The organism is Streptomyces sp. NPDC013157 (genome assembly GCF_042899865.1).
Lineage (GTDB): Bacteria > Actinomycetota > Actinomycetes > Streptomycetales > Streptomycetaceae > Streptomyces.
In genome coordinates, this window is the sequence record NZ_JBIBAK010000007.1 from 371,225 (window position 1) to 484,523 (window position 113,299).

Annotated in this window: 89 protein-coding genes and 2 pseudogenes (1 of these 91 only partly in view); 61 read left to right on the forward strand and 30 right to left on the reverse strand. The window is 71.5% G+C overall.

What is annotated here, in order from left to right:
• Positions 1-1,461 carry the 5' end (the start) of a LamG-like jellyroll fold domain-containing protein gene (locus tag ACFY6U_RS23160; protein ID WP_390040971.1) on the reverse strand. It extends 2,199 nt beyond the left edge of the window, so 1,461 of the gene's 3,660 nt are visible here — the first part of the coding sequence; the start codon lies at positions 1,459-1,461; its stop codon lies beyond the left edge, outside the window.
• Between the two features lie 438 nt (positions 1,462-1,899).
• On the opposite strand from ACFY6U_RS23160, the gene ACFY6U_RS23165 reads away from it, so the two are divergent.
• From ACFY6U_RS23165 to ACFY6U_RS23195, 7 genes and pseudogenes are all read left to right on the forward strand, one after another.
• Entirely contained in the window at positions 1,900-2,922 is a 1,023-nt protein-coding gene (locus ACFY6U_RS23165; RefSeq protein WP_390040973.1) for a LacI family DNA-binding transcriptional regulator, read from the forward strand.
• A 167-nt stretch (positions 2,923-3,089) separates the two neighbouring features.
• Positions 3,090-4,337, forward strand: a complete 1,248-nt coding sequence (locus tag ACFY6U_RS23170) for an extracellular solute-binding protein (protein ID WP_390040975.1) — start codon at positions 3,090-3,092, stop codon at positions 4,335-4,337.
• 10 nt (positions 4,338-4,347) lie between these two features.
• Positions 4,348-5,331 (forward strand): carbohydrate ABC transporter permease, encoded by a 984-nt coding sequence (locus tag ACFY6U_RS23175; RefSeq protein ID WP_390040977.1) that lies wholly within the window; start codon positions 4,348-4,350, stop codon positions 5,329-5,331.
• A 23-nt stretch (positions 5,332-5,354) separates the two neighbouring features.
• Complete coding sequence (locus tag ACFY6U_RS23180; RefSeq protein ID WP_390040979.1) at positions 5,355-6,152, forward strand: carbohydrate ABC transporter permease; 798 nt, start codon at positions 5,355-5,357, stop codon at positions 6,150-6,152.
• A gap of 82 nt (positions 6,153-6,234) precedes the next feature.
• Positions 6,235-7,965: an amylo-alpha-1,6-glucosidase gene (locus ACFY6U_RS23185; protein WP_390040980.1), complete on the forward strand. Its 1,731-nt coding sequence runs from the start codon at positions 6,235-6,237 to the stop codon at positions 7,963-7,965.
• Between the two features lie 71 nt (positions 7,966-8,036).
• Positions 8,037-9,890: an RICIN domain-containing protein gene (locus ACFY6U_RS23190; RefSeq protein WP_390040982.1), complete on the forward strand. Its 1,854-nt coding sequence runs from the start codon at positions 8,037-8,039 to the stop codon at positions 9,888-9,890.
• 250 nt (positions 9,891-10,140) lie between these two features.
• A pseudogene (locus tag ACFY6U_RS23195) lies at positions 10,141-10,623 on the forward strand (NAD(P)-dependent oxidoreductase); the annotation flags it as partial.
• Between the two features lie 23 nt (positions 10,624-10,646).
• Here the strand turns inward: ACFY6U_RS23195 and ACFY6U_RS23200 are convergent.
• The 3 genes from ACFY6U_RS23200 to ACFY6U_RS23210 all read right to left on the reverse strand — a co-directional run bounded on the left by ACFY6U_RS23200 (position 10,647) and on the right by ACFY6U_RS23210 (position 12,404).
• Positions 10,647-11,129 (reverse strand): hypothetical protein, encoded by a 483-nt coding sequence (locus ACFY6U_RS23200; protein WP_390040983.1) that lies wholly within the window; start codon positions 11,127-11,129, stop codon positions 10,647-10,649.
• Positions 11,130-11,250: 121 nt separating this feature from the next.
• Positions 11,251-12,138: a sugar phosphate isomerase/epimerase family protein gene (locus ACFY6U_RS23205; RefSeq protein WP_390040984.1), complete on the reverse strand. Its 888-nt coding sequence runs from the start codon at positions 12,136-12,138 to the stop codon at positions 11,251-11,253.
• Entirely contained in the window at positions 12,135-12,404 is a 270-nt protein-coding gene (locus tag ACFY6U_RS23210) for a hypothetical protein (protein WP_390040985.1), read from the reverse strand. Before ACFY6U_RS23210 ends, ACFY6U_RS23205 begins: the two co-directional genes overlap by 4 nt.
• 309 nt (positions 12,405-12,713) lie before the next feature.
• On the opposite strand from ACFY6U_RS23210, the gene ACFY6U_RS23215 reads away from it, so the two are divergent.
• Positions 12,714-13,376: a helix-turn-helix transcriptional regulator gene (locus ACFY6U_RS23215; protein WP_390040986.1), complete on the forward strand. Its 663-nt coding sequence runs from the start codon at positions 12,714-12,716 to the stop codon at positions 13,374-13,376.
• A 47-nt stretch (positions 13,377-13,423) separates the two neighbouring features.
• Positions 13,424-13,948 (forward strand): DUF3291 domain-containing protein, encoded by a 525-nt coding sequence (locus tag ACFY6U_RS23220; RefSeq protein WP_390040987.1) that lies wholly within the window; start codon positions 13,424-13,426, stop codon positions 13,946-13,948.
• 178 nt (positions 13,949-14,126) lie between these two features.
• Here ACFY6U_RS23220 and ACFY6U_RS23225 read toward each other — a convergent pair whose 3' ends face one another.
• The 6 genes from ACFY6U_RS23225 to ACFY6U_RS23250 all read right to left on the reverse strand — a co-directional run bounded on the left by ACFY6U_RS23225 (position 14,127) and on the right by ACFY6U_RS23250 (position 20,731).
• Entirely contained in the window at positions 14,127-15,830 is a 1,704-nt protein-coding gene (locus ACFY6U_RS23225; protein ID WP_390040988.1) for an NAD-dependent malic enzyme, read from the reverse strand.
• A gap of 290 nt (positions 15,831-16,120) precedes the next feature.
• Entirely contained in the window at positions 16,121-16,849 is a 729-nt protein-coding gene (locus tag ACFY6U_RS23230) for a LuxR C-terminal-related transcriptional regulator (protein WP_390040990.1), read from the reverse strand.
• A gap of 79 nt (positions 16,850-16,928) precedes the next feature.
• Positions 16,929-17,588, reverse strand: coding sequence for a response regulator (locus ACFY6U_RS23235; protein WP_390040992.1), 660 nt, complete (start codon positions 17,586-17,588; stop codon positions 16,929-16,931).
• A complete protein-coding gene (locus tag ACFY6U_RS23240; protein ID WP_390040994.1) occupies positions 17,585-18,928 on the reverse strand; it encodes a sensor histidine kinase in 1,344 nt (447 codons plus the stop codon). The genes ACFY6U_RS23235 and ACFY6U_RS23240 overlap by 4 nt, the downstream gene beginning before the upstream one ends.
• Positions 18,929-18,977: 49 nt before the next feature.
• The gene (locus ACFY6U_RS23245; RefSeq protein ID WP_390040996.1) at positions 18,978-19,802 is read right to left on the reverse strand and encodes an ABC transporter permease; all 825 of its coding nucleotides are present in this window, start codon (positions 19,800-19,802) and stop codon (positions 18,978-18,980) included.
• Positions 19,802-20,731 (reverse strand): ABC transporter ATP-binding protein, encoded by a 930-nt coding sequence (locus tag ACFY6U_RS23250; protein ID WP_390040998.1) that lies wholly within the window; start codon positions 20,729-20,731, stop codon positions 19,802-19,804. Before ACFY6U_RS23250 ends, ACFY6U_RS23245 begins: the two co-directional genes overlap by 1 nt.
• Before the next feature lie 403 nt (positions 20,732-21,134).
• Between ACFY6U_RS23250 and ACFY6U_RS23255 the strand changes: the two genes are divergently transcribed.
• Entirely contained in the window at positions 21,135-22,835 is a 1,701-nt protein-coding gene (locus ACFY6U_RS23255) for an RNA polymerase sigma factor (RefSeq protein WP_390041000.1), read from the forward strand.
• A 197-nt stretch (positions 22,836-23,032) separates the two neighbouring features.
• Here the strand turns inward: ACFY6U_RS23255 and ACFY6U_RS23260 are convergent, their stop codons facing one another.
• Positions 23,033-23,725, reverse strand: coding sequence for a glycerophosphodiester phosphodiesterase (locus tag ACFY6U_RS23260; protein WP_390041002.1), 693 nt, complete (start codon positions 23,723-23,725; stop codon positions 23,033-23,035).
• A gap of 55 nt (positions 23,726-23,780) precedes the next feature.
• Positions 23,781-24,995, reverse strand: a complete 1,215-nt coding sequence (locus ACFY6U_RS23265) for an adenosine deaminase (RefSeq protein ID WP_390041004.1) — start codon at positions 24,993-24,995, stop codon at positions 23,781-23,783.
• Between the two features lie 37 nt (positions 24,996-25,032).
• Between ACFY6U_RS23265 and ACFY6U_RS23270 the strand changes: the two genes are divergently transcribed.
• On the forward strand, positions 25,033-25,746 hold the full coding sequence (locus ACFY6U_RS23270; RefSeq protein ID WP_390041006.1) for a DUF4190 domain-containing protein: 714 nt from the start codon (positions 25,033-25,035) through the stop codon (positions 25,744-25,746).
• A gap of 205 nt (positions 25,747-25,951) precedes the next feature.
• On the opposite strand, the gene ACFY6U_RS23275 is transcribed toward ACFY6U_RS23270, so the two are convergent.
• Entirely contained in the window at positions 25,952-26,524 is a 573-nt protein-coding gene (locus ACFY6U_RS23275) for an NADAR family protein (protein WP_390041008.1), read from the reverse strand.
• A 209-nt stretch (positions 26,525-26,733) separates the two neighbouring features.
• Between ACFY6U_RS23275 and ACFY6U_RS23280 the strand changes: the two genes are divergently transcribed.
• The 8 genes from ACFY6U_RS23280 to ACFY6U_RS23315 all read left to right on the forward strand — a co-directional run bounded on the left by ACFY6U_RS23280 (position 26,734) and on the right by ACFY6U_RS23315 (position 36,483).
• Positions 26,734-28,269, forward strand: a complete 1,536-nt coding sequence (locus ACFY6U_RS23280) for a gamma-aminobutyraldehyde dehydrogenase (protein ID WP_390041010.1) — start codon at positions 26,734-26,736, stop codon at positions 28,267-28,269.
• A gap of 54 nt (positions 28,270-28,323) precedes the next feature.
• Positions 28,324-29,559 carry a spermidine/putrescine ABC transporter substrate-binding protein gene (locus ACFY6U_RS23285; protein ID WP_351492366.1) on the forward strand — a complete coding sequence of 412 codons (1,236 nt, stop codon included), beginning with the start codon at positions 28,324-28,326 and terminating at the stop codon, positions 29,557-29,559.
• A gap of 7 nt (positions 29,560-29,566) precedes the next feature.
• On the forward strand, positions 29,567-30,712 hold the full coding sequence (locus ACFY6U_RS23290; protein WP_390041012.1) for an ABC transporter ATP-binding protein: 1,146 nt from the start codon (positions 29,567-29,569) through the stop codon (positions 30,710-30,712).
• Positions 30,712-31,644: an ABC transporter permease gene (locus tag ACFY6U_RS23295; protein ID WP_390041014.1), complete on the forward strand. Its 933-nt coding sequence runs from the start codon at positions 30,712-30,714 to the stop codon at positions 31,642-31,644. Before ACFY6U_RS23290 ends, ACFY6U_RS23295 begins: the two co-directional genes overlap by 1 nt.
• Positions 31,645-32,445 carry an ABC transporter permease gene (locus ACFY6U_RS23300; RefSeq protein WP_390041016.1) on the forward strand — a complete coding sequence of 267 codons (801 nt, stop codon included), beginning with the start codon at positions 31,645-31,647 and terminating at the stop codon, positions 32,443-32,445.
• Between the two features lie 34 nt (positions 32,446-32,479).
• The gene (locus tag ACFY6U_RS23305) at positions 32,480-33,907 is read left to right on the forward strand and encodes an NAD(P)/FAD-dependent oxidoreductase (RefSeq protein WP_390041018.1); all 1,428 of its coding nucleotides are present in this window, start codon (positions 32,480-32,482) and stop codon (positions 33,905-33,907) included.
• 143 nt (positions 33,908-34,050) lie between these two features.
• Positions 34,051-34,494, forward strand: coding sequence for a hypothetical protein (locus tag ACFY6U_RS23310; protein ID WP_390041020.1), 444 nt, complete (start codon positions 34,051-34,053; stop codon positions 34,492-34,494).
• Between the two features lie 213 nt (positions 34,495-34,707).
• Positions 34,708-36,483, forward strand: coding sequence for a chitinase (locus ACFY6U_RS23315; protein WP_390041128.1), 1,776 nt, complete (start codon positions 34,708-34,710; stop codon positions 36,481-36,483).
• Here ACFY6U_RS23315 and ACFY6U_RS23320 read toward each other — a convergent pair.
• Together ACFY6U_RS23320 and gabT are read right to left on the reverse strand one after the other, a co-directional pair.
• Entirely contained in the window at positions 36,422-37,279 is an 858-nt protein-coding gene (locus ACFY6U_RS23320; protein ID WP_390041022.1) for a phosphatase PAP2 family protein, read from the reverse strand. The genes ACFY6U_RS23315 and ACFY6U_RS23320 overlap by 62 nt on opposite strands.
• Positions 37,280-37,501: 222 nt before the next feature.
• On the reverse strand, positions 37,502-38,836 hold the full coding sequence (gabT, locus tag ACFY6U_RS23325) for a 4-aminobutyrate--2-oxoglutarate transaminase (protein WP_390041024.1): 1,335 nt from the start codon (positions 38,834-38,836) through the stop codon (positions 37,502-37,504).
• A gap of 305 nt (positions 38,837-39,141) precedes the next feature.
• Between gabT and ACFY6U_RS23330 the strand changes: the two genes are divergently transcribed.
• Together ACFY6U_RS23330 and ACFY6U_RS23335 are read left to right on the forward strand one after the other, a co-directional pair.
• Positions 39,142-41,310, forward strand: coding sequence for an ATP-binding protein (locus ACFY6U_RS23330; RefSeq protein WP_390041026.1), 2,169 nt, complete (start codon positions 39,142-39,144; stop codon positions 41,308-41,310).
• A 140-nt stretch (positions 41,311-41,450) separates the two neighbouring features.
• Entirely contained in the window at positions 41,451-43,019 is a 1,569-nt protein-coding gene (locus ACFY6U_RS23335; RefSeq protein ID WP_390041028.1) for a PucR family transcriptional regulator, read from the forward strand.
• 81 nt (positions 43,020-43,100) lie between these two features.
• Here ACFY6U_RS23335 and ACFY6U_RS23340 read toward each other — a convergent pair whose 3' ends face one another.
• The 3 genes from ACFY6U_RS23340 to ACFY6U_RS23350 all read right to left on the reverse strand — a co-directional run bounded on the left by ACFY6U_RS23340 (position 43,101) and on the right by ACFY6U_RS23350 (position 45,861).
• Entirely contained in the window at positions 43,101-43,943 is an 843-nt protein-coding gene (locus ACFY6U_RS23340) for an alpha/beta fold hydrolase (protein ID WP_390041030.1), read from the reverse strand.
• A 193-nt stretch (positions 43,944-44,136) separates the two neighbouring features.
• Positions 44,137-44,967, reverse strand: coding sequence for an oxidoreductase (locus tag ACFY6U_RS23345; protein ID WP_390041032.1), 831 nt, complete (start codon positions 44,965-44,967; stop codon positions 44,137-44,139).
• Positions 44,968-44,982: 15 nt separating this feature from the next.
• On the reverse strand, positions 44,983-45,861 hold the full coding sequence (locus ACFY6U_RS23350; protein WP_390041034.1) for an NAD(P)H-binding protein: 879 nt from the start codon (positions 45,859-45,861) through the stop codon (positions 44,983-44,985).
• A gap of 184 nt (positions 45,862-46,045) precedes the next feature.
• Between ACFY6U_RS23350 and ACFY6U_RS23355 the strand changes: the two genes are divergently transcribed.
• The 3 genes and pseudogenes from ACFY6U_RS23355 (at position 46,046) to ACFY6U_RS23365 (ending at position 49,099) form a co-directional block, all read left to right on the forward strand.
• Entirely contained in the window at positions 46,046-46,702 is a 657-nt protein-coding gene (locus ACFY6U_RS23355; protein ID WP_390041036.1) for a TetR/AcrR family transcriptional regulator, read from the forward strand.
• A gap of 278 nt (positions 46,703-46,980) precedes the next feature.
• A pseudogene (locus tag ACFY6U_RS23360) lies at positions 46,981-47,160 on the forward strand (alpha/beta hydrolase); the annotation flags it as partial.
• A gap of 490 nt (positions 47,161-47,650) precedes the next feature.
• The gene (locus tag ACFY6U_RS23365) at positions 47,651-49,099 is read left to right on the forward strand and encodes an aldehyde dehydrogenase family protein (RefSeq protein ID WP_390041038.1); all 1,449 of its coding nucleotides are present in this window, start codon (positions 47,651-47,653) and stop codon (positions 49,097-49,099) included.
• Positions 49,100-49,256: 157 nt separating this feature from the next.
• On the opposite strand, the gene ACFY6U_RS23370 is transcribed toward ACFY6U_RS23365, so the two are convergent.
• A complete protein-coding gene (locus tag ACFY6U_RS23370) occupies positions 49,257-52,100 on the reverse strand; it encodes a glycoside hydrolase family 3 C-terminal domain-containing protein (RefSeq protein ID WP_390041040.1) in 2,844 nt (947 codons plus the stop codon).
• A 348-nt stretch (positions 52,101-52,448) separates the two neighbouring features.
• On the opposite strand from ACFY6U_RS23370, the gene ACFY6U_RS23375 reads away from it, so the two are divergent.
• The 7 genes from ACFY6U_RS23375 (at position 52,449) to ACFY6U_RS23405 (ending at position 63,530) form a co-directional block, all read left to right on the forward strand.
• Positions 52,449-54,140 (forward strand): extracellular solute-binding protein, encoded by a 1,692-nt coding sequence (locus tag ACFY6U_RS23375; protein ID WP_390041042.1) that lies wholly within the window; start codon positions 52,449-52,451, stop codon positions 54,138-54,140.
• Between the two features lie 27 nt (positions 54,141-54,167).
• Positions 54,168-55,208 carry an ABC transporter permease gene (locus tag ACFY6U_RS23380; protein WP_390041044.1) on the forward strand — a complete coding sequence of 347 codons (1,041 nt, stop codon included), beginning with the start codon at positions 54,168-54,170 and terminating at the stop codon, positions 55,206-55,208.
• A complete protein-coding gene (locus tag ACFY6U_RS23385) occupies positions 55,205-56,149 on the forward strand; it encodes a carbohydrate ABC transporter permease (protein ID WP_390041046.1) in 945 nt (314 codons plus the stop codon). The genes ACFY6U_RS23380 and ACFY6U_RS23385 overlap by 4 nt, the downstream gene beginning before the upstream one ends.
• Before the next feature lie 259 nt (positions 56,150-56,408).
• On the forward strand, positions 56,409-58,604 hold the full coding sequence (locus ACFY6U_RS23390) for a 1,4-beta-glucanase (RefSeq protein ID WP_390041048.1): 2,196 nt from the start codon (positions 56,409-56,411) through the stop codon (positions 58,602-58,604).
• Positions 58,601-60,586, forward strand: coding sequence for a beta-galactosidase (locus ACFY6U_RS23395; protein WP_390041050.1), 1,986 nt, complete (start codon positions 58,601-58,603; stop codon positions 60,584-60,586). The genes ACFY6U_RS23390 and ACFY6U_RS23395 overlap by 4 nt, the downstream gene beginning before the upstream one ends.
• The gene (locus tag ACFY6U_RS23400; protein ID WP_390041052.1) at positions 60,583-62,781 is read left to right on the forward strand and encodes a glycoside hydrolase N-terminal domain-containing protein; all 2,199 of its coding nucleotides are present in this window, start codon (positions 60,583-60,585) and stop codon (positions 62,779-62,781) included. Before ACFY6U_RS23395 ends, ACFY6U_RS23400 begins: the two co-directional genes overlap by 4 nt.
• 35 nt (positions 62,782-62,816) lie before the next feature.
• Complete coding sequence (locus ACFY6U_RS23405; protein ID WP_390041054.1) at positions 62,817-63,530, forward strand: hypothetical protein; 714 nt, start codon at positions 62,817-62,819, stop codon at positions 63,528-63,530.
• Between the two features lie 45 nt (positions 63,531-63,575).
• Here the strand turns inward: ACFY6U_RS23405 and ACFY6U_RS23410 are convergent, their stop codons facing one another.
• The 3 genes from ACFY6U_RS23410 to ACFY6U_RS23420 form a co-directional block, all read right to left on the reverse strand.
• Positions 63,576-64,763, reverse strand: a complete 1,188-nt coding sequence (locus ACFY6U_RS23410) for a sulfotransferase family protein (protein ID WP_390041055.1) — start codon at positions 64,761-64,763, stop codon at positions 63,576-63,578.
• 125 nt (positions 64,764-64,888) lie between these two features.
• A complete protein-coding gene (locus tag ACFY6U_RS23415) occupies positions 64,889-66,943 on the reverse strand; it encodes a TIM-barrel domain-containing protein (RefSeq protein ID WP_390041057.1) in 2,055 nt (684 codons plus the stop codon).
• Between the two features lie 73 nt (positions 66,944-67,016).
• Positions 67,017-68,030 carry a LacI family DNA-binding transcriptional regulator gene (locus ACFY6U_RS23420; protein ID WP_390041058.1) on the reverse strand — a complete coding sequence of 338 codons (1,014 nt, stop codon included), beginning with the start codon at positions 68,028-68,030 and terminating at the stop codon, positions 67,017-67,019.
• Positions 68,031-68,261: 231 nt separating this feature from the next.
• On the opposite strand from ACFY6U_RS23420, the gene ACFY6U_RS23425 reads away from it, so the two are divergent.
• The gene (locus ACFY6U_RS23425; RefSeq protein ID WP_390041060.1) at positions 68,262-68,750 is read left to right on the forward strand and encodes a hypothetical protein; all 489 of its coding nucleotides are present in this window, start codon (positions 68,262-68,264) and stop codon (positions 68,748-68,750) included.
• A 144-nt stretch (positions 68,751-68,894) separates the two neighbouring features.
• Positions 68,895-70,829: an acyl-CoA dehydrogenase family protein gene (locus ACFY6U_RS23430; protein WP_351492423.1), complete on the forward strand. Its 1,935-nt coding sequence runs from the start codon at positions 68,895-68,897 to the stop codon at positions 70,827-70,829.
• Between the two features lie 59 nt (positions 70,830-70,888).
• Here ACFY6U_RS23430 and ACFY6U_RS23435 read toward each other — a convergent pair whose 3' ends face one another.
• Entirely contained in the window at positions 70,889-71,347 is a 459-nt protein-coding gene (locus ACFY6U_RS23435) for a lamin tail domain-containing protein (protein WP_390041062.1), read from the reverse strand.
• 190 nt (positions 71,348-71,537) lie between these two features.
• Here ACFY6U_RS23435 and dxr point away from each other — a divergent pair, with 190 nt between their 5' ends.
• From dxr to ACFY6U_RS23490, 11 genes are all read left to right on the forward strand, one after another.
• Positions 71,538-72,818, forward strand: a complete 1,281-nt coding sequence (dxr, locus tag ACFY6U_RS23440; RefSeq protein WP_390041064.1) for a 1-deoxy-D-xylulose-5-phosphate reductoisomerase — start codon at positions 71,538-71,540, stop codon at positions 72,816-72,818.
• An 8-nt stretch (positions 72,819-72,826) separates the two neighbouring features.
• Entirely contained in the window at positions 72,827-74,119 is a 1,293-nt protein-coding gene (locus tag ACFY6U_RS23445; RefSeq protein WP_390041130.1) for a M50 family metallopeptidase, read from the forward strand.
• A 940-nt stretch (positions 74,120-75,059) separates the two neighbouring features.
• Positions 75,060-76,217, forward strand: coding sequence for a flavodoxin-dependent (E)-4-hydroxy-3-methylbut-2-enyl-diphosphate synthase (gene ispG, locus ACFY6U_RS23450; protein WP_382718118.1), 1,158 nt, complete (start codon positions 75,060-75,062; stop codon positions 76,215-76,217).
• 403 nt (positions 76,218-76,620) lie between these two features.
• Positions 76,621-77,469 carry a GNAT family N-acetyltransferase gene (locus ACFY6U_RS23455; protein ID WP_390041066.1) on the forward strand — a complete coding sequence of 283 codons (849 nt, stop codon included), beginning with the start codon at positions 76,621-76,623 and terminating at the stop codon, positions 77,467-77,469.
• Positions 77,470-77,576: 107 nt separating this feature from the next.
• Positions 77,577-78,107, forward strand: coding sequence for a GNAT family N-acetyltransferase (locus ACFY6U_RS23460; protein ID WP_390041068.1), 531 nt, complete (start codon positions 77,577-77,579; stop codon positions 78,105-78,107).
• Between the two features lie 87 nt (positions 78,108-78,194).
• Positions 78,195-79,901 (forward strand): proline--tRNA ligase, encoded by a 1,707-nt coding sequence (locus tag ACFY6U_RS23465; RefSeq protein WP_390041070.1) that lies wholly within the window; start codon positions 78,195-78,197, stop codon positions 79,899-79,901.
• Between the two features lie 168 nt (positions 79,902-80,069).
• Positions 80,070-80,453, forward strand: a complete 384-nt coding sequence (locus tag ACFY6U_RS23470) for a hypothetical protein (protein WP_390041072.1) — start codon at positions 80,070-80,072, stop codon at positions 80,451-80,453.
• Entirely contained in the window at positions 80,450-81,421 is a 972-nt protein-coding gene (locus tag ACFY6U_RS23475) for an FAD:protein FMN transferase (RefSeq protein WP_390041074.1), read from the forward strand. Before ACFY6U_RS23470 ends, ACFY6U_RS23475 begins: the two co-directional genes overlap by 4 nt.
• Positions 81,418-81,993 (forward strand): ferric reductase-like transmembrane domain-containing protein, encoded by a 576-nt coding sequence (locus ACFY6U_RS23480; protein WP_390041075.1) that lies wholly within the window; start codon positions 81,418-81,420, stop codon positions 81,991-81,993. Before ACFY6U_RS23475 ends, ACFY6U_RS23480 begins: the two co-directional genes overlap by 4 nt.
• Entirely contained in the window at positions 81,993-83,210 is a 1,218-nt protein-coding gene (locus ACFY6U_RS23485; protein WP_390041077.1) for an NADH-ubiquinone oxidoreductase-F iron-sulfur binding region domain-containing protein, read from the forward strand. Before ACFY6U_RS23480 ends, ACFY6U_RS23485 begins: the two co-directional genes overlap by 1 nt.
• Before the next feature lies 1 nt (position 83,211).
• Positions 83,212-83,412, forward strand: coding sequence for a ferredoxin (locus tag ACFY6U_RS23490; RefSeq protein WP_390041079.1), 201 nt, complete (start codon positions 83,212-83,214; stop codon positions 83,410-83,412).
• Between the two features lie 94 nt (positions 83,413-83,506).
• Here ACFY6U_RS23490 and ACFY6U_RS23495 read toward each other — a convergent pair whose 3' ends face one another.
• The 3 genes from ACFY6U_RS23495 to ACFY6U_RS23505 are packed head-to-tail and all read right to left on the reverse strand — an operon-like array spanning position 83,507 to position 85,400.
• Entirely contained in the window at positions 83,507-84,403 is an 897-nt protein-coding gene (locus ACFY6U_RS23495; RefSeq protein ID WP_390041081.1) for an aminoglycoside phosphotransferase family protein, read from the reverse strand.
• A gap of 32 nt (positions 84,404-84,435) precedes the next feature.
• Positions 84,436-84,942, reverse strand: a complete 507-nt coding sequence (locus tag ACFY6U_RS23500) for a DUF4439 domain-containing protein (RefSeq protein ID WP_390041083.1) — start codon at positions 84,940-84,942, stop codon at positions 84,436-84,438.
• Positions 84,939-85,400 (reverse strand): hypothetical protein, encoded by a 462-nt coding sequence (locus tag ACFY6U_RS23505; protein ID WP_390041085.1) that lies wholly within the window; start codon positions 85,398-85,400, stop codon positions 84,939-84,941. The genes ACFY6U_RS23500 and ACFY6U_RS23505 overlap by 4 nt, the downstream gene beginning before the upstream one ends.
• A gap of 350 nt (positions 85,401-85,750) precedes the next feature.
• On the opposite strand from ACFY6U_RS23505, the gene rimP reads away from it, so the two are divergent.
• From rimP to ACFY6U_RS23550, 9 genes are all read left to right on the forward strand, one after another.
• On the forward strand, positions 85,751-86,260 hold the full coding sequence (gene rimP / locus ACFY6U_RS23510; RefSeq protein WP_390041087.1) for a ribosome maturation factor RimP: 510 nt from the start codon (positions 85,751-85,753) through the stop codon (positions 86,258-86,260).
• A gap of 2 nt (positions 86,261-86,262) precedes the next feature.
• Positions 86,263-87,249 carry a transcription termination factor NusA gene (gene nusA / locus ACFY6U_RS23515; RefSeq protein ID WP_390041089.1) on the forward strand — a complete coding sequence of 329 codons (987 nt, stop codon included), beginning with the start codon at positions 86,263-86,265 and terminating at the stop codon, positions 87,247-87,249.
• Positions 87,250-87,398: 149 nt separating this feature from the next.
• Positions 87,399-87,668: a YlxR family protein gene (locus tag ACFY6U_RS23520; protein ID WP_351492458.1), complete on the forward strand. Its 270-nt coding sequence runs from the start codon at positions 87,399-87,401 to the stop codon at positions 87,666-87,668.
• A 154-nt stretch (positions 87,669-87,822) separates the two neighbouring features.
• Entirely contained in the window at positions 87,823-90,945 is a 3,123-nt protein-coding gene (gene infB, locus ACFY6U_RS23525; RefSeq protein WP_390041092.1) for a translation initiation factor IF-2, read from the forward strand.
• Positions 90,946-91,320: 375 nt separating this feature from the next.
• The gene (locus ACFY6U_RS23530) at positions 91,321-91,614 is read left to right on the forward strand and encodes a DUF503 domain-containing protein (protein ID WP_046732584.1); all 294 of its coding nucleotides are present in this window, start codon (positions 91,321-91,323) and stop codon (positions 91,612-91,614) included.
• Between the two features lie 46 nt (positions 91,615-91,660).
• A complete protein-coding gene (rbfA, locus tag ACFY6U_RS23535; RefSeq protein WP_351502553.1) occupies positions 91,661-92,119 on the forward strand; it encodes a 30S ribosome-binding factor RbfA in 459 nt (152 codons plus the stop codon).
• A complete protein-coding gene (gene truB, locus ACFY6U_RS23540; RefSeq protein WP_390041094.1) occupies positions 92,116-93,021 on the forward strand; it encodes a tRNA pseudouridine(55) synthase TruB in 906 nt (301 codons plus the stop codon). Before rbfA ends, truB begins: the two co-directional genes overlap by 4 nt.
• 278 nt (positions 93,022-93,299) lie before the next feature.
• The gene (locus tag ACFY6U_RS23545) at positions 93,300-97,076 is read left to right on the forward strand and encodes a trypsin-like peptidase domain-containing protein (RefSeq protein WP_390041096.1); all 3,777 of its coding nucleotides are present in this window, start codon (positions 93,300-93,302) and stop codon (positions 97,074-97,076) included.
• A 118-nt stretch (positions 97,077-97,194) separates the two neighbouring features.
• The gene (locus tag ACFY6U_RS23550; protein WP_351502547.1) at positions 97,195-98,145 is read left to right on the forward strand and encodes a bifunctional riboflavin kinase/FAD synthetase; all 951 of its coding nucleotides are present in this window, start codon (positions 97,195-97,197) and stop codon (positions 98,143-98,145) included.
• 72 nt (positions 98,146-98,217) lie between these two features.
• Here ACFY6U_RS23550 and ACFY6U_RS23555 read toward each other — a convergent pair whose 3' ends face one another.
• Positions 98,218-101,550 carry an SCO5717 family growth-regulating ATPase gene (locus ACFY6U_RS23555; RefSeq protein ID WP_390041098.1) on the reverse strand — a complete coding sequence of 1,111 codons (3,333 nt, stop codon included), beginning with the start codon at positions 101,548-101,550 and terminating at the stop codon, positions 98,218-98,220.
• 507 nt (positions 101,551-102,057) lie between these two features.
• Positions 102,058-102,351, reverse strand: a complete 294-nt coding sequence (locus ACFY6U_RS23560; RefSeq protein ID WP_181804473.1) for a DUF397 domain-containing protein — start codon at positions 102,349-102,351, stop codon at positions 102,058-102,060.
• Between the two features lie 269 nt (positions 102,352-102,620).
• Between ACFY6U_RS23560 and rpsO the strand changes: the two genes are divergently transcribed.
• The 5 genes from rpsO (at position 102,621) to ACFY6U_RS23585 (ending at position 108,086) form a co-directional block, all read left to right on the forward strand.
• Positions 102,621-102,908, forward strand: a complete 288-nt coding sequence (rpsO, locus tag ACFY6U_RS23565) for a 30S ribosomal protein S15 (RefSeq protein WP_004924725.1) — start codon at positions 102,621-102,623, stop codon at positions 102,906-102,908.
• Between the two features lie 327 nt (positions 102,909-103,235).
• Positions 103,236-105,461: a polyribonucleotide nucleotidyltransferase gene (locus ACFY6U_RS23570; protein WP_351501498.1), complete on the forward strand. Its 2,226-nt coding sequence runs from the start codon at positions 103,236-103,238 to the stop codon at positions 105,459-105,461.
• Positions 105,458-106,837 (forward strand): M16 family metallopeptidase, encoded by a 1,380-nt coding sequence (locus ACFY6U_RS23575; RefSeq protein ID WP_390041101.1) that lies wholly within the window; start codon positions 105,458-105,460, stop codon positions 106,835-106,837. The genes ACFY6U_RS23570 and ACFY6U_RS23575 overlap by 4 nt, the downstream gene beginning before the upstream one ends.
• 29 nt (positions 106,838-106,866) lie before the next feature.
• Complete coding sequence (gene dapB / locus ACFY6U_RS23580) at positions 106,867-107,619, forward strand: 4-hydroxy-tetrahydrodipicolinate reductase (protein WP_351501502.1); 753 nt, start codon at positions 106,867-106,869, stop codon at positions 107,617-107,619.
• 14 nt (positions 107,620-107,633) lie between these two features.
• Positions 107,634-108,086, forward strand: coding sequence for a hypothetical protein (locus ACFY6U_RS23585; RefSeq protein WP_390041104.1), 453 nt, complete (start codon positions 107,634-107,636; stop codon positions 108,084-108,086).
• Between the two features lie 99 nt (positions 108,087-108,185).
• Here ACFY6U_RS23585 and ACFY6U_RS23590 read toward each other — a convergent pair whose 3' ends face one another.
• Together ACFY6U_RS23590 and ACFY6U_RS23595 are read right to left on the reverse strand one after the other, a co-directional pair.
• Positions 108,186-108,740: a hypothetical protein gene (locus ACFY6U_RS23590; RefSeq protein WP_351501505.1), complete on the reverse strand. Its 555-nt coding sequence runs from the start codon at positions 108,738-108,740 to the stop codon at positions 108,186-108,188.
• A gap of 90 nt (positions 108,741-108,830) precedes the next feature.
• Complete coding sequence (locus ACFY6U_RS23595; protein WP_351501507.1) at positions 108,831-109,067, reverse strand: hypothetical protein; 237 nt, start codon at positions 109,065-109,067, stop codon at positions 108,831-108,833.
• A 201-nt stretch (positions 109,068-109,268) separates the two neighbouring features.
• Here ACFY6U_RS23595 and thyX point away from each other — a divergent pair, with 201 nt between their 5' ends.
• The 3 genes from thyX to ACFY6U_RS23610 all read left to right on the forward strand — a co-directional run bounded on the left by thyX (position 109,269) and on the right by ACFY6U_RS23610 (position 112,981).
• Positions 109,269-110,009, forward strand: a complete 741-nt coding sequence (gene thyX / locus ACFY6U_RS23600) for an FAD-dependent thymidylate synthase (RefSeq protein WP_390041106.1) — start codon at positions 109,269-109,271, stop codon at positions 110,007-110,009.
• 223 nt (positions 110,010-110,232) lie between these two features.
• Positions 110,233-111,132, forward strand: coding sequence for a 4-hydroxy-tetrahydrodipicolinate synthase (gene dapA, locus ACFY6U_RS23605; protein WP_390041108.1), 900 nt, complete (start codon positions 110,233-110,235; stop codon positions 111,130-111,132).
• A gap of 163 nt (positions 111,133-111,295) precedes the next feature.
• Positions 111,296-112,981, forward strand: coding sequence for a ribonuclease J (locus ACFY6U_RS23610; protein WP_390041110.1), 1,686 nt, complete (start codon positions 111,296-111,298; stop codon positions 112,979-112,981).
• Positions 112,982-113,299 lie beyond the last annotated feature (318 nt).

Below are 113,299 nucleotides of genomic sequence, written 5' to 3' on the forward strand. Positions count from 1 at the left end.
GTCGAGCCAGCTGACCCTGTCGTAGCTCCAGTCGCCGGTGCCGAACATGTTGCCCTCGGGCTCGTTGAAGGGCACGAAGACGACGTTGTCCTGGTACTGCTCAGGCAGTTGCAGCACCTGGTCGACCTGCTTGGCGATCTTCCCCTCGTAGAGCCTGAGCTTTTCCGCGGGGGTGTCGCCCGGCCATTCGTAGGGGAAGCCGCGGTTGATGTCGGTCATGTAGATGTACACGTCGCCGTCGGTGGCGTCGGCCAGTGGCCTGACCACGTCCAGTGCGTCGGCACCGGGGTGCTGTGGGCCGTCCTGGGCCTTGGTGGAGACCGTGCGCAGGCCCATGCCCTCGATGAGGTTGTTGGTGGGGACGTCGGGCCCGTACACGCCGTAGAGCGTGCCGGACGCGCCGCCGTGGAAGGCGCCGGTGTCCGAGCCGAGGTCGACGGTGAGCTCGCCCTCGCGGACCACGGCAACGGTCGCCTGCACCGCGTGGCCTGCCGTCGTTCCGGTCACGGTGAACGTCCCCGGCCGGGCGTACTTCTCCGGTGGTATCGCGTCCCAGGTGATCGGCGTGTCGCGGTCGTAGCCGTCGGAGAAGGAGGCGCGGACCGCGGCGGGCAGGGAAGGGGCGGTTCCGGTCGTCGTACGGACCTCGAAGGCCGTCTGTGAGAGCCGCTGGAGGGTGGGAAGGCTCCCGACCGTGCCGGCCACCTGTTCAGCGGTGAGCGCCGAGTGCCAGACCGTGAAGTCGTCGATCGCGCCCTTGAGCAGTGGGTCCGGGTAGAAGGACTTGCCGATGTAGCCGGCAGCCGTGGCCGAACTGTCCAGCAGATTCTGGGCGTTGACCGTCGTTGTGGCGGAGGAGACGGCCACGCCGTCGAGGTAGGTGGTGACCCGGTGGGCGGCGGTGTCGAGGGTGACGGTGACGGTTCGCCAGTCGTCGGCGGGCAGGGGCGCGTAACCGGAGGCCTGGGCTTCCGCGCCCGCTCCGCCGGTGGTCACGGCGGTGCGCAGCACACTGCCGTTGTACGGCGTCGTGAAGAGGTACCTGGTGGTGTCGGTGCCCAGATCGAAGATCCGCTGCCAGGCCGACTGGCCGCCGCTCCACTTCACACGGGCCGAGACCGTCAAGTCGCGGGCACCGCGCAGGACTTCGGGGGGCAGTCGGACATACGCACCGTCGGATGCAGGCGCCCCGCCGGGCAGGGACAGCGCCCTGCCGCCGCCGGCTCCCGCGACGGACTCGGCGGTGGAGGCGTTGACCAGGGTCGCTGTCAGACCGTTGCCGGAACTGTCCACGATCTTGCCGGAGGCGAGGTCGTCCTGGTCGAAGGTGTAGTGCGCGGCGGGCAGGGGTGTGTCGACCGCACGTGCGGGAACGGCAGGTGCGACCAGCAGGCCCGCACCGAGGGCCAGCGCCACGGAGGCCGGGGCCCGGCGCCGGGCGGAACTGTCAGCGGATGGCATGGATCGCGTCCTCAATCCTTGAGCGGCGGGGTCCGACGGGCCCGCCTCGGCCGGCTGATCGCCTGCGGGCTGTCACCGGTGATGAAGGGCCGGGCTTGAAGCGCTCCGTCGAATCGGTTCGATCACGTACAGACGGGGGTGGCAGGGCATGTGACCGCCGGAAGGGTCACTTCGTCGAACCGGTTCGCTGGAAGTTAGCACCGGGGAAATCTCGCAGCAATACCCCTGACAGGAGCGGGCGGGACAAGGCGTCCAGATCTCCGGGCTGTTGCGAGAAGTGGCGTTTCGCGTATTGACAGTCGCCCGGCTTGTTCCTAACTTCACTTCACGCGAACCGGTTCGACAGCCGGTGGACGTTCTTTCCTCACCCCTCAGGATCCATGCGATCGGGCGCTCTGCTCCGCAGGAGCATCGAGCCGGTTCGAGCAAGGAGTTGCCGTGAACATCGGTGAGATCGCCCGGCGGGCCGGTGTCTCGCGGAGCACCGTGTCGTACGCGCTGAGCGGCAAGCGCCCGGTCTCGGACGACACGCGTCGGAAGATCCAGCAGGTCATCGACGAGTTGGGCTACCGCCCGAACGCCAGCGCGCGTGCCCTTGCCAACGGCCGGACCAGCACGATCGGCCTGGTGTTCCCGCCGGCCGGCAACCACTACACCGGGATGCAGCTGGACTTCATCGGGAGTGTGGTGGAGGCCGCCGCCACCTACGACTACGACGTGCTGCTGTCTCCGAGCGGCGTGGACAGCGACCGTTCGTTCCAGCGACTGCTGGGGGAGCAGCGCGTCGACGGTGCGATCCTGATGGAGATCCGGCTGGCGGACGACCGGGTCGACCACCTGGCCGACCTGGGGTTCCCTTCCGTCGCCATCGGCCGCACCGCCCACCCGGAGGGCGGCTGGTGGGTCGGGCTGGACCACACCGCGCTCGCGGCGGCCTGCGTGCACCACCTCGCGGACCTGGGCCACACGAGGGTCGCGTTCGTCAACCGGCCCGAGCAGCTGCTGCGCGCCGGATACGAGTCCGCGCACCGCGGCCTGGACGGCTTCACCAAGGCCGCGGCCGAGCGCGGGCTGACGATACGGACGTACTGCTGCGAGGACGACGCCGCCTCCGGCGAGGCCTGCCTGGATCGGATCCTGCACGATGAACCGGCCACGACGGCCCTGGTCACGCTGAACGAGGCCGCGCTGGGCGGTCTCTACCGGGGGCTGGCCCGGGCGGGCCGTCATGTGCCGCGTGATTTCTCCGTCACCGGGGTCGTCGCCAGCCGGTGGGCGGAGACGGTGACCCCGCAGCTCACCGCCGCCGACGTACCGGCGGAGGAGATGGGCCGGCGCGCCGTCGACCTGCTGGTGGAGCGGCTCGACCACCCCGAGGCGCCGCCCCGGCACCACCTCCTCACTCCCCCTATCTCGCTGCGGGCCAGCACCGGGCCCGCCGGGACCAGTACCGCGCCCTGAACATCACCTGGTCCTGACCGCACCCGCGTAGTCCTCCCGGCTTCACTTCACCGGACGCCCGAACCGCTCGACAGCGCTGTTCGCCGTGCCCGTCTCTCCTCACGCCTCAGGCCTTCACCACCCCGTGCCCTCGGCACCGGCATGCCCAGAACAAAGGAAACCTCGCGATGAACAGCTCCTCCAGACAGCGCCGGCTGACCGCCGCGGCCATCACCGCCCTCGCCGTGGCCGTCGCCGCCACCGCCTGTTCCTCCGGCTCGGGCAACACCGGCACGACGAGCGCCGGCAGCGGCACGTACACGATCTGGGACCCGTACCCGCAGTTCGACAAGACCTCCGACTGGGCGAAGCTGCTGGACCAGTGCGGTGCCAAGGCCGGGGTGAAGATCAAGCGGACCGGCTTCGACACCAGCGATCTGGGCAACAAGACGCTGCTCGCGGCCCAGCAGGGCAACTCCCCGGACGTCCTCATCGTCGACAACCCGGTGGTGTCGACCCTGGCCGAGGCGGGTGTCCTCACCACGACGGACGACACCAAGCTGGACACCTCGAAGGTCGACCCCAACCTGCTCGCGGCCGGCCAGTCGGGCGGCAAGACCTACGGCACCCCGATCGGGGCCAACACCCTCGCCCTCTACTACAACAAGGACGTGCTTAAGAAGGCCGGGGTGGCCATCGCCTCGGTCAAGGACTGGACGTCGCTCACGGCTGCGCTGGCGAAGGTCAGGAAGGCAGGCAAGAAGGGCATCACCTTCTCGGCGATCGGAACGGAGGAGGGCAGCTTCCAGTTCCTGCCCTGGTTCTGGGGCGCGGGCGCGAAGCTGACCGAACTCGACTCCGCCCCCGGAGTGTCCGCGCTGGCCCTGTGGAAGGACTGGCTGAAGAACGGCTACGCCCCCAACTCGGTCCTCAACAACACCCAGACCACCAGCTGGCAGGAGTTCGCGAGCGGGGACTACGCGTTCAGCGAGAACGGCACCTGGCAGCTCGCCAACGCCAAGAAGGCCGGCTTCGACTACGGAGTGCTGCCCATACCCGGCGTGAACGGCGGGAACGCCGCAGCCCCGACCGGCGGCGAGTTCGTGACCGTCCCGGTCCAGAAGGACACCGGCCGCTACGCCACCTCCCAGAAGCTGGCGACCTGTCTGACCAGCACCACCAACCTGTACACCACCGACAGCACCCTGTCCTACGTGGCCCCCACCGGTGAGGTCCAGGACAAGCAGGTGGCCGCGAACGCCGAGCTCAAGCCGTGGGTCGAGGCGGTCAAGGCGGCCAAGGGCCGTACCAGTGACGATCTGGGCACCAAGTACCCCAAGATCTCCGAGCAGATGTGGAAGGCCGTTCAGTCCGCGCTCAGCGGCTCCCAATCGCCCAAGGACGCCCTCACCGCGGCGCAGGCCGCGGCCAAGTGACGTGAGCCCGATGAAGCAGACGACACATCCGCCGGACCACCGGTCCGCGGGCGTCCCGGGCGGGGCGGCGGCCGTCGCCCCGCCCCCGGCGCGCAGCCCGGGACGCCGCCTGCCCACCTCCGCCCAGTGGGCCGCCTGGGGGTTCCTCGCCCCGGTGACCCTCTACCTCGGCCTCTTCTACGCCTATCCCCTCTACCGCAACCTCGACCTGAGCCTGCGCGACTACACCGTCCGCTCCTTCGTCCAGGGCGACGCCCCCTTCACGGGGCTGGCCAACTACCGCAAGGTCTTCGACGATCCGACCTTCGCCCCCGCCCTGCTCCACACCGCGGTCTTCACCGCCGTATGCCTCGTCTTCCAGTACGCCATCGGACTCGCCCTCGCGGTCTTCTTCAACCAGAACTTCCGGCTCTCGGCCACGCTCCGCGCCCTGTTCCTCGTGCCCTGGCTGCTGCCGCTGATCGTCTCGGCCTCCACCTGGTCCTGGATGCTCAACAGCGAGTCGGGCGTCGTCGACGCCACCCTGCACGCGGTCGGCATCGGGCCGGTCAACTGGCTGACCTCACCGTCCTGGTCGCTGACCTCGGTCATCATCGCGAACGTCTGGATCGGTGTCCCGTTCAACCTGGTCGTGCTGTACAGCGGCCTGCAGTCCATCCCAGCCGGCCTGTACGAGGCGGCCGCGATCGACGGAGCGGGTGCCTGGCGGCGCTTCTGGAGCATCACCTTCCCGCTGTTGCGCCCGGTGTCGGCGATCACCCTGCTGCTCGGCCTGGTCTACACCCTCAAGGTCTTCGACATCATCTGGATCATGACGAAGGGCGGCCCGGCCGACTCCTCCACGACCTTCGCCACCTGGTCCTACCAGCTCGGCTTCGGCAACCTCCTGCCGGCCTTCGGCCCCGGCGCGGCCGTCGGAAACCTGCTCGTGGTCGCCGCTCTTGTCTTCGGCCTGGTCTACGTCCGGGTGCAGAGAAAGCAGGCGCTGTCATGAGCCGAAGCCGCAGGCATACACGGATGAAGACCACGATCGGCGTCCTGCTGACCGCGATCATGCTCTTCCCGGTCTACTGGATGGTCAACGTCTCCCTCACCCGCGACCAGGACATGCGCAAGAGTCCGCCGGACCTGCTGCCGCTGCACGGCACCCTGGCCGGCTACCGCACCGTGCTCGACGAGCAGTTGCCCTACCTCGGCACCAGCCTCGTCATCGGACTGGGCACCGTCGCTCTGACCGTGGCCCTGTCCGCCCCCGCCGGCTACGCCCTGGCCAAACTGCGCCCGCGCGGCGGCGGCATCCTCAACTTCGTCCTGCTGGCCGCCCAGATGATCCCCGGCATCATCATGGCGATGGGCTTCTACGCCATCTACCTCCAGCTCGGCCTGCTCCAGTCGGTCCCCGGCCTGATCGTCGCCGACTCCACCCTGGCCGTTCCCTTCGGCGTCCTCATCTTCACCGCGTTCATGTCCGGCATCCCCGGCGAACTCCTCCAGGCCGCCACGACCGACGGGGCCGGGCCGCTGCGTACGTTCTGGTCCATCGTTCTGCCGATCAGCCGCAACGCCGTCGTCACGGTGTCCCTGTTCGCGTTCCTGTGGTCCTGGTCCGACTTCGTCTTCGCCAGCACCCTGGTCAACGGCGGCGCCCACGAGCCGATCACCCTCGGCATCTACCACTACATCGGCAACAACAACCAGCAGTGGAACGCCATCATGGCCACCGCCGTCGTCGCCTCCCTGCCGGCCGCCGTCATCCTCGTCCTCGCCCAGCGCTACGTCGCCGCAGGCGTGACCGCCGGCGCCGTCAAGGACTGAGCCGCCCGCCCCTGCCACGCCGGCCGGCCCTCTCGTGCGTCGTCCGGTCGCTGCCCCCTGCCCAAGAAACGAGTCACGCCACATGACCGCCGCCCGACCCGGCCCGGCATTCTCCGTCCACGACATCCCGTTCAGCACGTACGGATCATGGTTCGACATATCTCCCGTGATCGCGGAGAAGACGTATGCCGAGGACCTGCACCTCGTCTCGCACCAGAACGGCATGCACGGCGTCTTGCGCCTGGTCCCTTCGGACCCCACGACGGGCGACCGCGCCGAGACCCGTGTCGCGGCGGCACCGGGCCTGCTGAGCTGGATCGGCGAGAGCGGGCGCGTCGACCTCGCCTACGAGTCGCCGGACACCGTGCGGTTGCGGGGAAGCGGCCTGGGCATCGGCGTGTTCGCCGCCGCTCGCACCCTGACGCCATTCAGCGGCACGTACCTCTTCCACGACCCGGCGGCGGGCGCCCACGTGTTCACCTCGTACGAGACCGGGCGCCGCTACCGCGTGACCCTGTTGTCCGGAACCATCGCCGAGACCACCGGAACCCAGGCCCTGGGCAGCGCCGACCGCGGCGTCGCGGTCACGGCGGACGGGCCCTGGGAGATCGCGATCGAGGAACTCGACACTGCCCGCCCGCGGTACGCGACCTCAGCCGCCTTCGACGACATCGTGGAGACCGCACGGGGCGCGTTCGCGAGCTTCGTCGACGCGGTGGCACCCTGGCGCTCGGCCGCCACTCCGGCAGCCGAACTCGCCGCCTACGTCATCTGGTCGGCGACCGTACGGCCGACAGGGCTCGTCACCCGGCCCGCCGTACTGATGTCCAAGCACTGGATGGACAAGGTCTGGAGCTGGGACCACTGCTTCAACGCCCTTGCTCTGACGTCGGGCCGGCCGGAACTGGGTTGGGACCAGTTCCACCTGCCCTTCGACCACCAGGACGCCACCGGCGCTCTGCCCGACTCCGTCACCCACTCCGAGGTCCTGCACAACTTCGTCAAGCCACCCATTCACGGCTGGGCCTTGGGCCACCTGCGCCGTCGCCTGCCGACGCCACCAAGCCAGGCCGAACTGCTCGAGAGCTACGAGCGGTTGGAGGGCTGGACGAACTTCTGGCTCACAGCCAGGCGTGCCCCCGCTGACGAACTCCCCTACTACCAGCACGGCAACGACAGCGGATGGGACAACGCCACCACCTTCGACCCCGAGCGAGTGGTCGTCAGCGCCGACCTGGCCGCGTTCCTCGTCCTGCAGCTGCACGAACTCGCCGACCTGGCAGAAGAAGTGGGCAGGACGGAAGAGGCGGGGCGGTGGACTCGTACGGCCGAGGGCATCCAGGCCGCGCTGTTCGAGCAGCTGTGGACCGGCGACCGTTTCGTCACCCGCGGGGTCGGCACCGGGGCGACCTGGAGCAGCACCAGCCTCCTCGACCTGATGCCCATCGTGCTGGGCGAGCACCTCCCTGCCGAGGTCGGCATTGCGCTCGCCGACCGCATCAAGGCTCATCTCACGCCGCACGGCCTGGCCACCGAACTGACCACCTCGCCGCACTACCTCGCCGACGGCTACTGGCGCGGCCCCATCTGGGCACCCGCCACCATCCTCGTCGAGGACGGCCTGCGCCGCGCCGGCCACCACCGCCTGGCCGACGACATCAGCGCCCGCTTCCGCGCCTTGTGCGAGACCCACGGCTTCGCCGAGAACTTCGACGCACTCACCGGAACGGGTCTGCGCGACCGCGCCTACACCTGGACCGCCAGCAGTTACCTCCTGCTCGCGGAAGCGCACGCGCACCGAGACGGCCGCTGACCGGTCGTCGTCCGCACAGCCCCGGGGCCCCAGAGGTCCCGGTTCTTCCTCCCCTCCCCAGGAGCCGCACAATGAAGTCACCCACAACGCTCCCCGGAACCGCGCCCCGCACCAGACGCCGGGCAGTGTCGACCTTCGCCGTCCTCACGGCTGCCCTGGCCTCGACCCTGGTGCCCGCCGCTCCCTCCCAGGCCGCCGACACCAGCGTCACCGTCGACTTCGCCACCGCCGGAGGCGCGCCCACCTACCACGCCTCCGGAATGATCTACGGGATGACGCCGGACGGCTCACTCCCGCAGGACCACTTCTTCAAGGACATCAAGTGGCACTTCATGCGGGCCGGCGGCGCGCAGCTCAACAGCGGTGGCTACGCCACCAGTCTCGCCGACTACCAGACCCGCTGGAACTCGACCCTGGCCCAGTACAAGCGGACCGCTGCCCTCGGCGGCACGTTCGTGCTGCTGCCGCACGACCTGTGGGGCGCGGACGGCACCACCACTCAGGGCTGGCCTGGCGACAACGGCGACTGGACCCAGTTCGACAACTTCGTCACCCAGCTCATAGGCGACGTCAAGGCCAACAACATGACCGTTGAGTGGGACCTGTGGAACGAGCCCGACGGCGCCGGGTTCTGGAAGCCCTCGCAAGCCCAGTACCTGCAGATGTGGTCGCGCTTCCACGCCCGGGTCCGGGCCGCTTTCCCGAACCAGCTCATCGTCGGCCCCAGTATCGCCGGCCAGCCGAACTCGTCCAACACCTGGTGGACGACCTACCTGAACTACATCAAGGCCAACAACGTCGCCCCGGACATCTACAGCTGGCACGACGAGCCGGGCGACCCCGCCACCGACGTCGGCCGTGCCAACTCCACCCTCGCCGCCGCCGGACTCACCAACACCCGCCCCTACCAGATCAACGAGTACGCCACCCTGTCCATGCAGTCCCCCGGGGGCGGCGCCTGGTTCATCGGCCGCCTGGAACGGGCCGGTGCCGACGGCCTTCGTGGGAACTGGGCCTCCGGCACCGGCCTTCACGACGACGAGGCCAACCTGCTCACGAAGAACAGCGCCGGCCAGTACCTGCCGCTGGGTGAGTGGTTCATGTACCGCTACTACGGCTCCCAGAGCGGCAGCATCGTCAACCTGGTCCCCGGGACCGGCACTGACGGCCTGGCCACCAAGGACAACGCCGCCGCGAACGCCAAGATCCTCCTCGGCAGCAGCGGCAACACCGGTACCGTCACCGTCAAGCTGACCGGCCTGAACACCACGTCGGTGGTGGAGAACGGTCAGGTGCGCGCGGTGGTGCAGCGCGTCCCGTACAACAACGGCGCCGCGGTCGCCGGCCCCGAGACGATCGCCGACACCACGCTGAGCGTCGGCAACGATGCCGCCTCGGTCAACATCCCCTGGAGCAACGCCAAGGACGGCTACACCGTCACCCTCCTCCCCCCCTCCGACACCACCATCCCCACGGTCGCGGTCAGCGAGAACAGCGGCCAGTGCCTGGACGACACCAACCTGAGCACCGCCAACAGCACCCAGTACCAGCAGTACTACTGCGAGGGCGGCTACCAGCAGATGCTCGACCTCAAGCCGGTCAGCGGCAAGACCAACACCTACACCGTGGTCGACGAGCTGAGCGGCAAGTGCCTCGATGTCTCCGGCGCCTCCACCGCCGACGGCGCCTCCGTCATCCAGTACACCTGCAACGGCGGGACCAACCAGCAGTTCACCCTCGACCCCGTCACCGCGCTCGGCAACGGCAAGGACTACCAGATCGTCGCCGTCCACAGCGGCAAGTGCGTCGACGTCAGTAACGTCTCCACCACGGCCGGCGCGCTGATCCACCAGTGGACCTGCGATCCGGCGAGCGCGCTGAGCACCAAGAAGAACCAGATCTGGCGCCTGCTCGGCAAAGCCTGACAGCTGGCAGCCCCGTCACGGCCACACGCGCCTCGCCTGTTGCCGTTCGGCGAACTCGGCAACGCGTTCGCCCTGCGGGGACCTCGCCAAGAAGATGCTGCTGACCGCCTCGTACGGCCTGAACCGGCAGGTGGATCGAGTCGACGCCTGGATACGGCCGCTCACTGCGCGGCGTGGTGGGTGCGGCGGAAGGCGCCCGGTGTCGTGCCGGTGTGGCGGGTGAAGAACTTGCCGAAGTCGGGCAAGGACGATGAGCAGGATCGTGGTGTTCGGAGCCGCCGGAAAGGCCGGCTCCCGTGTCGCCGCCGAGGCCGCCGCCCGTGGTCACGAGGTCACCGCGGTGGCCCGGGACCTCTCCCGGATCGCTTCGGTGCCCGGCGGGGTGCGGCTGGTGTCCGGCGACGTCACCGATGCCGGGACGGTCGCCGACCTGGGCAAGGACGCCGACGCGCTGGTGCTGACCGTCGGCGGACCCGATGCGCGCCTGTACACCGATGCCGTGGCGTCCGTCGCCTCCGCCGGGCGGTCCCTCGCCCCGGCCGGGCCTCGCATCCTGCACATGGGCGGCGGGGCGAGCCTCCTCGGCGCCGACGGTGTGCGCTTCTTCGACGCGCCCGGCTTCCCGGAGGAGTTCAAGCCGTACGCCGTCGGCCAGATCCAGGCCCTCGACGCCTGCCTCGGCCTCGGCGACGACGTCACCTGGACCTGCCTCTCCCCGCCGCCCGTGCACTTCGCGCCCGGCGAGCGCACCGGCCGCTACCGCACCGGCCTGGACCACCCGGTCACCGGCGAGGACGGCCAGGCCCGCCCCACGGCGTCCGCCTGGGCCGCCAGGGCGGCGAACTCCCCGGCCCAGGTGTCGAGGTGCAACGGCCCGTCCTCGACATCGCCGTGGATCTTGAGATGGTGGGCGCCGAGCGCCTCGGCGGCCCTGAGGAGGTCGTGGCGGACGGCGTCCGAGGCTGCCCGTCGGGGGCCGTCGGCCCACCAGCCGGCCAGGGCCTCCAGCTCGATGTGCGCGAGACCGTCGTCCTCGAAGATCGACCGGATGCCCGCGAGCCCGTGTTCGCGTTCGGCGACCAGCAGATCCGCGTGGAGCAGCCCGAAACCCCGGAACCCGGCCGCGCTCGCCGCCTCGGCCCGCTCCCGGAGGCCGAGCGGACTGCGCTGGTCGGCGCCGGCCGGGTCGGCGGCGCCGGCCGTGGTCCAGCAGGTGGCCAGCAGATCCTCGGTGTGCATGTGCCTCGTCCGCCCCTCGCCTCGTCCGCCCTTCGCCTCGTCCGTCCCGGCCCAGGCCCGCTGGTGCCTTCCGGGAGCCACCGGATCCACCGCCCGCCCGCGCCGCGGTGCGCCTGCGGGGCTACGCGGCGCCGCGCAGTACCGAGCGCAGGTGTTCGGCGCTGGCCCACACGTCCTCGACCGGGCCCTTCTCCTTGGGTTCCGCGGTGAGGATGGTGTCCTGTTCGAGGACGTACCAGCCGTCGTAGCCGCGGCTGGTGAGGTGGGTGACGATGGCCTGGACGTCGACGTCTCCGGCGCCCAGCGGGCGGTACATGCCGGCGCGGACGGCGTCGGTGTAGGTCAGGCGGCCGGACTGGACCTTGGCGGCGAGGGAGGCGTCCACGTCCTTCATGTGGGTGTGGGCGATCCGCTCGGGGGCCTGCCGGGTCAGCTCCGCCGGGTCGGTGCCGCCGATGAGCAGGTGGCCGGTGTCCAGGCAGAGGGAGATCGACGAGTCCTCCAGGACCCGGCGGACCTCGTCGCCGTTCTCGATCATCGTGCCGACGTGCGGGTGCAGAACGGCCCGTACCCCGCGCTCGGCTGCCAGCGCGGTCAGCCGGTCGAGGTTGGACAGGAGCAGCTTCCAGCCGTCGGCGTCGAGTTCGGGGCGGGAGTCGTAGCCGTCCTGGCCGGTGATGGCGGACAGGACGAGGACCTCCGCGTCCGAGGCGGCGTAGTTCGCCAGGAGCTGTTCCGCCTCGGGCAGCGGGTCGTGGCCCGGGACGTGCAGCAGCAGCGGGGTGAAGCCGCCGACGGCGTGCAGGTCGTGGTCGGCCAGGACGCGGGCCATCGCCTCCGGGGCGGCGGGCAGGAACCCGTCGGGGCCGAACTCGGTGGCGGCCAGGCCGACCTCGCGCATCTCCTTCAGCACCCGCTCGGGCGTCAACTGGTAGCCCCAGCCGGGCACTTCGCACACGCCCCAGGAGATGGGCGCGCCGGCGATCCGGTTCTGCTGTGGGGTGGTCATGCCGTGGCCTTTCGGTGGTTCCAGTGGGGGGTGGCGACGCCTGGGGCGGCGACGCCTGGGGCGGCGTCGACGAGGACCGGAGTCGTCGCCGGGTGCGTCATACCCGTCCGGGGGCGGGTGCGGAGGGCGTCCGGGTGGTGGAAGAGCGGGTGGCGGGCGGCCGGTCCGTCGTCCGAGGGGCGGCGCGGCTCCCGGCTGGACCCGGCGGCCCCGGCCGCACCGCGGCTCCGCCTCCGGCCGTCGACCGGCAACTCCACGGGCGCCATCGCCCTCCCCGTTCAGGAAACTGTCGGAACGCGGCCGTGGCCGACGCGCCGACCGGTCGCGCACCGTCAACGGCCAGCCCGCTCACGTGGTCGCAACGCTAGGGTCGGGATGGGATTTGGTGAAGCCCCCGAATCCCTCAATTGGCCGTCATCGGGACCGTCATTTGCCCGTCATCGCGCGGCCCGCCGCCATGGGTTGTCCCAGCCGTGCGTGTCCCGGCCACGCGTCGTCCGCGGTCTGACGGCGACGGACCTCGTCCAAACCCGGCCCGCTCTATCTCCAACCTGTGTTGTTCCTAGAATGGCCGGGTGAACGACATCGACGCGATCGCGGCGTTGCAGGATCCGGTGCGACGTCGGCTGTACGAGTACGTGGCCGCGCAGGGCCGCGAGGTCGGCCGTAACGAGGCCGCCGAGGCGACCGGGGTGGCACGCACGCTCGCCGCGCACCATCTGGACAGGCTGGCCGAGGCCGGGCTGCTCGACACCGGCAGCCGGCGGCTGACCGGGCGCTCGGGACCGGGCGCGGGCCGGCCGGCCAAGGTGTACACGCGGGCCCGGGAGGAGCGGGCGGTGTCGCTGCCCGCCCGCGACTACCGCACCGCCGCCGAGCTGCTCGCCGAAGCCGCCGAGCAGGCGGGGCTGGACGCCGGGCTCTGTGCGGTCGCACGCCGTCGCGGCGAGGCCCTGCGGGGCTCGGCGGCACCCTGTGGCGGCCTCGAAGAGGCCATGGAGACGCTCGCGGCCCGCGGATACGAACCGCACCTGGAGGCCGCCGGGGCCGCGGCCGTCGTCCGGATGCGCAACTGCCCTTTCCATGCCGTCGCCGAACGCTTCCCGCCGCTCGTCTGCGGGATGAACCTCGCCCTGCTGGAGGGGCTGCTCGGTACCGGCGGTGCGGTCCGGGCCCGCATGGCCGCCCGGCCGGGCGAGTGCTGCGTGGTGGTGGAGGCCGCTGACGAAGAACTCTAAAAACAACGAAGATTGACATAGAAGGGGGTGCGTGCTGGTATGAGGCCATGACCGCATCCGCGTACGCAGCCCACCTCGCCCAGCTGAACGTCGCCACGCTCCGCTTCCCCCTGGACGACCCGCGCATGGCGCCGTTCGTCGAGATGCTCGACACGGTCAACGCCGCCGCCGACGAAGCGCCCGGCTTCGTGTGGCGGCTCGTGGAGGAAGGGGCGGACGACGCCACCGCCCTGCGCCCGGCGGGCGAGGACGTCATCGTCAACCTGACGGTGTGGGAGACCCAGGAGACGCTGTGGGGCTTCACCTACCGCAGCGAGCACCTGGACGTCCTGCGGCGCCGGCGCGAGTGGTTCGAGCGGCACGTCGAGGCGCACATGGTGCTCTGGTGGGTCCCCGCCGGTCACCTTCCGAGCACCGGCGAGGCCCTGGAACGGCTGGCCGACCTCCGCGCACACGGACCCTCGGCGCGCGCCTTCACCTTCGCCTCCGCCTACTCCGCGGACGAGGCCGCGGCCGCCCTCGCACCGCGCCCGGGCGCGGACGTCCGTACCGCTCCCGCCGGGCGCGGGTGAGGGGCGTGTGCCGGGACGTCCGTGCCCGTGCCGGTGAGACCCGCGCGGCCGCGTCTCACCCGGCAGCGCCGGGCACACCACCGTCAGCAGGCAGAAACGCGGCGATGACCGCGGAGACGAGCGGCACGGCCCCGGTCCCGGGATCCGGTAGCCGGGCGGAGGCGCCGACGGGGCCGGGTCAGACGGCCTTGACGGGCGGGTAGACCGGCTGCCACATGGCGGCCCTGACGCGTTTCTCGACGGAGTCGTCGACGGTCGTGCCGGCCACCCCGGCGGCGGCCGCGGCGCGGGCCACCGCCACGGCGACCGCCACCGAGGTCTCGCGCAGCTGGTCGGTGAGGGGCAGGATCGGCGCGCCGGGGCCGTCGGCCTCGGTCTGCCCGGCCACGGCGTGCGCGGCGGCGACCAGCATGCCGTCGGTGACCCGGGTGGCCCGGGCGACGATCGCGCCCAGGCCGAGGCCCGGAAACACCAGCGCGTTGTTGGCCTGCCCGATCAGGTACCGGACCCCGTCCCGCTCGACCGGGCGGAACGGGCTGCCGGTGGCGATCAGGGCGTGGCCGTCGGTCCAGGCCAGCAGGTCGGCGGGGACCGCCTCGGCCAGGTCCGTCGGGTTGGACATCGGCAGGATGATCGGCCGTTCGGCGTGGGCGGCCATCGTACGGACGATCTCCTCGGTGAAGGAGCCGCCCTGCCCGGAGGTGCCGATCAGGACCGTCGGCCGGACCCGTGCGACGACCTCGGCGAGCGCGATGCCGCCCACCTTCTCGTCCCGCTGCCAGCCGGCGACCTCGGCGGCCGGGCGGGCGTAGCGGACCTGGAAGTCGCGCAGGTCCTGCTGGTCCTCGGTGAGCAGGCCGTGACGGTCGACGCCGAAGATGCGGGAGGTGGCCTCCGCCGCGGTCAGGCCGTCGGCGGCCATGGCGTCCCGCAGCTGGTCGGCGATGCCGATGCCGGCGGTGCCCGCGCCGAAGATCACGACCCGGTGGTCGCGCAGCGGGGTGCCGCTGGCCTTCACCCCGGAGAGCACGGCGGCGAGGTTGACGGCACCGGTGCCCTGCACGTCGTCGTTGAAGGTGAACTCGGTCGGGCGGTAACGCTCCAGGATGCGGCGGGCGTTGGCGGGGCCGAAGTCCTCCCAGTGCAGCAGGGCGTGCGGGAAGAGCCGGCGGGCGGTGGTGACGTAGGCGTCGATGAAGGCGTCGTACGTCTCCCGGTCCACGCGCGGGTGCCGGTTGCCGAGGTAGAGCGGGTTGTCGAGGAGCTCCTGGCGGTTGGTGCCGACGTCCAGCATGACCGCGAGGGTGCGGTTCGGGTCGATGCCGGCGGCGGCGGTGTAGACGGCGAGCTTGCCCACCGAGATGTCGATGCCGCCCACCCCCCAGTCGCCGATGCCGAGGATCGCCTCGCCGTCCGTGGCGACGATCAGGTCCACGTCGTCCGGGCCCGGACCGGCGGCAGTGAGCGCGCCCTCGATCTCCTCCGGGGCGTGCACCGACAGGTACACGCCGGCCGGGCGCCGGTACTCGTTGCTGTAGCGCTGGATCGCCTTGCCGACCGTCGGGGTGTAGACGATGGGCAGCATCTCGTCGAGGTGGTCGCAGAGCAGGCGGTAGAAGAGCACCTGGTTGCGGTCGTGCAGCGCGGTGAGGTTGACGTTCCTGGCCAGGTCCGTCGGCTGTGCCGCGTACTGCTGGTACGCCCGCTCGGCCTGCTGCTCCAGGGTCAGCACCGCCGGCGGCACCAGGCCCACCAGGCCCAGCATCCGCCGCTCCTCGGGAGTGAAGGCGGTGCCCCGGTTGAGGCGGGGCTGGGAGAGCACGGCGCGGCCTCGGGCGGTGGTCTCGATGCGCCCCTCGCCGGAATTCCACTGGGTCGTCATGATCGGCTCCTTGGCGTTTCCGTATCGCTTCCAGGATCGCGTGCGGGACGCTCCGGGTCGCTTCCGGGGAACTCGTGCCGACCGTGCCCCGGCCCCGGCCGCCGGTCAGCCACGGCGGGTCGCTGGAGGTGCCGCGATACGCCGTCTGCCGTCTGCCGCCTGCGGGGCCGCCGTGGCTGGTCGTGCCCACGCGGCGGAGCCGCATATGAGTACGGCCCCGCGCCCCTTCCGGGCGCTGCCGAACCGCGGCGGAATCCGTCGGACCCGCTTGAGCCGCCGCCGTCCGCGGCTCAGGCCGCCGGCCGGATCAGCCCCGACTCGTAGGCGAAGGCCACCGCCTGCACCCGGGCGCGGGCGCCGATCTTCGCGAGGACGTTGCTGACGTGGGTCTTCACGGTGGTCGGGGCGATGGACAGCCACTGCGCGATCTCGGCGTTGGTCCACCCGGAGGCCACCGCGATCAGGACGTCGCGTTCGCGCCCGGTGAGGGTGCCGAGCCCCGAGGTGCGGGGGAGCGGGCGGACGGTGTGCTGCTGGCGGACGGCGTCGATGAGCGCCCGGGTCAGGCCGGGCGTGATGACGGCGTCGCCGGCGGCCACCACCCGGATCGCCGCGGTCAGTTCGGCCGGGTCGGCGTCGTTGAGCAGGAAGCCGCCGGCGCCCGCCCGCAGGGCCGCCCAGGCGTCCGCCTCCTGCTCGGCCGCGGTCAGCATCAGGACCCGGGAGCCGCGGGGGGCGGCCGCGGGCTCGCCGCCGAAGCCGGGGGAGGGGGTGCGGGTCCGGGCGGCGGGGCGGGCGATGCGCCGGATGGTGTCGATGGCGTCCGCCCGGGACAGCTGGCTGTCCATGAGGACGACGTCGGGGCGGAGCGCGGCGCTCGCACGGATCGCCTCGTCCCCGTCCGCCGCCTCCCCGACGACCGTCAGCCCTGGCTCGGCGGTGAGGAGCATGCGCAGGGCGAGGCGCTGGAGGGATTGGTCGTTGACGACGAGTACGGAGACCGTGCCTGTCTTCTCCATGCGAGGTCCGTTCCGTGAACGAAACTGTTTCGTTCACATGCTACGCCTGGGACCGCCGCACCGGGAGAGGGGGGGCCGGCTACTTGGCCCGGACCAGTCCGGCGTCGTACGCCGCGATCACGGCCTGGATCCGGTCGCGCGCCCCGATCTTGGCGAGGACCCGGCCGACGTGCTTCTTCACGGTCGACTCCGTGAGGACGAGGCGCTCGGCGATCTCCGTGTTGTTCCAGCCGTGGCCGATGGCGACCAGCACCTCGCGCTCCCGGTCGGTCAGCGAGCGCAGCCGGGGGTCCTCGACCGGGGAAGCGGGCGCCAGGACCCGGTGGGCGTAGGCGTCCAGGAGGCGCCGGGTCAGCGAGGGCGCCACCACGGCGTCGCCGCTCGCCACCGCGTGGATGCCCGCGACCAGCTCCTCCGGGCGGGCGTCCTTGAGCAGGAAGCCGCCGGCCCCGGCGCGCAGCGCGTCGTACGCGTATTCGTCGAGGTCGAAGGTGGTCACGATGAGGACGCGGGTGCGGCCGCCGGTGGCGACGATCCGCCGGGTCGCCTCCAGGCCGTCCATGCCGGGCATCCGGATGTCCATGAGGACGACGTCGGGCCTCAGCTCGGCGGCGAGCCGGACGGCCGCCGCGCCGTGCCCGGCCTCGCCGACCGGCTCCAGACCGGGGGTGCCCTCCAGCAGCATCCGCACGCCCATCCGCTGGAGGGGCTGGTCGTCGGCGATCAGTACGGTCGTCACAGGTTCTCTCCCGAAGCCGGTGCCGCGGAGGGTACGTCGAGGGCGACGTCGACCAGCCAGCCGGGGCCGCCCTCGCGCGGCCCGGCGACGACCGTGCCGCCGTACATCGCGGCCCGCTGCCGGATACCGACCAGGCCGTGCCCGGTGGCGCCGCCGGTGCCCTCGGACGGCTCCGGCGCCGCGCCGGTGTCCGCGACCCGGACCCGTACCTCACCCGCCGCGACGGTGACCGTCACCTCGGCGGACGTGCCGGGCCCGGCGTGCTTGAGGGTGTTGGTCAGCGCCTCCTGGACGATCCGGTAGACGGTGAGCTGGACACCGTCGCCCAGCGCGTCCGGGTCGCCCGTCGTCCGGTACGTCACCGGCAGCCCCGCCGCCCGGACCCGGGCCAGCAGCGAGGCCAGGTCCCGGATGCCGGGCTGCGGCGCGAGCGGCCGCTCGTCGTCGGCGCCCTCGCGCAGCACGCCGAGGACCCGGCGCAGTTCGCTCATCGCCTGCCGGCCGGTGTCGCCGAGGATCCGCAGGGCCTCCGCGGACCGCTCGCCGCGGCTGCCGGCGAGGACCGCCGCGCCGTCGGCGACGCTGACCATCACGGAGAGGTTGTGGCCGACGATGTCGTGCATCTCCCGGGCGACCCGGGAGCGTTCGGCGGCGGCGGTGAGCCGTACCCGCTGCTCCTGTTCGATCTCCAGTTGCCGGGCCCGGTCCTCCAGGGCCGCCAGGTACAGCCCCCGGATACGGACGGTCAGGCCGACGGCGACCGCCGCGGTCAGCGTGCCCAGCAGGAAGAAGGCGCCGAGCAGCGGATGGTCGACCGGCGCCAGGCCGTAGGCGCCCAGACCGAGCGCGCCGACCGTCAGCCCGACCGCCCAGCCCAGCACCCGCAGGGAGCCGTGGCGGGCCAGCGTGTAGAGGGCGACGAGCGTGGCGGCGGCCGCCCGCTGCCAGACCCCCGCCGACCACTCGGCCAGGTTCACGGCGAGGATGGTGAAGTACACGGCGGCGGGAGCCCGGCGGCGCCACCACAGCGGTACCACCAGCGCGGCTACGAGGGCGTACAGGACGCCGGGCGGCAGCGCGTCCCGGGCGGCCTCGTCGCCGAAGGAGGGCCCGTGGTCGACCATCAGCAGGTCGGGCAGGCTGACCAGCACCATGAACAGCACCGTCGCGGTGTCGAGCAGCCACGGATGCCGCCGGTCCAGCTGCCGCCTGCGGCTGCGGTCGCGCAGCATCCGGCCCAGCAGCGGATGCGCCCAGGCCGCGTCGAACCCGGGGGACGGCGTGCTCGCCGTCCCCCGGGCGGTGTCCCCGGCGGCTGCCGCGCGGTGCGGCGGACTCATGCCGACCATTGTCCTCGGTTCCAGAGGTGCCTCGTCTGCCGGGCCGGGGTCAGACGTCGGTCCTGACCAGCCGGTACGCCGCCCCGGCCAGGGCCAGCGCCACCCAGCCGGCGAAGACGGCGATGCCCGCGCCGGGCGAGAGGGCGTCGGAGGACTGGTGCAGCGCGTAGACCGCCTGGCCCGCGTTGCTCGGGAAGTAGGGGCTGAGGGTGTCGTACCAGGAGTCGGGCAGCAGCGAGGCCAGCCCGGGCAGGATGAGCAGGATGCCGACCAGGGAGGCGATGGCCCCGGCGGAGTTGCGCAGCAGCACGCCCAGGGCCACACCGAAGACGGCGACCAGACCGAGGTAGAGGCCCGCCCCGGCCAGGCTGCGCAGCACCCCGTCGTCGCCGAGCGACAGGGAGATCTTCTCGCCGTCCAGGCCGGGTGCGCCCAGCCCGAACGCGGCCAGCGCGCCGAGCGTGGTGAGGACCAGGGCGATCGGGCCGATCACGACGGCCTTCGCCCACAGCACCGGCAGGCGGCGCGGGACGGCGGTGAGCGTGGAGCGGACCATCCCGGTGCTGTACTCGCCCGCTGACAGCAGCACCCCGAGCACGCCCACGGCCAGCGACGCGAACGTCACGCCGGTCAGGGCCAGGCTGACCGCGTCGCTGTCGCCGCTGCTTTGGCCGGGCGGGCCGCCCGCCGCGGCGCCCGCGGTGTAGGTGTAGCCGGCGATCGTCCCGAACAGGACCAGCAGGAACACGGCGACCGAGAGGGTGATCCAACTGGAGCGCAGCGACCAGAACTTGGCCCACTCCGAACGCAGCACCCGGGCGCCGGTGACCTTGTACGCGGCCGGGCGGGCGGGGGCGATGCGGGTGACGGTCATCAGGCGGCCTTTCGTGCGGTGCCGGCCGGAGCGCTCTGGTACTCGACCACGTCCCGGGTGAGGTCCATGAACGCCGTCTCCAGGGAGACGGCCTGCGGGGTGAGTTCGTACAGCGGTACGCCGTGCAGCGCGGCGATCGTGCCGATCTCCCGGGCGTCCCGGCCCGCGACCAGCAGCTCCTCGGCGGACGAGGAGGTGATCGTGACGTCGGGACCGGCCAGCAGCGAGCGCAGCTCCGCGGGCTCGCCGGTGACGACCTTCACGCCACCGCCGCCCGCCTCCCGGGTGAAGTCGTCGACCGTGGTGTCCGCGAGCAGCCGGCCCCGGCCGATGATCACCAGGTGGTCGGCGATCAGCGCGGTCTCGCTCATCAGGTGCGAGGAGAGCATCACGGCCCGCCCCTCGTCGGCCAGTTGCCGCAGCAGGTTGCGGACCCAGAGGACGCCCTCGGGGTCGAGGCCGTTGACCGGTTCGTCGAGCATCACGATCGCCGGGTCGCCGAGCAGCGCGGAGGCGATGCCGAGCCGCTGGCCCATGCCGAGCGAGAACGCGCCGACCCGCTTGCCGGCCACACTCGTCAGCCCGGCCAGCTCGATCACCTCGTCGACCCGGCTGCGCGGGATGCCGTGCGTGTACGCGAGCGCCATCAGGTGGTTGACCGCGCTGCGGCCCGGGTGGACGGACTTGGCCTCCAGGAGGGTGCCGATCTCCTGCAGGGGCGCCGAGTGCCGGGCGTAGGAACGGCCGTTGACGGTGACCGACCCCTGCGTGGGGGCGTCCAGGCCGACGATCATCCGCATGGTGGTGGACTTGCCCGCGCCGTTCGGGCCGAGGAAGCCGGTCACCTCGCCCGGCTTCACGGTGAAGCTCAGACGGTCGACGACGGTCTTGTCGCCGTAGCGCTTGGTCAGTTCGCGCGCTTCGATCATGGAGCTGGGCCTTCCTGTCTCGCACTCGGCCGCGGCCGGTCCCGGCGCGGGGTCCGCTGTCGAAGGTAGGAGCGGGCGGGCCGCGGGCCCTGGGACCCCGGGGGAATCTTCGGCCGGTGAGTGGTACCGGGGTACCAGAGCGATGTACTCACGGAGGCGGACGGCACCCGGCCGCCCGCCCCCCGGCCTGGCCTGTTTGACCGCGGCCGGCGCTGTCGGCTGGGCGACCGGGTCGGTGTCCTCGCCCTTCGCGTCGGTCGCGTCGACGGAGCAGACGAGGGTCCGGCCCAGGTCCCGGGCCCCGGCAAGGCGAAAAAGTGTTATCCCGGAACCCCACACTCCGTCTCCACACTGTGATCCCCGACATTGCCAAGGCCACCGCCCCGGCTGAGAGGGTGCGGTTATGAGGACGACGGACGTGCCGGTGTCACGGCAGTGGCGGGCCACGGTCACGGCCGCGCAGGCCGGCGACCGGCGCGCCCTGGACGAACTGGTCGCGGGCTGGCTGCCGTTGGTCTACAACGTGGTCGGCCGTGCCCTCAACGGCCACGCCGACGTCGACGACGTCGTCCAGGAGACCATGCTGCGCGCCGTCGACAACCTCGGCACCCTGCGCGACCCGGACAGCTTCCGGTCCTGGCTGGTGGCCATCGCCATGCGGCAGATCCGGGACCGGGCGCGCCGCAGGCAGGACCGGAAACTGGACGAGGCGGTCCCGGACGGCACCGCCGACTTCGCCGAACTGACCGTGCTGCGACTCCAGTTGGAGGGCCAGCGGCGGGAGGTCGCGGAGGCCGTGCGCTGGCTGGACGCCGAGGACCGGCAGCTGGTGTCGCTGTGGTGGCTGGAGGTCTCCGGCGAACTCACCCGGCGCGAACTGGCGGCGGCCGTCGGCATCAGCCGGCAGCACGCCGCCGTCCGCGTCCAGCGGATGAAGGAGCGGCTGGAGACCTCGCGGGGGATCGTGCGCGCGCTGGACGGGGCCTGCCCCGGGCTGCGCGAGCTGACCGGCCGCTGGGACGGGCGGCCCGACTCCGTCTGGCGCAAGCGGCTGGCCCGGCACATCCGCGGCTGCGGCTACTGCGGCGACACCCGCGACTCCGTCGTACCGGCGGAGCGGCTGCTGGTCGGGATCGCCCTGGTCCCGGTGCCGGTCGGCTTCACGCTGTCGCTGGCGCTCGGCGGCAAGACGGCGGTGGCGGCCACCTCCGCGACGTCCGCCGGGTGGTCGGCGAAGGTGCTCGGTGCGCTGACCAAGCCGGCCGTGGCGGTGACCGCCGGGGCGACGATCGTGGCGGGCGGCGCGTACGTCGTCGTACAGACACCGCACGACCCGGCACCGCGGACCGCAGTGTCGCCGACGGCGGCCGTCTCACGTGCGGTACCGCAGGCGCCGGTGACCACTCCCTCGCCGTCCCCTTCCACCTCGCCGTCTGCGTCTGCGTCTGCGTCCCCGTCGGCTTCGGCGGGCGCGGCGGTCTACGGCTCGGTCGTCGACGCGGTCGACACGGCGCCGGACCCGGACGCGAAGCCCGGTGCGCTGCCGCACCGGCCGGAGGGCGGGATCACCAGCAGCGGCGGGGCGCACGCGGTGCTGAACCACCGCGGTGACGGCGTGACGCTCAGCGGACAGGGCTATGTGCTGGTCCGCTGGCAGATCTCACCGCAGTACCGGGCCGGGAGCCTGGTCATGCCGTCCTGGACCGGGCTGAAGGGGAAGATCTTCCATGTGGCCTCGGCCGGCGGGCGGCGCATGGACGACCGGGTGAGTACGACGGACACGTCCGCGACGGGGATGGGCAGCTCCTCGACCGGGTACGCCGTGCTGCCCGCCGGCGCGCAGCAGATGTGGCAGAACGAGTACTACTACGTCGACGGCAGCGTCACGTTCACGGTGAACGAACGCGGAGCCGACTACGGGGTGAGCGTCTTCCCGTCGTCCTGGGACGCGGTGGAGAAGGACGTGCTGTACGGGCCTCCGGAGGGCGCGATCCGGTACGGGCTGGTGCGGGACGACGGGACGGACGCGGCGCCGGTTCCGCAGTACGTGACGAGGTCGGTGCCCAGTGATCCGGCGACGGTGGGGCAGAGATCGCGGGTCTGAGCGGGCCCGGCGACCGTCAGGGGCGCCGGGGGTACCCCCGGCCGGAGGCTGGGGGAGGAACTGCGCGACCAGCCACGACGGTGCGGCAGACGGCAGACGGCAGACGGCAGACGGCGGACGGCAGACGGCATCTCCCGGCACTTCGCCGAGCGTCTGGTGCGGGCCGGCCGGGGCTTGGCGCGCAGTTCCCCGCGCCCCTAAAGGGGCGCACTTTCGCGCAGGGTGTTGAGAAGCCCGACCCTGTTTGTCGTGATGGAGTCGACGCCCATCTTCAGCAGGCGGCGCATCGAGCGGCGGGTGTCCGGGGTCCAGCAGGAGACCAGGTAACCGGTGTGGTGGATGTGCTCGACCAGTTCGGGATCGAGCAGGCTGAAGCGGTAGTTCAGGTAGCGCGGGCGGATCGCGGCCAGGAGCGCGGGGCGGGTCGGGGCCAGGCTCTTGCGGGTCAGGGCGATCTCGGCGGACGGGTCGGCCGCCCGGACCGCCAGCATCGTGACGGCGTCCCCCGTGTAGTAGACGCGGTCTGTCGCATCGCACTCCCGGGCCACGGCCACGATCCGCGCCACCGCCCGCTCGCCCGGCTCCCCGGGCAGGTCGAGCATCACCCGGCTGCCCTCCGTCGCCGCCAGCGCCTCGGCGAGGGTCGGGACACCGCCCGCGGTGAGGCCCCACACCTCGTCCGCCGACAGGGAGCGCAGCGGGCGGTCGTGTTCCCACAGCCGCTTGAGCGTGTCGTCGTGCAGGAGGACGGGAACGCCGTCACGGGTGAGCCGTACGTCGGTCTCCACCGCGTCCGCGCCCCGGTGGAGCGCGGAACGCAGGGAGTCGAGCGTGTTCTCGCGGAAGAGGTAGGGGTCGCCGCGGTGGGCCACGGCGGTCACGGTCTGCATGGGTCCATGTTCGCAGGGGCCGGCAGGGGTTCCGCAGAGGTTCCGCAGGGCCGCGTCAGGGGGCGAGCCACGCCTTGGTGTACGCGTCGATCTCGGCCGAGATCCTCGCCTTGCCCGTCAGGTCCAGGAAGGACGCCTCCACCGCGTTCTTCGCGAGGTCCGCGAGGCCGCGCTCGTCGAGGCCGAGGAGACGGGCGGCGACCGCGTACTCGTTGTTGAGGTCGGTGCCGAACATCGGCGGGTCGTCGGAGTTGACCGTGACCAGGACACCCGCGGCCACGAACTCCCTGATCGGGTGCTCTTCGAGGGTGCGGACCGCGCGGGTGGCGATGTTGGAGGTCGGGCACACCTCCAGCGCGATGCGGTGCTCGGCGAGATGGGCGAGGAGCTTCGGGTCCTGCGCGGAGCTGGTGCCGTGGCCGATGCGCTCGGCGTGCAGGTGGGTCAGCGCGTCCCAGACCGTGCCGGGGCCGGTGGTCTCGCCCGCGTGCGGGACGGAGCGCAGGCCGGCCGCGATCGCCCGGTCGAAGTACGGCTTGAACTGCGGCCGCGGCACGCCGATCTCGGGGCCGCCGAGACCGAACGAGACCAGGCCCTCCGGGCGGAGGCGGTCGTCGGTCGCCAGCCGTGCCGTCTCCTCGGCGGCCTCCAGACCCGCCTCGCCCGGGATGTCGAAGCACCAGCGCAGCACCGTGCCGAACTCGGCCTCCGCCGCCTTCCGCGCGTCCTCGATCGCGTCCATGAAGGCCCGCTCGTCGATCCCGCGCCGGGTGGACGAGAACGGGGTGATCGTCAGCTCGGCGTAGCGCACCTGCTGGCGGGCCAGGTCGCGGGCCACCTCGTAGGTGAGCAGCCGCACGTCCTCGGGCGTGCGGATCAGGTCGACGACCGAGAGGTAGACGTCGATGAAGTGGGCGAAGTCCGTGAAGGTGAAGTAGTCGGCCAGGGCCTCGGGGTCGGTCGGGACCTTGGAGTCGGGGTGCCGGGCGGCCAGTTCCGACACGATGCGGGGGGAGGCGGAGCCGACGTGGTGGACGTGCAGTTCGGCCTTGGGCAGTCCGGCGATGAAGGCGTGCACGTCGTGCGCGTCGCCCGGGTCGCGCAGGGCGGCGGGGTCGGTGTGGCGGTCGGTCAAGGGTTCCTCCCCGGAACGGCGCGGGCCGCCTGCGGCGGGGTACGGCCGTGGGGCCCTGCGCGGTGATCGGCTGATCGGTGACTCGGGGTCATCGTAGGCCGGGCCGCGGATCGGCGGAGGGCCGGGCCGTAGCATGACGGCGGCATGCGCGCAGGAGAGGGGACATCGCACGATGGCTGACGAGATGCCGGAGGCTCCGAAGGTACGGCTGGACAAGGGGGAGGCCGCCGGGGAGGGGGCCGGGCCGGAGGCGTCGGAGGTACCGCCGCCGGTCCATGAGCAGCGGACGGCGGCGGCGATACCCGGGCCGTCCGCCGCCCCGCCGCCCCAGGGGTGGGCCAGCCCTCAAGCGGTGCCCGCCGACGCGCGGCCGGTCCCGCGGTCGAACCCCTTCGCCGCGCCGGATCCCGCCGGACCGCCGCCCAACCCCTACGCCCCGCCTGCGGCGCAGCAGCCGCGGAGTGCGGCGGTGCCGCCACCGCCGATCGCCCCGAACGGGCCGGGGCCGGTGCCGTACGGGTATCCCGGCGGTGCTCCGGCGCCGGGGTACGGCTATCCCGGCCGGCCGCTGCCGTCGTACCCGGCCGGGCCCGGGGGGTACGGGGGGTGGCCGGGGATGCAGCCGGCGCCCGACAACGGGCTGGGGACGGCCGCCATGGTGACCGGCATCATCAGCGCGATCGGGTTCTGCCTGGCGCCGGTCGCGCTGGTGCTGGGGGTGCTGGGCATTGTGTTGGGTTCGATCGGGCGGGCTCGGGTGAGACGAGGTCAGGCGACGAACGGTGGGCAGGCGCTGGCCGGGATCATCTGCGGGTCGGCGGGGCTGGTGCTCGCGGCGGCGTTCATCACGCTGATCGTGGTGGCGGGGAGCCAGGGAAACCAATAGAGGTCGTCGTCCGGGTGCGGCTGCGTGGGGCTGGTCGCGCCCACGCGGCGGAGCCGCATCTCAGATACAGCCCCGCGCCCCTTTGGGCAGGACCGGTCCTGTCGGGCGGAGTCCCGCGCCCCTTTGGGCAGGACCGGTCCTGTCAGGCGGAGTCCCGCGCCCCTTTGGGCGGGGCTGGTCCCGTCGGGCAGAATTCCCGCGCCCCTCAGACGGAAGCAGTCCCCTCTGTCTCCAGGCGCTCCCTTGCCGCCATCAACGCGAAGCCCAAGAGGTTCAGCCCCCTCCACTTCTCCGGGGCCTCTGCCCTCGTGTCTGTCGCGGCCAGGCCGATGCCCCACACCCGGTCCAGCGGGCTGGCCTCCACCAGGACGCGGTCGCCGGTCGCCAGCAGGAAGTCACGGAGCCCGGCGTCGGCGGTGAACTTGTGGACGCTGCCCTCGGCCACGATGCCGAAGCGCTCCCGCTGCCATGTCGCCTCGTCGAAGCCCCGGACCAGTCGGCCCGCCTTCTTGGCCGCGGCGGGGTGTGTCGCCGCGAGGACCGCGCGCTCCGCCTCCGCGTCCCCGAAGAGCCGGGCCTTTCCCGCCATCATCCAGTGCTCGGCGGTCGCGTACTCCACACCGTCGACCACGAAGGGTGACGGCCACCACTGGCTCAGGCAGCTCGCCGAGACCTGCCCGTCGGGCCTCGGTCGGTGTCCCCAGAAGTGCAGGTATTTGATCCTGGCCCCCGCCTGGACCGCCCCGATCAGGGCCTCCACAGAATCGATCTTCGCCATGCACGCCAGTCTGGCAGCCACCACTGACACTCCGTCCCGCCTTTTCTCTGCTGACTCGACACCTGGTCGACAGATTCCGTCGCGTAACCAAAAGGCAACAACGGAATCACTTGTTGGCAGTCCCTTGCTCTGTCAGGATCGGCAGTCAAATCGAGCCGGAGCTACGCCACCCGCCTCTCGGGGCGGGGTGACGGCGGAGGAGAAGCGACATGGACAACCCGGGCACCGCCACCCCGGAGACCTTCCCCGCGCAGGAGCGGCTCGCGGGCGGCGCGCAGTACATCGCGGGCCGGTTCGCCAAGGGGACGTCAGGTCGTACGCACGCCGTCGTCGACCCGGCCACCGGCGCGGAGGTGTACACGTACGAGCTGGCCGGAACCGAGGACGTCGACCGGGCCGTGGCCGCCGCCCGCGCCGCCTTTCCCGGCTGGGCCGCGACCACGCCCGGCGACCGGTCGGACGCGCTGCACCGGTTCGCCGCCGTGCTCGCCGACCGCGCCGAGGAATTCGCCCGTGCCGAGTCCCTCCAGTGCGGCAAGCCGCTGAAGCTGACGCGCGAGTTCGACGTGCCGGGGACCGTCGACAACACCGCGTTCTTCGCCGGTGCCGCCCGGCACCTGCAGGGGCAGGCCGCCGCCGAGTACTCCGGTGACCACACGTCGTACATCCGCCGCGAGCCCATCGGTGTCGTCGGGTCGATCGCGCCCTGGAACTATCCGCTCCAGATGGCCGCCTGGAAGATCCTCCCGGCGATCGCCGCAGGCAACACCATCGTGCTGAAGCCCGCCGAGCTGACCCCGCTGACCTCCCTCCTCTTCGCCGAGGCCGCCACGCTCGCCGGGATCCCGGACGGTGTGATCAACATCGTCACCGGGACGGGGCAGGTGGCCGGCGAGCACCTCGTCGGCCACCCCGACGTGGCCATGACCTCCTTCACAGGGTCCACCGGTGTCGGCAAGCGGGTCGCCGAGGTCGCCACCGCGACCGTGAAGCGGCTGCACCTGGAGCTCGGCGGCAAGGCGCCGTTCGTGGTCTTCGACGACGCGGACCTGGAGGCGGCCGTCAACGGCGCCGTCGCGGGCGCCCTCATCAACACCGGGCAGGACTGCACCGCCGCCACCCGCGCGTACGTGCAGCGGCCGCTCTACGAGGCCTTCGTGGAGCGGACGGCCGCCCTGATGGAGACCGTGCGGCTGGGGGACCCGTTCGCGCCCGGTACCGATCTCGGGCCGCTGATCTCGCACGCGCAGCGGGACCGGGTCGCCGGGTTCGTGGAGCGGGCGCGCGGCTACGCGCGCGTGGTGACCGGCGGCGAGCCGCCGCAGGACGAGCTGAAAAGCGGCGCGTACTACCGGCCCACCCTGATCGCCGACGCGCCGCAGGACAGCGAGATCGTCCAGTCCGAGATCTTCGGGCCGGTGCTGGTCGTCCTGCCGTTCGACAGTGATGATGAGGGGATCCGGCTGGCCAACGACACCCCGTACGGTCTGGCAGCCTCCGCGTGGACCAGCGGCGTCTACCGGGCGAACCGCGCGACCCGCGAGATCGAGGCGGGGTGCGTGTGGGTCAACGACCACATTCCGATCATCAGTGAGATGCCGCACGGCGGTTATAAGGCGTCCGGCTTCGGCAAGGACATGTCGGCGTACTCGTTCGAGGAGTACACCCAGGTCAAGCACGTTATGTTCGACAATACGGCGGTGCCGCGGAAGGACTGGCACCGCACGATCTTCGGGGACCGATAGTCACAGCTCCGGCCGCTCGGTGAACGGCCGTCTTCCCGAAAGGGCATCTAGCGCATGAGGCAGTACGAGCCCGACCGCCCTACCCCGGTCGAAGTGGCCGCCATGCGGCGCAGTCTCCGCACCGGCCGGGCCGCCCTGGCCCGCCGGTCGTTCCTGGGCGGCGCGCTCGCGGTGGGCGGCGTCGGGGCGCTGAGCGCCTGCGGCATCCCCGCGGCCGGCAAGTCCCAGGGCGGCGTCTCCGCCGACGACCACTCGGCCACGGAGAAGGTCGTCAACTTCTCCAACTGGCCCGAGTACATCGACGTCGACGACAGCGGGAAGAAACATCCGACGCTGGACGCGTTCCGCAAGCGGACCGGCATCACGGTCAAGTACACCGAGGACATCAACGACAACGACGAGTTCTTCGGCAAGATCCAGCCGCAGCTCGCCGCCGGCCAGGACACCGGCCGCGACCTGATCGTCCTCACCGACTGGCTGGCCGCCCGGATGATCCGGCTCGGCTACGTCCAGAAGCTGGACGCGTCCAACCTGCCGCACGCCTTCGCCAACCTGTCGGACCAGTTCCGCAGCCCCGACTGGGACCCGGGCCGGGCCTACTCGTACCCCTGGCAGGGCATTTCGACGGTCGTCGCCTTCAACAAGAAGGCGCTGAACGGCGTCGAGGTGAAGTCGGTCTCCGACCTGCTCGACAACCCCGCGCTCAAGGGCCGGGTCGGGCTGCTGACCGAGATGCGGGACACCGTCGGCATGACCATGCTCGACATGGGCATCGACCCGGCGAAGTTCACCGACGACGACTACGACACGGTGATCGCCCGCCTCCAGAAGGCCGTCGACAAGGGGCAGATCCGCCGGTTCACCGGCAACGACTACACCTCGGACCTCAGCAAGGGCGACCTGGCCGCCTGCGTCGCCTGGGGCGGCGACATCGTGCAGCTCCAGGCCGACAACCCGGACGTCGCCTACGTCATCCCGGACAGCGGCTACATGACGTCGACCGACAACATGCTGATCCCGAACAAGGCACGCCACAAGACGAACGCCGAGCGGCTCATCGACTACTACTACGAGCCCGAGCAGGCCGCGGAACTCGCCGCCTACATCAACTACGTCAGTCCGGTCGCGGACGTGCAGCCGTACCTCGCCAAGATCGACAAGTCGGCGGCGACCAACCCGCTGATCGTTCCCGACAAGGCCATGCAGGCCAAGTCCCGTGCCTTCCGCTCCCTGAGCTCGAAGGAAGAGACGGCCTACCAGCAGAAGTTCGCGAAGCTCACAGGGGCGTGACGACACCATGACGACAGACAGCAGCGGCGACGTCCGCCTCACCGGCATCGGCAAGACCTACGACAACGGCTTCACCGCCGTACATCCGATGGACCTGACCGTGCCGCAGGGCTCCTTCTTCGCCCTCCTCGGTGCCTCCGGCTGCGGCAAGACCACCACCCTGCGCATGATCGCGGGACTGGAGGAGCCGACCACCGGCACCGTGCACCTCGGCGACCAGGACGTCACCCATCTGCCGCCGTACAAGAGGCCGGTGAACACGGTCTTCCAGTCGTACGCCCTCTTCCCGCACCTCGACATCTTCGAGAACGTCGCCTTCGGCCTGCGCCGGCGCGGCATCAAGAGCGTGAAGAAGCAGGTCGAGGACATGCTGGAGCTGGTCCAGCTGGGCGAGCAGGCGCGCAAGAAGCCGCACCAGCTCTCCGGCGGCCAGCAGCAGCGCGTCGCGGTGGCCCGCGCGCTCATCAACCACCCCAAGGTGCTCCTCCTCGACGAGCCGCTCGGCGCCCTCGACCTCAAGCTGCGCCGCCAGATGCAGCTGGAGCTCAAGCGGATCCAGACGGAGGTCGGCATCACCTTCGTGCACGTCACGCACGACCAGGAGGAGGCCATGACCATGGCCGACACGGTCGCCGTGATGAACGCGGGCCGCGTCGAGCAGCTCGGCTCGCCGGCCGACCTCTACGAGAACCCGAACACGACCTTCGTCGCGAACTTCCTCGGCACCTCGAACCTCATCGAGGCCGAGGTCGACACGAAGAGCGGGGACGACATCGTCCTCAAGGCCGGCGGCGGGAAGCTGGTGCTGCCCGAGGCGCGATGTTCGGCGCCGACCACGACCGGCGGCAAGGTGCTGGTCGGGATCCGGCCCGAGAAGATCTCCCTCACGCACGCCGACGACGCGGGCTCCATCCCCGAGGGCCGCAACCGGATCACCGGCAAGGTCGTCGACGCCAGTTTCATCGGTGTCTCCACGCAGTACGTCATCGACAGCCCGGTCTGCGACGAGTTCGCGGTGTACGTGCAGAACATCGAGCGCGACGGACGGCTCGTCCCCGGCGCCGACGTGGTCCTGCACTGGAGCCCGGCCCACACCTTCGGCCTCGACGCCGCCCAGGACATCGACGCCGGCACCGAGGAGGAGGCCGCCTGATGGCCACGCTCTCCGAGGCGCCCCCGCCCCTGGCGCCCGCCGAACCCGAGACGAAGAAGCCCCCGCGCAAGCGCGGCAGGTGGACCCCCTACTGGCTGCTGCTGCCCGGCATCCTCTGGCTGGTCGTCTTCTTCGCCCTGCCGATGATCTACCAGGGTTCCACGTCGATCCAGACGGGCTCCCTGGAAGAGGGCTACAAGGTCACCTGGCACTTCGCGACCTATTGGGACGCGCTGAGCGAATACTGGCCGCAGTTCCTGCGGTCCGTCTTCTACGCGGCGGCGGCCACGGTTCTCTGCCTGCTGCTCGGCTACCCGCTGGCCTACCTGATCGCCTTCCGCGCCGGGCGCTGGCGGAACCTGATCATGATCCTGGTGATCGCGCCCTTCTTCACCAGCTTCCTGATCCGCACCCTGGCCTGGAAGACGATCCTCGCCGACAACGGCCCGGTCGTGCACGTCCTGAACTCGCTGCACGTCCTGAGCGTCACCGACTTCCTCGGCTGGACGGCCGGCGACCGCGTACTGGCCACCCCGCTCGCCGTGGTCTGCGGCCTGACGTACAACTTCCTGCCGTTCATGATCCTGCCGCTCTACACCTCGTTGGAGCGGATCGACGGCCGGCTGCACGAGGCCGCCGGCGACCTGTACGCCAAGCCGTGGACGACGTTCCGGAAGGTCACCTTCCCGCTGTCGATGCCGGGCGTGGTCTCCGGCACCCTGCTGACCTTCATCCCGGCGGCCGGTGACTACGTCAACGCCGAACTCCTCGGCTCGACCGACACCCGCATGATCGGAAACGTGATCCAGACGCAGTTCCTGCGGATTCTCGACTATCCGACGGCGGCCGCGCTCTCCTTCATCCTCATGGCCGCGATCCTCGCCATGGTCACCCTCTACATCCGCCGGTCCGGGACGGAGGATCTGGTCTAAATGCCCTTCGTCAACTGGCTCAAGAAGAATCTCGTCGTCATCGCGGGACTCCTGACGCTCGGATATCTCCTGCTTCCGAACGTCATCGTCACGGTGTTCTCCTTCAACAAACCGAAGGGGCGCTTCAACTACGAATGGCAGCAGTTCTCGCTGGACGCCTGGAAGCAGCCGTGCGGGGTCGCCGACATGTGCGGCTCGCTCTCCATCAGCCTCCGGATCGCCGCCCTGGCGACGATCGGGGCCACCGTGCTCGGCACGATGATCGCCTTCGCGCTGGTCCGCTACCGGTTCCGCGCCCGCGGCGCCGTCAACTCGCTGATCTTCCTGCCGATGGCGATGCCCGAGGTCGTGATGGCGGCCTCGCTGCTCACCCTGTTCCTCAACATGGGCGCCCAGCTGGGCTTCTACACCATCCTGATCGCCCACATCATGTTCTGCCTCAGCTTCGTCGTCACCGCGGTCAAGGCGCGGGTGATGTCGATGGACCCGCGCCTGGAGGAGGCGGCCCGGGACCTCTACGCCGGACCGGCGCAGACGTTCCTCAGGGTCACCCTCCCCATCGCGGCCCCCGGAATCGCGGCGGGCGCGCTGCTCTCCTTCGCGCTCTCCTTCGACGATTTCATCATCACCAATTTCAACGCGGGCTCCACCGTCACCTTCCCCATGTTCGTCTGGGGTTCGGCACAGCGTGGCACGCCCGTGCAGATCAACGTCATCGGTACGGCCATGTTCCTGGTCGCCGTACTGTTCGTCCTGGCATCGATGCTCATCAACAGCCGCCGCAACAGGCAAAAGGCATAACCCCTTAAATTGACTCTGTAGGGAGTTGAAAATCATGGCCCCAAGCGCCATGAGCCGTCAGGCAGATTGGACCAAGTCTCTCTCCGAAGCACAGCCGGTCCCGTACTGGCTCGAAGACCCCGGCAAGCCCCACCCCGAGCCCGCGCTCACCGGCGCCGACACCTGCGACCTGCTGGTCGTCGGCGGCGGCTACAGCGGACTGTGGACCGCGCTCAACGCCAAGGAGCGCGACCCCGGGCGCGAGGTGGTCCTGCTGGAAGGCCACGAGGTGGGCTGGGCCGCCTCGGGCCGCAACGGCGGCTTCTGCGCCGCCTCCCTCACCCACGGGCTGCCCAACGGGCTCGCCCGCTGGCCCGAGGAGATCCACCGGCTGCAGGAACTGGGCATGCGCAACCTCGACGAGATCGAGGCCGCCGTCGCCCGGCACGGCATCGACTGCGAGTTCGAACGCACCGGCGAGATCGACGTCGCCACCGAGACCTACCAGGCCTGGGAACTCCGCGACTGGCACCGGCGACTGGAGCAGCAGGGCCTCGCGGACGGCATCGAGTTGCTCGACGCGGACGCGGTCCGCGAGCAGGTCGCCTCGCCCACCTTCGAGGCGGGCCTGTACGACCGCCGGGGCGTGGCCATGCTGCACCCGGCCAAGCTCGCCTGGGGCCTCAAGCAGGCCTGCCTCGCGCTCGGCGTCCGGGTGTACGAGCACACACCCGCCCTCGACCTGAAGGCGTACGGTGCCGGCATGGCCGTACGCACCCCGTACGGCGCCGTCCGCGCCCGGCAGGTCGTGCTCGCCACCAACATCTTCCCGAACCTGCTCAGGCGGGTCCGCGCCTACACCGTCCCGGTCTACGACTACGCCCTGATGACCGAGCCGCTCACCGCGGAGCAGCTCGGCGCGATCGGCTGGAAGAACCGGCAGGGCCTCGGGGACTCCGCCAACCAGTTCCACTACTTCCGGCTGTCCGCCGACAACCGCATCCTGTGGGGCGGCTACGACGCCGTCCACCACTACGGCGGCCGGGTGCGCCGCGAGTACGACGACCGTCCGGAGACCTACGCCAAGCTCGCCGAGCACTTCTTCACCTGCTTCCCGCAGCTGGAGGGCGTCCGCTTCACGCACGCCTGGGGCGGCGCGATCGACACCTGCTCCCGCTTCTCGGCGTTCTTCGGCACCGCGCACCAGGGCAAGGTGGCGTACGCGGCGGGGTACACCGGCCTCGGCGTCGGCGCCACCCGGTTCGGCGCCGACGTGATGCTGGACCTGCTGTCCGGGGAGGAGACCGAGCGCACCCGGCTGGAGATGGTCCGCAGGAAACCGCTGCCGTTCCCGCCCGAACCGTTCGCCTGGACGGGTATCGCCCTCACCAAGTGGTCGCTGGCCCGCGCTGACGCCCACGGCGGCCGCCGCAACCTGTGGCTCAGGGCGATGGACCGGCTGGGGCTGGGCTTCGACAGCTGAGCCGGTTCCGGGTTGACGCCATCTCGAATATGATCCAGGTCACTTCAGTCGGTCGGTGAAACCCGCGTAATGCCCTCCGAAGACCGCCCTCTCTCCCCGTGACGCGACGCCCGCGTCGACGAGCGAGACGGGGAGGCCTTCTGATGACTGGGGCGAAGACGGCGGTCGAATGGCTGGCATCCGTCGCACCGGATCCCGAGGCCTGCCGCTGGGAATGGGAGCGCAACCCGCTGGGGATCGCGCTGCTGCCCGCCGGCAGGGCCTGGGACGTACTGATCCTGCCGGGCGAACTCGGCTATCCAACCCTCGACGTGCTCACCCGCGTCCTCGACCAACCGGGGCCCGTCCTGGCCGACTTCGGGGACGAGCGGGTGGGCTTCTTCGTGCCGCCCGGAACGGCCGCCAGGTGGCTCGGCACGGGGGTCCGCACGGCGGGGGCCGGGACCTGGATCGTCGTGCCGTATCCCGGGCGGTCGGCCCGGGGGGTGCGGTGGCTGGTGGCGCCGGACGGGTCGGGGACGCTGACGGATCCGGGGCTGCTGGAGCTGGCGATGCATGAGGCTGCCGCCGGCTTGGCCGATGACTAGGCGCCGTTCGCGTGAGGTTGTCGGTCGGGTGCAGGCGTGTGGGGGTTGTTCGCGCAGTTCCCCGCGCCCCTTTGGGGGGTGGCAGGTCTGTGGGCAGATCGCTGCCGTAGCCCTTGACAGGTAAATTGGTCTGGACCAAGTTGAGTGCGCACCCCACCTCCAAATCCCCCATCCCCGGAGGCACTTGTGGTTCGCGCGAGACCCGTCCTCACCATGCTCACGGCCGCGTTGCTGGCCGTACCCGGTATCACCGCTCTCTCGTCGGCCGCCCGTGCGGCCGACGCGGACCTCGCCGTCAACGGCGGGTTCGAATCGGGCCTCTCCGGCTGGACGTGCACGGCGGGCAGCGGCACGACGGTCAACTCTCCCGTGCACAGCGGGAGTTCCGCGCTGCAGGCGACCCCGGCCGGCAGTGACAACGCCCAGTGCGCGCAGACCGTGACCGTCAGGCCGAGTGCGCAGTACACCCTGTCCGGCTACGTCCGCGGCTCCTACGTCTACCTCGGCGCGAGCGGCACCGGCACCACCGACGTCTCCACCTGGACCCAGTCCGCCCCCGACTGGCAGAAGCTCACGACCACCTTCACCACGGGCGCCTCGACGACGAAGGTCACCGTCTACACCCACGGCTGGTACGGCACCGGCGCCTACTACGCCGACGACCTGTCGCTGGTCGGACCGGGCGCCTCCGCGGGCCAGCCGCCGGCCGCCCCCACCGGCCTCACCGCGGGCACGGTCACCTCCTCCAGCGTGGCCCTGTCCTGGACCGCGGTCACCGGGGCCACGAGCTACGCGGTCTACCGGGACGGCGTGAAAGTCCAGACGGCGACCGGGACGTCGGCGACCGTGACCGGGCTGAACCCGTCGACGGCGTACAGCTTCCAGGTCACCGCCGTGAACGACGCCGGCGAGTCCGCGAAGTCCGCCGCGGTGACCGCCACCACGGGCACCGGCTCCTCCGGAGGCTCCACCGGCCTGCCCACCCACGCCCTGGTCGGCTACCTCCACTCCTCCTTCGCCAACGGCTCCGGGTACACCCGGCTCGATGACGTCCCCGACAGCTGGGACGTCATCGACCTGGCCTTCGGCGAGCCGACCTCGGCCACCTCCGGGGACATCCGCTTCAACCGCTGCCCGGTCACCGAGTGCCCGAACGTCGAGAGCGACGCCGACTTCAAGGCGGCGATCAAGGCCAAGCAGGCGGCAGGCAAGAAGGTGCTGATATCGATCGGCGGCGCCAACGGCCAGGTCCAGCTCACCACGACCGCCGCCCGGGACACCTTCGTCTCCTCCGTCTCGAACATCATCGACACCTACGGCCTCGACGGCCTGGACATCGACTTCGAGGGCCACTCGCTCTCCCTGGACGCGAGCGACACGGACTTCAGGAACCCGACGACCCCGGTGATCGTCAACCTCATCTCCGCACTGAAGACGCTGAAGGCCAAGTACGGCTCGAAGTTCGTGCTGTCCATGGCGCCCGAGACGTTCTTCGTGCAGATGGGCTACCAGTTCTACGGCACCGGCAAGTTCGGTGGCCAGGACCCGCGGTGCGGGGCGTACCTCCCGGTCGTCTACGCCCTGCGCGACGACCTGACCCTGCTGCACGTCCAGGACTACAACTCGGGCCCGATCATGGGCCTCGACAACCAGTACCACTCCATGGGCGGCGCCGACTTCCACGTCGCCATGACCGACATGCTGCTCACCGGCTTCCCGGTGGCCGGGGACGCCAACAACGTCTTCCCGCCGCTGCGCCCCGACCAGATCGCGATCGGCATGCCGGCGTCGACGAACGCGGGCAACGGCTACGTGGCACCGTCCGAGGTCACCAAGACCCTGGACTGCCTGACGAAGAAGACCAACTGCGGCTCGTACACCACCCACGGCACCTGGCCCGCCCTGCGCGGCCTGATGACCTGGTCGGTCAACTGGGACCGGTTCTCGAACTGGGAGTTCCAGAAGACCTTCGACGCGTACTTCGGCTGAGCAGCAGTCCCAGTGACGTCAGCAGGACGGTGCCCAGGCACCAGCCGGCCACCACGTCCAGCGGCCAGTGGTAGCCGCGGCGGACCAGGCCGTAGGAGACGCCGAGGACGAGCGTCGCGCAGACGGCGACGGTGGCCCGGCGGGCGGCGGCGGACGTGAGCCAGGGGAGGAGGAGCAGGGTCGCGGAGCCGTACGCGATCGCCGCCGTCGCCGTGTGGCCGGAGGGGAAGTAGCCGACCGCCGGGGGCACCACCGGGGTCCCCGGCCGGGCGGTCCAGTCCTTGAGCGGCACGACGATCGCCGGGACGAGGGCCATCAGGACGGCGGCGGCCGTCGGCGGCAGCCACCACCGGTCTGTACCAGTGGCACGTCCACGCCACGCGACGTACGCGATGACGAGCACCAGGACCGGGACCGCGACCTGTACGTTCCCGAGGTCCGAGAGGAGTTCGGAGAACCGGTCCGGGTGGACGAGCGCGCTGCTCAGACGGCTGTCCAGACGGAGCAGCGGGCCATGGGCCACGACCTGCCAGGTGATCAGCGCGAAGAGGAGGGCCGGCAGGCCCAGAAGCCCCACGAGTCCCGCGGGGCGAAAGTGAAGGAAGGAGGTCGGCCACCCCGGAACAGGGGGGGTGGTTCCGGGGTGGCCGTCCGGATCGGAACGCCGCGCGCCCCGGGGGGTTTGGGGCGGGCGACCGTCCGATCGGTGAGGAGATCCGGAGCCGGAGGCCCCGGTTGTGTGCGCGAGGGCACGACCAGGTCGAAGCTGGGGAGGCCCCGGCCTGAAATCGCCCACAGTCCCCTGTGGGCGGGGTGTATCTCTCATCTGGGTAGAACCTACGGCAGGGTCCGGCGCGGCGACAGGCGGAATCGCGTCCCGCCATCCACCCCGCACACCTTCTTCACACGGCCTGACCGGGGGCGCCCCAGCCCCCCGCATCACGCCAGGTGGGAGGGTTGGGGCGGTGGTGGCACACGGGTCCGAGGCCCTGTGCGCCTGCTGGCAGAAGCCTGTGGCTCAGATCCGCGCGAAGGCCTGCTCGATGATGTCGAGGCCCTCGTTGAGGAGGTCCTCGCCGATGACCAGCGGGGGCAGGAAGCGGAGCACGTTGCCGTAGGTGCCACAGGTCAGGACCAGCAGCCCCTCCTGGTGGCAGGCCCTGGCGAGGGCCGCGGTGGCCTCCGGGTTCGGCTCCTTGGTGGTGCGGTCCTTGACCAGCTCGATGGCGATCATCGCGCCGCGGCCGCGCACGTCGCCGATGACGTCGAACTTCTCGGCCATGGCGGTGAGGCGGGGCTTCATGATCGCCTCGATGTTCTTCGCCCTGGCGTTGAGGTCGAGCTCCTTCATGGTCTCGATGGCCCCGAGCGCACCGGCGCAGGCGACCGGGTTGCCGCCGTAGGTGCCGCCGAGCCCGCCGGCGTGCGCGGCGTCCATGATCTCGGCGCGGCCCGTCACGGCGGCCAGCGGCAGGCCGCCGGCGATGCCCTTGGCCGTGGTGATCAGGTCCGGGACGATGCCCTCGTCCTCGCACGCGAACCACTGGCCCGTACGGCAGAACCCGGACTGGATCTCGTCCGCGACGAACACGATCCCGTTGTCCTTGGCGAACTGGCTGATCGCCGGCAGGAAGCCCTTCGCCGGCTCGATGAAGCCGCCCTCGCCGAGCACCGGCTCGATGATGATCGCGGCGACGTTGTCCGCGCCGATCTGCTTGCTGATCTGGTCGATGGCCTGGGCGGCGGCCTCCGGACCGGCGTTCTCCGGGCCGGTGAGCCAGCGGTAGGCGTAGGCGACCGGGACCCGGTACACCTCGGGCGCGAACGGGCCGAAGCCGTTCTTGTACGGCATGTTCTTCGAGGTCAGCGCCATGGTGAGGTTGGTCCGGCCGTGGTACCCGTGGTCGAACACCACGACCGCCTGGCGCTTGGTGTAGGCGCGCGCGATCTTCACGGCGTTCTCGACGGCCTCGGCGCCGGAGTTGAACAGCGCCGACTTCTTGGCGTGGTCACCCGGGGTGAGCTCCGCGAGGGCCTCGGCGACCTCCACGTAGCCCTCGTACGGGGTGACCATGAAACAGGTGTGGGTGAAGTCGGCCAGCTGGGCGCTCGCGCGGCGTACGACGGCCTCGGCGGAGGCGCCGACGGAGGTCACGGCGATGCCGGAACCGAAGTCGATGAGGCGGTTGCCGTCGACGTCCTCGATGATCCCGCCACCCGCGCGCGCGGTGAAGACGGGCAGCACCGAACCCACACCCTGCGCCACCGCGGCGAGACGGCGGGACTGCAGCTCCTGCGACTTCGGGCCGGGTATGGCGGTGACGACGCGACGCTCCTGCGGAAGTGCGGTCATGGGGGCTCCCTGATGAGTGGTGCGAACCGATGCGTGCCGGGCGCGTCCCGTCCGGTTGCTCCGGTGGTGCGTTTTCGGACGCTTTCCTTCTTTCTTCGCAGGCTAGGGCCGGGTGTGGGAGGTGGGCATGCTCCATGTGGGCGTTGTCGGAGAGTGACGTTGTCCGTGTTGGACATAGTGCGGTCGGCGGGATCGTGACGGAGCGGTCGGCTCCTCGGCCGCGTAAGCGGTGAACTCCCCTTGCGAGGGCGTTAGATTGGCCGCTGACGGTGGACGGAAGAACGGCTGGTCAGGGAGCGAGAGCGATGGACAGCGACGGGACGCGGGACACGCGGCGTACGCATGCGAATCCTGTACCGCGTCCGGCGGGGCCGCACGACGCGGACGCTGTGCCGGCCGCGGTACCGCCACGGCCCACGGCACCGCCGGCGGCGGTGCCGCCGCTGCCGGACGGCTCGGCCTTCCTCACCTGGCTGCGCGCCCCCAGGCCGGAGGCGGCGCCGGGCGTGTGGCGGTTCGGCTACCGGCCCCGGGCCGAGCAGGAACCCGAGGAACTGCCCACCCGGCAACTGCTCAGCGGCGCCCTGATCGCCTTCCTGGTGGGGTGGCTGGTCTGGTCCCTGCTGACGCACGGGTACCTGGGGGCGTGGTGGGGCCTGCCGCTCCAGCTGCTTCTCCCCGCCTCGTGGCAGGGCGCGAACGCGACGATCTCGCCGACCGCGACCCGCTTCATCTACGAGGGGTACACGTACCTGGTCGCCCTCACCATCATGCTCGTGGTGGGCAAGCTCGGCCGGTGGGGTGAGGTGTGGCGGCGGTTCGTGGCGCCCCGGTTCAGGGCCGCGGCGTCCGCGGGATCCCGCCAGGAGCCTCCGGCGCCGTCGGAGGACCCCGCCCAGTGGCCCCACCTCCGTGCCGCCGGGGCCGACGCCGCCGCCGACCGGCTCGCCGGTGAGGCCCGGAGCGGGCTGATGCGCGACGTGGACCACGCCCGGATCGCCCGCGCCTGGCAGGGCGTACGCAGCGGCCGCCACAGCATGGCCACCTTCACCGCCGCGGTGGTCAAGGACGGCGCCGCCGCCTGCCTGCACCCCTCCGGCGAACGCGACCTGCCCGCCCGGCACGCCCGCCACGACCTGGTCACCGGCCAGGTCCGGCTCGGCACCACGGCCGACGACCCCCGCAACCCCTACCGGTACCGGGGCACCGGCCTCGCCCTCGGCCCCGAACTGCTCGGCACCTCGCTGCTCGCCGTCGGCCCGGCCGGCTCCGGCAAGACCGGCAGCCTGGTCCGCCCGCTCGCCGAGTCGCTCTGCCTGCACGCGCTCGCCGGCCGCGCCTCCGTGGTCGTGGTCGGCGCGGCCGGCGCCGGCCTCGGCCCCGCCGACGCCTACGACGTCGTCGTCCGCATCGCCCACCCCGAGTCCGTCTACGACCTCGACCTGTACGGCGGCACCACCGACCCCGACGAGGCCGCCGCCATACTCGCCGAGGCCCTCGCCGGCGACCTCGCCGACCCGCACCCCGGCAGCGACAGCCGCCGCTCCACCACCGTCCTCGCCCAGCTGCTCGGCCCCTTCAGGGCGGTGCACGGCCGCTTCCCCTCCGTCCCCGAACTCCGCCAGCTCCTCGACGGCGCCCCCGGCCCGCTCGCCGCGCTCCGCAAGGCGCTGACGACGACCGGCCACGAGTCGCTGTTGCGCGAGCTCGACGCGCGGGAACGCCAGATGGGACACCCGGGGGACGTCGGCGCGGTCCTCGCCGACCGCATCGCCCTCCTCGACCGCCCGGCCTTCGCCGGCTTCTTCGACACCTCCGGCCAGTCCCGCCCCTTCTCCCTCAAGGCCCTCGACCACCCGGTCCGGGTCCGCATCGACCTGCCCGAGCGCGGTCACGCGGACGCCTCCCGCATCCTGGCCCGTCTGGTGCTCGCCCAGTTCACCGCCAGCGTCGCGGTACGGGACGACCGCTCGCTCTTCTCCTGCCTCCTCCTGGACGACGCGACGGGCGTGGTGACCCCGGAGGCGGTCCGCGCCGTCCAGCGCCTGCGCTCGGCCAACGCGGGCGTGGTGCTGACCCTGCGCACCCTGGACGACGTACCCCGCCCGCTCCGCGGCCCGCTCCTCGGGGCCGCCGGCTGCCGCATGGCCTTCGCCGGCCTCACCCCCTGGGACGGGCAGGACTTCGCCGAGGTCTGGGGCAAGGAGTGGACCGAGGCCCGGGACGTCACCGACCGCCAGATCATCGCGGAGACCCCGGCGGGCAAGGCGCTGCACGTCGTACGCCGGGTGATCACCGGCAAGGCGGCCACGGCACGGGCGGTCACCGTCCGGCAGGTGGAGCGCGAGCGCTGGTCGGCGTCGGAGCTGGCCCACGGTCTGCCGCCGGGCCACGCGGTCCTGTCCCTCACGACGGTCAAGGGCGAGCACGCGCCCCCGCTGCTGGTGGACCTGAGGGCCGACGGCCGGCTCTGAACACCGGGGCGCACGGGACCGTACAGTAAGGCAGAATCGACAGAGGCCGTTCATACGGGACGGCCAAAGACCACTGCCCTCATTCGCGGCGCTCACGAAGCTCCCGGCGCTCCCGACCGAAGAGAAGACCTGACGGCCTGATGCCACCGACGCTCGCCTCGCTCGTCCACCACTCCGCGCTCAAACTCACCGTGCGCGCGGGCGAGGACCGCCTCGACGTGCCCGTGCGCTGGGCCCATGTCAGCGAACTCGCCGACCCGGTGCCGTACATGGAGGGCGGGGAACTGCTCCTGATCACCGCGCTGAAGCTGGACGCGGAGGATCCGGAGGCGATGCGGAAGTACGTGAAGCGCCTGGTCGGAGCCGGGGTGGTGGGTCTCGGCTTCGCCGTCGGGGTCAACTACGAAGAGATTCCCAAGGCCCTGGTCGACGCGGCGGAACACGAGGGACTGCCCCTGCTGGAGGTACCCCGCCGCACTCCCTTCCTCGCCATCAGCAAGGCGGTCTCGGCGGCGATAGCGGCCGACCAGTACCGGGCGGTGACGGCGGGCTTCGCCGCCCAGCGCGAACTGACCAGGCAGGCGCTGAACGCCGGCCCGGAGGGCCTGCTCGCCGCGCTCGCCGCGCAGGTGGACGGCTGGGCGGCGCTGTACGACGCGTCGGGCGCGGTCGTCGCGACGGCACCGGAGTGGGCGGGACGCCGGGCGGCGCGCCTGACGGCGGAGGTGGAGCGGCTGCGGGAACGCCCGGCACCGGCGTCCGCGGTGGTCGGCGGCCCCGACAACGAGGACCGGGTCGAACTGCACTCCCTCGGCACCGGCCGCCGCCCGAGGGCGGCCCTGGCGGTCGGCACGGCCTCGGCGCTGGGCACGGCGGAGCGCTACGCCGTGCACTCCGCGATCGCCCTCCTCACCCTCACGACGGAACGCTCCCGCTCGCTGCACGCGGCCGAGCAGCGGGTCGGGGCGGCGGTGCTGCGCATGCTGCTCGCCGGCCAGCCGGACCACGCCCGCGGGGTCGCCGGGGACCTGTACGGCGGTCTGCTCGACGCCCCGTTCCGGATGATCGTCGCCGACGCGGGCGGTGAGCTGCTGGCCGGTCTCGCCGAGGCGGTGGAGTCGGCCGCGGCCCGTTCCGGGGAGGCGGTGCTGGTGGTGCCCGAGGGCGAGCGGCTGGTGGTACTGGCCGCGGACGGGGGCGCGGCGGTCGCGGCGTGCGTGGAGTACGCGGCGGCGCGGGAGGCCGCGCGGGCGGTGCCGGCGGAGCAGGGCGGCGGCGAGGACGACGAACTGGTCATCGGCCTGTCCGCCCCGTCCGGCCCGATCGCCGCGGCGGCCGCCTACAAGCAGGCCGAACAGGCGCTGTCCGTGGCCCGGCGCAGGGGCCGGGTCCTGGTCGAGCACGACCAGCTGGCGTCGGGCTCGGTCCTGCCCCTCCTCGCCGACGACGCGGTGAAGGCCTTCGCCGACGGTCTGCTCAGGGCGCTGTACGAGCACGACGCGACCGGCCGGGGAGACCTGGTGGCCTCGCTCCGGGCCTGGCTCTCCCGGCACGGCCAGTGGGACGCCGCGGCGGCCGACCTCGGCGTCCACCGTCACACGCTCCGCTACCGGATGCGCAGGGTGGAGGAGATCCTGGGCCGCTCCCTGGACGACCCCGACGTCCGGATGGAACTGTGGCTGGCCCTGAAGGCGACGTCCGTGGAGTAGCCGCGCGCCTTCCCACCCACCCGACCCGCTCCGCCGAGCCCCCACCACTTCGGCACACGCCGAGCCCCCGGACCGACCGGGTCACTCGATGAAGCGCAGGACCTCGCCGCCGAAGTCCTCGGGGTGCTGGAAGAGAAACGCGTGACCGGCGTCTCCGTAGATGACGGTCTTGGAGTCGGGGACGGCCCGGGCCATGGCGTACGTCTGGTAGGCGTGCTCCATCACGTCGTGGGCGCCGTTGGCGAACAGGGCCGGTACCGCGAGGTCGCCGAGCCGGCTCCAGGCCGAGTCGATGCCGCTGTTCCACTGGACGACGGCGTTCATCTGGGCCTCGCGCACAGGCGCGGGCGCGTCCTGCCCGGAGTGGGCCAGGCGCCGGTCGATCCGGCGCAGGGAGGCCAGTCCCGCGGCCCGGCCGGCCTCGGTCTCGGGGTAGAAGAGGAAGAGGAAGTCCTCGTCGTCGTTCTTCTCACGCAGGGCGTGCTCGGGTACCCGCGGGTTCGGGCCCGGGTTGTCGGGCACACCGCCGGGACCGCTGCCCGCGACGACGAGCTTGCGTACCCGCTCGGGGTGTTCCAGGGCCAGGTCGAGTGCGACGAACCCGCCCATGGACCAGCCGAGCAGGTCCGGCTTCTGCAATCCGAGGGCGTCGAGGAAGGCCACGGCCACATCGGCCATGCCGCGAACGGTGTCCGCCGGCTTTCCGCCGGAGTAGCCGACACCGGCGCTGTCGAAGACGATCACGCGACGGTGTGCCGCGAGCACCTCGAGCAGGGCGGGGTCCCAGTGGTCGAGTGTGCCGCGAAAGCGGTTCAGGAGCAGCAGCGGCGCTGCGGTGACGGGTCCGATCTCGCGGTAGGCGAGTGCTCCGTGGGGGGTGTCGACGTGCCGCGTCTCGGCCGAGTCGAACAGGAAGCCTGGCATCGATTCTCCTTCAGGTACTGGGGGTGTTGCCCGTGCCGGGCCGGATGCCGGCCGGAATTCCGCCGCGTCCTGAAGCTCGTCGGCGGGGAGCGTCGTACGCCCCGGGGGGCCGTCGGGCGCTGCGTCGGTCTTTCCGGCTTCGGCTTCGGCTTCGGACTGCGGCGGTGATGAAGGCGGATTCCGCGGTGGTGTTCTAGTCGTGGTCGGTGGCGAGGGCGATGGGGCGGGCGGCGTCCATGTCCTTGCGGAAGGTGTCCAGCTTGGCGTCGAAGGCTTGCAGGGTGTCGGCTCCGAGCGGGAGACGCAGGGGCGGTTCGGGGTCGTCGGCCATCTCGACGATGGCGCGGGCGGCCTTGACCGGGTCGCCGGGCTGGGTGTGGTGGAGGCTCGCGGCGGCAGTGCGCATGGCGCCGACGGTGGGCGCGTAGTCGTCGATGGTGTCGGGGCCGGTGTGCAGGTTGGCGGGGTCGAGGAAGTCGGTGCGGAAGAAGCCGGGTTCCACGAGGGTGACGTGGATGCCGAGGGGTGCCAGTTCGGTGTGGAGGGTCTCGGTGAAGCCCTCGACGGCGAACTTGGTGGAGGCGTAGATGCCCCAGCCCGGCGCGGTGGCGAAGCCGACGATGGAGCTGATGTTGATGACGTGACCGGAGCGCTGATGCCGCAGGACTGGCAGTACGGCGCGTTGGACGGCGAGCGGGCCGAACACGTTGGTCTCGTAGAGCGCGCGGACCGCGGCGTCGTCGGATTCTTCGACGGCGGCGAGCAGGCCGGTGCCGGCGTTGTTGACCAGGACGTCGATCCGGCCGAACCGCTCGATGGCCGCGTCGACGGCCGCCTGGATGCTCTGCGGGTCGGTCACGTCCAGCGCCACGGTGAGCAGCTTGTCGCCCGCGTCGGGGAACTTCTCGCGGACGGTGTCGGGCTTCCTGGCGGTGGCGACCACCTGGTGGCCGGCCGCGAGGGCGGCACGGGTGATCTCCAGGCCGAAGCCCCGGGACGATCCAGTGACGAACCAGATGCTCATTTCGTTCTCCAGCGTTCAGATGGTGGTGGGCAGGTCGAAGGCCGCGCGGTTCTGCGCGATGAAGGTCTCGACGTCGAGGGGGTCGCTGCCGCCGATCGTCTTGACCAGGTCGTTGGTGCCGGCGAAGACGCCGTTGCGGTAGTCGACGGCCACGGCGAGCAGGTGCTGGATCAGGTGGTCCGGCGCGCCGCGCCCGCGCAGGATGGCGGCGAACTCGTCGAGTTCGATGGGCACGTAGGTGACCTTCCGGTCCAGCGCGCGCGACATCTTCTCGGCGATCTCGTAGTGGTTGAGCTCCTCCGCCCCGTACAGCGGGTAGATCCGGCCGGCGTGCGGGGCGGGGTCCTCCAGGACGGCCGCGATCACCTTGGCCTGGTCGCTCTCGGCGATGGGGGCGTGGCGTCCGTCGGCGAACGGCAGGCGCAGTTCGCCGGTTCCGTCGGCCCAGGTGTCGATCAGCCACTGGGCGAAGAAGGTCGGGCGGATGTGGGTGACCGGGACCGGGGAGCGGTCCAGGACGCGTTCGGCGACCCAGTGCTGGCGGGCCGCGTTGCTGGCGGTGTGGCGGCGGGCGGAGATCTGCGACATGTTCACGATCGCCCGGACCCCGTTCTCCTCCGCCGCCTGAGCCACGTTCACGGTGGCGTCCATCAGGCCGGGACGGATCGGATAGGTGAAGTACAGGGCGTCGATCCCCTTCGTCGCCTCGGCCAGGGAGTCCAGGTCGAGGACGTCGCCTTCCACGACGTCCGCTCCCAGGGCGGCGAGCCGCTCGGCACGCCCGTCGAGGCCCCGGACCAGGGCGCGGACATGGTGGCCGCGCCGGAGCAGGAGTTCGGTGGTCTGGCCGCCGGTCTTGCCGGTGGCCCCGATCACGAGGAGGGTGCGTTCCATGAGGGTGATCTCCGTTTCTTGAGCGGGAACCGGAGGGAATTCCAGCGTCAGCCCGTCGCGCGGGTGCCGCACGGCTTCCGTCCGCCCCCCAATAAGTGGGCTTGGTAGCCCCTTTTTCATCTGCACCCAGAGAACACCTCGCAGAATGGGTTGTCAAGCCCCTTTTTGCGGTACGCTGGTGGCCATGACCACCACCAGCCACGTGCCGGACCGGAAGCTGACCGCCAAGGGTGCGGCCACACGGGAGCGCATCGTCCGGGCGGCGGCCGAGCTGATCTACGAGCACGGCGCGCAGAACACCAACAACGAGCAGATCCGGGAAGCCGCCGGGGTCAGCGGCTCACAGCTGACGCGCCACTTCCCCACCAAGGAGTCCCTGGTGCGCGCGGTGCTCGCCTGGCAGGCCGACAGCATCGTCGCCCGCCACCAGGCACCCGAGCTGGGCGAGCTGGACAGCTTCGCGGCCCTGTACCGGTGGGCCGACTCCTACATCGCCTCACAGGACATGCTGCGCGGCGGCTGCACCTTCGGCTCCCTGGCGGCCGAGGTCGTCAAGGCCGAACCCGCCCACCGGGACGCGGTGGCCGACGGCTTCGAGCGGTGGCAGGCGCTGTTCAAGCGCGGCCTCGGCACGATGCGCGAGCGCGGCGAGCTGCGGCCGGAAGCCGACCCGGCCGCGCTCGCCCACCTGCTCACCGCCGCGTTCCAGGGCGGAGCGCTCCTGGACCAGGCGGCCGGCGATTCCACACCCCTGCGCGACGCACTGTACGGAGCGCTGGCCTACGTCGAGTCGTTCGCCGTGCGGCGCGGACCGGACGACGGCCCAGCCGCCGGCCGGTGACTCCTGGCACGTCCGGGCGGCAGACCTGCCACCGGGAACAGGGTGTCGGCCGACGGAGTCCGGGTGCCACAGTCGGTCACAACGTACGGCGAAGAGACGCGAGTTCGGCGCCGCGCCTGGTCAGTACGGGCACGTTTCCGGTGTGGGGGTCGAAAGGTCGGCGCTATGCCTTTCATTCTGAACACCGATGAGGTCGAGGACCGTGATCGTGCTGACTTCGTCCACGAGGCGCTCGGCGCGACGATGGTGCCGATCGAACTGCACTGGCCCGGGCGTCGCCGGTCCTGGTCATGCACGGCGACGACGACCAGATCGTGCCCATCGACGACTCGGCGCGGCTGTCGTCCAAGCTGCTGCCCAACGGGAGCCTGAAGGTGTACCCGGGCTTCCCGCACGGCATGCCGACCACGGAGGCGTCGACGATCAACGCGGATCTGCTGGAGTTCATCCGCTCCTGACGTCCGGAAGAGCCCGCCTCGTCCCGGTGCCGAGCGCCGGCCGCTCACCGTCACGACCGGGGTGCGGCCGCGCCGGTCCCGGGTGTGTCCTTCGGACGGCCGGCGGGGAAAGCCTGCCTAGCCCTCGCAGCCCGGAGTACCGGCTGACTCAAGATCGGCCGCAAGGCGCGCCCAGTCGTCTCGCGCCCGGCTCGTGTACCTGCTCGCGGATGGCGTTTCCGCTGGTGAGAAGCGTGCTCATCTGGCCGCCCGCAAGAAACCGCGCGGGTTCGCGGCCCCCGGAGCGGGCGGTCGAAGGGGCCCCCGGGGAGCGGACGGGCAGGGGCGGCGGGGGCGAGGGAACGCGGCCCGCCCCGGACCGTGCCAATCCGGCGCACCCCCCACCCCCACCACTACACCCCGGACAAACGCACCCCCGCCCCCGCCGACCTACCGTGGACCCGAACACCCTGCACACCCACCCCCAACGCGGAAGGGCCGGGACCCGCACATGACCTCCACCCACGCCTTCTGGCTCGCCGGCCGCCAGGCCACCGGCGAGGACACCTTCGACGTCACCAACCCGTGGGACGCCCGTCTCGTCGGCAAGGTCAGCGTGCCCACCGACGCCCAGGTCGAGGAAGCCGTCGCTGCCGCGTACGCCGTACGGGACGAGTTCGCCGCCACCCCGGCCCACGTACGCGCCGCCGCCCTCGACCACGTCAGCCGCCGGCTCGCCGAGCGCACCGAGGAGATAGCCCAGCTGATCTCCGCCGAGAACGGCAAGCCGATCAAGTGGGCGCGCGGCGAGGTCGGCCGTGCCGTCTCCGTGTTCCGGTTCGCCGCCGAGGAGGCCCGCCGCTTCAACAGCGGCGAGGCCCAGCGCCTCGACACCGACCTCGGCGGCCAGGGCCGCCTCGCGCTCACCCGCCGCTTCCCGAAGGGCGTCGTCCTCGGCATCGCGCCCTTCAACTTCCCGCTCAACCTGTGCGCCCACAAGATCGCCCCGGCGATCGCGGCCGGCGCGCCGATCATCCTGAAGCCGGCCCCCGCCACCCCCCTCTCCGGCCTGATCATCGGCGACCTGCTCGCCGAGACGTCCGGTCTCCCGGTCGGCTCCTGGTCGATCCTCCCGGTCGCCAACGACAAGATGGCCGCCCTCGTCCAGGACGAGCGCCTCCCGGTCATCTCGTTCACCGGTTCCGAGAAGGTCGGCTACTCGATCATGGACTCGGTGCCCCGCAAGCACTGCACCCTGGAACTCGGCGGCAACGGCGCGGCCGTCGTCCTCGGCGACTACGCGAGCGACGCGGACCTGGACTGGGCCGCGACCCGCATCGCGACCTTCTCCAACTACCAGGGCGGCCAGTCCTGCATCTCGGTACAGCGGGTCATCGCCGACGCCGCCGTCTACGACCGTCTCCTCCCGCGCATCGTCGCCGCCGTCGAGGCCCAGGTCACCGGCGACCCCGCCGACGACCGGACCGACGTCGGCCCGCTGGTCAGCGAGGCGGCGGCCGAGCGGGTCGAGGCGTGGGTGAAGGAGGCCGTCGAGGCCGGCGCCACCCTGGTCACCGGCGGCGACCGCGACGGCGCCAGCTACGCGCCGACCGTCCTCGCCGACGTACCGGAGGACACCACCCTCTCCTGCGAGGAGGTCTTCGGGCCCGTCCTCACCGTGCAGAAGGTGCACGGCGAGGCCGAGGCGTTCGCCGCCGTCAACGCCTCCAAGTACGGCCTCCAGGCGGGCGTGTTCACCCACGACCTCCAGGGCGCCTTCCGCGCCCACCGCGCTCTCGAGGTCGGCGGTGTCGTCATCGGCGACGTCCCGTCCTACCGCGCCGACCAGATGCCGTACGGCGGTGTGAAGCAGTCCGGCGTGGGCCGCGAGGGCGTCAAGTTCGCCATGGACGACTACACCTACGAGCGCGTCCTGGTCCTCACCGGCCTCGCTCTCTGATCTGCCACGGACGGACCGGAGCGCGACGGAACGGCCGCAGCCCGCTGTGCGGGGGCTGCGGCCGTTCTCCATGTGAGGGGAGCCGTTGTCACGCGGGGGCCCGGCACGGGTGCCTTCCGGTGCCGGGCCCCTTCTCCGTGCCGGCCGCTCCGGACCCTCAACCGGAGAAGCCGACGTGCGCGAGCCGCAGTGGGCCGCGCAGTCCGATGCGGACGTCGTGCACGCCCTCGGCGGCGAGGGGGGCCGTGAGCGAGGTGTAGGTGTACGCGTCGGCGGTCGGCTCGTCGAGGACCAGGGCGGCGAGCGGCGGCGCGCCGTCGAGGGAGATCTCCAACGTGCCCGTGCCCGCCACCCGCGCGGTCACCTCGGTCACCCCCTTGCCGAAGTCGCAGTCCCGGTAGACGAGTTCTCCCGACCCGTCGCCCTGGGGCGTGACCGCGTCGCCGTCCGTCCTCGTGCGGTCCACGATCACGATGCCCGACTGCTCGTCGAAGTCGGCCGCCGCCAGGCCGCGTTCGGAGGCGACCGCCCGCGGCGCCGCCGGCTCGCCGTCCAGGACCACGGTCGTGCGCAGCCGGACGTCCTCGCTGGACGCACCGACCAGCACGTCGTACGCACCGCCCTCCAGGCGCCGTCCGCCGCGTGCCACGTCCCAGAACTCGAAGGCGGAGAGTGGGACTTCGAAGGTCACGCCGGTCCGCTCGCCGGGGCGAAGGGCGAGCCGGCGGTGGGCGAGGAGTTCGCGGCGCGGGCGTACCGAGGACGGTTCCACGGCCCGGGTGTAGAGCTGGGCCACCTCGTCCGCCGGTACGTCGCCGGTGTTGGCGACCGTGAAGGAGACGCGGAGCGTTCCGTCCGTCACCTCCGTCGCCAGGTCCGCGTAGGAGAAGGACGCGTAGGACAGGCCGTGGCCGAACGGGAAGAGCGGGACGCCCTCGAAGTAGAGGTAGGTCTGGCGGGCGCCCAGCACGTCGTAGTCGAGCAGGTCGGGAAGGTCGGCGTCGGAGGCGTACCAGGTCTGCGGGAGGCGGCCCGCGGGGGAGACGTCACCGGCCAGCACGCGGGCGAGCGCGGTGCCGGCCGCCTGGCCGCCGTGGGCCGTCCAGAGCACGGCCGGCAGCCGGGCCGCGTCCACCGCGTACGGGTACGACGACACCAGCGCCAGCACCGTGGCCGGGTTGGCCGCGCGGGCGGCCCGCAGGAGGCGCTCCTGGTGCGCGGGCAGGGCCAGGGTCGTACGGTCCTCGGTCTCGCGGCCGTTGATGTGCGGGTCGTTGCCCGCGACCACCAGGACCGCGTCGGCCGCTGCGGCCACCCTGGTGACGGCGTCCGAACCGCGTTCAACGATGATCAACTCGAAGATCGAGGCGTTTTCGGCGGCAACCTTCACCCCGTCGGCGGCGACAGAGACGTGGCGACCCGTGCCGAGGTGCCGGAGGAGGTGACCGTTCTCGTGGGGTTCCAGGCGGAACGTCTCCTGGACGACCCAGCCGCCGGGCTGGTCCGCGGCGGCGCGGACGAAGCCGTCCTCGGCGACGGAGAGGTAGCGGCCGTCCGGGGCGCGCAGCGTCAGCACCCCCTCGCCCCAGTCGACGAGGGCGAATTCGGTGCCGGTGGCGTCGGAGGTGAGCGGGGGCAGGTCCGTACGGCCCGCGAGCAGCGCCGGGTCCAGGGCGCCCGCCGCGCCGCGCACCTCGTCGGCGGACTCGGGAGCGGGCGGCACGTGCAGGAAGGTGCCGTCCGCGAGCCGCAGCCGGACCCGGTCCACCCCCTCCGCGAACTCCACGCGCTGCGCGCCGAACCGCTCGTACAGGCCCTCCAGAGGAGTGGAGCGGTGCAGCAGAGTGCCGCTGTACCAGTCGAGCTTGCACTCGTCGGCGAGCAGGCCGACCACGGCGATCCGGGCGTCGGGTGCGAGCGGCAGGAGGCCGCCGTCGTTCTTCAGCAGGACGACCGCCTGTTCCGCCGCCTCCTGGGCGAGGGCGCGGTGGGCCGGGGTGTCGAACTCGGCGGCATCCGGGTGCGGGGCGTCGTGCGGGTCGAACTCGCCGAGGCGGAAGCGGACCGAGAGCTGGCGGCGGACGGCCGTGTCGACGTCCTTCTCCGTCAGCAGGCCCTGGCCCAGTGCCCCGTTGACCCGGGCGATGATCTGCCCGCTGTCCGTGCCGTGGTCGGTGAAGCTGTCGACGCCGGCGAGCAGGGCGGCCGCCGTGGCTTCCTCGTGCGTGGCGAAGTAGTGCTCGTGGTCGACCAGGTTGCTGGGCGCGCCGGCGTCCGAGCAGACCAGCAGCTCCTCGTCCGTCCAGCTCCGCAACTGCTCGCGCAGGTAAGGGGAGACGTGGTTGGGGCGGCCGTTGACCAGGTTGTAGGCGGGCATCACCCCGGCCACCGCGCCCGCCTCCACGGTCTCCCTGAAGGCCCGCAGGTCGTACTCGTGCAGCACCCGCGGGCGGACCGAGGAGGAGGAAGTGGCCCGGTCCGTCTCGTTGTTGTGGGCCAGCCAGTGCTTCAGGACGGGGGCGGTGCGCCAGTACACCGGGTGGTCGCCGCGCAGGCCGCGGGTGTAGGCGGTGGCGATGGCGGAGGTCAGCTTCGGGTCCTCGGAGTAGCCCTCCTCGTTGCGGCCCCAGAGCGGGTGGCGGAGCAGGTTCACCGTCGGGGCCCAGACGTTGAGGCCGACCCGGTCGTCGCGGGCGCGCATCGCCCGGACCTCCTTGGACACGGCGTCCCCGACCCGTCGTACGAGATCGGTGTTCCAGGTCGCGCCGAGCCCCACCGCCTGCGGGAACACCGTCGCCGGGCCCATCCAGGCCACACCGTGCAGGGCCTCCTGGCCGGTGCGGAAGGCGGCGATGCCGAGGCGCTCCACGGCGGGCGCGAACTGGTGCAGGAAGGAGACCTTCTCGTCCAGGGTGAGCCGGGCCAGCAGATCGTCGATGCGCTTCGCGAACGGCAGGTGCGGATCGCGGAAAGGCGGCGCGGGCGGCGTTGTTGCGGTCACGTGCGGTTCCCCTTGCGATGGAGCGACGAGGAGCTTTCGAAGCGCTTCGATGCTCATTCGACACGGGGGTGGGTGTCAAGAGACGCTCATCGATATTTCAAGTGGCACATACGAACAGGTCACCCCCGATACCTCGGAGGAATCTTGGAAGCGACCCTTGTGCACCCCCGGGTGTTCACTTAACCTCGCAGCAACATCGAAGCGCTTCGACTAGCCGACCGGCCCCCGTCCGCCCCAGGGACGCATCGCCGTGGTCGGAGGATCGCTTCAGCTCAGCCAGTTCCACTCGAGACACCGCAGCCGACGGCCACCGCCGGGTGTCCTGGTGCGCCACGAAGGGTTGACGCAATGACGCCGAACGCCGCTTCCGCCCCCTCCGGGCCGAGCCGGAGAAGTTTCCTCGCCTCCACGGCAGTCGCCACCGCAGCGGTGGCGGGCGGGATGCCGCTGCTCGCCGCCTGCGGGGCGTCGGACAGCGGGTCGGGAGGGGGCTCCTCGTCGGGCAAGGGCACACAGAAACTGCTGCCCGCCTACGTCGCCAACAACGTGGTGACCCCGGACATCCCGTCGAAGAACGGCTCATCGATCGGCTTCACCAGCAAGCTCGACCTGGCGACCCTGAAGACCTCGGTCCCGAAGAAGCTCGGCAAGGGCGGCAAGGTCACCGTCATGTCGCCGTTCTGGGGCTCCCCGCCCAAGCAGGACAACGCCTACTACAGGGCGATGAACGACATGATCGGCGTCGACGTCCAGTGGCAGAACCAGGACGGCAACACCTACGACCAGAAGCTCGGCGCGGTCCTCGCCTCCAGCGACGTACCGGACGTCGTGGTCATCCCGAACTGGAACATGGGCGGCAAGATACCCACCGCCATCATCAGCAAGTTCGCCGACCTCGGCCCGTACCTCTCGGGCGACAAGGTCAGGGACTACCCGAACCTCGCCGCCATCCCGACCGACGCCTGGCGGCGCTGCATCTTCGGCGGCAAGCTGCGCGGACTGCCGATGCCGTCCTCGTACGTCACCAACATCGTGCCCCTCTACCGCAAGGACATCTTCGACAAGGAGGGCTACGAGGTCCCGCGCTCGGCCGCCGAGTTCCTCTCCCTGGCCAAGGAGATCACCAACGCCAAGGCCAAGCGCTGGGCCTGCATGGACATGAAGTGGACCGCCTGGCAGATGTTCAGCGTCCTGTCCGGCAGCGAGAAGCCGCTCGGCTGGAACCTCGTCGACGGCAGGCTCATCAACCGCATCGAGACCGACGAGTACCTCGAAGCGCTGGAGTGGACCCGCAAGCTCTTCGCCGCCGGGGTCGTGCACCCCGACGCCAAACTGGGCAAGAACGCCCCCGACCCGGGCCCCAAGTTCGCGGCCGGCGAGTTCCTGATCTACCCCAACGACATCAGCCAGTGGTGGAGCCGCACCGCCGAACAGGCCACCCAGAACCCGGACTACAAGATCTGGGGCATGGACGTCTACGGCCACGACGGCGGCAACCCGCAGGTCTGGGCCGAACAGCCCGCCGGCATCTTCGCCTTCGTCAACAAGAAGGCCTCGGAGTCCGTGATCCACGACGTGCTGGCCGTCGCCAACACCACCGCCGCGCCGTACGGCACCAAGGAGTACATGGCCACCAACTACGGTGTCGAGGGCACCCACTACACCGTCAAGAACGGCGTGCCCACCAAGACCACCCAGGGCAACAACGAAGTCCTCAACGCCTACGTCATGGTCGCCAGCCCCGCCTCCACCATCGCCCACCCCGACTTCCCCGAGGTCGCCAAGGCGCAGGTGGAGTGGCAGCAGCGGATGGGCGGCTTCACCAGGAAGTCCAGCTTCTTCGGCCAGATGATCACCGAGCCGAGCCGCTACACGAACCTCATGAACGACTTCGAGCAGCTGGAAGACGACATCACCCGCGGCCGCAAGAAGATCAGCGACATGCAGCAGGCCGTCGCGGAATGGAAGAGCAAGGGCGGCGACAAGCTGCGCGACTGGTACCAGAAGCTGCTCGACGACAACGGTTCGTCCGCGAGCTGACCCGGCACCGAGGCAAGGAGAACGGCCGTGTCCCACAGCACGGTGCCTCGCAGCAGGGCCGAGGCAGACGACGACGGTACGGGGAGGGCTCCGGTGGCACCCGGCGGCGCCACCGGAACCAAGAAGAAGGCGAACACCGGAAAGCTGAGCCTGCGCCTCAGATTCAGACGCGACCGCGCCCTGATCCTGATGACCCTGCCGGCGGTCCTGCTGCTCCTGGTCTTCAACTACCTGCCGATCCTCGGCAACATCGTCGCCTTCCAGGACTACGACCCCTATGTCAGCGACAACGGCATCGTCTCCATGCTGCACAGCGCATGGGTGGGCCTGGAGAACTTCCAGCAGATCTTCGCCGACTCCGCGTTCTGGAACGCGGTGAAGAACACCCTGGTGCTGTTCTTCCTGCAGCTCGTGCTGTTCTTCCCGATCCCGATCGCCCTCGCGCTGCTCATCAACAGCGTGGTCCGGCCGCGGGTACGGGCGATCGCCCAGGCGGTGCTGTACCTCCCGCACTTCTTCTCCTGGGTGCTGGTCATCTCCGTCTTCCAGCAGATCTTCGGCGGGGCGGGCGTGCTGTCGCAGCTGCTGCGGCAGCACGGCTACGACGGTCTCGACATCATGTCCGACCCGTCGACCTTCAAGTTCCTGGTCACGGCGGAGAGCGTCTGGAAGGACGCGGGCTGGGGGATCATCGTCTTCCTGGCGGCACTGGCGTCCGTGAGCCCTGACCTCTACGAGGCGGCGGCGATGGACGGAGCGGGCCGCTGGCGCCGCATGTGGCACGTCACGCTCCCCGCCCTGCGCCCGGTGATCGCCCTGCTGCTGGTGCTGCGCGTCGGCGACGCCCTGACCGTCGGCTTCGAACAGATCCTCCTCCAACGTGACGCCGTCGGCCCCGGGGCCTCGGAGGTCCTCGACACCTTCGTCTGGTGGAACGGCGTCCGCAACCAGGACTTCGGCTACGCGGCCGCCGCCGGCCTCATCAAGGGCGTGGTCAGCCTCGGGCTGGTCCTCGCCGCGAACAAGGTGGCCCATCTCATGGGCGAGCAGGGGGTGTACAAGAAATGACCGCCGTCATCGACGAACCGCCCGCGCAGGAGCGGCCGCCGGCCCGGTGGGCCGCGCCGCCCCGCCCCGTGTGGGAGGAGGAACCGAGCAGGGCCGGCGTCGCCGGCAAGGGCCTGGTCCTGACCCTGGCCTGCCTCGCCATCCTCTTCCCGCTCTGGATCGTGGTCGTCACCAGCCTGTCCTCCCGGAAGACCATCGACGAGGCGGGCGGCCTCGTGATGATCCCCAAGGGCATCACCTTCGTCGCCTACAAGGAGCTGCTGAGCGGCGGTCAGGTCACCCGGGCCACGGTCATCAGCGCCCTGATCACCCTCGTCGGCACGCTGTTCTCGATGACCGTGTCGGTCCTGTGCGCCTACGGGCTCTCGCGCATCGGCTCGCTCGGCCACCGCTGGTTCCTGATGCTGCTGCTGGCGACGATGTTCTTCAGCGCCGGCCTGATCCCGACCTACCTGCTGGTCCAGTCCCTGGGCCTCACCGACAGCTACCTCGCCCTGATCCTCCCGAGCGCGGTGAGCGTCTTCAACATCCTCGTCCTGCGCGGGTTCTTCATGGGCATCTCGCAGGAACTGACCGACAGCGCGCGCATCGACGGCGCCGGCGACTTCCGGATCCTGTGGCAGATCGTCATGCCGCTGTCCCGGGCGGTGCTGGCCGTGATCACCCTGTTCTACGCGGTCGGGTACTGGAGCGCCTGGTTCAACGCGTCCCTGTACCTCAACGACCAGGACAAGATGCCGCTGCAGAACGTCATGATCCAACTGGTGCAGAAGCAGCAGGCCCCGGTGGGACTGGGGCAGGCGATCAAGACGGGCGAGCTGTCGGGGCTCGCGGTGCAGATGGCGGTGATGGTGATGGCGCTGCTGCCGGTGGCGGTGCTTTCGCCGTTCGTCCAGAGGCACTTCAAGAAGGGGATGCTCACGGGGGCGGTGAAGGGGTAGCCGACATCGCCTTCTGAAGGGGGTGGCGGGCGAGCGTCGGCGACTGCGGGCGGGTGGGGGCCGGTCGCGCAGTTCCCCGCGCCCCTGACGGGGCGCTGCCACACCTAGCCGCGGGCAGGCGTGCCGCAGGCGGCACGGGTGGGCGCTGGGGGTCCCCCCGGCCGAAGGCTGGGGGAGGCACCCTGCAAGCGCCGGTAAGCGTCCCCACCCCCGCCCAGCCCCCACCCCGGTCACCCACCAAACCCACCGAAGGTTCCCCATGCCCACCCTGAGCCGCAGAACCGTCCTCGCCGGCACCGCAGCGACCGCCGCCCTCACCGCCCTCCCCGTCCCCACCGCCCACGCGGCCGAGCCTCAGCCGCAGGCGTATACGTACCGCTGGCGCAACGCGGTGATCGGCGGCACCGGATTCGTCACCGGCGTCCTCTTCCACCCCACCGCCCCCGGCCTCGCCTACGCCCGCACGGACATCGGCGGCGCCTACCGGTGGGACGACCGCGCCGCCCGTTGGACCCCCCTCACCGACCACCTCGGCTGGGACGACTGGAACCTCCTCGGCGTGGAGGCGATGGCCGTCGACCCGGCCCACCCCGACCGGCTGTACCTCGCCCTCGGCACGTACGCCCAGTCCTGGGCCGGCAACGGCGCGGTGCTGCGCTCGGACGACCGCGGCACCACCTGGACCCGCACCGACCTCACCGTGAAACTCGGCGCCAACGAGGACGGCCGGGGCATGGGCGAACGACTCCTCGTCGACCCGCGGGACAGCGACACCCTGTGGCTGGGCACGAGACACGACGGACTGCTCAAGTCGACGGACCGGGGCGCCACCTGGGCGGCGGCCGACGGCTTCCCGGCCACCCCGTCCGCCTCCGGACAGGGCGTCAGCCTCCTCGTCGCCGCAGGCCGTGCCGTCTACGCCGGCTGGGCCGACGGCGACGGCAGCACGGCCGCCGTCAGCCTGTACCGCACCACCGACGGGACCGCCTGGGAGGCCGTACCCGGCCGGCCCACCGGCACCTCCGCCAAGGTCCCGGTCCGCGCCGCCTACGACCGCCACGCCCGCGAGCTGTACGTGACGTACGCCGACGCCCCCGGCCCCAACGGTCAGGCGGACGGCAGCGTGCACAAGCTCGCCACCGGCACGGACAGGTGGACGGAGGTCACGCCGGTCCCACCCGGGGGCGGCGACACCTTCGGCTACGGCGGGGTCGCCGTCGACGCCCGCCGGCCCGGTACCGCCGTCGTCTCGACGAACAACCGGTGGACGGCCGTGGACACCCTCTACCGGACCACCGACGGCGGCCGTACCTGGACGTCCCTCAAGGACTCCGCCGTCTTCGACGTGTCGGAGACCCCCTTCCTCACGTGGGGCGGCGACCAGCCGAAGTTCGGATGGTGGATCCAGGCCGTCGCCGTCGACCCGTACGACTCGAAGCACATCGTCTACGGCACCGGCGCCACCCTCTACGGCACCCGCGACCTCGTCCACTGGGCCCCGCAGATCCGCGGCCTGGAGGAGACGTCGGTGCTTCAGCTGGTGTCGCCCCCGGTCGGGGAGGCACACCTGCTGAGCGGCTCGGGGGACATCGGCGTCCTGTACCACGAGCGGCTCACCGCGTCTCCGTCCCGCGGTATGGCCACGAATCCCGTGTTCGGGTCGGCTACGGGGCTCGCGCAGGCCGCGGGCCGGCCGGCGTACGTGGTCCGCGCCGGCTGGGGCGACCACGGCAACGGCGCCTTCTCGGACGACGGGGGCCGGACCTGGGCGCCCTTCGCCGCCCAGCCCTCCCTCGCCCACGACGCACCGGGGCCGATCGCCGCCAACGCCGACGGCAGCGTGCTGCTGTGGTCCTTCGTGCACTGGGACGGGACCAAGTACCCCGCCCACCGGTCGGACGACAACGGCGCCACCTGGGCCGAGATCTCCTCCTTCCCGAAGGGCGCCACGCCGGTCGCCGACCCGGCCGACCCGACGCTCTTCTACGCGTACGACACCGACACGGGAACGCTCCAAGCCAGCACTGACAGTGGCCGTTCGTTCACGGCGCGTGCTACCGGTCTGCCCTCCGGGGACAGCCAGTTCCAGCTGGTCGCGGCCCCGGGCAGATCCGGTGACCTCTGGCTCAGCGTCAAGTGGAACGGGCTGTACCGGTCCACTGACGGCGGGGCCGCCTTCGCCAAGGTCGCCGGCTGCCGGGCCGCGTACACCCTCGGCTTCGGCAAGGCGGCGCCCGGAGCCGACTACCCGGCGGTCTACCTGGTCGGCTCCACGGAGTCCATCACGGCCGTCTACCGCTCGGACGACGAGGCCGGGTCCTGGACCCGTATCAACGACGACCGGCACCAGTGGGGCTGGACCGGGCAGGCCGTCACCGGTGACCCGCGCGTGTACGGCAGGGTCTACCTGGCCACCAACGGGCGCGGCATCCAGTACGGGGACCCCGTCCGATGACCGCCGGACGCAAGCCGCCGGGCCTCTCCGCCGCCACCCGCGGCCGCATCCTCTTCGGCGGCGACTACAACCCCGAGCAGTGGCCCGAGGAGACCTGGCACGAGGACGTCCGGCTGATGACGGCCGCCGGCGTCAACTCCGTGACCATGGGCGTCTTCTCCTGGGCGCGGCTCGAACCGCAGCCGGGGGAGCGGGACTTCGGCTGGCTGGACCGGCTCATGGACCTGATGCACGGCCACGGCATCGGCGTCGTCCTCGCCACCCCCACCGCGTCACCGCCGCCGTGGCTCGGCCGGCTGCACCCGGACACCCTGCCCCGGGACGCCGACGGCCGCACCGAGTGGTGGGGCGGCCGCCAGCACTTCTCGCACTCCAGCGCCACCTACCGCCGGTACGCCGCCGCCATCACCGAGGACCTCGCCGCCCGCTACGCCGGCCACCCCGCCCTCACGATGTGGCACATCAACAACGAGTACTGCACCTTCGACCACGGCGACGAGGCCGCCGCCGCCTTCCGCCGCTGGCTGCGCGAGCGCTACGGCACCCTCGACGCCCTCAACACCGCGTGGGGCACGGCGTTCTGGAGCCAGGGCTACGACACCTGGGACGGCATCCTGCCCCCGCGCCACGCCCACTACATGAAGAACCCCACCCAGGTGCTGGACTTCCGCCGCTTCACCTCCGACATGCTCCTGGAGTGCTACGCCGCCGAACGGGACATCGTCGCCCGGCACACCCCGCACATCCCGGTGACCACCAACTTCATGCCGCTCTGGATCGGCCAGGACGCCTGGCGCTGGGCCGCCGAGGAGGACGTCGTCTCCGTCGACCTCTACCCCGACCCGCGGGACCCCCTCGGGGCGCAGCACGGCGCGCTCGTCCACGACCTCACCCGTTCCCAGGCGCGCGGCCCCTGGATGCTCATGGAGCAGGCCGCCGGGCCGGTCAACTGGCGCGGGGTGAACCACCCCAAGCCCCGCGGCCTCAACCGCCAGTGGTCCCTCCAGGCCGTGGCCCGGGGCGCGGACGCCGTCTGCTACTTCCAGTGGCGGCAGTCGAGGCAGGGCGCGGAGAAGTTCCACTCCGGGATGGTCAGCCACGCGGGGGAGGAGGGCCGTACGTACCAGGAGGTCAGGCAGCTGGGCTCCGAACTGGCCGCGATAGCGGGAGAGGCGACCGGTCGTCACATCGAAGCCGATGTCGCGATCCTGCACGACTGGCACTCGTGGTGGGCCGGTGCCCACGAAGGCCGGCTCTCCACCGAGGTGGACCTCCCCGACGTCCTGCACGCCTGGCACCGGGCCCTGTGGGAGTCGAACCTCACCACCGACTTCGCCCACCCCGAACACGACCTGTCCTCCTACGGGCTGGTCGTCGTCCCGCAGCTCTATCTCCTCACCGACGCCGCGATCGGCAACCTTCTCGCCTACGTTCGCGGCGGCGGCACCCTGGTCAGCGGCTTCCTGACCGGCATCGCCGACGAGGACGACCGGATCCGCCCCGGCGGCATGGACGCACGGCTGCGCGAGCTCTTCGGCATCCGCACCCTGCACGAGTGGTGGCCGCTGGACGCGGGGGAGACCGTCGCGTGCGAGGGCTTCCGGGGAACCCTGTGGTCGGAGGAGATCGAGGCAGCGCCCGGCGTCACGGAGGCCGTGCCGTACCAGGGCGGTGAACTCGACGGGCTGCCGGCCGTGCTGCGCAACGGGCGCTCCTGGTACGTCTCCACGCTCCCGGAGCCGGAGGCTCTGCGAAGGCTGCTCGGCCGGATCGCGGCGGACGCGGGGGTGCGCCCGGTGCTCGAAGGGCTGCCCACGGGCGTCGAGGCGGTCCGCCGGGGTGAGCTGCTGTTCCTGTTCAACCACGGGCGTGATCAGGTAAAGGTGCCTGTCATGGGAACACATCGAGACCTGCTGACCGGTGCGACCGTCACCGACGAGACCGTCCTCGGCCGCTACGGAGTGGCGGTGCTCACGCCATGACCGCCACCGGCCCCGTCCACGGCACCTGGGAGCCCGCCCCCGCCGCCCGCTGGGAGGACGCCTTCCTGAGCGGCAACGGCCATCACGGCACCCTCGTGTTCGGTGATCCGAACGACGACCGTGTCATCGTCACCCATCACACCCTCGTCCGCCCGAACGGCGGCGAACACGCCCGCCCGCCCCGCCTGGCGGCCGAACTCCCCGACGTGCAGGACAGGCTGCTCGCCGGGGAGCACGCCGCAGCCGAGAGCCTCACCGACGGCCGTCCGCTCCAGTGGGTGCAGCCCTTCCACCCCGCCTTCCAGATCCGGCTGCGAAGGCCGCACGGCCGGCCCGGCGGCTACCGCCGCTCCGTCGACTTCACCACCGGCGAGGTCACCGCCACCGCCGCCGGCTGGACCAGCCGGGTCTTCGTCTCCCGCGCGGACGACGTGATCGTGCAGCAGGTCACCGGCGCCGCCGCCCTCGACATCGCCCTCGACCACCGGCTGCCCGGCGCCCCGGCAGGCCTGGGCGTCGGCCATGGCGCGCTGCGCACCCCCGAGGGTGCCCTGCTCAGCCTCCGCGCCCGCTACCCCGACAGCGACCGCGCCTACACCGGCGTCACCCTGGTCGCCGTCACCGGCGGCAGCACCGGGCTCGTCCCGCCGGGCGTCCGCGTCACCGGAGCCGCGTCCGTCCTCCTCCTCACCCGGGTCCGCCGGCACACCGGCGAACTCGACGTGACCGCCGAGGCACGCGACCTGAGCGACCTGCTCGCCGACCGGGAGTCGTACGAGGCGCTGCTCACCCGCCACCTCGGCCTCCACCGCTCCGCCTACACCCGCGTCACCCTCGACCTGGCCGCCGACCCGGCCGAACGCACGCTGTCCGGATCCGAGCTGCTCGGGAAGCCGACCGAAGCGGCCCTCCTGGAGCGGCTCTTCGCCGCCGGCCGCTACCACCTGCTCTCCGCCTCGGGCCTCAACCCGCCCCGCCTGACCGGTCTGTGGACCGGTGAGTGGAACACCGCCTGGTCCGGTGCCTTCACCAACGACGCCAACGTCAACCTCCAGACGGCCTCGGCCGCGGCCGCAGCCCTGCCCGAAGTCACCGAGGCGTGCGCCGCACTGGTCCAGCGTCAGCTCGGCGACTGGCGGGAGAACGCCCGCGCCGTCTTCGGTGCCCGGGGCGTCGTCGCGCCCGCGCACAGCGACGGCGAGTCCGGACTGACCTACCACTTCAGCCGCGAGTACCCCCTGCACCTGTGGACGGCCGGTGCCGACTGGCTGCTCAAGCCGCTCGTCGACCACGACGAGATCCGCGGCGAGCACGATCCCCGTACGGCGGCGGTGCTGGCCGAAGTCGCCCGGTTCTACGAGGACTTCCTCACCCGGACCGACGCCGACGGCCACCTCGTGATCGTCCCCTCCTACTCGCCCGAGAACCGGCCCGCGAACGCGAGCTGGGGCGCGGTCAACGCGGCGATGGACCTCTCGGCCGCCCGGCACGCCCTGCGCACCGCGGCCGACTACCATCCGGGCCCGGACGCCGACCGCTGGCGTGCCCTCGCCGACCGGCTGCCCCCGCACCGGACCAACGCCGACGGCGCGCTCGCCGAATGGGCCTGGCCGGGCCTGGACGACACCTACGACCACCGCCACCTCAGTCACCTCTACGGCGTCTGGCCGCTCGACGAGATCTCCCCGTACGACACCCCGGAGCTCGCGGCCGCCGCCCACCGTGCGCTCGAACTGCGCGGCGCCGAGAACGACTCGGCCCACGGCCACCTCCACCACGCGCTCGTCGCGGCCCGCCTGCGCGACGGCGAGCGGGTCGGCGCCGCCCTCGACCGGGTCCTGGCCGGCGACTTCTTCCACGCCTCCCTGATGAGCGCCCACTACCCGCACCTCGACGTCTACAACGCCGACGCCGCACACACCCTGCCCGCCGTGGTCGTCGAAGCCCTCGTCCAGTCGACCCCGGACCGCCTGGTCCTGCTCCCGGCCCCGCCGGCCGCCCTGAGAAGGGGCCGGATCCACGGCATCCGCACGCGCTTCGGTGCCGAACTCGACCTCTCCTGGACCCCCGACGGCGCGCGGGCCGTCCTCACACCACACCGGTCGCTCCGCATCGACCTGTGGACTTCCTCCGGCAGTCGGCCGCTCGACCTCGTCGCCGGAGAAGACCACGTCCTCAGCCTGGGGACGTGGTAGCCACCGCACCTCCCCCCACCCATGGAAGGGACACCATGGCAACACGCACGCACCGCAGGGTCGCCACCGCCCTGATCGCCCCCGCGCTCGCCCTCGGCGCCACCGTCGCCCTCGCCGCGGCCCCCGCCTCGGCCGCCGTCTGGAGCTCCTGCGACCAGTGGGGCAACACCACGCTGAACGGCTACACCCTCTACAACAACATCTGGGGCTCCGGCGCCGGCACCCAGTGCATCTGGGCCAACTCCGGTACCAACTGGGGCGTCAACGCCAACCACCCCAACACCGGCGGCATCAAGTCGTACCCCAACTCCAAGAAGGTGATCAACAAGACGATCACCTCTCTCGGGTCGCTGACCAGCAGCTACAACGTGACCGTCCCGTCGTCCGGCGCGTACAACACGTCGTACGACATCTGGGACACCGGCTACGCCAACGAGATCATGCTCTGGGTCAACAAGACCGGTGCCGTCGGCCCGCTCGGGACCTCGCAGGGCACCCTCACGCTGGGCAGCAACACCTGGACCGTCTACAAGGGCAACAACGGCTCGAACAACGTCTATTCGTTCGTCCGCAGCTCCAACTCCACCTCCGGCACGGTCGACATCCTGCCGATCCTGAAGTGGATCAAGGACACCAAGGGCTGGTTCGGCAATGTCACCATCGGTGACGTGCAGTTCGGCTTCGAGATCACGTCCTCGTCCGGCGGCCTGGACTTCACCGTCAACAGCGAGAGCGTGAGCAGCAGCTGAGCCGCCGGGGCGGCCCCGCCACCGGCGGGGCCGCCCCTTGCGCGGTCACGCCCGGTCGACCTCGGCGCGCAGCGCGTTGTAGTCCGCGAAGGCGGTGTCGACGTCCGCCCGGGTCAGGCCGTAGCGGGCCAGGTCGTAGCTGTGGACCCGGGTCCCCCTGGGGCGGGCGGCGACGGCCGGGAGGCGGGCCGCGTCGGCCTCGGTCCAGCGGGCGCCGACGGCCGCGTAGAGCTTCGGGGCGCCCGCGGCCGGGTCGGCGCCCAGCCAGGAGTACGGCACGTCGACGAGGGAGTCGCGGGGGATGCCGGCGCGGGACGCGAGGCCGCGGCGGGCCGAGCGGGCCAGCAGCTCCAGCCAGGTGGCGCCGATCCGTTCCAGGTCGAGGGGGCGGGTGTTCACCGCCATGCCGTGCTCGACCAGGCTGCAGAACGAGGCCACGGCGGTGGCCGGATCTCGGTGTGTCCACACGATCGTGGCGTCCGGGAAGACCGCCCGCAGCGCGTCCAGGTTCTCCAGGTGCAGCGGCGACTTCAGCACCCAGCGGCGGCGCGGGCGGCCGTACTGGAGCACCTGGTAGACCTGCTTGAGGTAGCGGTAGTCGGCGCCGAAGTCATGGCTCTCGTGCCAGGGCAGGTACTCGGGGATCACCGCCTGGGACAGCGGCATCACCGTGTGCGGCAGCGCGAAGGTGCACTCCTCCGGGCCCTCGGCGCGCAGATTGTGGATGTGGCGGAAGTCCGGGGCGAAGAGGTTGATGCCCCCGACCAGACGACGGGCGGTCGTGATCGCCTTCTCCCGTTCCGCGGGGTCCTCGTCGAGGCCGGGGGTCAGTAACTCCCGGAGCAGCGGGCAGCGGTGGTCCGCCGAGAGGGAGAGGATGCCGTGGGTGAGCGTGGTGGCGGTGCGCGGCAGGCCCACCACGAACACCGGGCGCTCGACGGGCTCGCGTCCGATCTCGGGGCGTTCGGCCAGCAGGCGGCGGATCCGGGCGCGGTTGGCGAGATGCCGGCCGACGTGCCCGCGTGCGGACAGCCAGCCGACCGGGGTCAGATGCTCGGCCGCCGCCCAACATCGCAGCAGGTGGCGGAAGTCGTCGGTGAACCGTTCGTCGCCCTCCGCCGGGCCGGCCGCCTCCAGCAGCCGGCCGAAGGCCCGGTCCGGGGTGCGGCGGGCGCGGAAGCCGGGTCTGAGGAGCAGGTTGGCGAGCGTGAGGGGGAGCGGGTCCAAGGCCACGGCAGCGGAACCCTTCGTGGGGGGACAGGGGAGGGGATACTGACTACCCCCTCCGACTGCCCGCCCACACCGCCGAGTTGAGACATTTACCGGCCGGTAACCGGAGGCGTCGAGATCCGGCCGGGCTACTCCGTGACCGGCAGCTCCGCCCCGTCGCGCAGGAACAGCGGGATGCGGTCCAGCGGCGCGTCCACCGTCACCGCCGTACCGCCCTCGTACGACTCACCCGTCCACGCGTCCGTCCACCGGGCTCCCGCCGGCAGATACGCCGTCCGGACCGTGGCGCCCGCCGTCAGCACCGGCGCCACCAGGAGGTCACGGCCGAAGAGGTACGCGTCGTCGACCGTCCAGGCCGCCTGGTCCCCGGGGAACTCCAGGAAGAGCGGCCGCAGCACCGGGAGGCCCTCCTCGTGGGCCTCCCGCATGACCCGCAGGACGTACGGCTTCAGGCGCTCGCGCAGCCGCAGGTACTTCTCCAGGATCGCGCCGGCCTCCGCGCCGTACGACCACACCTCGTTCGGGCCGCCGGTCATGTCGGGGCCCAGCGGCATGCCCGGGTCGCGGAAGCCGTGCAGGCGCATCAGCGGGGAGAGCGCGCCGAACTGGAACCAGCGGACCATCACCTCGCGGTACGCCGGGTCGTCCGGGTCGCCGCCGTGGAAGCCGCCGATGTCGGTGTTCCACCAGGGGATGCCGGACAGGGCGGTGTTGAGGCCGGCCGCGATCTGGTGGCGCAGGGTCGTGAAGTCGGTGCCGATGTCGCCGGACCACAGCGCGGCGCCGTACCGCTGGCTGCCCGCCCACGCCGAACGGTTGAGGGTGACGACCTCCTCGCCCGCGGCCCGCAGGCCCTCGTGGAAGGTCCGGGAGTTCTCGGCGGGGTAGCTGTTGCCGACCTCCAGGCCGGGGCCCGCCCAGTAGCGCAGGTTCTCCTGGAAGCCCGGCTTCAGCTCGGGCTCGCAGGCGTCCAGCCAGAACGCCGTGATGCCGTAGGGGTCCAGGTAGTTCTCCTTGACCCTCGACCACACGAAATCCCGGGCGTCCGGGTTGGTGGCGTCGTAGAAGGCCACCTGGACGGTCGACGCCACCTCCTTGTCCGGCCAGTCGGCGTGCGCCGTCGGGCCGTACTGGGTGCCGATGAAGTAGCCGCGCTGCTCCATCACCGGGTGGTTCTCGCTCAGCGGGGACACCGACGGCCAGACGCTCACCACCAGCTTGATGCCGAGCTCGTCGAGTTCGCGGACCATCGCGGCCGGGTCCGGCCACTCCTTCAGGTCGAACTTCCACTCGCCCAGGTGGGTCCAGTGGAAGAAGTCGCAGACGATCGCCGAGATGGGCAGCCCGCGTCGCTTGTACTCCCGGGCCACGGCGAGGAGTTCGTCCTGGGTGCGGTAGCGCAGCTTGCACTGCCAGAAGCCCGCCGCCCACTCCGGCAGCATCGGCGAACGGCCGCTCACCGCACTGTAGTTGCGCTGGCCGTCGGCCGGGTTGCCGACGGTGATCCAGTAGTCGAGCTGGCGCGCCGAGTCGGCCACCCAGCGGGTGCCGTTGCCGGCCAGCTCCACGCGGCCGATCGCCGGGTTGTTCCAGAGCAGGGTGTACCCGCGGCTGGAGACCAGGACCGGGATGGAGACCTCGGCGTTGCGCTGGACCAGGTCCAGGACGAGGCCCTTCTGGTCCAGGCGCCCGTGCTGGTGCTGGCCCAGGCCGAACAGCCGCTCGCCCTCGTAGGCGGCGAACCGCTGCTCCAGACGGTGGTAGCCGTTGCCGACCGCGGTGTACAGGCGCGAGCCGGGCCACCAGAAGTGGGCGCGCTCCTCGGCCAGCACCTCCGCGCGGTCGTCGGTGCGCAGGAAGCGGACCAGGCCCTCGGCGGAGACCTCGACGGTCAGGCCGCCGACCGTCAACTGCCCCTCTCCATCACCGATCTTGACGGTCGACCCGGTGGCGGGGGGCTCGTCGAGCAGGGCGCCCGGCAGTCCTTCGAGGATCGGACCGCCGAGCCGGGCCCGCACCCGGACCGCATCCGGACCCCAGGGCTCGATCCGCAGCGTCTCCTGACGGCCGCTCCACTCCAGGGCCCCGTCCCGCTCGCGGAACGTGCCGACGGTGGGGGAGGACTGCGCGAGGCTGACCTTGGGCTGCGGCGTGGCAGACGGGTTTTCGGCAGGCTGATTCACGTGCGCGCTCCTGAATGAGTGCAGACATGGGGGTGCCCCGGCTCGGCAGGACAGGGTGAGAAGGGAGAGCGGTTCAGGACCCGGCCGGTGCCGGTCCCGTGCTCGCCCGTACCGTCAACTCGGGTGCGATCAGCACGACTTCTTCGCTGCCCCGGCCGTCCAGCTTGGCGACCAGATGTTCCACGGCGTGCCGACCCATCTCCTGCGCGGGGATGGCGACCGAGGTCAGCCGCACCGAGGCCTGGACGGCGACCTGGTCCGGGCAGATCGCGACCACGGACACGTCCTCCGGCACGGCCCGGCCCTGCTGGCGCAGCAGCGCGAGCAGCGGCTCCACCGCGGACTCGTTCTGGACGACGAAGCCCGTGGTGCCAGGGCGTTCGTCGAAGATCCGGGCCAGCGTGGCGGTCATCGCGTCGTACCCGCCCTCGCACGGCCGGTGCAGCACCCTCAGGCCCAACTCCCGTGCCCGGGACCGGAGTCCGTCCAGGGTGCGCTCGGCGAAGCCGGTGTGCCGCTCGTAGACGGCCGGGGCCTCGCCGATGACAGCGATGTCACGGTGACCGAGCTTCGCGAGGTGCTCCACACACAGCGCGCCGGTCGCCCCGAAGTCGAGATCGACGCAGGTCAGCCCGGAGGTGGAGGCGGGCAGGCCGATGAGCACGGAGGGCTGGTCGGTCTGCCGCAGCAGCGGCAGCCGCTCGTCCTCCAGCTCCACGTCCATCAGGATCATGGCGTCGGCGAGCCCGCTGCCGGTGACCCGGCGCACCGCGTCCGGCCCCTCCTCACCGGTGAGCAGCAGCACGTCGTAGCCGTGCGCGCGGGCCGTGGTGGCCACCGCGATCGCGATCTCCATCATCACCGGCACGTACATGTCCGTACGCAGCGGGATCATCAGCGCGATGATGTTCGACCGGCTGCTGGCCAGGGCGCGGGCGCCCGCGTTCGGGTGGTAGCCCAGCTCCCGGATGCTCTGCTCGACCCGCTGCCGGGTGATGGCGGAGATGGACCGCTTGCCGCTGAGGACATAGCTCACCGTGCTCGCCGAGACTCCGGCGTGCTGGGCGACCTCGGCGAGGGTGACCATCCAGCTCTCCAAGCTTTGTGAAGCGCTTCGACAGTGCGCATTGCTGACAGGTGGCGAGTGAGGGTGGTTCGACAGTAGCTTCAGTGCGGGTGGGTGTCCATAGGCTGTCGAAGCGCTTCGACAACGAATTGCCGGGACGGCTTCGGCAACCTATCCAGGGGGCGGCGGCCACAAAGAGGTCGTACGGCCGTCTGAGGGTCGTACCCGAACCGTCCCCCGGAAGGCCCCCCGATGCAACACCGCAGACCGCGCCTGTCCAAGACGGCGAAGACGCTGCTGGCCGCCTCGGCCGCGCTCGCCGCCGCCGCGGGCGTCACCGTGGCGCAGGCCGGCGAGCCGAGCAGGAGGTGCGCCACCTTCGACACCGTCACGCTCGGCAAGTATTACCTCAACAACAACCTCTGGGGGCAGGACAAGGGCACCGGCACCCAGTGCGTCTGGGACAACTCCCAGGCGGGCTCCACCGTCTCCGGGGGGACGTCCTACACCTGGGCGAACAACACCTTGAGCACGGATGCGGACGTCAAGGCGTACGCGAGTACGGTCCTCGGCTGGCACTGGGGCCGGAAGGCCGACAAGGCGTCCACCGGACTGCCGACCCTGGTCCGCCGCAAGCTGCTGGGCGACGACAAGTACCTCTCCGGCATCGAGTCCGGCGCCGAGGTCTTCAAGGGCTCGGGGCGGCTGGACACCATGTCGTACTCCGTCGGCATCGGCTGAGAAACGCGTCGGGGCGGCCGGCCCGTCAGCCGATCGGACCGCGAGGGCTGGTAGGTACCGCCCGTTTCGGGTACCAACGATCCAGTAGCACTGGTCGGTAACGAACGGTCCCCGACAACCCCTTTCGTGGCGAGGTGAGCCTCAATGTCCGCCCCCACCACCAAGAAACCCACCGTCACCGAGCGGGAGGCCCGCCAGGTGGCGGAGGCCGCCCGGGAACAGGACTGGCGCAAGCCCAGTTTCGCCAAGGAACTGTTCCTCGGGCGCTTCCGGCTCGACCTCATCCACCCGCATCCGCTCCCGGCGGACGAGGACGTGCAGCGCGGCGAGGAGTTCCTGGCCCGGCTGCGCGAGTTCTGCGAGACGAAGATCGACTCTGCGCTCATCGAGCGCGAGGCGCGCATCCCGGACGAGGTGATCGCCGGCCTCAAGGAGCTCGGCGCCCTCGGCATGAAGATCGACACCAAGTACGGCGGCCTCGGGCTCACCCAGGTCTACTACAACCGGGCCCTGTCCCTGGTCGGCTCCGCGAACCCCGCGGTCGGCGCGCTGCTCTCCGCCCACCAGTCCATCGGCGTCCCGCAGCCGCTGAAGATCTTCGGCACCCAGGAGCAGAAGGACGCCTTCCTGCCGCGCTGCGCCCGCACCGACATCTCGGCGTTCCTGCTCACCGAGCCGGACGTCGGCTCGGACCCGGCCCGCCTGGCCACCACTGCCGTACCGGACGGGGACGACTACGTCCTCGACGGCGTGAAGCTCTGGACCACCAACGGCGTGGTCGCCGACCTCCTGGTCGTCATGGCCCGCGTGCCGAAGACCGAGGACAACAAGGGCGGCATCACGGCCTTCGTCGTCGAGGCCGACTCTCCGGGCATCACCGTCGAGAACCGCAACGCCTTCATGGGCCTGCGCGGCATCGAGAACGGCGTCACCCGCTTCCACCAGGTCCGGGTCCCGGCCGCCAACCGCATCGGCGCCGAGGGCGCGGGCCTCAAGATCGCCCTCACCACGCTCAACACCGGGCGGCTCTCGCTGCCCGCGATGTGCGTGGGCGCCGGAAAGTGGTGCCTGAAGATCGCCCGCGAGTGGTCGGCGGTCCGCGAGCAGTGGGGCAAGCCGGTCGCGCTGCACGAGGCGGTCGGCTCCAAGATCAGCTTCATCGCGGCGACCACCTTCGCCCTGGAGGCGGTCGTCGACCTCTCCTCCCAGATGGCCGACGAGAACCGCAACGACATCCGCATCGAGGCCGCCCTCGCCAAGCTCTACGGCTCCGAGATGGCCTGCCTGATGGCCGACGAGCTGGTCCAGATCCGCGGCGGCCGCGGCTTCGAGACGGCCGAGTCGCTGGCGGCCCGCGGCGAACGCGCCGTCCCCGCCGAACAGCTCCTGCGCGACCTGCGCATCAACCGCATCTTCGAGGGCTCCACGGAGATCATGCACCTGCTGATCGCGCGCGAGGCCGTCGACGCCCACCTCTCGGTCGCCGGCGACCTCATCGACCCCGACAAGTCCCTCCAGGACAAGGCGAGGGCGGGCGCGAACGCGGGCGTCTTCTACGCCAAGTGGCTGCCCAAGCTGGTCGCGGGACCGGGCCAGCTCCCCACGTCGTACGGCGACTTCAAGCACGGCGTGGACCTCGCCCCGCACCTGCGCTACGTGGAGCGCCACGCCCGCAAGCTGGCCCGCTCCACCTTCTACGCCATGTCCCGCTGGCAGGGCCGGATGGAGACCAAGCAGGGCTTCCTCGGCCGGGTCGTGGACATCGGCGCCGAACTGTTCGCGATGAGCGCGGCCTGCGTCCGCGCCGAACTGCTGCGCCGCCAGGGCGACCACGGCCGCGAGGCCTACCTGCTCGCCGACGCGTTCTGCAGGCAGGCCCGCATCCGCGTCGACGAGCTGTTCACCCGCCTGTGGTCGAACACCGACGACCTGGACCGCAAGGTCGTCAAGGGCGTGCTCGGCGGCTCCTTCGAATGGCTGGAGCAGGGCATCGTCGACCCGTCGGGCGAGGGCCCGTGGATCGCCGACGCGACCCCCGGGCCGTCCCGGCACGACAACGCCCGCCGCCCGTTCAAGTGAGGCCCTGCAAGTGAGGGCCCTCGGCTGAGGGCCCTCCGGTGAGTCGCTGAAGTAGCGATTCAGCAGTACGTGTCGCTCGGATCCCGCGTCGTCCAGGAGCAGGAGTCGACCTTGGCGCCACTCGCCTTGGTCAGCGTCGCCGTGTCGCTGGTGTTGTTCCACACGTAGGCGCGGCGGTTCTGGTACTTGTCCGACGCGGTGTCCGTGCCCCGGCCGGTGTGCACCTTCATCGTCTTGTGGGCGCCGATCTTGACGCTCTTGAAGACGTAGCGGTGGTTGGAGGCGTCCTTCAGGACCCAGCCCCCCAGCGAGACGGCCGAGCCGCCGGTGTTCTTGATCTGCACCCACTCGGCGTTGAGGCTGGCGTTGGAGCGGTTGTCGCTGCCCGGGCTGTCGAACCAGACGTGGTAGATGGTCACGCCGCCGGCCGCCTGGGCCGGGGTGCTGAACACGGTGCCGGTGAGCAGAGCGGCGCCCGCGAGCGCGGGCAGGGCGGTGCGTATGCGTACAGAACGCATGGAGAGATCCCCCCAGGATGTCTTCCGGTCGGACCGGTCGTCCCCGCCGGCCCGACAGAAGTGTTATCACATGATCTTCACGTGAACCTCACAAAGGGAATTACGCGCCATAGGGCGCCAAGAACTGATAAGGCGCCCGGGTGAGGGACGCGCTGTCCTCCCGGCCCCCGGATGCGGCCACAATGGGGGGATGACCGACAGTCCCGCCAGTCCGGCACCCCTCGCCGACCCGCACCTCGTGTACGACCCGCTCGTGGGCGACGGCCCGAAGGACGTGGTGATCCTCGGCTCCACCGGATCGATCGGCACCCAGGCCATCGACCTCGTCCTGCGCAACCCCGACCGCTTCCGGGTCACCGCCCTGTCCGCCCACGGCGGCCGGATCGCTCTCCTCGCCGAGCAGGCGCACCGGCTGCGGGTGCGCACCGTCGCGGTCGCCCGCGAGGACGTCGTACCGGCCCTGCGCGAGGCGCTGACGGCGCTGTACGGCCCCGGCGAACCGCTCCCCGAGATCCTCGCCGGACCCGACGCGGCCACCCAGGCCGCCGCCACCGACTCCGCGGAGTGCCACACGGTCCTCAACGGCATCACCGGCTCCATCGGCCTCGCACCCACCCTCGCCGCCCTGGAGGCGGGCCACACCCTCGCGCTCGCCAACAAGGAGTCGTTGATCGTCGGCGGCCCGCTGGTCAAGGCGCTGGCCAAGCCCGGCCAGATCATCCCGGTCGACTCCGAGCACGCGGCGCTCTTCCAGTCGCTGGCCGCGGGGACGAGGGCCGACGTCCGGAAACTGGTCGTGACCGCCTCCGGTGGCCCCTTCCGCGGCCGTACGAAGGCCGAGCTGGCGAACGTCACCGTCGAGGACGCGCTCGCCCACCCCACCTGGGCGATGGGCCCGGTCATCACGATCAACTCCGCGACCCTGGTCAACAAGGGGCTGGAAGTCATCGAGGCGCACCTCCTCTACGACATTCCCTTCGACCGCATTGAGGTGGTCGTGCACCCGCAGTCGTATGTCCACTCGATGGTCGAGTTCACGGACGGATCCACGATCGCGCAGGCGACGCCCCCCGACATGCGGGGGCCGATCGCCATCGGTCTCGGCTGGCCCGAACGGGTCCCGGACGCGGCGCCCGCCTTCGACTGGAGCAAGGCCTCCACCTGGGAGTTCTTCCCGCTGGACAACGAGGCCTTCCCCTCCGTGAACCTGGCCCGGCACGTCGGTGAGCTCGCGGGCACCGCGCCGGCGGTGTTCAATGCGGCCAACGAGGAGTGCGTCGAGGCCTTCCGGTCCGGTCTGCTGCCCTTCAACGGCATCATGGAGACCGTGACCCGGGTGGTCGAGGAACACGGCACCCCCCGTACGGGAACTTCGCTCACCGTGCCGGACGTACTCGAAGCGGAGACCTGGGCACGGGTCCGGGCCCGGGAACTGACAGCGCAGAAGGCGACCGCGGAGGCGCGTGCATGACAGCCCTGATGATGATCCTCGGCATAGTCGTCTTCGTGATCGGCCTGCTGGTCTCGATCGCCTGGCACGAGCTGGGGCATCTCTCCACCGCCAAGCTCTTCGGCATCCGCGTCCCGCAGTACATGGTCGGCTTCGGCCCGACCATCTGGTCGCGCCGCAAGGGCGACACGGAGTACGGCATCAAGGCCGTCCCGCTGGGCGGCTACATCCGCATGATCGGCATGTTCCCGCCGGGCGCCGACGGCAGGGTCACCGCCCGCTCCACCTCACCCTGGCGCAGCATGATCGAGGACGCCCGCTCGGCCGCCTTCGAGGAGCTCCAGCCCGGCGACGAGTCCCGCCTCTTCTACACGCGCGCCCCCTGGAAGCGCGTGATCGTGATGTTCGCGGGCCCGTTCATGAACCTGGTCCTCGCGGTGGCGCTCTTCCTCACCGTCCTCATGGGCTTCGGCATCAGCCAGCAGACCACCACGGTCAGTTCGGTCTCCCAGTGCGTGATCGCGCAGAGCGAGAACCGCGACACCTGCAAGTCGACCGACGCCGCCTCCCCGGCCGCAGCCGCGGGCCTCAAGGCGGGCGACAAGATCCTCTCCTTCAACGGCGTCCGGACCACCAGCTGGAACCAGCTCTCCGACCTGATCCGGTCCACCCCCGGCAAGGAGGTCGCGATCGTCGTCGACCGCAAGGGCCAGGACGTCACCCTTCACGCGAAGATCGCCACCAACCAGGTCGCCAAGAAGGACTCCAGCGGCCAGATCGTCGAGGGCCAGTACGTCACCGCCGGCTTCCTCGGTTTCAGCGCCGCCACCGGCATCGTCCGTCAGGACTTCGGCGACTCCCTGACCTGGATGGGCGACCGCGTCGGCGACGCCGTCGACTCCATCGTGAGCCTGCCCGGCAAGATCCCGGCCCTGTGGGACGCGGCCTTCGACGGCGCCCCGCGCCAGGCGGACTCCCCGATGGGCGTGGTCGGCGCGGCCCGGGTCGGCGGCGAGATCTTCACCCTGGACATCCCGCCGACGGAGCAGCTGGCGATGGCCCTGATGCTCGTGGCCGGCTTCAACCTCTCCCTCTTCCTCTTCAACATGCTCCCGCTGCTGCCGCTGGACGGCGGCCACATCGCGGGCGCCCTGTGGGAGTCGCTCCGCCGCCACCTGGCAAAGGTCCTGCGCCGCCCGGACCCGGGCCCGTTCGACGTGGCGAAGCTGATGCCGGTGGCTTATGTGGTGGCCGGGGTGTTCATCTGCTTCACGATCTTGGTCTTGATTGCAGATCTGGTCAATCCCGTACGAATCAGCTAATCGGTCGGTCATTTTCTGTCCCGATCGACTGATTCGTACGACGCGGGCACGGACTTCGTACGTTTTTGCCGTTCATGTGTGACCCCAGCGGTGCGCCAAGACCCTGGGGTCCGGCCAGTCTGAGAGGGACTGACCTGCAGCAAGGTACTGCCGCGTGCGCGGAAGCCCGACATGGAGCACGAGGCGTTCAGGCGGATCCTGGGGCATGCGCGCGATCGGCTGGGCGCACTCGAGGGCCGCAGCCACGAGGATGCCCGGCTGACAGCCGTTCTGGGTGCGGCCCATCCGGACATTCGGTCTCTTTCACCGTCCGCGCAGCGGCGCCTGACCGAGTCGATCAAGATGCGCGTCGACATCGTGGATCCAGCGTTCCGGCACCGGGAAAGACGGCAGTGCTCGACGGTTTTGCGGCACTTGAGCACGGGGACGTCGGTTCCGGCAGATCCCACGGACAACCAATGGGCCCGCATCGAGAGCATGCTTCGCGGCAGGTACCCGGCGCACCACACCGGCTGCGTACCGGAATCCTCTGGCGCGATCTTCCGACGCGGCTCGGCGACCCCAAGAAGGTCCGCTGGAGGCAGCGCACCCGGCTGACGGACGGTGTGTGGCCGGAGATCGTGAAGTTGCTCCTTGACGACGGGGAGGGCACACCCGTGGTGAGTCGTGAAGCCGTCCCGGAGGCGGTCGTCCGGACGGTGCTCGATGCCGGGGCCGTCCTCAGGGCCCACGACGTCCGAAGGGTGGTTAACCCGGTGAAAATCTCCTAGCCATACGGCGTTCGAGGCGGCCCGGAACACTGAGTTCCGGGCCGCTTCCATTGAGTGGGTTTACAGGTGGGGGATGTGCTCGCTCCCGTGCCGGTGCCGTAATCTCGAAGCCTGGAACCCGCCTACGACGGGACCTGGACCTAGATCCACGACTTGGGGTTGCACAGCAGATGACTGCGATTTCTCTCGGCATGCCGTCCGTTCCGACCAAGCTCGCCGAGCGCCGGAAGAGCCGGCAGATCCAGGTCGGCTCCGTTGCGGTCGGCGGAGACGCCCCGGTCTCGGTCCAGTCGATGACCACGACCCGTACGTCCGACATCGGCGCCACCCTCCAGCAGATCGCCGAGCTGACGGCCTCCGGCTGCCAGATCGTGCGGGTGGCCTGCCCCACCCAGGACGACGCCGACGCGCTCGCCACGATCGCCAAGAAGTCGCAGATCCCCGTCATCGCGGACATCCACTTCCAGCCGAAGTACGTCTTCGCCGCGATCGAGGCCGGCTGCGCCGCCGTCCGCGTCAACCCCGGCAACATCAAGCAGTTCGACGACAAGGTCAAGGAGATCGCGGCGGCCGCCAAGGACCACGGCACCCCGATCCGCATCGGCGTCAACGCCGGTTCCCTGGACCGCCGGCTGCTCCAGAAGTACGGCAAGGCGACCCCCGAGGCGCTGGTCGAGTCGGCCCTGTGGGAGGCGTCCCTCTTCGAGGAGCACGACTTCCGGGACATCAAGATCTCGGTCAAGCACAACGACCCGGTCGTGATGATCGAGGCGTACCGGCAGCTGGCAGCCCAGTGCGACTACCCGCTGCACCTCGGTGTCACGGAGGCGGGCCCGGCCTTCCAGGGCACCATCAAGTCGGCCGTCGCCTTCGGCGCCCTGCTCTCCCAGGGCATCGGCGACACCATCCGCGTCTCCCTCTCCGCGCCGCCGGTGGAGGAGGTCAAGGTCGGCAACCAGATCCTCGAGTCCCTCAACCTCAAGCAGCGCGGTCTGGAGATCGTCTCCTGCCCGTCCTGCGGTCGCGCCCAGGTCGACGTCTACAAGCTCGCCGAAGAGGTCACCGCCGGTCTCACCGGCATGGAAGTACCGCTCCGGGTCGCCGTCATGGGCTGCGTCGTGAACGGCCCGGGCGAGGCCCGCGAGGCCGACCTCGGCGTCGCCTCCGGCAACGGCAAGGGCCAGATCTTCGTCAAGGGCGAAGTCATCAAGACGGTCCCCGAGTCGAAGATCGTGGAGACCCTCATCGAGGAGGCCATGAAGCTGGCCGAGCAGATGGAGGCGGACGGCACGGAGTCGGGCGAGCCGTCGGTGTCGGTGGCGGGCTGAGGCCGTCCTCGTGCGGCGGGGAGGGTTCTTCGCCCCCGCCGCCCCTACCCGTCCCATCCTCAAGAGGCGGAGCCTCTGACACCCCCGCCCAGGGGCTCCGCCCCTGGACCCCGCTCCTCAAACGCCGGAGGGGCTGAGTCGGCTGCATGCCGGAGGACCGAGGGCGTCTTCTTCCAGCTCTCGGGCGTTTGAGGGCGCGGCCGGAGGCCGGGGCGTACCCCCACCATCCAGCCCGTCCGGCGTTCGAGGGCGGGGCCGGAGGCCCAAGTGGGGGTCCGGGAGCGGAGCCCCCAGGGACGGAACCCCAGGCTGCGGCCGCTTCACAGCACACGGGGCGGCACGGCCAAGCTTCCGCAGGTACAGTGCGGAGATCAGCAGAACCCATCAGCGTGAGGCCCCGCACGTGTTGACGCAGACCACCTCACGGGTGCTCGAACCGAGTGACCTGGACGCCGCGCTCGCCGTACTCGACCGCGAGCCGGTCGAGAACGCCTTCGTGACCTCACGTGTCCAGGTGGCCGGCCTCGACCCCTGGCGTCTCGGCGGCGAGATGTGGGGCTGGTACGAGGACGGCATGCTCACGTCCCTCTGCTACGCCGGCGCCAACCTGGTCCCGATCTGCGCCACTCCGCGTGCCGTCCGCGCCTTCGCCGACCGGGCCCGCCGGGCCGGCCGCCGCTGCTCCTCGATCGTCGGCCCCGCCGAGGCCACCGCCCAGCTGTGGCGCCTCCTGGAACCGCACTGGGGCCCGGCCCGCGAGGTGCGCGGCCACCAGCCCCTGATGGTCACCGACCGCATGCCCGCCGACATCACCCCGGATCCGTACGTCCGTCGCATCCGCAAGGACGAGATGGAGGCGATCATGCCGGCGTGCGTGGCGATGTTCACGGAGGAGGTGGGCGTCTCCCCGCTGGCCGGCGACGGCGGCCTCCTCTACCAGGCGAGGGTCGCCGAACTCGTGGGCTCCGGCCGCTCGTTCGCCCGGCTCGACGACAACGGCAAGGTCGTCTTCAAGGCGGAGATCGGCGCGGCCACGGCCGAGGCGTGCCAGATCCAGGGCGTGTGGGTAGCCCCCGAGTACCGGGGTATGGGCATGGCGGCGCCCGGCATGGCAGCGGTCCTGCGGTATGCCCTCGCCGACGTCGCCCCCGTGGTGAGCCTCTACGTCAACGACTTCAACACGGCGGCACGGAGGACGTACCTGAGGGTCGGCTTCCAGGAGGTCGGAGCGTTCATGAGTGTTCTCTTCTAGGCCGACGTCCAGGTCACTCGCCCCGCAAGAGGCGCGGAGAACTACGCGACCAGCCACAACGCACCCGCACCCGGACGACCGCGCTCCACCCGCTGTACCCTCCCCCCATGGACCTCGTGATCGGCCCCCTGGACCTCCCCTCCCACGTCGACGAGGCCCTCGCAGTCCAGGCCATCGCATTCGGCCTCGGCCCCGACGAGGTGGCGGTCCGGCGCCAGATCGTCCTCCGTCACATGCAGTACCCCGGGGCGAGGGCTCTCGGCGCCACCAGCGAGGGGCTCCTCGTAGGGTTTGTCTACGGCATGCCGAACAGCCGCACGCACTGGTGGTCCACCGTCGTGGAGCCGTATCTCCGCGCGCAGGGCAACGCCGACTGGCTCGACGACTCCTTCGTGATCACGGAACTGCACGTGCACCCCCGCCACCAGAACCGCGGCATCGGCCGCCGCCTGATCACACTCATCACCGACGGCGCCACCGAGCCCCGCTCGATCCTCTCCGCGATCGACACCGACAGCCCGGCCCGCGGCCTCTACCACTCCCTCGGCTACGTCGACCTGGCCCGCCAGGTGCATTTCCCCAGCGCCCCTAAGCCGTACGCGGTGATGGGCGCGCCCCTGCCGCTGCGCCGTCAGTGACCCGTCGTCGCTAACCGATTTCCACCGGCACAGCGTGCCCGGCTAACCTCCTAGCCATCACCCTTTTCCGGCAGGAGTACGAGAACCATGGCGAACGCACCGGTCCAACGCATGTCCCAGTTGATGGCGAAGACGCTGCGTGACGACCCGGCGGACGCCGAGGTCCTCAGCCACAAGCTCCTCGTCCGCGCCGGCTACGTCCGCCGTACGGCGGCCGGGATCTGGTCCTGGCTGCCGCTCGGTCTGAGGGTGCTGTCGAACATCGAGCGGATCGTCCGCGAGGAGATGGACGCGATCGGCGCCCAGGAGGTGCTGCTGCCGGCCCTCCTGCCCCGCGAGCCGTACGAGGCGACCGGCCGTTGGGAGGAGTACGGCGCCGAGCTGTTCCGCCTCCAGGACCGCAAGGGTGGCGACTACCTCCTCGGCCCGACCCACGAGGAGATCTTCACCCTGCTGGTGAAGGACCAGGCGTCCTCCTACAAGGACCTGCCGGTCATCCTCTACCAGATCCAGAACAAGTACCGTGACGAGGCCCGTCCGCGCGCCGGCATCCTGCGCGGCCGCGAGTTCCTCATGAAGGACTCCTACTCCTTCGACCTGGACGAGGACGGCCTCGCCAAGTCGTACGCCCTGCACCGCGAGGCCTACCGGCGGATCTTCGAGCGCCTCGGCCTCGACTACCGCATCGTCGCCGCCACCGCCGGCGCCATGGGCGGCTCGAAGTCGGAGGAGTTCCTGGCCCCGGCCGAGGCCGGCGAGGACACCTTCGCCGACTGCCCGAACTGCGACTTCGCGGCCAACACCGAGGCGATCGCCTACGAGCTGAAGCCGGTGGACGCGTCGGGCGTGCCCGCGCTCGAGGAGATCCCGACCCCGGACACCCCGACCATCGAGACCCTCGCCGCGCACCTCGGTGTCCAGGCCTCCGCCACCCTGAAGAACCTTCTGGTGAAGGTCGACGGCGAGATCGTGGCCGTCGGCGTACCGGGTGACCGCGAGGTCGACATGGGCAAGGTCGAGGAGCACTTCGCCCCGGCCGCCGTCGAGCTGGTCAGCGAGTCCGACTTCGCCGGCCGTCCCGACCTGGTCCGCGGCTACGTCGGCCCGCAGGGTCTCGGCGAGAAGGTGAAGTACATCGCCGACCCGCGGGTGGCCCCGGGCACCGCCTGGATCACCGGCGCCAACAAGGAGGGCACGCACGCCAAGAACGTGGTGGCCGGGCGTGACTTCGAGGTCGACGAGTACGTGGACGTCGTGGTCGTGCTGGAGGGCGACCCCTGCCCGAAGTGCGGCACCGGCCTGAAGCTGGACCGCGCCATCGAGATCGGCCACATCTTCCAGCTGGGCCAGAAGTACACCAACGCCCTCAAGCTCGACGTCCTCGGCCAGAACGGCAAGCCGGTCCGCGTGACGATGGGCTCCTACGGCATCGGTGTCTCCCGTGCCGTCGCCGCCCTGGCCGAGCAGACCGCCGACGAGAAGGGCCTGGTCTGGTCGCGGGAGGTCGCCCCGGCCGACGTGCACGTGGTCGCCGCCGGCAAGGCCCTGCAGACCGAACTCGCCCTGGACGTCTCCGAGAAGCTGCGGGCGGCCGGGCTGCGCGTCCTGGTCGACGACCGGGCCGGGGTCTCCCCGGGTGTGAAGTTCACCGACGCCGAACTCATCGGCGTACCGCAGATCCTGATCGCGGGCCGCCGCTCCGGTGAGGGCGTCCTGGAGCTCAAGGACCGCAAGTCGGGCGAGCGCGAGGAGCTCACGGTGGATGAGGCGATCGCCCGCCTGACCGCCAACTGAGCCTCAACTCCCGCCGCGGCGGCCGCCGGTGACACACCGGCGGCCGCCGCTGCTTTTCAGGAACGTCTCAGACAGTTCTTCCGCCCCGTATGGGATCCTCACAGACTTCTCTCAGGCCGGTGCCCGAACGTAATGCGTGACAGAGAGTCACGCAGGAGGGGATCGGTCATGACCGAGAGAGTGCAAGGCGAAAAGTCCCGGGAAAGGGGCGCGGCCGCAGCGGTCCGCCGGGGTACCCGGCGCACGGCGGCCCTGGCGGCGGCGGTCACGCTCGCCGCGGCGGCCGGGGTGTTCGCCCTGGTCGGCACCATGCAGTCGGACGCCGAGACGGCGGCGAGCAGCGGCACGGGTACGACGTCGAGCTCCAGCAGCTCCGGAAACAGCTCCGACTCGGCTTCGAGCACGGACACTTCCTCGTCCTCCCCGTCGACCGACTCGTCCAGCTCCTCCAGCTCCTCCGGCTCGTCCTCCTCGGACCTCCGGTCCTCCTCCGACGGGCTCACCTCCGGCAGCGGATCGAGTTCCACCGACGCCACCTCGGGGGCGTCATGACCGCCGCCGGTACCCCGCGGCCGACGGCCGCCGCCGAGTGGCGTGCCCTCGGCACCACCGTCCGCCTGGTCGTCACCGACCGGGCCCTGCTGGACTCCTGCAACCTGCTGCTCGCCCGGCAGCTGGCCGAGGTCGACGCGGCCTGCAGCAGGTTCCGCACCGACTCCGAACTCGCCGCCCTCGACACCAGCCACGGCCGCCCGGTCCGGGTCAGCCCGCTGCTCGCCGAGGCCCTCGCCGTCGCCCTGCGCGCCGCCGAGGCGACGGACGGCGCGGTGGATCCGACCGTCGGCTCGGCGATGGACGCGATCGGCTACGACCGCGACTTCACCCTCGTCCGCGAGGACGACCGCCCGGCCTCCCTGCGGGTGAGCCGCGCACCTGGCTGGCGCAAGGTCACCCTGGACCCGGCGACCGGCACGGTCACCGTCCCCGAGGGCGTCCGCCTGGACCTGGGCGCGACGGCCAAGGCCTGGGCCGCCGACCGGGCCGCGCGGATGCTGGCCGACACGGCCGGCTGCGGGGTGCTGGTGAGCCTCGGCGGCGACACCGCCGTCGCCGGCGAGCCCCCGGCGGGCGGCTGGCGGATCCGCGTCCAGGACATCACCGGACCGGTGGACGAGACGCCCGCGCAGGGGTCGTACGACACCGTCGGCCTGCGCTCCGGCGGTCTCGCCACCTCCGGCACCGGCGCCCGCCGCTGGCGGCGCGGCGGCTACGACCTCCACCACATCGTCGACCCGCGCACCGGGCTGCCGGTGCGCTCCCCGTGGCGCACGGTCTCGGTGGCCGCGGCCGACTGCGCCGACGCCAACGCTGCGACCACCGCGGCCCTGGTCAAGGGCGCGGGCGCACCGCGCTGGCTGACCGGTCTCGGCCTGCCCGCCCGCCTGGTCGCGCACGACGGCACCGTCGTCACCACGCCGGGCTGGCCCGCCCCCCGCGCGGCGCTGGAGGCGGCGGCGTGACCTCCGAGACCCTCTGGTACGCCAACCGGGCCACCGGCGCCGTCTGCCTGGTCCTCTTCACGGTGGTCGTCCTCCTCGGCATCGCCGTCCGCCTGCGCACCCGCCTCCCCGGCCTCCCGCGCTTCGGCACGATGAGCCTGCACCGCGCGCTCTCCCTCTCCGCCACCGCCTTCCTGGCCCTGCACATCACCGTGGCGGTCGTCGACGGCTACGTGAACATCACGGCGCTGGACGCCCTCGTCCCCTTCGTCTCCGACTACCAGCCGCTCTGGCTCGGCCTCGGCACGGTCGCCTTCGACCTCCTGCTCGCGGTCCTCGTCACCAGCCTCCTCCGCGACCGCCTCGGCCACCGCACCTGGCGCGCCGTGCACTGGCTGGCATACGCGTCCTGGCCCGTCGCCCTGGTGCACGGCATCGGCATCGGCACGGACGCCGGCACCGACTGGATGACCTGGCTGACCGTCACCTGCACGGCGACGGTGATCACCGCCTTCGCCCTGCGCACCGCCCAGGCCGTCCGCGCCGCCCGCCAGACCCCCGCCGCACTGCTGCACACCGAAGGGGCCCACTGATGACCACGCTCTTCACCGACGTCTACATGCCCCCGCGCCTGCTGGCCCCCGGCGGCACCCCCGCCGACCGCGCCACGCACGAACAGCGCTACGGCCCCCTCGCGTACGGCGATCCGGCGGCCCTCCTGCGCACCCTGGCCGAATCCGGCCTCACCGGCCGCGGCGGGGCGGGCTTCCCGGCGTACCGGAAGTTCGTCGCGGTCGCCGACGCGGCGCGTCGCACCCAGCGCGCACCGGTCGTCGTCGCGAACGGCGCGGAGAGCGAGCCGGCCAGCCACAAGGACCAGACCCTGCTCCGGCTGTCACCCCATCTGGTCCTGGACGGACTGCAGTTGGCGGCCGAGGCGGTCGGCGCGGCGGAGGCGTACCTCGCCGTCGAGAACGGCGCCTCCTACCTGGAGTCGGCCCTCGCCCAGCGCCGCGACCCGGTGCGCGTGCAGGTCGTACGCGTGCCCGCCCGCTTCCTCTCCGGCCAGGCCTCGGCCCTCGTCCAGTACCTCTCCGGCGGCCCCGCCCGCCCCACGCACCCGACCCCGCCGGTCCGCGAACGCGGGGTGCGCCGCGCCCCCACCCTGGTCCAGAACGTCGAGACCCTGGCCCACCTGGCCCTGATCGCCCGCTACGGCGCCGACTGGTTCCGCTCCGCGGGCACCCCCGCCGAACCGGGCAGCGCCCTGTGCACCCTGCACGTGCCGGGCCGCGAAGTCCGGGTCGTGGAGGCCCCGTACGGCATGCCCGTCGGTCGACTCCTCCCTCTGGAGGGCGCGTCCGCGGCCTTGGTCGGCGGCTACCACGGCACCTGGATCCCCGCCGCCGAGGCCGCCCAAGTCCCCCTCTCCTCCGCCTACTTGGGCGCAGGCGTCCTGGCCGCCCTTCCCGCCGACCGCTGCGGGCCGGCCGAAACGGCCCGCGTCCTGCGCTACCTGGCCCTGGAGTCGGCAGGCCAGTGCGGCCCCTGCCTCAACGGCCTCCCGCGGATGGCCGCGGCCTTCCAGACCCTGGCCACCCCCGGCCCCCAGGGCACCGCCCGCACGGACCTCTCCCGCTGGGCGGGCCTGGTGACGGGCCGCGGCGCCTGCCACCACCCCGACGGCACGGTCCGCCTGGTCCGCAGCGCCCTCACGACGTTCGCAACGGAACTCGACGCCCACGCGAACGGCCACTGCACCGCAACCGACCGCACCCCGCTGCTCCCCGTACCCACCGAACGGATCTGACATGGACCAGCACATCACCATCGACTGGACCTCCTGCCAGGGCCACGGCCTGTGCGCGGAACTCCTCCCGGAGCACATCGCCCTGGACGAGTGGGGCTACCCACTGGTCGACGGCCGCCCCATACCCCCACGCACGAGGAAGCGAGCCCGCAGAGCGGCGGCGGACTGTCCTGTCCTGGCCCTGAGACTGAGGGAGGAATAATTCCCTGGGGGCGCGGGGAACTGCGCGACCAGCCACAACGCACCCGCAGTCGGGGAACGACCCACACCACCCCCGCACCGGCCCTGAAAGCGCCCTACAGCCACCCAGCGAACTCCAGCAACAGTTCCCCGTCCTTCGGCCGCCCCACCCGAAGCGCCCGCACACCCGACTCCACCGCCCGGAACAACGTCCACCCCCGCAACCGCTCCTGATCCACCTCGAGCGACTCCGCAAGCCGCTTGATCCGTCGCCGGGTGATGGACGCCCCGGACGGTGAGGCGATCAGATCCTCCACCCGGTCCCGCACCAACCGCGCGAGATCGAACGCACACTCCCCGACCACCGGATCCGGCCCCACCGCCAACCACGGCATCCGCTCCCCGGCCAGCACCTTGCTCTGCCGGAACGTGCCGTGCAGCAACCGCTGCTCGGGCGGCGCGACCAGCAACTCCTCCCGGGCCGCGACCGCCGCCGCCACCAACGGCCCCGCCTCGGCGTCACCGGCCGCCCAGGCCATCGCCGCGGCCTGCCGCCCCGTCCGCTCGGTCACCGTCTCGAAGACGAGCCCCTCCGGCGGCGGCACCCAGAGCCGCCGGAGCGTCCCCGCCGCCTCCAGCAACGCCTTCGCCTCGGGCAGCGACCGCACCGAGACCTCCGGATGCAGCCGCTCAAGGAGCAGCACGCCCGCGGGCCCGTCGGCTTCCAGCACCTGCACCGCACCGAGCCCGCCCCAGTGCGCCAGCGCCGCCGCCTCGCTCTCCGGGCGGGCCCGCCGCGGCGCCAGCTTCAGTACGGCAGGCGAGTCGTCCGCCCGCCGCACCAGCAGGACCACACTGCTGCGGCCGCCCGGCACCTGAACCCGCTCCACGGTCAACTCGCGTCGCGCGACGGCCTGTTCCACCGCACCCGGCAGCCTCTCCAGCCAATCGTCACCGTCCGGCACCGTCTCACCGAGCGCCCTCACCAGGCGCCGCGGCGGTTCGAAAGCCATACGCGAGTCGTTCCTTTCCTGCCTCTGAGGCCCTAGGGAGTCGCCGAAACCGTGAGCGAGGGCGAGGCCGCCCCACCGGCCGCCGCCCCGGAACCCGCACCGGAACCCGCTCGCTCGGCGAGCCCAGGGAAGGCTACGCTCTCTCCGCGCCAGCGCACCGCCCGCACCGCGGCCTCCCGCAGCGCCGCGGCCGCCGAGCCGCGCCGCTCGCCGGAGGACGCCCGGACCAGGTCGGAGTAGACGTCGGCCACCCGCTCCTCCAGCTCGGCCGCGAGCCGTACCGCCGTAGCGGTGTCCGTGACGGCGAACGGCAGCGCGTACGCGGCGCTCGCGGCGACGGGCGCACCGCCCAGGTCCCGTACCTCGCGGGCCAGCGCGTCCCGGCCGGCCCGGTGCGCGTCGTACGCCGAGCGTGCCTCGGCCAGCCGCTGCCCGCCGATCTGCCCGCCGACGACGCCGTAGCCGTACACCGCCGCGTGCTCGGCCGCCAGCGCCGCCTGGAGCGCTTTGAGGACGCCCGCCTCCGCCTCGTCGCTCACCGGTCACCCTTCGTCAGCAGGTACGCGTGCCCGGCCCCGGCCGCCGCCACCCCGGCCAGCAGCCGGGCCAGTTCGCCCGGCACGTCCAGCAGCGCCTTGGTCCGCTGCTCGGCAAGGCTGCGCTCGGCGGCGGCCAGCGAGGCGAGCGCGGACCTCTCGTCGGCGGGCACGGTCGGCGAGGCCGACGGGGACGCCGTGGGCGAAGAGGAAACCGTCGCCGTAGGGGAGGCCGTGCCCTCCTCGAACGCCGCCGCATGCGCCGCCACCTCCGCCCGCAGCGGCCGCAACCGCTCCGCGAGCGCGGGATGAACGGCGAGGACGGCGTCGTACTGCCGCATCAGCCCCCGGCTGTCCCGGGCCGCACGCGCGCGTGCCCGCGCGGACACCGACGTACTCCCACCGCTGCCGGCGGAGTCCGAATCAGTGGAGCAGCCCACCAGCACGGCAGCCGAGGCCACCGAAACGATCAGGCTCCTTCTTCGCAACAGCGAGGGGAACGACACGGCAGACGTCCTCAGGGGGCTCGTACGAACACACGGGCGGACATGCACCCGACCGTGATCACGTTACCCGTGCGCCCCTCGAACTCATGTCACCGGCTCGACAGCCAACTCAAGGGGCGCGGGGAACTGCGCGACAAGCCCCCCACCGCCCGCACCCGCCCGACAACCTCAGCCCCCCCCGACGCCCAGGGCGATCGGCCCCACCCCCGGAGGCACCCGCACGCAACACCCCCCGCGACCCGATACCCTTTGACCAGACACGCGACCCATCCCACAACAGCACACGCGGCCGAGGAGTCACCCGGATGAGCACCACCCAGAGCGAGAGGCTGCGAGAGCTCCTGGAACCGCTCGTCACCTCCCAGGGACTGGATCTCGAAGAGATCGCCGTGGACTCCGTCGGACGCAAGCGCGTGCTGCGCGTCGTCGTCGACTCCGACACCGGGGCGGACCTGGACCAGATCGCCGATGTGAGCCGTGAGCTCTCGGCGAAGCTCGACGAGACGGACGCGATGGGCGAGGGGGAGTACACCCTGGAGGTCGGCACCCCCGGCGCGGAACGCCTGCTCACGGAGCACCGGCACTACCTGCGCGCCGTGGACCGCCTGGTCAGTTTCCAGCTGGCCGAGGGCGGGGAACTGGTCGCCAGGATCCTGGACGTCGACGACGAGGGCCTCGACCTGGAGGTGCCCGGCGTCAAGGGCCGCAAGGCCACCGGCCGCCGCCTCGGGTTCGCCGAGATCGAGCGGGCGCGTGTGCAGGTCGAGTTCAACCGCAAGGACAAGAAGGACATGACGGAAGAGGAGGAGGCGTAGCCGTGGACATCGACATGAGCGCCCTGCGGGGCTTGGTTCGGGAGAAGGAGATCTCCTTCGACCTGCTGGTCGAAGCGATCGAGTCGGCCCTCCTCATCGCCTACCACCGCACCGAGGGAAGCCGCCGCCACGCGCGCGTGGTGCTCGACCGGAACACCGGGCACGTGACCGTGTGGGCGAAGGAGGACCCCGAGGACCTGGAGGAGGGGCAGGAGGCGCGCGAGTTCGACGACACCCCGTCGGACTTCGGGCGGATCGCCGCCACCACCGCCAAGCAGGTGATCCTGCAACGGCTGCGCGACGCCGAGGACGACGCCACGCTCGGCGAGTACGCCGGCCGCGAGGGCGACATCGTCACCGGAGTGGTCCAGCAGGGCCGCGACCCGAAGAACGTGCTCGTCGACATCGGCAAGCTGGAGGCCATCCTGCCGGTGCAGGAGCAGGTCCCCGGCGAGACCTACCCGCACGGGCTGCGGCTGCGGTCGTACGTCGTACGGGTGGCGAAGGGCGTCCGCGGTCCCTCCGTCACGCTCTCCCGCACCCACCCGAACCTCGTGAAGAAGCTCTTCGCGCTGGAGGTGCCGGAGATCGCCGACGGGTCCGTCGAGATCGCCGCCATCGCCCGCGAGGCCGGTCACCGTACGAAGATCGCGGTCCGTTCCACCCGTTCGGGCCTGAACGCCAAGGGCGCGTGTATCGGCCCCATGGGCGGCCGGGTCCGCAACGTGATGGGCGAGCTGAACGGCGAGAAGATCGACATCGTCGACTGGTCGGACGACCCGGCCGAGATGGTGGCGAACGCGCTGTCCCCGGCCCGCGTCTCCAAGGTCGAGGTCGTGGACCTGGCGTCCCGGTCCGCCCGGGTGACCGTGCCGGACTACCAGCTGTCGCTGGCGATCGGCAAAGAGGGCCAGAACGCCCGGCTCGCCGCCCGGCTCACCGGCTGGCGGATCGACATCCGCCCGGACACCGAGCAGGCGGCCGAGTAGATCACCCGGCGGGGCCCCGCCGGGTCTCCCGTCGGGGTTCACCCGGACGAGGGGAATAGTTCCAAGCCGCAGGTGGCTTGGATTACGACAACGGGCGTTCGATCTTTGCCCCGAAGGGGTGAGGTCGGTTCGGGGAGGTAGACTTAGCAGTGTCTGGCCGGACGCATGCCCGCGCATGCCCTGAGCGCACCTGTGTGGGGTGCAGGCAGCGAGCGGCCAAGACCGAACTGCTGCGGATCGTGGCGATCGAGGACGAATGCGTCCCCGATCCTCGCGGTACGCTGCCCGGCCGGGGTGCATATGTACACCCCGCCCAGGTCTGTCTGGACCAGGCGGTGCGCCGCCGGGCACTCCCGCGGGCGCTGCGCGCCCCGGGCCCGCTGGACGTAAAGGCGTTGCGCCGGTACGTCGAGCAGTAACACCGTAAGAAGCGTCGTTCGGAACGTCCGTGCGGCTCTGGTACCCCGCGAGTTGGAAGTAGGTCGAGATTGCGATGAGCACTCGATGAGCACGCGATGAGTACGCCCATGAAGTAGCGACGGTCCGGACGCACCCGGACCTAAAAGGAGCGAAGTGGCTAAGGTCCGGGTATACGAACTCGCCAAGGAGTTCGGGGTTGAGAGCAAGGTCGTCATGGCCAAGCTCCAGGAACTCGGTGAATTCGTCCGTTCGGCGTCCTCGACGATCGAGGCGCCCGTAGTACGCAAGCTGACCGACGCGTTCCAGGGCGGTGGCAAGCCCGCCCCGCGCAAGGCGGCCCCCAGGCCCGCGGCGCCCTCTCCGGCGCAGGCGGCACGTCCTGGTGCCCCGAAGCCCGGCGCCCCGCGTCCGGCCGCCCCGCAGCCGCAGGCGCAGGCTCCGGCGGCCCCCGCGGCCCCGCAGGCGCCCGCGACCCCGGCTCCGGCCCCGGTCACCCCCGCGCCGGCCGCCTCCGGCCCGCGTCCCGTCCCGGGCCCGAAGCCCGCGCCGCGTCCGGCTCCGGCCGCGCCCGAGTTCACCGCTCCGCCGGCGCCTCCGGCCGCCGCGGCGCCGAGCCCGGCCGCCGCACAGGGCCAGCGTCCGCAGGGCGGCGGTCCCCGTCCGGGCCAGGGTGCCCCGCGCCCCGGTGGCCGTCCGGCCCCCGGCCAGCGCGATGCCCGTCCCGGTCAGGGCGCGCCGCGTCCCGGTGGCCAGGCCCCGCGTCCGGGCGGTGCCCGTCCGGCCGGTCCGCGCCCCGGTAACAACCCCTTCACGTCCGGTGGCTCCACCGGCATGGCCCGCCCGCAGGCCCCGCGCCCGCAGGGCGGCCCGCGCCCCGGTGGTCCCGGTGCCCCCGGCGCAGGTCCCCGTCCGCAGGCGCCCGGCGCCCAGGGCGGCGGTCCGCGTCCTCAGGCTCCCGGCGGTTCCCGCCCGAGCCCGTCCGGTATGCCCCGTCCGCAGGGCGGTCCGCGTCCCGGCGGCGGCTCCGCGGGCCCGCGTCCGAACCCCGGCATGATGCCGCAGCGTCCCGCTGCCGGCCCGCGTCCCGGCCCCGGCGGCGGCGGTCGCGGTCCCGGCGGTGCGGGTCGTCCCGGCGGTGCCGGTCGTCCCGGTGGCGGTGGCGGCTTCGCCGGTCGTCCCGGTGGCGGCGGTGGCGCCCGTCCGGGCGGTGGCGGCGGCTTCGCCGGTCGTCCCGGCGGCGGTGGCCCCGGCGGCGGTGGCGGCGGCTTCGGCGGCGGCCCCGGTGGCGGTGGCGGCGGCGGTCGTCCCGGCTTCGGCGGTCGTCCGGGCGGTCCCGGCGGCCGTGGTGGCACGCAGGGCGCCTTCGGCCGTCCCGGCGGTCCGGCGCGTCGCGGTCGCAAGTCGAAGCGGCAGCGTCGCCAGGAGTACGAGGCCATGCAGGCCCCGAGCGTCGGCGGCGTGATGCTGCCGCGCGGCAACGGCGAGACCATCCGTCTCTCCCGCGGCGCGTCGCTCACCGACTTCGCGGAGAAGATCAACGCCAACCCGGCGTCGCTCGTCGCGGTCATGATGAACCTCGGCGAGATGGTCACGGCCACGCAGTCCGTCTCCGACGAGACGCTGCAGCTCCTCGCCGACGAGATGAACTACACGGTTCAGATCGTCAGCCCCGAGGAGGAGGACCGCGAGCTGCTCGAGTCCTTCGACATCGAGTTCGGCGAGGACGAGGGCGACGAGGAGGACCTGGTGGTCCGTCCGCCGGTCGTCACCGTCATGGGTCACGTCGACCACGGTAAGACCCGACTGCTCGACGCCATCCGCAAGACGAACGTCATCGCGGGCGAGGCCGGCGGCATCACCCAGCACATCGGTGCCTACCAGGTCTCCACCGAGGTCAACGACGAAGAGCGCAAGATCACCTTCATCGACACCCCGGGTCACGAGGCGTTCACCGCCATGCGTGCCCGTGGTGCGAAGTCGACCGACATCGCGATCCTGGTCGTCGCGGCCAACGACGGCGTCATGCCGCAGACGGTCGAGGCGCTCAACCACGCCAAGGCGGCCGACGTCCCGATCGTCGTCGCGGTCAACAAGATCGACGTCGAGGGTGCCGACCCGACCAAGGTGCGCGGTCAGCTGACCGAGTACGGCCTGGTGGCAGAGGAGTACGGCGGCGACACCATGTTCGTCGACATCTCCGCCAAGCAGGGTCTGCACATCGACTCGCTGCTGGAGGCCGTGGTCCTCACCGCGGACGCCTCGCTCGACCTGCGGGCCAACCCGGCCCAGGACGCGCAGGGCATCTCGATCGAGTCCCGTCTCGACCGCGGCCGCGGTGCCGTGGCGACGGTCCTCGTCCAGCGAGGCACCCTGCGGGTCGGCGACACGATGGTCGTGGGCGACGCCTACGGTCGCGTCCGCGCCATGCTCGACGACAACGGCAACAACGTCGCCGAGGCCGGCCCCTCCACGCCGGTGCAGGTCCTGGGTCTCACCAACGTCCCGGGTGCCGGCGACAACTTCCTCGTGGTCGAGGAGGACCGTACGGCCCGCCAGATCGCGGAGAAGCGTGCGGCGCGCGAGCGCAACGCGGCCTTCGCGAAGCGCACGCGCCGCGTGTCCCTGGAGGACCTGGACAAGGTGCTCAAGGCCGGCGAGATCCAGCAGCTCAACCTCATCATCAAGGGCGACGCTTCTGGTTCCGTCGAGGCCCTGGAGTCCTCCCTGCTCCAGCTGGACGTCGGCGAAGAGGTCGACATCCGCGTCCTGCACCGCGGCGTCGGTGCGGTCACGGAGTCCGACATCGACCTGGCGATGGGCTCCGACGCCATCGTGATCGGCTTCAACGTCCGCGCGGCCGGCCGCGCGGCGCAGATGGCCGAGCGCGAGGGTGTGGACGTCCGGTACTACTCGGTCATCTACCAGGCGATCGAGGAGATCGAGGCGGCCCTGAAGGGCATGCTCAAGCCGGAGTACGAGGAGGTCGAGCTCGGTACGGCGGAGATCCGCGAGGTCTTCAAGTCGTCCAAGCTGGGCAACATCGCCGGTGTCCTCATCCGCTCGGGCGAGGTCAAGCGCAACACGAAGGCCCGCCTCGTCCGCGACGGCAAGGTCATCGCGGAGAACCTCAACATCGAGGGCCTGCGCCGCTTCAAGGACGACGTCACCGAGATCCGCGAAGGCTACGAGGGTGGTATCAACCTCGGAAACTTCAACGACATCAAGATCGACGACGTCATCGCGACGTACGAGATGCGCGAGAAGCCGCGGGTGTAACACCCACGGTTGGTGCCGGCCGACGGGATTTCGGTTCCGTCGGCCGGCACGTTTCCCGCAGACCCCGGGCCTCCGCCCGCCCACCACCCGACTCGGTCGGCAGTAGGTACCGTCTCGGTCCGCCGAACAGGCACCGCCCGAGGGGGCACCTTTTCAGCGCACCGAGTCGGGTGGTGGGTGGGCGAGGCCGGGGTCCGGGGCGGAGCCCCGCGGCGGGGCCTTGCCCACCGAGTCGGGCGGGTGGGTGGGCAGAGACCCGGGTCCGGGCGCAGCCCGGTGGCGGGTGGGGAAAGTCGGTCGAGCCCCCGGCAGGGACGGGGTACCGTTCCTGACAGGGCCATCGATCCCGTACCGGCGGGTTAACCGGATACATACATGTACGTGGGGACCCTGTCCTTCGACCTCCTCCTCGGCGACATCCACTCGCTCAAGGAGAAGCGCTCCGTCGTCCGCCCGATCGTCGCCGAACTCCAGCGGAAGTACGCCGTGAGCGCGGCCGAGGTGGACCACCTGGACCTTCACCGCAGGGCCGGCATCGGCCTTGCCATGGTCTCCGGCGACGCCGCGCACCTGACCGACGTACTCGACCGGTGCGAACGGCTGGTCGCCGGCCGCCCCGAGGTGGAGCTGCTGTCCGTCCGACGGCGCTTCCACGGCGACGACGACTAGACCTGAGACTTGAGAACGACGAGAAGAAAGAACGGGAGACGGACCAGTGGCCGACAACGCGCGGGCGAAAAGGCTGGCGGACCTCATCCGAGAGGTGGTGGCCCAGAAGCTGCAGCGCGGGATCAAGGACCCGCGGCTCGGTACCCACGTCACCATCACGGACACCCGGGTCACGGGTGACCTCAGGGAGGCGACCGTCTTCTACACGGTGTACGGCGACGAGGAGGAGCGGAAGGCCGCGGCCGCCGGTCTGGAGAGCGCCAAGGGCATCCTCCGGTCCGAGGTCGGCCGGGCCGCCGGCGTGAAGTTCACGCCGACCCTCGCCTTCGTGGCGGACGCCCTCCCGGACACCGCCCGGAACATCGAGGACCTCCTCGACCGGGCGCGCCAGTCCGACGCGAAGGTCCGCGAGGCCTCCGCGGGCGCTGCCTACGCCGGTGAGGCCGACCCGTACAAGAAGCCGGGCGAGGACGACGCCGACGAGACGGACGACGCCACCGAATGACCAGCAAGCCCACCCCGCCCGACGGCCTTGTCATCGTCGACAAGCCGTCGGGCTTCACCTCGCACGACGTCGTCGCCAAGATGCGGGGCATCGCCCGCACCCGGCGCGTCGGGCACGCCGGCACCCTCGATCCCATGGCCACGGGCGTCCTCGTCCTCGGTATCGAGCGGGCCACCAAGCTCCTCGGGCACCTCGCCCTCACGGAGAAGGAGTACCTGGGGACCGTCCGCCTCGGGCAGAACACGGTCACGGACGACGCCGAGGGCGAGATCACCTCGTCCACCGACGCCTCCGAGGTCACCCGCGAGGCCGTCGACGCCGGCATCGCCAAGCTGACCGGCGCCATCATGCAGGTCCCGTCCAAGGTCAGCGCCATCAAGATCGACGGCGTACGGTCGTACAAGCGCGCCCGGGACGGCGAGGACTTCGACATCCCGGCCCGCCCGGTGACCGTCTCGTCGTTCGCCGTGTACGACGTCCGGGACGCCGTCGCCGAGGACGGCACCCCCGTCCTCGACCTGGTCGTCTCCGTCGTCTGCTCCTCCGGTACCTACATCCGCGCCCTCGCCCGAGACCTCGGCGCCGACCTGGGCGTCGGCGGCCACCTCACCGCGCTGCGCCGCACCCGCGTCGGGCCGTACAAGCTGGACTCCGCGCGCACCCTCGACCAGCTCCAGCAGGAGCTGACCGTGATGCCCATCGCGGAGGCGGCCGGAGCCGCGTTCCGCCGCTGGGACGTCGACGACAGGCGGGCCCGCCTGCTCGCCAACGGCGTGCGCCTGGAGATGCCCGACGAGTACGCGGGCGCCGGCCCCGTCGCCGTGTTCGGCCCCGAGGGCCGCTTCCTGGCCCTCGTCGAGGAGCAGAAGGGCAAGGCGAAGAGCCTCGCCGTCTTCAGCTGAGCCCACGGGGTCCGCCGGGCCCCTCGGGCCCTGCCCGTGGAGCGGCGACCACGGGGTCTGACGCCGCCGCCGCTCCACGGTCCCCCCTCGGTTCCCCCACCCCTAGGGTGTATCCACCCGCCCCGGGCTATTCACCCGACCGAGCAGGCGCTCGGAGTGAACCGGGGGAGCGGAGGGGGGCGCGTTCACCGCCCGCTCTGTCCCGCTGATCATTTCGCGCCTACGGTCGAAGACAGCCGGAGACAAGGGCACGGATGTACGGGCGGGGAGGTTCGATCATGGCGGGACGCGGCCTGCGGACCGGGAGCGGTCGCCGGACGGCGGACGGTACGCGGGAGGCGGCGCAGGACACGGGGCCGGGGCTGGACGAGCGGTTGGTCCGGGTCCGGGACCTCGCCGGACGCCCGCGCGGCACCGGCTTCCTGGCCGATCATCACGGGACGCTGATCACCAGTCACGAGGCCGTCGACGGCCTCGCCCGGATCGTGCTGCACGCGGCCGGGGACCGCACCTGCGTGGTCGGCTCGGACGCCGTCGTCCCGCTGCCCGCCTACGACCTGGCCCTGGTCCGCACCGAGGGCCTCGCCGTGGACCCGCTCCCGATCACCGTACGTGAACGCATCCCGGCCGGCGCCTACGTGCGCATCGCAGCCGACCGCTGGCGCGAGGCCCGGGTGCTGGCCGCGACCCAGGTGACGTACACCGCCACGGACCGCTTCCACCTCCTCGAGGACACCCTGGAGCTGGCGATCGGCACGGCGGGCCGGGACGCGCTGCGCCTGGGCGGCGGAGCGGCCGGCGGCCCGGTCCTGGACGCGGAGACCGGCGCGGTCCTGGCCGTCCTCGGCACCGCCCTCCAGTCCGGCCAGCGGGACGTGGGCTTCGCCGTATCTCTCCACCACCCCGACAGCGGCCCCCTCGCCGACCTCCTGGCCACCAACGCGGCCACGGTCCCGGCCTACGGCATCGACCTCAACCTCGCGGGCGTACTGGAACTGACGGCCACGTCCGTAGCCCAGGACGGCCCCCCAGGCGCCCTCTCCGGCTACGCAGGCCACCACATGCCAACGCCCCGCCCCGGCTCGCCCCGCGCCAGCTCACCCCACTTCGAAACGCCCCACTTCGCAACGCCCCGCACCGGAGCGCCCCAAAGGGGCGCGGGGAACTGCGCGACCAGCCCCCACCCACCCGCAGCCGCCCCACCACCTCTCACGGCACTCGCAGGCGAACACACCGACCCCGTACAACCGGTAGAACGAGCCGCAACCGCAACGGAGCTGTCGGCCTTCGCCGAAGGCACCGGCACCGGCACCGGCACCGGCACCGTCCTGGCCCTGGTCGGCGCCCCCGGAACGGGCCGGACCACCGAACTCGCCGCCCTCGCCGCCCGCCGCAACCGCACAGCGAACCCGGCCCCCACCCTCTGGCTCCGCGGCGCCGACCTCAAGGACGCCGACGACTCCGTCGCCGACGCGGCCCGCCGCTCCCTGGAGCGCGCGGTCCGGATCGTCGCCGCCTCCCGCTCCCAACTCCCCGGCGACCTGGGTGAGGTGACCGTGGAGCGACTGGCCCGCCTCGCCGCCCGCGCCGGACGCCCGCTCCTCCTCCTGCTCGACGGCCCCGAGGAGATGCCCCCGGTCCTCGCCCACCGCCTCCCCGCCTGGACCGAGGGCACCGCCGACTGGCTGCGCGACACCGGCGCCCGCCTGCTCCTGGCCTGCCGCGACGAGTACTGGGAGCACGCCGGCGCCGAGTTCCCGCCCGCCCTGCTGCACCAGGGCACCGGCGACCCCGCCTGCGTCCGGCTGACCGACCTCACCCCCGACGAGGCCCGCCGCGCCCGCTCCCGCTACGGCATCCCCGACAACGCCCTCATCGACCGCGACGCCAGCCATCCCCTCACCCTGCGCCTGCTCTCCGAGGTCCGGGCCGCCCTCCCGGACGCCCCGGCCGACCAGGACCCGATCGACCGGCACGACGTCTTCGCCGCCTACCTCGACCTCATGTGCCTGCGCATCGCGGTCCGCCTGGCCGCCGAGAACGGCCTGCGCGGTACGGCCGTACGACGGCTCGCCGCCCGGGTCTCCGGACAGGTGCACGAGGCCGCCCGGCGCAGCCTCGGCCCCGGACAGGGCGAGCTGGACCGGGAGTCCTTCGAAGCGGTGTTCCCCTGGGGACCCGTCCCGGCCCACCTCGGCGGCGGCTCCGGCTGGGCCTCCGCCGTGCTCACCGAGGGACTCCTGGTGCCCGCCGGCGGCGGCTACCGCTTCGCCCACGAAGAGCTCGCCGACTGGATCCAGGGGATGCACCTGGACTTGGACGAAGCCCTCCACGCCCTCGTCCACCGCCCCCGCACCCCCCTGAGCGCCCACCCCCTGCCCGTCCCGCGCCACAGGGTCGGCCCGGTCGTCCAGGCCCTGTTGCTGCTCGACCGGGAGTACGGGCCCACCCAACTCACACCGCGACTCGACGAGTTGCTGCACGCCCTCGACCTGGCCTCCGGCTCCTGGTGGGCGGCACGCCTGCTCACCCAGACCCTGCTGCGGCTGCCCGACGCGACGCCGTACACCGGGGTGCTGCGGCTGCTCGCCGACCGGGTCGTGGGCCGCCGGCGCACCGCGGCCGCCGAGTCCGGATCCCCGTTCGGGCCGGAGTTCGGCCCGGAATTCTGGACCGCGCTCGCCCTCCCGGCCGCGAACCGCTTCGACTTGCTGCGCAGGCTCGTGCTTGCCGACGAGCCGCTGCCGGAGCCGGAGCCGGAGACCGCGGGCTTCGGCCGCTTCGGAGCCCGGCCGACCCGGCCGACCCGGGTACCGGTTCAGCCGACGACGGAAGAGCCCGAGGGCACCGCCCCCCGCTACCTGGACGCCGTGGCCCGACTCCTGGCCGCCGACCCCGCCGCCGTGCAGCCGTGTCTCACCCGGTGGTTCGACGACGAGCGGCCGTTGCCCGCGATGCCGCACGCCACCGTGGCGACGGCGGCCCAGGCGTTGCTGCACACCCACCGGCAGCGGGCCCTGGACGAACTGACCGAGGTGCTGGTGGACGCGGCACACCGGCGCGGCGACGAACTGCTCGCCGTGCTCGCCGAGGACGAGCCGTCGGCGGTGTGCCGGGCCGTCGACCGCTGGGCGCACGACGAGCGCCCGGCCCGCCGGGTGGCCGCCATGGCCCACGGGCTGCGCACCGCCCCGCACGTGCACAGCGAACCCGACCGCGAACTGCTCCGCTACGCCGCGCTCGCCCTGCTCGCCCGCCCCGCCGACTGCACCCTGCACGGCGGCGCCCTCGCCCTGCTGGTCCGCGACCCGGTGACCCGCGCCCGCCATCTCCCGCAGGCGCTCCGGCACTTCGCCGACGGCGACCACCAGCTGACCCCCGCCGCCCTGGTTCCCGCCCTGGCCACCCACTCCGACGAGGTCCTGGAAGCCTTCCGCGCCCGGCTGCGGGGACCGGACGCCGGACAGGTACTGCGCACGCTCGCCCACGTCACCGCGCCCGCCCTCGCCCACCGGGTCACCGAGCTGGTCCTGGAGGCCGCCGAGCTGCGGCCGGAGCTGGCCGGGCAGGTGGCCGCCTTCGTCGAGCGCCGCCTGGACCAGGGCGCCGAGGCCCGAACCGTCCTCCTGCCGGTGGTCACCGAGCTGCTCGACGACGGTCCCGAGCCGGTCCGGGCGGCCCTCGCGACCGTACTCGGCGCGGGCGGCACCCCCGCCTCCCGACCGCTGCGCGGGGAACTCCTGGAGTTCCTGCTGGAGCGTGAACGCGACCCGGGCGTCCTCGACGCCCTGCTGCACGCGGCCGCCGCACAGCGCGAGGACGACGGCGACGGGATGCGCGAGCTGGTCAGGCGCACCGGGCTGCTGCTGGTCCGCACCCCGGACGGGGCGACCCTGTTCGACCGCGGACTGGTCGACCTCGGCCGGCACGTCCCCGGATTCGCCGCCCTGATGGCCCGCTGGCTCACCGACACCCCGCAGGAGTGGGCCGCGGTGGTCGGGCCCAGCACCCGCCGCATGCTGGGAAACCTGGCGGGCATGCGGGTCCCGGCGTGAGCGCGGACACGTGCGCCCGGTCACAGCGACCGTGCCGGTGTGAGACGGGTCCGGCAAACATGGCACCCTTAGACCTGCGTAAGACGGACAACGGACACAGGTTCGAGGAGCGGACACAGTGCAGCGCTGGCGTGGCTTGGAGGACATCCCCGAGGGCTGGGGGCGCAGCGTCGTCACCATCGGGTCCTACGACGGGGTGCACCGCGGTCACCAGCTGATCATCCGGCATGCCGTGGACCGTGCCCGTGAGCTGGGCATCCCGGCCGTCGTCGTGACCTTCGACCCGCACCCCAGCGAGGTCGTCCGCCCCGGCAGCCACCCGCCGCTGCTCGCCCCGCACCACACCCGCGCGGAGCTGATGGCGGAGCTGGGCGTGGACGCGGTGCTGATCCTTCCCTTCACCACCGAGTTCTCGAAGCTGTCGGCCGCCGACTTCGTGGTGAAGGTCCTGGTCGACAAGTTGCACGCCAAGGCCGTCGTCGAGGGCCCCAACTTCCGCTTCGGCCACAAGGCCGCGGGCAACGTCGAGTTCCTCATCGAGCAGGGCAAGGTGTACGACTTCGAGGTCGAGGTCGTAGACCTGTTCGTGCGCGGGGAGGCGGGCGGCGGCGAACCGTTCTCCTCGACCCTGACCCGGCGCCTGGTCGCCGAGGGCGACATGGCCGGTGCCCGCGAGATCCTCGGCCGCCCGCACCGGGTGGAGGGCGTGGTCGTGCGCGGCGCCCAGCGCGGCCGTGAGCTGGGCTTCCCCACCGCCAACGTGGAGACCCTCCCGCACACCGCGATCCCCGCCGACGGCGTCTACGCCGGCTACCTGCACGCGCAGGGCGAGGTGATGCCGGCCGCGATCTCCGTCGGCACCAACCCGCAGTTCGACGGCACCGAGCGCACCGTGGAGGCGTACGCCATCGACCGCGTGGGCCTGGACCTGTACGGCCTGCACGTCGCCGTCGACTTCCTGGCCTACGTCCGCGGCCAGGCCAAGTTCGACTCGCTCGACGCCCTGCTGGAGCAGATGGCCGAGGACGTCAAGCGCTGCCGGGAGCTGGTGGCGGCCGAGAACGCCTGATCCGGCGGAGGCTCGGCGATACGCCGAAGGGCGGCCGGTGCGCGAGGCACCGGCCGCCCTTCGGCGTTCCGGCTACTGCTGCGGCGGCTGCTCCTGCGGGGGCTGCGGCGGCTGCGGGGGCTGCTGCGGGTAGCCGTATCCCGGCTGCTGCGGGTAGGGCTGGGTGCCGGGCTGGGGCTGGGGCTGCGGCTGGGCCTGGGGCTGTCCGTACAGCTCCTGCTGTGGGTACGGCTGCTGTTGCTGGGGGTACGGCTGCGGGGGATACGGCTGCCCGGGCGGCGCGTACGGCTGGGGCTGGCCGGGTGCGTACGGCTGCGGCTGGCCGGGCGCGTAGTACTGCTGCCCGGGCAGGGGCTGGCCGGGCATCGGCGGGGCGGCCACCGGCGGCGGGTTGCCGTCGTTGGTCCACAGGCCGTGCATCTGCTGGTGCCGGACGAAGTCCTCGGCGACCATCGCCGCGAGGTTGAAGTACGCCTCCCGCACCTTCGGCCGCATCATGTCGAGGTCGACCTCGGCACCGGCGGACAGGTGCTCGTCGAAGGGGACGACCACGACGCCCCGGCAGCGCGTCTCGAAGTGCGCCACGATGTCCTCGACCTTGATCATCTTGCCGGTCTCGCGGACCCCCGAGATCACGGTGATGGACCGCGACACGAGGTCGGCGTAGCCGTGTGCGGACAGCCAGTCCAGCGTCGTGCTCGCGCTGCTCGCCCCGTCCACGGAGGGCGTCGAGATGATGATCAGCTGGTCGGCCAGGTCGAGCACCCCGCGCATGGCGCTGTACAGCAGACCGGTGCCGGAGTCGGTGAGGATGACCGGGTACTGCTTGCCCAGCACGTCGATCGCGCGCCGGTAGTCCTCGTCGTTGAACGTGGTCGAGACGGCCGGGTCGACGTCGTTGGCGATGATCTCCAGGCCGGACGGCGCCTGCGAGGTGAACCGCCGGATGTCCATGTAGGAGTTGAGGTACGGGATCGCCTGGACCAGGTCACGAATGGTGGCCCCGGTCTCGCGGCGCACGCGGCGGCCGAGCGTGCCGGCGTCCGGGTTGGCGTCGATGGCGAGGATCTTGTCCTGCCGCTCGGTGGCGAGCGTGGAGCCCAGCGCGGTGGTCGTGGTGGTCTTGCCGACACCGCCCTTGAGACTGATCACCGCTATCCGGTAGCAGGACAGCACCGGCGTGCGGATCAGCTCCAGCTTCCGCTGCCGCTCGGCCTCCTCCTTCTTCCCGCCGATCTTGAACCGGGAGGACGCGGCGGCGGGCCGGCCGCTCTTCGCCTTCTGCTTCTTGTTGTTGAGCAGCCGGTCGGAGGACAGCTCCACGGCGGCGGTGTAACCCAGCGGCGCGGCACCGGGGTTGGTCATCTGCCGCTGGTCGTGCTGGATGGGCTGCGGCCAGGCGGCGCCGGCCCGGGGGTCGACGGGCGGCTGGGGCTGCGGGGCCTGCGGCTCGGCCGGCTGCGGGCTCTGCGGCGCCGGCTGCGGTGCCTGTACGGCGCGCGGGTCCTGCGGGGCGGCCTGCGGCGGCTGGGGCTGCGGCTGGCCCGGCGGGGGGAACCCGTAGCCGCCGGGCTGGACCGGTGCCTGCGGCTGTCCGGGCTGCGGGAAGCCGTAGCCGCCCGGTGCCTGCGGCGGCGCGACGGGGGCGCCCGGCTGGGGGAAGCCGTAGCCGCCCTGCGCGTCGGGCACGGCCGGCTGCGGGGCGTACGGCTGCGGCTGTCCGGGCTGCGGGGGCGTCGCGGGCTGGTTCCACGCGGCGGGCGCGGGCTGCGGGGCCTGCGGCCGGAACGGCTGCGGACCCTGCGCGGCGGCGGGCTGGGGCTGCGGCTGTCCGGGCGCGGGCTCAGGGGCTGCCGGCTGGACCGGCCACTGGGCGGCGGGCGCGGGGGCCGCGGGCTGGTACGACGGCGGCAGCGGCGGAACCACCGCCGGAGGCGTCGGCGGGGGAGCCCAGGCGGTGGGCACGATGTCCTCGGGAGCCGGGGGCGCGTCCTGCGGAGGGGCCGGAGGCGCGGGGACGGCGGGGGGTTCGACGGGGGCGACGACGGCTACGGCGTCGTCGGTCTCGGCGCGAGCCTCGTCGTTGTCGTTGTCGTCGTCATGGGTGTCCACGACGTCCACGACGGCCACGGCGTCCTGGGACTCGTCTTCGTCCGCCGTGTCGTCCGCCGGGTCGGCTTCCCACACGGACTCGTCCGTCTCGGCCGTAACGTCGGCATCGGCACCGGCACCGGCATCAGCGTCGGCATCGTCGGCGGCGACGGCGTCGAACTCGTCGCTCGGCGCCCCGTCCTCGGCCTCCTCCTCGTCGGCGTCCTCGTCGGCGTCTTCGGCGTGCTCCTCGGAGTTCACCGGAAGGGCGACGGCCGCGGCCTCCGATTCGGCTTCCTCCGCCTCCTCTTCCCGCTCTTCGTCGGCGGCGGGCTGCCCGGCGGCCTCGGCCGTCTCGCGCCTCACCGCGGCGGGGGAGAACCGCATCGTCGAACCGCTCTCCAGGTCACCGTTGTCCTCCTCGGGCTCCGGTGCCGGCTCCTCGGCGGTGCTCGGCTGCGGCTCGAAACCGACCGGCAGCTGCGGTACGGCGGCCGGGCCGCCTACGGGCGGCCCGGCCGGGGCCGGGGGCGGCGTGAACGGTGCCTTGGGCGGTGCGGCCGGTGCCCCGGCGTCCGCGCTCGGCGCCGGCAGCGTGAACGGCGCACCAGGCGTGGAGGCGGGCGGAGGGGTGAACGGAGCCCCTGGCGTTGACGCGGGCGCGGAAGTGAACGGCGCTCCGGGAGTTGACGCGGGCGGCGCGGTGAAGGGCGCACCCGGCGTCGAAGGGGGCGGCGGTGTGGCCGGCGCACCCGGCGTCGGGGCAGCCGGCGCCGAAGCCGTCGGAGGCGTGAAAGGCGCCCCGGGCGTCGCGGTGGGCGGCGGAGTGAACGGTGCGCCCGGAGTTGACGCGGGCGGCGGAGTGAACGGCGCTCCGGGAGCCGACGTCGGCGGGGGTGTGAACGGCGCGCCCGGAGCAGAGGTCGGCGGAGACGGCGGCGGGGTGAAGGGCACCCCTGGACCGGGCCTCCCGCCCCCCTGCTGGGCGTGCGGAGGAGGGGTCAGCCCGGGGATCGGCGCCCCCGGCGGGAACGGCGAACGAGGCTGAGCGGCATGCCCCGCACCGGCACCCGGACCTGGACCGGCAGCCCCCGGACCCGGCCCGTTCTCCGCGTCGGAACCGCCCGCGGGTCCCGGACCGCCCGCTCCGCCGGTCCCTGGACCGGAACCGTCGGCCGCGTTCTGCGTGTACCAGGCGGGCGGCGCGTAGTCGATCGTGAACTCGCCCGTCATCTCGTTGAGGGACTCCGCGTCGGGCTGGTCATCGCCGGGTGTGGCCCAGCCCCCGCGGATCCCGTCCCGATCGCTGCTCACAGTTCCTCCTGGTGTGGTCGAGCACCCTCATGCCGTGCCGGCGCGACGACCATGTCGTGTCGTTCTCAGCATCCGTATTCGTGTGAGGTAGTCCGATCCACCGGCTCTCCCCCTCGGGACATCGGCGCCGTAATCACGGTCCGGACGTCGTGCCCCCCTCCCAGCCTAATCACCGTGAGCCGCACCTCGGCAGGCCCGTCCGTCTCTCGTCGGAGGTCCGCCTGGTCACACCCTGCCCGGAAGTGGTGTGCGGGGCCTTCGTATTGCCGAACAATCGATGAACAAAACGGGCAAGAACCGTCAGTTCGGGTACCAGTTGGCGTGCGCCGTGTCCGGGTGAGCAGACGAAGCGGGCGAACTGGCCCCGGGAAACGGGACATTGCGCGCGGGTGTCACGGGTGCGGGGGAGGGCGAGGTGAGCACGGTGAAGGCGGGCGCAGGGAAAGGCGGGCGCAGGAACACGAAGGGGCGGCACGCGTGCGTGCCGCCCCTCGATGCGCTGCCCGCCTACTGGGCGGCCAGCCCGCCGTTGCGCTCGTTCGGCTCCAGGTCGAACTCCCCGTCCCGCGCGCCCAGCACGAACGCCCGCCACTCCGCCTCCGTGTACCGCAGCACGGTGCCGTGGTCGAGCGAGGACCGCATGGCCACCGCACCCTCGGGCAGGTAGGCGATCTCGACCCGCTCCTCGTCCTGCTCGGTACCGGGCGCGCAGTGCCACTCGACGCCCGAGATGTCGAGCGCGTAGAGCTCGTCCCGTTCCCGCTCCTTGCGCGCCTTCATCTCCTCAGCCGTCTCGCTCATCCCGCAGCGACCCCTTCCCGTCGTGTCTGGGCTGTGACCGTCACACTACTGGCGGTGGCACCGGCCTCGTCCTTTCTTCCGGATCCCCGGGACGGAGCCCCTCATCGGCACTGGTACCCTTGACGACGGCCGTTTGTGTACGCACCCCCGGAGTCCCCCGCGGACCCTGGAGGCAGCGCCCAGCGGATCCCCGCCTCCCGAGTAACGGAAGCTCCCCCGAGACAAAGACCGGGGGCACTCGGTGGCCATTCAGACTACGAGGAGTTCGAGTGTCGCTCGACGCCGCAGTGAAGAAGCAGATCATCTCCGAGTTCGGTACCAAGGAGGGTGACACCGGCTCCCCCGAGGTCCAGGTCGCTCTGCTGTCCCGTCGGATCTCCGACCTGACGGAGCACCTCAAGACCCACAAGCACGACCACCACTCCCGCCGTGGTCTGCTGATCCTGGTCGGTCAGCGCCGTCGCCTCCTGCAGTACCTGGCGAAGAAGGACATCCAGCGCTTCCGTGCGCTGGTCGACCGCCTGGGCATCCGCCGCGGTGCGGCGGGCGCCAAGTAAGACGCCGTGAAGGGAGCGGTTCCCGGAGAGACACCCCGGGGCCGCTCCCTTTGCCGTACGTGCGGAAACGTGCGGAGTGTCACTGACGCTTTGTAGTGTGGTAGCACAACGCAATACGCACGACACAGCAGGACAACGAAGAAGGAGAAGCGCACCCAAGCCGCCGCCGGTCCTCGGTAGTGGCCCCCGGGGGGAAGCGAGCCCCGGGTGCTTCGATCGAAGACCGGCCCGCACAGGACGGCGCGCTTCTCCGCAACCGTCCCCCCGCCACACGGGCGGATCGGGACAAAAGACGTAACGCAGACGAAAGTAACGGAGAAAACGCTAGTGGAGAACGAGACCCACTACGCCGAGGCCGTCATCGACAACGGCGCCTTCGGCACCCGCACCATCCGCTTCGAGACGGGCCGCCTGGCCAAGCAGGCCGCCGGCTCCGCCGTGGCGTACCTGGACGACGACACCATGGTGCTGTCGGCCACCACCGCCTCCAAGAACCCCAAGGACCAGCTCGACTTCTTCCCCCTCACGGTGGACGTCGAGGAGCGGATGTACGCCGCCGGCAAGATCCCGGGTTCCTTCTTCCGCCGTGAGGGCCGGCCGAGCGAGGACGCGATCCTCACCTGCCGTCTGATCGACCGCCCGCTGCGCCCGTCCTTCAAGAAGGGCCTGCGCAACGAGATCCAGGTCGTCGCCACCATCATGGCGCTCAACCCCGACCACCTGTACGACGTCGTCGCGATCAACGCCGCGTCCGCGTCCACCCAGCTGGCCGGTCTGCCCTTCTCCGGCCCGATCGGCGGCGTCCGCGTCGCGCTGATCAACGGCCAGTGGGTCGCGTTCCCGACGCACACCGAGCTCGAGGACGCCGTCTTCGACATGGTCGTCGCCGGCCGTGTCCTGGAGGACGGCGACGTCGCGATCATGATGGTCGAGGCCGAGGCCACCGACAAGACCATCCAGCTGGTCAAGGGCGGCGCCGAGGCGCCGACCGAGGACGTCGTCGCCGCCGGTCTGGACGCCGCCAAGCCCTTCATCAAGGTGCTCTGCAAGGCCCAGGCCGACCTCGCCGCGAAGGCCGCCAAGCCGACCGGCGAGTTCCCGATCTTCCTCGACTACCAGGACGACGTCCTGGAGGCGCTGTCCGCCGCCGTCCGCCCGGAGCTCGCCTCCGCGCTGACCATCGCGGGCAAGCAGGAGCGCGAGGCCGAACTGGACCGCGTCAAGGGTCTGGCCGCCGAGAAGCTGCTCCCGGAGTTCGAGGGCCGCGAGAAGGAGATCTCCGCCGCGTACCGCTCGCTCACCAAGCAGCTGGTCCGCGAGCGCGTGATCAAGGAGAAGAAGCGCATCGACGGCCGCGGCGTCACGGACATCCGTACGCTCGCCGCCGAGGTCGAGGCCATCCCGCGCGTGCACGGCTCGGCGCTGTTCGAGCGTGGCGAGACCCAGATCCTGGGCGTCACCACCCTGAACATGCTCCGGATGGAGCAGCAGCTGGACACCCTCTCCCCGGTGACCCGCAAGCGGTACATGCACAACTACAACTTCCCGCCGTACTCCACCGGCGAGACCGGCCGCGTCGGCTCCCCGAAGCGCCGCGAGATCGGCCACGGCGCCCTCGCCGAGCGCGCCCTGGTCCCGGTCCTGCCGACCCGCGAGGAGTTCCCCTACGCGATCCGCCAGGTGTCCGAGGCCCTCGGCTCCAACGGCTCGACGTCCATGGGCTCGGTCTGCGCCTCCACCATGTCGCTCCTGAACGCCGGTGTGCCGCTGAAGGCCCCGGTCGCCGGTATCGCCATGGGCCTGATCTCCCAGGAGATCGACGGCGAGACGCACTACGTCACCCTCACCGACATCCTCGGTGCGGAGGACGCCTTCGGTGACATGGACTTCAAGGTCGCCGGCACCAAGGAGTTCGTGACCGCCCTCCAGCTCGACACCAAGCTGGACGGCATCCCGGCCTCCGTCCTGGCCGCCGCCCTCAAGCAGGCCCGGGACGCCCGCCTCCACATCCTCGACGTGATGATGGAAGCGATCGACAAGCCGGACGAGATGTCCCCGAACGCCCCGCGGATCATCACCGTCAAGATCCCCGTGGACAAGATCGGCGAGGTCATCGGCCCCAAGGGCAAGATGATCAACCAGATCCAGGAGGACACCGGCGCCGAGATCACCATCGAGGACGACGGCACCATCTACATCGGTGCCGCCGACGGCCCGTCCGCCGAGGCGGCCCGCGCCACCATCAACGGCATCGCCAACCCGACGATGCCCGAGGTCGGCGAGCGCTACCTGGGCACGGTCGTGAAGACGACGACGTTCGGTGCCTTCGTCTCCCTCCTCCCCGGCAAGGACGGTCTGCTGCACATCTCGCAGATCCGCAAGCTGGCCGGCGGCAAGCGCGTGGAGAACGTCGAGGACGTCCTCGGCGTGGGCCAGAAGGTCCAGGTCGAGATCGCCGAGATCGACTCCCGCGGCAAGCTCTCCCTCATCCCCGTGATCGAGGGCGAGGAAGAGGCCTCCTCCGAGGACGCAAAGGACGACACCGACAAGTGACGTCGAGCAGCTCTACGGCGACGGCCCGCACCTCCTCGGAGGCGCGGGCCGTCGCCCGTACCCAAACCCTGATCAAGGGCGAGAACGGCATCGGCACGGTCCGCAAGACCACCCTCCCCGGTGGCCTGCGCATCGTCACCGAGACCCTGCCCTCGGTCCGCTCCGCGACCTTCGGCATCTGGGCCCACGTCGGCTCCCGCGACGAGACCCCCGCCCTGAACGGCGCCACCCACTACCTGGAGCACCTGCTCTTCAAGGGCACGACCCGGCGCAGTGCGCTGGACATCTCCTCCGCGATCGACGCGGTCGGCGGCGAGATGAACGCGTTCACGGCGAAGGAGTACACGTGCTACTACGCGCGCGTGCTCGACACCGACCTGCCGCTCGCCATCGACGTCGTCTGCGACATGCTCACGGGCTCCCTGATCCTCGAAGAGGACGTCAACGTCGAGCGCGGCGCGATCCTCGAAGAGATCGCGATGACCGAGGACGACCCGGGCGACTGCGTGCACGACCTGTTCGCGCACACCATGTTCGGCGACAACGCCCTCGGCCGCCCCGTCCTCGGCACGGTCGACACGGTCAACGCCCTGACCGCCGACCGCATCCGCCGCTTCTACAAGAAGCACTACGACCCCACCCACCTGGTGGTCGCGGCGGCGGGCAACATCGACCACAACAAGGTCGTACGACAGGTCCGCGCGGCCTTCGAGAAGTCCGGCGCCCTCAAGAGCTCCGACGCGCAGCCGATCGCCCCGCGCGACGGCAGCCGCACCATCCGGACCTCGGGCCGCGTCGAGCTCCTCGGCCGCAAGACCGAACAGGCGCACGTCGTCCTCGGCATGCCCGGCCTCGCCCGCACCGACGACCGCCGCTGGGCGCTCGGCGTGCTCAACACCGCCCTCGGCGGCGGCATGTCCTCCCGGCTCTTCCAGGAGGTCCGGGAGAAGCGCGGCCTGGCCTACAGCGTGTACTCGTACACCTCGGGCTTCGCCGACTGCGGGCTGTTCGGCGTCTACGCCGGCTGCCGGCCCTCGCAGGTGCACGACGTCCTCAAGATCTGCCGGGACGAACTCGACCAGGTGGCCGAGAACGGCCTGCCGGACGAGGAGATAGGGCGGGCCGTCGGGCAGCTCCAGGGCTCCACGGTCCTCGGCCTGGAGGACACCGGCGCGCTGATGAACCGTATCGGCAAGAGCGAACTGTGCTGGGGCGAGCAGATGTCCGTCGACGACATGCTGGCCCGGATAGCCGCGGTGACCCCGGACGAGGTCCGCTCGGTCGCCCGCGACATCCTGGGACAGCGCCCGTCGCTGTCGGTCATCGGCCCGCTCAAGGACAAGCAGGCCGCACGCCTGCACGACGCCGTCGCCTGACACACCACCGGTAAGGAACGAAGACGAAGATGAGCAAGCTGCGCGTGGCGGTCCTCGGCGCCAAGGGCCGGATCGGCTCCGAGGCGGTCAGGGCGGTCGAGGCCGCCGAGGACCTGGAGCTGGTCGCCGCCCTCGGCCGGGGCGACAAGCTGGAGGCGCTGGAGGCCTCCGGCGCCCAGGTCGCCGTCGAACTCACCACCCCCGCCTCGGTGATGGGCAACCTCGACTTCTGCGTGCGCCACGGCATCCACGCGGTCGTCGGTACGACGGGCTGGACCGACGACCGCCTCGCGCAGCTGCGGGGCTGGCTCGCCCAGTCTCCGGAGACCGGCGTGCTCATCGCCCCGAACTTCTCCATCGGCGCCGTGCTGACGATGAAGTTCGCGCAGATCGCGGCGCCCTACTTCGAGTCGGTGGAGGTCGTCGAGCTCCACCACCCGAACAAGGTGGACGCACCGAGCGGCACGGCCACCCGCACCGCCCAGCTCATCGCCGAGGCCCGCCGCGCGGCCGGCACCGCCCCGGCCCCGGACGCCACGGTGACCGCCCTGGACGGCGCGCGCGGCGCCAGCGTCGACGGCGTCCCCGTCCACGCCGTCCGCCTGCGCGGCCTCCTGGCCCACCAGGAGGTCCTCCTCGGCGGCGAGGGCGAGACCCTCACCATCCGCCACGACTCCCTCCACCACAGCAGCTTCATGCCGGGCATCCTGCTCGGCGCCCGCCGCGTGGTGACCACTCCGGGCCTGACCTTCGGCCTGGAGAACTTCCTGGACCTGAGCTGAACCGGCAGGACGACATGCGCGCGAAGCTCTCCTACGCCCTCACGGCCGCCGTCCTCCTCTTCTACTTCGTGCTGGTCGGCAGCAGGGGCGTGATGCTCATCCAGACCGGCACGGTCCTCACCGTCACCTTCGGGGTGGCGGTGCTGATCCTGCCGGTCATCGGCCTGTGGTTCCTGTGGAAGAACACCCAGTTCGTCCGCCGGGCCAACGCCCTCGCCGCCGAACTCGACGCCGAGGGCGGCCTGCCCGTGGACGAGCTGAAGCGCACCCCCGGCGGCCGCATCGACCGGGACTCCGCCGACGAGGTCTTCGCCAAACGCAAGGCCGAGACCGAGGTCGCCCCCGACGACTGGCGCAGCTGGTTCCGCCTCGCCGTCGCCTACCACGACGCCCGCGACACCCCGCGCGCCCGCAAGGCCATGCAGCGCGCCATCGCCCTGCACGACGGCAGGCCACTGGAGGCCTGAGCGGCAGCGCCCCTTCAGGGGCGCTGGGGGAGGAACTGCGCGACCAGCCACAACGGCGCCGCAGTCGACACACGGCACATCGCGGCACCTCCAGCGGAGCTAACCGCGCCGGTACTCCGCCGCCCACGCCTCCACCACGTCCGCCGCACGGTCGAAGGCCGACGCCCGGCCCACGAAGTCCATGCCGTGCGTGGTCAGCAGCGGCTCGGTGTCCGCCGGGGCGCGGTCCTTGCGTACGAGGGTCAGCGCCTGACCCTGCACCGTCCGCGGCAGGCCCAGCCAGCGCACCGGCTGCTGCGCCGTTCGCACCTCGACGATCCGCTTCCACGGCACCGTGCGCGTGTACAGCAGACCCACCTGGCGCACTCCGTGCGCGCTCACCCACACACCCACGCGCAGTATCCGCAGTGCGGCGGCGATGATCAGCAGGGCGATGCCGAGGACCGCCCCGGCGGAGGACATCGAGCCGGTCAGGGCCAGTGCGACCGCCGCGAACAGCACGAACGAGGCGAGCAGCAGCCACAGGGCGGCTCCGCCGACCCGCCACGGCCCGGGCCGGTAGGGGCGCCGCCAGCGGTCGCGGTCGTCGTAGGGCAGGGCGTTGTCGAGTGCCGCGTCATAGGTGCGGTCGGCCGTCAGGAAGGGCAGGGGCACGGCTGGTCCTCACTCAATCCATGCATGGGCTGTGCCCGGTGAGGCTATCCGCCCGTGTTCCCGCCCACCACTCACGGGGGTCCGGAAGAGTCAGTGCCCCTGGGAGGCCTGTGACTGCTGGGTCCCCGAGGCGGACGGCGTGGACAGCGCCGGCATGCCGAGCACCAGCGAGCCCACCAGCCCGGCCACGATGGTGAGCCCGAGCAGCCAGCGCCCGGCTATCTGACTCACGGACGACCGCTGCCGGGGCGGGGGTGTGACATTGCTGCGGAACCTGTCGGCTTCGGCGAGGAAGGCGAACGGGACCGGTTCGCGCCGACCGAACATGGGCGGTGCATCCCCTCTCGGGATCGAACGACTGTCTGTCATCTACCCAGACGGGCGAGTAACCCGAAAGGTGCCCGGTTTCACCGAATTCACAGAAATTCGCTGCCGTATGTCGCGCCCCGGCACCGAACGCCCCGATGTCGGTACCGGGCCGTAGAGTGGGCGCCGCCCGAGAGAAGTGATGGAAGGACCCTCCGAGCCGTGACCGACACCCCCGCCGACGACCTCAAGCCCAGCTTCCGGAGCGATGTCACCGTCGACCTGGTCAAGCACAGCGCGGCCGACTCCGACGTGCTGTGGGCCGCACGCGTGTCCACCGCCGGCGAGCAGTCCCTGGACGAGCTGAAGAAGGACCCGGAGCGCTCCAAGGGCCTCATCAACTACCTGATGCGGGACCGCCACGGCAGCCCCTTCGAGCACAACTCGATGACCTTCTTCATCAGCGCCCCGATCTTCGTCTTCCGCGAGTTCATGCGGCACCGGGTGGGGTGGTCCTACAACGAGGAGTCGGGCCGCTACCGGGAGCTCGAGCCGGTCTTCTACGTCCCCGGCGAGTCCCGCAAGCTCGTCCAGGAGGGCCGCCCCGGCAAGTACGTCTTCGTCGAGGGCACCCAGGCCCAGCAGGAGCTGGTCGGCCGGGTGATGGAGGACTCCTACCGGCAGGCGTACGAGGCCTACCAGGAAATGCTCGCCGCCGGCGTCGCCCGTGAGGTCGCCCGGGCGGTGCTTCCCGTGGGGCTGTTCTCCTCGATGTACGCCACCTGCAACGCCCGCTCGCTGATGCACTTCCTCGGGCTGCGCACCCAGCACGAGCTGGCCAGGGTGCCGTCCTTCCCGCAGCGGGAGATCGAGATGGTCGGCGAGAAGATGGAGGCGGAGTGGGCCAAGCTCATGCCGCTCACCTACGCGGCCTTCAACGCCAACGGCCGGGTCGCGCCGTAGTACGGCCCGCGGATCGCGCTTGTTGTCGTGCTCGGCACAGATGTACGGATCAGCCTCGCGAGGTGTCCGTATTGCGGCATTTAGAGAAGTTCATCTAGCCTGATCAAACGGACCCGGCACTGCTTGAACCCCCGAGCAGGCAGTGCCGGGCTCCGCATTTGTCCGGACTTTCCCCGCACCCCGAGGGCAGACCGCGCCGTGAGCACCGAGTAGCGTGTAACCCATGGCTCCGACCTCCACTCCGCAGACCCCCTTCGGGCGGGTCCTCACCGCCATGGTCACGCCCTTCACGGCGGACGGCGCGCTCGACCTCGACGGCGCACAGCGGCTCGCCACCCACCTGGTGGACGCAGGCAACGACGGCCTGATCATCAACGGGACCACCGGCGAGTCCCCCACCACCAGTGACGCGGAGAAATCGGACCTGGTACGAGCCGTACTGGAGGCGGTCGGCGACCGCGCCCACGTCGTGGCCGGAGTCGGCACCAACGACACCCACCACAGCATCGAGCTGGCCCGCCAGGCCGAGCGCGACGGCGCGCACGGCCTGCTGGTCGTCACGCCGTACTACAACAAGCCCCCGCAGGAGGGCCTGTACCGGCACTTCACGGCCGTCGCCGACGCCACCGGGCTGCCCGTGATGCTCTACGACATCCCCGGCCGCAGCGGCGTCCCGATCAGCACCGAGACGCTGGTCCGCCTCGCCGAGCACCCGAGGATCGTCGCCAACAAGGACGCCAAGGGCGACCTGGGCCGTGCGAGCTGGGCCATCGCGCAGTCCGGCCTCGCCTGGTACTCCGGCGACGACATGCTGAACCTGCCGCTGCTCTCCGTGGGCGCGGTCGGCTTCGTCTCGGTCGTCGGCCACGTGGTCACGCCCGACCTACGGGCCCTCGTCGACGCGTACACCACCGGTGACGTCGTCAAGGCCGCCGAGATCCACCAGAAGCTGCTCCCCGTCTACACCGGCATGTTCCGCACCCAGGGCGTCATGACCACCAAGGCCGCGCTCGCCCTCCAGGGACTGCCCGCAGGACCCCTGCGCGCCCCCATGGTCGAATGTTCGGCCGAGGAGATTGCCCAGCTCAAGATCGATCTTGCCGCCGGCGGGGTACAACTCTGACAACAGACTTCTGCGCGGCCGTCCGCGCAGCAACGCTTCACAACTGAATAAGCGGGACCACCGGTGCCCGCACCCCACCAAGACAACGACAACTGCTTATGCACGAACGTCACGCACGCCACGTGCCCGACCGGTACGTGGCGTGCGTGGTGAGGAGAGTCTTTTGAGTCATCCGCATCCTGAACTCGGCCCGCCGCCCCAGCTCCCCGAAGGCGCCCTCCGCGTCACGCCACTCGGCGGTCTGGGCGAGATCGGCCGGAACATGACCGTCTTCGAGTACGGCGGCCGCCTGCTGATCGTCGACTGCGGAGTGCTCTTCCCCGAGGAGGAGCAGCCCGGAATCGACCTGATCCTGCCGGACTTCTCGTCCATCCGGGACCGCCTCGACGACGTCGAGGGCATCGTCCTCACCCATGGCCACGAGGACCACATCGGCGGCGTCCCCTACCTGCTCCGCGAGAAGCCGGACATCCCGCTGATCGGCTCCAAGCTGACCCTCGCGCTCATCGAGGCGAAGCTCCAGGAGCACCGCATCCGCCCGTACACGCTGGAAGTGGCGGAGGGCCAGCGCGAGCGCGTCGGCCCCTTCGACTGCGAGTTCGTCGCCGTCAACCACTCCATCCCGGACGCCCTCGCGGTCGCCATCCGCACCCCGGCCGGCATGGTCGTACACACCGGCGACTTCAAGATGGACCAGCTCCCGCTGGACCACCGCCTCACGGATCTGCACGCGTTCGCGCGACTGAGCGAGGAGGGTATCGACCTCCTCCTGGCCGACTCGACGAACGCCGAGGTCCCCGGCTTCGTCCCGCCCGAGCGCGACATCTCGAACGTCCTGCGCCAGGTCTTCGCCAACGCCCGCAAGCGGATCATCGTGGCGAGCTTCGCCAGCCACGTCCACCGCATCCAGCAGATTCTGGACGCGGCCCACGAGTACGGCCGCCGGGTCGCCTTCGTCGGCCGCTCCATGGTCCGCAACATGGGCATCGCGAGGGACCTCGGCTATCTGAAGGTCCCGCCGGGCCTGGTCGTCGACGTCAAGACGCTCGACGATCTCCCCGACCACGAGGTGGTCCTGGTCTGCACGGGCTCCCAGGGCGAACCGATGGCCGCCCTGTCCCGGATGGCCAACCGCGACCACCAGATCCGCATCGTCGACGGCGACACGGTCATCCTGGCGTCGTCGCTCATCCCCGGAAACGAGAACGCGGTCTACCGCGTCATCAACGGCCTGACCCGCTGGGGCGCCAACGTCGTCCACAAGGGCAACGCCAAGGTGCACGTTTCCGGCCATGCCTCCGCCGGCGAGCTGCTGTACTTCTACAACATCTGCCGGCCGAGGAACCTGATGCCGGTCCACGGCGAATGGCGCCACCTGCGCGCCAACGCCGAGCTCGGCGCTCTGACCGGCGTCCCGCACGACCGCATCGTCATCGCCGAGGACGGCGTCGTCGTCGACCTCGTCGCGGGCAAGGCCAAGATCTCCGGCAAGGTCCAGGCGGGCTATGTCTACGTCGACGGCCTCTCGGTCGGCGACGTCGGGGAGCCGGCCCTCAAGGACCGCAAGATCCTCGGCGACGAGGGCATCATCTCGGTCTTCGTGGTCGTCGACTCGTCCACCGGCAAGATCACGGGCGGACCCCATGTCCAGGCCCGCGGCTCCGGCATCGACGACTCGGCGTTCGCCGCCGTCATCCCGAAGATCTCCGAAGTCCTGGAACGCTCGGCCCAGGACGGCGTCGTGGAGCCCCACCAGCTGCAGCAACTCATCCGCCGGACCCTCGGCAAGTGGGTTTCGGACACGTACCGGCGCAGGCCGATGATCCTCCCGGTGGTCGTGGAGGTCTGACACGCGCACGCGTGAACCCGGAGCGGGGCTCCTCGATTTGCATCGAGGAGCCCCGCTCCAGTAGGTTTACGGCTCTGCCCGACCGGGAACCCCAGTGCTTCATGCACCGGATCCAGGTGCCCCGGACCGGGTGGAAATTCCGACTCAGAACTTCTGATAAAGTCGGAGCCGCCGGAAAGGGAAACGCGAGAGCGAGAACCTGGAAAGCACCGAGGAAATCGGATCGAGAAAAGATCTGATAGAGTCGGAAACGCAAGACCGAAGGGAAGCCCGGAGGAAAGCCCGAGAGGGTGAGTACAAAGGAAGCGACCGTTCCTT

Coding starts and splice junctions, on each gene's coding strand:
- ACFY6U_RS23170 (WP_390040975.1), top strand. CDS start 3,090: ATGAACAGCTCCTCCAGACAGCGCCGGCTGACCGCCGCGGCCATCACC.
- ACFY6U_RS23175 (WP_390040977.1), top strand. CDS start 4,348: ATGAAGCAGACGACACATCCGCCGGACCACCGGTCCGCGGGCGTCCCG.
- ACFY6U_RS23180 (WP_390040979.1), top strand. CDS start 5,355: ATGAAGACCACGATCGGCGTCCTGCTGACCGCGATCATGCTCTTCCCG.
- ACFY6U_RS23185 (WP_390040980.1), top strand. CDS start 6,235: ATGACCGCCGCCCGACCCGGCCCGGCATTCTCCGTCCACGACATCCCG.
- ACFY6U_RS23190 (WP_390040982.1), top strand. CDS start 8,037: ATGAAGTCACCCACAACGCTCCCCGGAACCGCGCCCCGCACCAGACGC.
- ACFY6U_RS23200 (WP_390040983.1), bottom strand. CDS start 11,129: ATGCACACCGAGGATCTGCTGGCCACCTGCTGGACCACGGCCGGCGCC.
- ACFY6U_RS23205 (WP_390040984.1), bottom strand. CDS start 12,138: ATGACCACCCCACAGCAGAACCGGATCGCCGGCGCGCCCATCTCCTGG.
- ACFY6U_RS23210 (WP_390040985.1), bottom strand. CDS start 12,404: ATGGCGCCCGTGGAGTTGCCGGTCGACGGCCGGAGGCGGAGCCGCGGT.
- ACFY6U_RS23220 (WP_390040987.1), top strand. CDS start 13,424: ATGACCGCATCCGCGTACGCAGCCCACCTCGCCCAGCTGAACGTCGCC.
- ACFY6U_RS23225 (WP_390040988.1), bottom strand. CDS start 15,830: ATGACGACCCAGTGGAATTCCGGCGAGGGGCGCATCGAGACCACCGCC.
- ACFY6U_RS23230 (WP_390040990.1), bottom strand. CDS start 16,849: ATGGAGAAGACAGGCACGGTCTCCGTACTCGTCGTCAACGACCAATCC.
- ACFY6U_RS23240 (WP_390040994.1), bottom strand. CDS start 18,928: ATGAGTCCGCCGCACCGCGCGGCAGCCGCCGGGGACACCGCCCGGGGG.
- ACFY6U_RS23245 (WP_390040996.1), bottom strand. CDS start 19,802: ATGACCGTCACCCGCATCGCCCCCGCCCGCCCGGCCGCGTACAAGGTC.
- ACFY6U_RS23250 (WP_390040998.1), bottom strand. CDS start 20,731: ATGATCGAAGCGCGCGAACTGACCAAGCGCTACGGCGACAAGACCGTC.
- ACFY6U_RS23255 (WP_390041000.1), top strand. CDS start 21,135: ATGAGGACGACGGACGTGCCGGTGTCACGGCAGTGGCGGGCCACGGTC.
- ACFY6U_RS23260 (WP_390041002.1), bottom strand. CDS start 23,725: ATGCAGACCGTGACCGCCGTGGCCCACCGCGGCGACCCCTACCTCTTC.
- ACFY6U_RS23265 (WP_390041004.1), bottom strand. CDS start 24,995: ATGCTACGGCCCGGCCCTCCGCCGATCCGCGGCCCGGCCTACGATGAC.
- ACFY6U_RS23270 (WP_390041006.1), top strand. CDS start 25,033: ATGGCTGACGAGATGCCGGAGGCTCCGAAGGTACGGCTGGACAAGGGG.
- ACFY6U_RS23275 (WP_390041008.1), bottom strand. CDS start 26,524: ATGGCGAAGATCGATTCTGTGGAGGCCCTGATCGGGGCGGTCCAGGCG.
- ACFY6U_RS23280 (WP_390041010.1), top strand. CDS start 26,734: ATGGACAACCCGGGCACCGCCACCCCGGAGACCTTCCCCGCGCAGGAG.
- ACFY6U_RS23285 (WP_351492366.1), top strand. CDS start 28,324: ATGAGGCAGTACGAGCCCGACCGCCCTACCCCGGTCGAAGTGGCCGCC.
- ACFY6U_RS23290 (WP_390041012.1), top strand. CDS start 29,567: ATGACGACAGACAGCAGCGGCGACGTCCGCCTCACCGGCATCGGCAAG.
- ACFY6U_RS23295 (WP_390041014.1), top strand. CDS start 30,712: ATGGCCACGCTCTCCGAGGCGCCCCCGCCCCTGGCGCCCGCCGAACCC.
- ACFY6U_RS23300 (WP_390041016.1), top strand. CDS start 31,645: ATGCCCTTCGTCAACTGGCTCAAGAAGAATCTCGTCGTCATCGCGGGA.
- ACFY6U_RS23305 (WP_390041018.1), top strand. CDS start 32,480: ATGGCCCCAAGCGCCATGAGCCGTCAGGCAGATTGGACCAAGTCTCTC.
- ACFY6U_RS23310 (WP_390041020.1), top strand. CDS start 34,051: ATGACTGGGGCGAAGACGGCGGTCGAATGGCTGGCATCCGTCGCACCG.
- ACFY6U_RS23315 (WP_390041128.1), top strand. CDS start 34,708: ATGCTCACGGCCGCGTTGCTGGCCGTACCCGGTATCACCGCTCTCTCG.
- gabT (WP_390041024.1), bottom strand. CDS start 38,836: ATGACCGCACTTCCGCAGGAGCGTCGCGTCGTCACCGCCATACCCGGC.
- ACFY6U_RS23330 (WP_390041026.1), top strand. CDS start 39,142: ATGGACAGCGACGGGACGCGGGACACGCGGCGTACGCATGCGAATCCT.
- ACFY6U_RS23335 (WP_390041028.1), top strand. CDS start 41,451: ATGCCACCGACGCTCGCCTCGCTCGTCCACCACTCCGCGCTCAAACTC.
- ACFY6U_RS23340 (WP_390041030.1), bottom strand. CDS start 43,943: ATGCCAGGCTTCCTGTTCGACTCGGCCGAGACGCGGCACGTCGACACC.
- ACFY6U_RS23345 (WP_390041032.1), bottom strand. CDS start 44,967: ATGAGCATCTGGTTCGTCACTGGATCGTCCCGGGGCTTCGGCCTGGAG.
- ACFY6U_RS23350 (WP_390041034.1), bottom strand. CDS start 45,861: ATGGAACGCACCCTCCTCGTGATCGGGGCCACCGGCAAGACCGGCGGC.
- ACFY6U_RS23355 (WP_390041036.1), top strand. CDS start 46,046: ATGACCACCACCAGCCACGTGCCGGACCGGAAGCTGACCGCCAAGGGT.
- ACFY6U_RS23365 (WP_390041038.1), top strand. CDS start 47,651: ATGACCTCCACCCACGCCTTCTGGCTCGCCGGCCGCCAGGCCACCGGC.
- ACFY6U_RS23375 (WP_390041042.1), top strand. CDS start 52,449: ATGACGCCGAACGCCGCTTCCGCCCCCTCCGGGCCGAGCCGGAGAAGT.
- ACFY6U_RS23385 (WP_390041046.1), top strand. CDS start 55,205: ATGACCGCCGTCATCGACGAACCGCCCGCGCAGGAGCGGCCGCCGGCC.
- ACFY6U_RS23390 (WP_390041048.1), top strand. CDS start 56,409: ATGCCCACCCTGAGCCGCAGAACCGTCCTCGCCGGCACCGCAGCGACC.
- ACFY6U_RS23395 (WP_390041050.1), top strand. CDS start 58,601: ATGACCGCCGGACGCAAGCCGCCGGGCCTCTCCGCCGCCACCCGCGGC.
- ACFY6U_RS23400 (WP_390041052.1), top strand. CDS start 60,583: ATGACCGCCACCGGCCCCGTCCACGGCACCTGGGAGCCCGCCCCCGCC.
- ACFY6U_RS23405 (WP_390041054.1), top strand. CDS start 62,817: ATGGCAACACGCACGCACCGCAGGGTCGCCACCGCCCTGATCGCCCCC.
- ACFY6U_RS23420 (WP_390041058.1), bottom strand. CDS start 68,030: ATGGTCACCCTCGCCGAGGTCGCCCAGCACGCCGGAGTCTCGGCGAGC.
- ACFY6U_RS23425 (WP_390041060.1), top strand. CDS start 68,262: ATGCAACACCGCAGACCGCGCCTGTCCAAGACGGCGAAGACGCTGCTG.
- ACFY6U_RS23430 (WP_351492423.1), top strand. CDS start 68,895: ATGTCCGCCCCCACCACCAAGAAACCCACCGTCACCGAGCGGGAGGCC.
- ACFY6U_RS23435 (WP_390041062.1), bottom strand. CDS start 71,347: ATGCGTTCTGTACGCATACGCACCGCCCTGCCCGCGCTCGCGGGCGCC.
- dxr (WP_390041064.1), top strand. CDS start 71,538: ATGACCGACAGTCCCGCCAGTCCGGCACCCCTCGCCGACCCGCACCTC.
- ACFY6U_RS23445 (WP_390041130.1), top strand. CDS start 72,827: ATGATGATCCTCGGCATAGTCGTCTTCGTGATCGGCCTGCTGGTCTCG.
- ispG (WP_382718118.1), top strand. CDS start 75,060: ATGACTGCGATTTCTCTCGGCATGCCGTCCGTTCCGACCAAGCTCGCC.
- ACFY6U_RS23460 (WP_390041068.1), top strand. CDS start 77,577: ATGGACCTCGTGATCGGCCCCCTGGACCTCCCCTCCCACGTCGACGAG.
- ACFY6U_RS23465 (WP_390041070.1), top strand. CDS start 78,195: ATGGCGAACGCACCGGTCCAACGCATGTCCCAGTTGATGGCGAAGACG.
- ACFY6U_RS23470 (WP_390041072.1), top strand. CDS start 80,070: ATGACCGAGAGAGTGCAAGGCGAAAAGTCCCGGGAAAGGGGCGCGGCC.
- ACFY6U_RS23475 (WP_390041074.1), top strand. CDS start 80,450: ATGACCGCCGCCGGTACCCCGCGGCCGACGGCCGCCGCCGAGTGGCGT.
- ACFY6U_RS23485 (WP_390041077.1), top strand. CDS start 81,993: ATGACCACGCTCTTCACCGACGTCTACATGCCCCCGCGCCTGCTGGCC.
- ACFY6U_RS23490 (WP_390041079.1), top strand. CDS start 83,212: ATGGACCAGCACATCACCATCGACTGGACCTCCTGCCAGGGCCACGGC.
- ACFY6U_RS23495 (WP_390041081.1), bottom strand. CDS start 84,403: ATGGCTTTCGAACCGCCGCGGCGCCTGGTGAGGGCGCTCGGTGAGACG.
- rimP (WP_390041087.1), top strand. CDS start 85,751: ATGAGCACCACCCAGAGCGAGAGGCTGCGAGAGCTCCTGGAACCGCTC.
- ACFY6U_RS23530 (WP_046732584.1), top strand. CDS start 91,321: ATGTACGTGGGGACCCTGTCCTTCGACCTCCTCCTCGGCGACATCCAC.
- truB (WP_390041094.1), top strand. CDS start 92,116: ATGACCAGCAAGCCCACCCCGCCCGACGGCCTTGTCATCGTCGACAAG.
- ACFY6U_RS23545 (WP_390041096.1), top strand. CDS start 93,300: ATGGCGGGACGCGGCCTGCGGACCGGGAGCGGTCGCCGGACGGCGGAC.
- ACFY6U_RS23560 (WP_181804473.1), bottom strand. CDS start 102,351: ATGAGCGAGACGGCTGAGGAGATGAAGGCGCGCAAGGAGCGGGAACGG.
- dapB (WP_351501502.1), top strand. CDS start 106,867: ATGAGCAAGCTGCGCGTGGCGGTCCTCGGCGCCAAGGGCCGGATCGGC.
- ACFY6U_RS23585 (WP_390041104.1), top strand. CDS start 107,634: ATGCGCGCGAAGCTCTCCTACGCCCTCACGGCCGCCGTCCTCCTCTTC.
- ACFY6U_RS23595 (WP_351501507.1), bottom strand. CDS start 109,067: ATGTTCGGTCGGCGCGAACCGGTCCCGTTCGCCTTCCTCGCCGAAGCC.
- dapA (WP_390041108.1), top strand. CDS start 110,233: ATGGCTCCGACCTCCACTCCGCAGACCCCCTTCGGGCGGGTCCTCACC.